This is a genomic window from Zobellia nedashkovskayae, assembly GCF_015330125.1.
Lineage (GTDB): Bacteria > Bacteroidota > Bacteroidia > Flavobacteriales > Flavobacteriaceae > Zobellia > Zobellia nedashkovskayae.
Genome location: NZ_JADDXR010000002.1, coordinates 519045 through 634387, shown reverse-complemented (window position 1 = coordinate 634387; position 115343 = coordinate 519045). Strand labels below are relative to the sequence as shown.

The following is a 115343-nucleotide window of genomic DNA, read 5'->3' as shown; positions in this document are numbered from 1 at the left end:
CTTAGTAATAAGGTCATGACAGAGCCAGAACCCACATATAGAGGTCCTGCTCTAAAACCAGCTCCCCATTGTGCTCCTGAGCCTTGGGTAATGCTCACAGGCATGTAAAAGCTAAGCCATTTGCTTTCAAAGCGAGGAGTAAAAGAAACCATTGTTGGTATTCTATTTGTATTTACTTTGGAATTAGAACGCAATGAAAAATCAGTATTTAAATTCAGGTAAAATCTATTGTTTAAACTATAGTCTACGTTAAAATGAAGAGCTGTTGGTAAAGCAAATTTTTCTGAGGTATCAACTGAAGTCTGCGTATATAAGTTGTTTAAGAGGTCTTCTAAATTGTCTTCGTTCTCAAAATCGTCTTCATTTACCGTACCTGTTATATCATAGGTGTTCTGAGTACCATTTTTATAGTTTATGGAACCGATATCACTTATAGAAAGGGCAAATTTCAATTTGTACTTGTTCAGATGTTTAAAAGAGTTTGCACCATCGGTAGAAACATAGGAAGCGTAATCAGGTCTCCACTCGTAAACAGCTCCTAAATCTACACCAAAGCCAGTTGCACCATCTACAATTTCAACTTCAAAATTTTCAAAATTATCATCAATATTATCACTGTGGCCATAGTTTACTTCGCCTACGGATTCGATACTTCCGGTAGTTTGCCCACCTGGTAAAGGAGTGCCATCAGCATCATAATCTATAGTTATGTCTTTTCCACTGGCGTAAGCATTTCCCATACCTTGTAGGTATTTTAAGGAAATACCTCCTTTAAGGAAGTGTTGGTCCTTGTTCATCAGAACTTGTGCGTAAGTAATGCCAATTTCTGCCCATGCATTAGCCGTAAGATAAACATCTTCTTCATCTATCATTAGGTCATCGTTCTCATCAAAATCATTAGAAAGGCTTTCAAAAGTGTCTCCATTAATTTTGTTTACATTGTAACCTACTCTTCCCCTTGTAAATACGGCTAGTGAGCTTGTGGGTGTAAGGTTAAACATAAATGATGGGCCCAAAACATCTGCATTACCAAAGAAATTATTGCTGTCTTTGGGGTACTTTTTACCATCAGTATCAAAATCAAAATCTGAGGTGATTACGTCACCCAGTTTTAATCCATAATAATCGTTACTAAAGAATGTGCTTGCACCTACAATATTAATATCTGTTTTGAATCTAGAATCCGTAATATTTGCAGGGTTGGCAATTAAGCTGTTGACGCCACTGTAATTATCCGTCAGAAATCCGACATAGGATTGGGCTTTGACACTAACTGCCCCCAATACCAGTAAGGATGTAAGTATGGTTTTTTTCATGCTTGGTATTTTTTAAGCTATTTTTGATTTTGTTTTAAGAGTCTTGTTTTAACGAACAACCATCGGTGAAATTGTACTGTTCATCGATCACTTTAATAAGAAAATACTTATGAATTTAAAAGATAGCCGTTTGGCATATCAGATATATCTTTATTTGGGAGCGCTGTTTATTACCTCTTTGGTGGTCTCTAATCTTATTTTTCAGAAGTTCTTCTATTGGAATCCTTTTGGTGATTTTACCATTTTTGGAGTGTCACTTTTTGAAATATCAGTAGGAATTTTGCCTTACCCAATCACCTTTTTAATTACAGATTTAATTTCTGAGATTTATGGTAGAAAGAAGGCTAATCAGATTGTTACGGCAGGTATTTTTGCCAGCTTATTCTCTATGGCTATAATCCTTTTGGCAGAAGTGGCTCCAGCCATACCTTCTTCTCCAATAGACGATGCAACATTTACCCAAGTATTTGCGCTGTCCCCAATAGCGGTTTTGGCTTCTATGATAGCCTATCTCTTTGCGCAGTATATTGATATTGCCATTTATCATTTCTGGAAAAAATTGACCAAAGGCAAGTATTTGTGGGTACGTAATAACTTCTCTACCTTTCTTTCTCAGTTTGTAGATACCTTCACTGTAGTAGGGCTTCTCTGTGTATTTGGTATTCTTCCGTGGGACCTTTTTTTTGGGTTGGTCGTGAGTGGATTTGTTTTTAAAATTTTAATAGCACTCTTAGACACTCCTTTCTTGTATTTGTTCGTATATATAATGAGAAAGCGGTTTAATTTGGCCGTGGGAGAAGAAATAGTGCTAGAGGTATAATATTCAGTGCTTTTTGGAGTTGTACCGTTAGGGTTAAGAATCTTAATATAAGAGTTAAAGAGACCGAGCTTCTTTCGTTAGGTTGTACCCAGTTTTAAAATGGATATCAATGCTAGAGTAAACGCTCATCTTTTTTATTCCGTTAAGTTGTATAAATCAGTATTTGAAATAGAAATATGAAAAAGAAAATATTTTGGGGTTTAGGAGTGTTTGTACTGCTTATTGTTGCTGTACTAGTAGCTGCGCCCTTTTTCCTTGAGTCCAAAATTGAGGATATTATAAAGAATAACGTGAACAAAAATGTTAACGCTAATTTTGATTTTTCAAAAGCTAATCTGAGTCTCTTTAGCAGTTTTCCGAATGCTGAGGTTAGTATGGAAGATGTGGTTTTGTTAAATAAAGCCCCATTTGAAGGGGATACACTTTTTGCGTCTAAGAAAGTAGCTCTTTCCATGGGTATTGGTGAGTTGTTTAAAGGACAAGATGAGCCAATAGGGATTAAAAGTCTCACGGTAGATGGTGCACTGGTAAACGTTACTATAGATAAAGAGGAGAATGCCAGTTTTGATATTGCGGTACCATCAGATGAGCCAAGTGCTCCTGCCGATACTTCTAGTGATGGTTTTAATCTGGATTTACAATCATACGCCATTACTAATACTAATATTGTTTATGACGATCAGTCTACTGGCATGCGTTTGGTAATTTCAGATATGCAACACAATGGAAAAGGTGACCTTTCTTCGGAAAAATCTGAACTAGATACGTTTACTGAGGCCTTGGTTTCTTTTGAAATGGACAGCACTAATTATTTGAACAAGAATAAAATTGAGTTAGATGCTCTTATCGGTGTTGATTTAAAAGAAAATAAATACACTTTTTTAAAGAACGAAGCATTGATCAATCAGCTGGCTTTGGTTTTTGATGGTTTTATTAAACTTAATGAGAACAGTCAAGAAATAGATATTACTTTTAAAACACCTTCTTCTGATTTTAAAAACTTCTTGGCAGTTATACCTGAGGAGTATTCTAAGAATATTGAAGATGTAAAGACCACGGGGAATTTTATGCTTGAAGGTAAATTCAATGGTGTTGTAGACGAGGAGCATATTCCTAAATTTAATATCAAAATTTATTCTGATAATGCCTCTTTTAAATATCCAGACTTGCCAAAGGGGGTTCGTAACGTTTTTATTGACACTAAAATCAATAACACCACGGGTATTGCAGAAGATACGTATGTAGATATAGATAAACTGTCCTTTATGATTGATGAGGATAAGTTTGATATGACTGCACACATCAAAGAACTAATGGGTAACACCAAAGTGAATGCCCATATAGATGGTAAAATGAACCTAGCTAATCTAAAAAAGGCATATCCAGTGCCTGCAGATCTGGATTTAAAAGGGCTTTTAGTTGTTGATGTGAAGACCGCTTTTGATATGGCTTCCATAGAAAAGGAGCAATATGAGAAAACAACTACCGATGGTAAGGTTAGTTTAAGTGATTTTGAATACAATTCAGAAGAAATACCAAATCCAGTAAAACTTAAGAGTACTAAATTAACTTTTAATCCTTCTACAGTAACGTTAAACGAGCTAAGTGGTACTACTGGTAAAACGGATTTTAATGCCAAAGGAACCATTAAGAATCTATTGGGCTTTATGTTCAACGATGAAAAAGTAGAGGGTGATTTTGACCTTTCTTCCAATACTTTTGCCTTAAGTGATTTTATGGTGGAAGAAACGCAAACCGAACCAAGTGAAGGTAAAACAGAAGAAAAGAAAACAGAAGGTGTCACAGAAGAAAAAATTAAGATACCATCATTTTTGGATGCCAACATAAATGCATCGGCCAATACCGTGCTTTATGACAACCTTACTTTGAAAGATGTAAAGGGTAATCTAAAAATTAAAGATGAGAAGGCAACACTTACTAATATGACGTCTTCTATTTTTAATGGTAAAATGGCATTTAATGGAGAGGTTTCTACAAAAGAAGAAACGCCAACTTTTGCCATGAATTTAGATATGAAGGAATTGGGTATAAGTGAAACCTTTAAATCGCTTGATCTTCTAAAGGCAGTTGCTCCAATTGCCCAGATCTTAAAGGGGACTATGGATACTGATATTAAGCTTTCAGGTAGTCTTACCGATGATTTAGTGCCCGATTTATTGACGTTAACAGGAGATATTTTTGCTGATATCATGACGAAAGAAGTTGACGCGGAAAGTGCTCCAATGCTAACATCTCTTAATAGTAAGCTGAATTTCATAGACATGAAACAATTAAATCTTGATGATTTAAAAACCAAGCTTACTTTTGAAAATGGGGTAGTGAACGTAAAACCATTTACGGTAAAATATAAAGATATAGCTATTGACGTTGGCGGTACTCATACTTTTAATAAAGAAATGAAGTATACGGCTACTATGGAGGTGCCCGCTAAGTACCTAGGCAGTGATGTGAGTAAGTTAATTGCTCAAATAGGTGAGAGTGACCTAGAAGATTTGAAAATTCCTGTTGTAGCTAATATAGGGGGTAATTATGATAACCCTAAAGTTAGCACAGATTTGGGTTCGGGTGTTAAGACCTTAACAAACCAATTGGTGGAAATACAAAAGCAAAAGCTAATTAACAAAGGTAAGGATAAGGCTAAAGATTTAATAGGAGATGTTTTAGGTGGAAGTAAATCCGATACAGAAGGTGAGAGCAAATCTACAAAAGATGACGTAAAAGAAGTTTTAGGTGGTTTGTTAGGTGGAAGTAAGAAAGATACAACTACAGTGAAAACAGATACTGCTGCACCTGAGGAAAAAGAAGACGTGGTAAAAGAGAAAGCTAAGAATATTTTAGGTGGACTCTTAGGGAAAAAAAGTAATTAATAGGATTACCCTATTTGTTTATGCTTTTTGTCATACCAAACATATAACAAGAAAATAACTAGGCTTATTAAAGAGCCCCAAAGTAGACCTGTTTTCATGCTATTGGTACTTTTGCCAAGTATAGCAATGAAAAGTATAAGTGGGGTAATGCCAATTAGGGTTGCCCCAATAAATTTCCAATACCCCATGCGTAGTATGCCACCCACAAAGCTAATGGCATCATTGGATAAAAATGGATTAAGGCGGGTAATTATAACTGCCCAAAAACCGTAATCTTTTAGGAAAGTGCTTACCTTTTTCTCCGTCTTTTTTCCAATAATACGCTGTACACGGTCTCTGCCTAAAAGTTTGCCAATAGCATAACCTACCGAGGAAGCGATAAAGACAGCAAATAAAACAATGAGACTTCCCCATACCGCACCATAGGCCAAGATTGAAGTAACCATAAGCATTACAGATGGAACGATAATCATGAACATTTGTGCAATCATGGCAATTATCAAAACAACAGGGCCCCATGCTCCAAACTGTGCCACCCAACTTTCTACTTCTTTTCGATTACCACTTGTCAATACTTGCCAAGCTTCATTAAAAAACGACTGGATAGACGGAATGGTGAAATAGCCTACAACTAGTAATACTACTATCATAAGAGATAGGTATACTGGCCATTTGCTTTTACTTTTTTTCTTAGTTGATTCTTCTTTGGACATGCACTCTACTTTTTTTGTTTGGCAAAAGGTAGCTGTGATTGCTTAAGAAGAGTAGTCCAAACCGTTCTATTTTTGGTTCAAAAATAAAATGATGCGCTTATGGAGATTTAATTTTGTCGCCTAAAAGTTTTCTAACTGATTTGAAGGGATACAAAGTATCCTTCATTACTACGAACATTGAAAACGGTTTGATCCTCAAAAATTAAATACTGTCCCTTAATACCCTTTAAAATTCCTTTATAGTTAGGCGATTTAATTAGATTAAGGCTTTTAACTTTCTCTGGATATTGCAGCACGGGAAAATCAAGGATAGTTTCTGAATTATCAGTAATATAGTACTGCTGGGCTTCGTCGGGAATGTATTGTTTCAATTTGTTGCGCCATTCCTCTAGGTTTTCATCGTCTACATTATTGGTGAGCATTTTTCGCCAATTGGTCTTGTCACCAATATGGTCTTTTAGAGCTACTTCTGTAATACCGGCCAAATATCGGTTTGGAGTTTCAACTATTTCAATAGCTTCATGTGCACCTTGATCTATCCACCGTGTTGGAATTTGAGATTTTCGGGTTACACCAACTTTTATATTGCTTGAGTTCGCTAAATAAACAATATGGGGCTGAAGTTGTGCTTTTTTCTCATATTCTAGGTCACGATCTTCTTTTCCTAAATGCGCAGTACTTAATTCAGGTCGCATAATCCAATCGCCTGCAGAAGGAATTTCGTAGAAACAGGTCTTGCAAAAACCTTGGCGAAAAATAGGACGGTCTCTGCCACAATTTAAGCACTGGAATTTTATAAAATTGATTTCTAACTCTTTATCCAGAATTTGATTTACGTTCAAAAAATCATTTTCAAAGACCATATAGTATTGAATGGGGTTTCCTATTTCGGTCTGCATTTTTCTTAGAACGCCTTCGTACTGCATAAAAAAGTATGATTTAAAATGAATTTGAAAATGATAAGTATTAAACTTAAATTTAGCGAATTCAAAGATACCCAAAAATGCCGATTACCTTATTCAATTCTATTGCCTCGTGGTTGCTAAAAAAGCGATATCACCAAATCGAACTTTTTTTAAAATATCCAGCAGAAGTTCAAGAAGAAGTACTTCATCAACTTATAGAAATAGCCGAAGACACAGAAATCGGCAGGAAGTATGGTTTTGAGTCCATTAACAATTATGAAACCTTTAGAGAGCGTGTTCCTATTTCTTCCTATGAAGAAATTGAACCTATTATAGAGCGTACACGTCGCGGAGAACAAAATATATTTTGGCCAACCTCTGTAAAGTTATTCGCTAAAAGTAGTGGTACAACCAATGCCAAAAGTAAATTTATTCCGGTAAGTGAAGAGGCCTTGGAAGATTGTCATTACAAATCTGGTAAAGATTTGCTTTGCCTGTACTTGAACAATAATGAGAATTCCCAGTTGTTCACAGGTAAAAGTCTGCGCCTTGGTGGGAGTAAAGAACTGTATGAGGACAATGGCTCGTATTTTGGAGATCTGTCTGCCATTCTTATAGATAACATGCCTTTGTGGGCAGAGTATAGTAGTACGCCAAGCAGTAAGGTGTCATTAATGAGCGAGTGGGAGAGTAAGCTCAAGGCTATAATAAAAGAAAGTACACAAGAAAATGTAACGAGTTTAGCGGGCGTGCCTTCTTGGATGTTAGTGCTTCTTAATAATGTAATACAGGAAACTGGTAAGGATAATCTTTTTCAAATTTGGGACAACCTTGAGGTGTATTTTCATGGAGGGGTAAGTTTTAACCCTTATGAAGAGCAGTATAAAAACTTGTTGCCGCGCAAAAGCTTTAAGTATTATGAGATTTATAATGCTTCGGAAGGATTTTTTGCGATTCAAGATCGTAATAATGCGGATGATTTGTTATTAATGTTGGATTACGGCATATTCTATGAGTTCGTTCCTATGAGTGAATACGGCACGGAAGGTCAAATGGCCATTCCTCTTTGGGAAGTCAAAAAGAACACGAATTATGCAATTATAATTACTACCAATTCAGGTCTTTGGCGTTATAAGATTGGAGACACTATTAAATTTACATCTACCAGTCCGTACCGTATTAAAGTTACAGGGCGTACAAAGCATCATATAAACGTTTTTGGAGAGGAGCTGATTATAGAAAATGCAGAAGAAGCCCTAAAGACCATATGTGCTAAAACCGGTGCCGAAATCAAAGATTATACGGCCGGACCTGTTTTTATGGAGGGTAAGGAAAAAGGAGCGCATGAGTGGCTTATTGAGTTTAGAAACCAGCCCGAAGATATAGACGTGTTTACCGAGTATTTAGATAATGCTTTAAAGTCATTGAATTCTGATTATGAAGCCAAACGTTATAACAACATTACTTTAAATATGCCCATAGTTCATATTGCCAGAGAGAATCTTTTTTATGATTGGCTGAAGTCAAAAGATAAGTTAGGTGGACAACATAAGATACCTAGATTATCCAACAAAAGGGACTATGTCGAAGAATTGCTTCACATGAACAAATAAAAGGGAGATTTGCCCGTTTAATATTGAAATTGAATTCCAAACCTAACCTAAAGGCAAATTAAATTTAATATTATGGCAGAAAGACTAGTAATCTTATCCGATATGTGGGGAGCTAAAAAAGGGCTCTGGATAACCTCGTACCTCGGGTACCTTCAACAGCATTTTAATATTACTTTTTATGATTGCCAACAATTGGGGAATATAGATGTAAAAGTAAATTCAGAAGAAAACGTTCATCAGGCATTTGTTGATGGAGGAATTGATACTGCTGTAGCACATCTCCTTAAGAAAGAAGAAGAACCGGCACATTATCTATGCTTTAGTGTAGGTGGAGCCATAGCATGGAAAGCAGCTCTTTTAGGTTTGCCTATGAAGTCATTATACGCAGTTTCTTCTACAAGAGTTCGCTCGGAAGTGAAAAAACCAGAAGGTCAAATCAGGCTTTTGTTCGGTGATGGCGATGTTTACAGACCGAAAGCATCTTGGTACAAAGAAATAGGAATAGAAGGTGAGCTAGTTAGTGGTTTTAGCCATAACATGTATTCCGATGATAAAATAATTAAAAAAGTTTGTCTTGATTTGTTGAATACGGTTACCCAAAAATCAGTAAAAACTAACAAGCAAAAAGCAATTTGATAATCCAGAGGTTTTAAACTAACACTCAAGGAAATAAAAAAGCGGAATCACTATAAGTGATTCCGCTTTTTTATTTTAGTGATTTATGTCTGAGAGTTTAAGAAACTGCTTTCAGTTTTTTAATGGTCTCATAAGACAATTTACCTTCGGCGTAAGCTTTGGTAACCTTAAATTCCGTTTCGTCATTACTCGGCATTTCAAACATGGCATCGGTAAAAATCGCTTCGCATAAAGACCGTAGGCCTCTAGCTCCTAATTTGTACTCAATAGCCTTCTTAACGATATAATCCAAAGCCTGATCGGTAATGGTGAAAACAATATCATCCATCGCGAACAGCTTTTCATACTGCTTTATAATAGCATTTTTAGGTTCAGTAAGAATAGCTCTTAGCGTTTTCTCATCTAATGGGTTCATGTGTGTTAGTACCGGAAGTCTTCCTATAATTTCAGGAATTAGACCAAATTCTTTTAAATCCTTAGGGATTATATATTGAAGAATGTTGTCTAAGTCTAAAACATCATCAGTTTTTGCAGCGCTATATCCAATAGCCTGCATATTTAGTCTTTTGGTAATGGCACGTTCAATTCCGTCAAAAGCACCTCCTGCAATAAATAGGATGTTTTCCGTATTTACCTCAATGAACTTTTGGTCTGGGTGTTTTCTCCCTCCTTTTGGTGGAACATTAACAACCGTACCTTCAAGTAACTTAAGAAGTCCCTGCTGAACACCTTCACCAGATACATCTCTGGTAATAGAAGGATTATCGCTTTTGCGTGCTATCTTATCAATCTCATCTATAAAAACAATACCACGTTCTGCTTTTTCAAGATTGTAATCTGCCGCCTGTAGTAAACGGGTAAGAATACTTTCTACATCTTCACCTACATAACCAGCTTCGGTCAAAACCGTAGCATCAACAATAGCCAAAGGTACATTAAGCATTTTGGCAATGGTTTTGGCAATAAGGGTCTTACCTGTACCCGTCTGGCCTACCATTATGATATTACTTTTTTGAATCTCTATATCGTCTTCTTTGGACTTAGGCTGTAAAAGCCTTTTATAGTGGTTATAAACTGCAACAGACATTACTTTCTTGGTACGTTCTTGTCCAATAACGTAAGTGTCTAAAAACGTTTTAATATCAACAGGCTTCTTCAGGGTAAGTTCTGAAGAAAGGTCATTTGTCTTGGTTTGTTTAGATTCTTCTGTTACAATACCGTGGGCTTGCTCTATACATCGATCGCATATGTGTGCATCAAGACCTGCAATCAAAAGATTGGTCTCAGGCTTTTTTCTGCCACAAAACGAACATTCTAAATTTTCTTTAGCCATATTAAAGTATACTTTCTTTGAAAAAATAAACGCAAATAAATGCGTTTTGGTTCATCGTGTTAATCGAAAAACCAATTAATAGTACGCATTTGGTCGAAATTATTCTTTACCCCTTACCAAAATTTCATCAATCATGCCGTAAGTCTGTGCTTCTTCGGCTTTCATCCAATAGTCACGATCACTATCATCAGTAACCTTCTCTATTGTTTGACCAGAGTGCTTGGCAATGATTTCATACAACTCTGATTTTAATTTTAAGATTTCACGAGCGGTAATTTCAATATCGCTAGCTTGTCCTTGTGCGCCACCCATGGGTTGGTGAATCATTACTCTAGAGTGCGTTAATCCGCTACGTTTTCCCTTTTCACCTGCACAAAGAAGCACAGCGCCCATAGAGGCTGCCATTCCAGTACAAATAGTAGCAACGTCCGGAGAAATGAACTGCATAGTGTCATAGATGCCCAAACCGGCATAAACACTTCCTCCTGGAGAATTAATGTATATCTGAATGTCTTTTTTAGCATCTGTACTGGCCAAAAACAATAATTGTGCCTGTACGATATTCGCTACCTGATCATTAATACCTGTTCCTAAGAAGATAATACGGTCCATCATTAATCTAGAAAATACGTCCATGGCAACAGCGTTCATCTGACGTTCTTCAATAATGTTGGGTGTAAGACCAACTGGGTACATGCTTGTTAAGATCGAATCATAATAGGTACTGCTAATACCTTGGTGATTTATAGCGTAGTTCTTGAATTCTTTTCCGTAATCCATATTTTTTTGTTCGATGTTTAAATTACTGGGGTATGAAATAAAAAAAGGTGCCGAAAATAATATTTTCGGCACCGTAAAGATACTTATAATTTTTTGGAAATGTTACCCGTAAACCTCCTTGACAAAGTTTTCGTAAGTAACCTCTTTGGTCTTAAGGTTTACTTTCTCTTTGTAAAGGGTAAGTAGTTTTTGGCTCATTAACTGTTCGGACAAACGCTTTACTTCGTCTTGGTTGCCCAATACACGTGCTGCAATATTGTCTAACTCTTCTTCTTGAGGGTTTAATTGACCAAACTGTGCCATTTGCTGCTTAATAAAACCTTTTGCAAATTCTTTAAGTTCGTCAAACTGAAGTTGAATGTCATTTTCCTTAATGACCTTACCTTCTATAAGTTGGTAGCGAAGTCCTTTTTCGGATTTTTCGTACTCTTCATTGGCTTCTTCTTCAGTTAATGGGTTTTCGCCAGTAGTTTGAATCCACTTGGTTAAAAACTCTGAAGGAAGTTCAAATTTTGTGTTTTCAATAAAATATTCGGTAATGTCATTCAATAATTTTTGATCTGACTGCTGCTCGAATTGTTTTTCTGAATCATCCTTGATACGTTGCTTCAAGTCTTTTTCAGATTTAACTTCGTCTTTACCAAAAAGCTTGTCAAAAAGCTCTTGGTCTAGTTTAGCAGGCTCTCTTTCGTTTATTTCCTCTATGGTAAAAGTAGCTTCAATATCTAGGTCCGCTGCTTTTTCTTGAGAAACACCAAAAACGCTTGAAAGTAAATAGTCTTCTTTAAAAAGACCTTTAGACTTCAATGTAACAACATCACCTACTTTTTTACCTTTTAGGGCGTCCAAAGCTTTTTTACTCTTGATCTTGTCAAGTTCTAAAGTGGCTTTATTGTCTATTTCTTGTTCTTCGTTTTTAAAAGTACCGCTTACTTCGTTGTCCTTTTCTACAGCATCCTTGCTGATAAGTTTCCCGTGTTGTTTAAGAATACGGTCAACTTGCTCGTTAACCATTTTGTCATCGGCAACGATTTTATAATGTGTAATTGGTTTTTTTGTTTTTAACGGAACTTCAAAATCAGGAGCAAGACCCAATTCAAATTCAAAAGCAAGTTCTTCGTTGTCCCAATCAAAATTATCTTGTTGTTTAGGAAGTGGATTCCCAAGAACATCTAATTTCTCTTCAGTAAGGTATTTGTTAAGATTGTCTTGAAGAAGTTTATTTACTTCGTCTACTAAAACAGCCTTTCCGTATTGCTTTTTTATTAAGCCCATTGGTACATGACCTTTTCTAAAGCCAGGTACATTGGCAGACTTTCTATAGTCACTTAGGATAGTGTCTACCTTATCTTGATAATCTTCTTTAGTGATAGCCACTTTAACGATGGCATTTAGATCGTCGATCTGCTCTTTTGTAATATTCATCTAAATCTTCTTTTTTGTTTCCATAAAATGGGATGCAAAAGTAGTGTAATTAATGTACGCTAGCAAGTTTTTAAATCGTTGTGGTTCAAACAATCGTTACGATTTTTCATCATCTTTCAAAAGGGAAAACAATATAGATTGGAGAAAGGATAATAAGAGACTAAAAAGTATGGCCCATAAAACACCGTCTACCCTAAATCCATCAATAAGATTGTCTGCTAATAAAATTATAATAGCATTGATTATCAGGAGGAAAAGGCCTAATGTTAAAATGGTGACAGGTAAAGTGAGTATAACAAGAATTGGCTTCACTATAAAATTCAAGAGGCTAAGTACTATAGCTACTATAATGGCGGTCATATAACTGTCTACAAAAACATGTGGTAATATTTTTGAAAGTATAACTACGGCCAGGGCGCTTAATAGAACACGTAAAATAAGTTTCATAAGTTAAAGATGTTTGTTGTGAGGTGAACAATTTCGCCACCCTTAAAGATAAAGATTTGTTATGATTTTAGGAATACCATCGATTTTTCAAAAAACTGCTTTGGGTTTTCGGCATGTAGCCAATGTCCAGCGTTGTCTATAGTTTCCATTTCTGCTGCCGGGAAGTGTTTCCTGAATTCAGAAATTTCGTTGGGCATTATGTATTCTGATCGGTCACCACGAAGAAAAAGCACAGGTCCGTTATAAAAGTCCGTAGCTCCAATGTTTTCCCCTATTTCGTTCATTTTTTTACTTAAAACCTTAAGATTAAAACGAAAACCTAATTGACCTTTTTCTACCCAATAAAGATTCTTGAGCAAAAACTGTCTTGTTCCAAAATCGGTAATATATTTGCCTAGTTCAGAATCTGCTTCGTTCCTAGATTTGATTTCGTTTAAGTTTAGCGCGTTCAAACCATCAATAATAGTTTGGTGATGTGGTGGATAGAATTTAGGGCCAATGTCCGCAATAATCATCTTTTTTACCAAAGTTGGGTAACTGCAAGCAAACTGCATTGCGGTCTTTCCTCCCATAGAATGCCCAATAATTATGGCATTTTCCAATTGATGGGCTTCCAAGTAGTTTTTGAGATCTTCGCTCAGTAAATCATAATCAAAATCATCAGACCAAAAACTTTTACCATGGTTGCGTTGGTCTATGAGGTGTACTTCAAAACCTTCTTCTGCATACTGGTTGCCTAAAGTTTTCCAATTATCGGACATTCCTAGAAAACCATGTAATATTAAAAGGGGAGTGCCGGTTCCAAGTATTTTGGAGTGTAAAATTTCTGTCATTTTAATTTATTCAGGTACATATTTACAACGTTATCCAGGCCCAAGTAAAGCGATTCGCAAATTAGGGCATGACCAATGGAAACTTCTAATAAATGGGGAACGTTCTCTTTGAAGTATTTAATGTTGTCTAAATTTAAATCATGTCCTGCATTAATACCTAAACCACATTTATATGCTATTTTGGCAGCTTCTGAAAAAGGTTTGACAGCTTCGCTGTGGTTGCCTTGGGTGTATTGTTCTGCGTAACTCTCTGTGTAGAGTTCAATACGGTCGGTTCCTGTCTTCGCAGCACCCTCTATCATTTTGGTTTCCGCGTCAACAAAAATAGAAGTGCGTATACCCGCATTTTTGAAAGTTTGGATAACTTCTGTTAAGAAGTCTTTATGTTTTATGGTGTCCCAGCCCGCATTTGATGTAATGGCGTCCACGGCATCTGGTACCAAAGTAACCTGTGTGGGCTTTACTTCAAGAACAAGTTTTATGAATTTTTCAACCGGGTTTCCTTCTATATTATACTCCGTAGTGACTAGATTTTTTAAGTCTCTCGCATCTTGATAGCGAACATGTCTTTCGTCAGGTCTAGGGTGTATAGTAATACCCTGTGCGCCAAAAGACTCAATATCGGCTGCTGTTTTCAATAAATCGGGCATATTGCCACCTCTGGCGTTTCTTAAGGTTGCAATTTTGTTGATGTTTACACTTAATTTTGTCATTTACCGATAGAATTAACCATTTGGTACAAAAATACAAATTAGGCATACCTTTTGATATTTTTAATTAGTATTTTGCGTTTAGTAGAAAGAGTTATGCATATTCAAGACCAAATAGTAACAGACATTCCGTCCTTTAAAATAGGTAGTTCATTAGCTAAGGTAATAACCTTTTTTAAGGATACCACGTACTCGCACGTTGCTGTAACAGAGAACGGGGCATACTTAGGTTTGCTTAGTGAAAATGATCTGGAGAATTTTGATATCAAGGAAAAGATAGAACAATATCGTTATGATTTGGAAACCTTTTTCGTGAGAAAAGAGACCAGTTGGTTAGATGTTCTTGAAGTTTTTGCCAGAAATGAGGCCAATCTCGTGCCCATTCTTGACGAAAAAGGAAGAATAGATGGTTATTATGATCTTACTGATATTGTAAGCGTCTTTATAGATACCCCGTTCTTTACAGAACCAGGTGGTATTATAGTTGTTGCAAAAGGCATCAAAGATTATTCGTTTAGTGAAATTGCTCAAATTGTTGAAAGTAACAATACTAAGCTAATTGGTGGCTTTATCACCGATTCTAAAAATGATGTCGTTCAAATAACTATTAAAGTAGCTTCTTCTAATATAAATGATATTCTTCAGACGTTCCGTCGGTACAATTACAATGTGTTGTTCGGTAATACGGATGATCAGTTCTTGGAAGATTTAAAGGAGCGGTCAGATTATCTAGACAAATATCTTAACGTTTAGAATTTCTTGCTTTATTCTTCAAAAAGGGGAATTAGTCAAGGGTACAATCCTTATTTTTGTCGCGTAAGGCCAAATGGTTTTAATAATCACGATAAAGATTAAGGAATGAAAGTTGCCGTTTACAGTCAGATGTATCAAGAAGACACATTGCAGTATGTAATGGAGTTGCTTGATGAGCTTGAAAAAGAGCATGCCGTAATAGCTATTGAAAAAGAATTCCACGATTTTCTTTCTGAAAAACACAATTCCGCAAATTATGCCACATTCACGGACACGGAAGGACTAGATAGTTCTTTTGATATGTTCGTTAGTTTTGGTGGCGACGGTACTATTTTAAGAGCAACCACCTTTGTTAGGAATTCCGGTATACCCATTGTTGGTGTAAATACTGGTCGTCTTGGGTTTCTTTCTACATTTAGTAAAGAAGAGGTTCGTAAAGTTGTACAAGAATTTAAAACGGGTTCATATACTATTGTAGAACGAAGTTTGGTAGAGGTTGATAAGGGAGCAGATATTCCAGAATTAAACGGATTACATTTTGCATTGAACGAGATTACGGTAAGTAGAAAAGATACGACCTCTATGATTACGGTAGAAACGTATTTAAACAACGAATACCTTACATCTTATTGGGCAGATGGTCTTATCATTTCTACGCCTACAGGTTCTACAGGATATTCTTTAAGTTGTGGTGGACCGGTAATAGAGCCAACGGCAAAATCATTGGTGTTAACGCCAATAGCACCTCATAATCTAAATGCAAGACCTTTGGTTATTTCGGATGATACAGAGATACGTTTAAAGGTATCGGGTAGGGAGGACAATCATCTTATTTCATTAGATTCTAGAATAGCATCTGTAGAGAACGGAAAGGAAATTCGCATTAAAAAGGCGGACTTCGTAATTAAAATGATAGAATATACATCTGAGAGCTTTTTAAAAACCCTTCGGAATAAACTGTTATGGGGAGAAGATAGCCGTAATTGAATCTTTAGCAGACAATAAAAATCCGCAAATCCTGTTTATCATTTGAGAACATTAATATAATAGTTGGGTGCAATTGTTATATTCGCAAACTAATACGATTTATGAAGCATTTCATTGTCATAGTTTTACTATGCACTTTTGGCAGTATAGGAGCACAAACCTATGAGGCCGGTATATTTGCCGGAGGAGCCAATCTTATTGGAGATGTAGGGCGTACTACTTATATTTCACCATCTGATGTTGCTATTGGGGGTATTTTTAAATGGAATATAGCCAAACGTTATGCATGGCGTGCTAGTGTTATTTATGCAAAGTTTAATGCAGACGATGTAAAATCCAATGATCCTTCTCGCCAGCAGAGAGGGTATCAAATGGATAATTCTCTTTTGGAGGCTTCTGCCGGACTTGAATTTAACTTCGTAGAGTATAATCTACATAAAATGGGACCTGCATTCACACCTTATTTATATACGGGTATTACGTATGTTAGATATGATTACAATTATTTTGATGCGGGACAATTCTTAAGTGTTTCTCAAAGAGATGGGACTTTAGCTATACCAATGACTGTTGGTGCAAAGATTAGATTGAATCAGTTTTTAATATTAGGAGCGGAAATAGGTGCACGATATACATTTACGGATAACCTAGATGGTAGTAATCCTGAAAAGCTTAATGTAAATCGCCAATTAGACGATCTTAGATTTGGTAATGTGTTCAATAATGATTGGTATGTATTCTCCGGATTAACGCTAACCTATACTTTTGGTAGAAAGCCTTGTAATGAATGTTTTGAGTAAGTAACATTCCTAGTAAACCCTTATTTTCTTTTCTTGATCTGGCCTTAACTATGCATAATTCAAATTTATAGGCTATTTTTGCCGTGCGCTCAAAACGCATGGGCATATAGGTTAGTGGTATAAAATATACCTAACCAAAAGAATGTTTATTAGAGCAGTATGATCAGTTCCTTATGGTTGACCTAGAAGAATTAGATAAAAATAAAATGCCACGTCACCTTGCCATAATTATGGATGGAAACGGTCGTTGGGCAAAGCAAAAAGGCAAACTTCGCGTTTTTGGACATGAGAATGGAGTTAAAACTGTACGAGAAACAGTTGAAAACTGCGTTAAAATAAAGCTGGAGTATCTTACCCTATATACTTTTTCCACAGAAAATTGGAAAAGACCAAAAATTGAAATCGATACTTTAATGCGGCTTTTAGTGTCCTCATTAAAGAAAGAATTGAAGACTTTTTCAGAAAACAATATTAGGTTGAATGCTATTGGAGATTTGGAGTCATTACCCAAAAAAGCTAATAAGGAGCTTAAGGAGGTAATGGAGAAAACAAGGGGAAACACAGGAATGACCCTTACTTTGGCTTTAAGTTATGGTGCGAGAGAAGAGCTCAAAAACGCAGTAAAACAAATAAGTGCCAAAGTTAAAAATAATATAATTTCAATTGAAAACATTGACGAAACCATTATTAATAGCCATCTTTACACGCACGATTTGCCTGATGTAGATTTGCTTATCCGCACTAGTGGAGAGCATCGTATCAGCAATTTTTTACTATGGCAGATTGCCTATGCGGAATTGTATTTCGTTGAAGTATTTTGGCCCGATTTTAGTAGTCAACATTTGGCAGAAGCCATAAAAAGTTATCAGAACAGAGAACGAAGATTTGGAAAAACCAGCGAACAACTCAATTAGCGATATGAAAAGGTTCATATCCTTCGAACCTTTTATTACACTCCTATTAATTTTTGCAACTACATTTTGCTCCGCACAAGAACTTTCTTTTGAGGATGGCAAAAAGTACATTTTAGGTGGGCTAGAAGTCACCGGACTGCAAAGTTATAACGAGCAGACCGTAAAAACGTATACAGGATTACGTGTGGGGCAACCTATTACGCTTCCCGGAGACGAGATTAGTGGGATTATCAACAAACTTTGGGGTCTTGAACTTTTTAAGAACATTGATTTCTATGTGACCAATATAGAAGGCGATAAAGTTTTTCTTGAATTGAATATTATAGAAAGACCAACGCTGTCCAGTGTTACTGTTACTGGGGTTAAACCTAGGAAAGTAGATGATATATTAAAGGATACGGACCTTAAGAAAGGAAAGAAAATCACCGAGAGTTTAATAGCTAACACTAAGAACTACCTTGATAATAAGTATAAAAAACAAGGCTTTCTAAATGCCAAAACATCCATTATTGTAGCTAAAGATACTTCTGAGACCAATGCTCAGAAAATGGCGGTTAACATAAATAAAGGTGATAAGGTAAAAATAAAGGAAATGATTTTTGAGGGTAACGAACAGTTATCGGATAAAAAATTAAAAGGAGCTTTTAAGAAAACTAAAGAAAAACGTTTCTGGCGTTTTTGGAAGAAATCTAAATTTATTGAAGAAGATTACGAAAATGATTTAGAGCTATTGTCCGATAAGTATGCCGAGAACGGTTATCGTGATGCGCGTATCATTTCCGATTCTTTAATTAAGGTAGATGAAAACAACATTATCTTAAAATACCAAATAGAAGAAGGTAATAAATACTACTTTGGTGATGTAGACTTTGTTGGTAACAGTGTCTATACAGATCGTCAATTGGCCTCGGTATTGGGTATAAAGAAAGGGGATACCTATAATGGTGTTTTGTTAAGAGAGCGTATTGCAGACGATTCTAAACCTGAGCCTAATGATGTTACCAGCTTATACCAAAACAACGGGTATTTGTTTTCAAGTATTAACCCAGTAGAGGTTTCCGCAGAAAATGATACCATTAATTTTGAAATCCGTGTAATAGAAGGTAAAGAGACTTTTCTTAATCATATTGACATAGTTGGTAATGATCGTACAAATGATCACGTAATTTATCGTGAACTAAGAACGCGTCCAGGTCAAAAATATAATAAGAGTGATATCATCAGAACAATTCGTGAGCTTCAACAGTTAGGTTACTTTGATGCAGAACAGATTAAGCCGGACATTCTTAACCCTAACCCTAACGAAGGTACTGTAGATATTAAGTACAACTTGGTAGAATCTGGCTCAAGTCAGATAGAATTACAAGGTGGTTACGGAGGAGGCGGTTTTATTGGAACGTTAGGACTTTCGTTCAATAACTTCTCAATTAAGAATATTTTAAATGGTGAAGAGTATAAACCGGTACCTATGGGTGATGGACAGACTTTTGCCATGAGAATACAGGCTAGTAGAACGTTTAGGGTGTACAGTCTTAATTTTGCAGAGCCTTGGTTGGGTGGTAGAAAACCAGTACAGTTTAGTTTAAATCTTTCTAGAACGCAACAGTTTGGAGTGGATTATAACAACTCTACTAGTAGTAGTATAGAAGTAGATAAAGACCGAGGATTTTCTATAACAGGAATAACCGCAGGTTTGGCAAAACGTGTACAATGGCCAGATGATTTCTTTACAATATCCCATTCGTTAAGTTATCAGTTGTATGAGTTCAATAATTATGATATTGGGTTGTTCAATTTTGGTAACGGAAAATCTAACTCTTTTGCCTATACCTTAGGGATTTCTAGAAACGCTACTTCTGGTGGCCGTATTTTCCCAAGAGGAGGCTCTAATTTTGAAGTAACTGCAAAACTAACACCGCCGTACTCACTCTTTAGTAATAAAGATTTTGAAACATTGCGAGATCGTAGTACGGAATTGAGTATTAAGGACGCTACAATAGGTTTGACAACTGCAGAATCAGCGGAGTTAGAAGATGTCGATCAACAACGTTTTAGATGGTTAGAGTATTATAAGGTAAAGTTTAAAGGAGATTGGTTTACTACTTTAGTAGGCGATTTAGTTATGCGTACTAACGCAGAGTTCGGTTTCTTGGGTAACTATAATAATGATGTAGGTGATGTACCTTTTGAACGTTTCTTCGTAGGTGGGGACGGTTTAGGGAACTTTACATTAGATGGCCGTGATGTGGTTCAATTAAGAGGATATGAAAACCAATCATTGACTCCTCTTGACCCTATTACAGGGCAACAAGAAGGTGGTTTAGTGTATAATAAATTCTCATTGGAACTGCGCTATCCTTTAACTTTAAAACCTTCGGCTTCCATTTATATGCTTGCATTTATGGAGGGTGGTAATGCCTTCAACAATTTTCAGGAATTTAATCCGTTTGAAATAAAACGATCGGCCGGAGTGGGGCTGCGCATTTTTATGCCGGCATTCGGATTATTAGGTATTGATTTTGGTTATGGGTTTGATGAGGATAATACAGGTGCAACTGGACCCAGCGGACTTCAAACACACTTCATTATTGGCCAACAGTTTTAATTTAAGGAATCGTCCTTTGTGCTAAAACACTCATTTTAAAAGTTTTAGTAATTTTGGCACGATATTTTCTATTGGATAAAACGATAATGAAATGAAAACAAAATCAAACGTTCTTTTTGTACTGGTGTTAACCTTGTGTTCTGCCTATACCTTTGCTCAACGTGGTGTTCGTATTGCTTACGTAGATATGGAATATATCTTAGAGAATGTAGACGAATATAGAGATGCTAACAAGCAACTTGCTGATAAGGTCCAGAAATGGAAGATAGATATAGAGCAAAAGCAAAGTCAGTTAGAGCAAGTAAAGAAAGACTTAATGGCGGAGCGTGTGCTTTTGACCGATGAGTTGATTGCAGAGCGGGAAGAAGATATTCAGATTCTTGAGAAAGAAATGGTAGAATATCAGCAAGACCGTTTTGGCCCGCAGGGCGATTTAGTTTTGCAAAAGCGACGTCTGATTCAACCTATACAGGATCAAGTATTTAATGAGGTACAGAAAATAGGAGCAAACAAGAAGTACGATTTTATTTTTGATAAATCTGCCGATGTTGTTATGTTGTACTCAGAAAATAGACATGACATAAGTGATTTAGTGCTCAGGGGAATTTCTAGGACTCGTAAAATAAGCAAGCCAAAGAAAGACAGTAGAGACAAGTTTGATGATGAAGAGGCAGAAGATGAGATGAGCGATGCTCTAAAGGAAAGAAAAGAGAATGCGGAAAAGGCACAAGAGGCAAGAGAGAAGACAGTAGAAGAGAAGCGTGCTGAGCAGTTGAAGTTAAGGGAAGAGCGCAAAAAAGCGTATGAAGCCCGAAGAAAAAAGCTGTTAGAAGAGCGTGAAGCAAAGAGAAAAGAGAAGCTAGAAGAACGTCAAGATGACGGGCAGGATGACGAAGAAATTGAGGAGTAAGACGGTTTACTGAACAAAGTCTCGCAATCATCTGCTAAATAGACATAATTTTAATACATTGCGGCGATTTGCTTAGCAAATGTGAAACGAGAAAGATACATTAACCAGAAATTAACACTCAATTATTTTAACTAGAATTATCATGAAACACTTAAAGAAAATAGCAGTAGCCTTAGTATTGTTTGTAGCCGCTACAGGTTTTGTTAACGCACAGAGTAAAGTAGCACACATAGATGTTACTCAATTGTTAAGTGCAATGCCAGAGATGAAAACTGCAGAAGCAGAACTTAAAAAATTATCTGAAACTTACAATGCCGATATTGAAAGTTCAATGACCGAATTTCAGAACAAAGCTACTTTGTATCAAAATGAGGCACCTTCAAAATCAAAAGAAGAGAACGAAAAAAGAGCAATAGAGCTTCAAGGTGTTCAAAAGAACATTGGAGAAGCACAACAAGCTGCACAAAGAGAGCTTCAGAAGAAACAAGGAGAGCTTTTTGCTCCTATATCTGACAAGGCTAAAGCTGCCATTGAAAAAGTAGCTGCCGCACAAGGTTATGATTACGTAATAGATGCTCAAGCCGGTGGTGGACTTATTGTAGCCCAGGGTAAAGATCTATTAGTAGATGTAAAAAAAGAGTTGGGTATATAATACACCTGATTACTAAATATTAAAAACGCCCGCTGTTAAAGCGGGCGTTTTTTTTTGTAGGATCTTGTTTTGATTATAAAAGTTTCCTTTTAATATTTCTCCAACGTAGTTTCCTTATAAAGTCTCCCTCGGCTTTGGTTACCAAGAAATCCTTTTTTTCCTTTTTAGCTTCTAGATAACCATACATGTTATCAGTAAAAGCTTGTGGCTTTTGCTGCTTTGTAGCCATTTTCAAAGAAGCGATTATGGTAATCAAGAATCCATATCGCATCGTGTACATTGCTTTTCCTTGAAGAAGCTTAGCTTTTTTGTTATAGGCGTTTCCCGTAGGTCTGAGGTGTTTTATTTTCAAAACATCATCAGTATAAATTTCATGGCCGTGATATTGGGCAAGCAATTCGTCTACAGTATCCCATCCCATGGCATTCCGTAATCCGCCAATAGCTTTGAAACATTTTTTGGTGTATGCTTTAAAAGCGCCGCGAACATGGTTTTTATCCATAGGGTGGTTTAATTTCCATTGCCCATCTTCAACCTGTTCATAAATGAAACCTCCGGCAATACCTACTTTGGGTTGTCCTCTAAAAATATAAACGATTTTTTCGAAGTAATTATCGGGTAGAATTACATCGGCATCTAGTTTTACAACAAAGTCGTAATTTTCATCAAGTAGCTGTAATCCTTTGTTAAATGCATTAATCACTTTACTACCTGGCATGTGCTCGGTAGAAGATTTGGTATTTAACTTTTCAAAAATTGGGCTGAGTGCTACAAACTGATCTATGATGTCTTCTGTGTCGTCAGTAGAATTATCGTTCACTACAATGACTCTTTTGGGTTGTAGGGACTGTCTTAAGATAGAGTTTAAGGTGTCAGCCAAAAAGCCTTCTTCGTTATGAGCGGGAACGATTACATAATAGTGCATGGCTATAAAACGTTAATAGGGCAAAAGCTATGAAATTGAAATAGTATTGTGTGTTTATTGTTCTTGTTTCCTTACGGCATAGATAATATAGTACCGTGGGGTAAAACTACGTAGCAAGGGGCGTATGCCCAACTTTTTAACGGGGTTGGTCCATTTTGCTCTATCCTTAATTTCCCAACCTGCTTTTTCCAGAAGCCAGTCAAACTGCCAATCTTCAAATTCGTGATAGTGACGGTCCCATGGGTCGGTTTTGCTGCGGTATGCAGGCGAAAACCATAATTTTAGTGGTATGCTTGCAACTATCTTGTCTGCTTTTATTTCCCTAAGGGGGTTAAAAGGAGCTAACAAGTGTTCAAAAATTTCAAAAGCAGTAACTACTTTTGCGCTAGAGTTCGTTAGGGAAGAGTAGTCAATATCCAAATCTTCGCCCTTCGTATTTTCTACGGAATACCCCTGTTCTTTCATGATTTTAGAAAACGGATTCTCTACACCAAGGTCTAAAATAGTTTCCTCAAGAGGGATATGTTTCTTTAGAAAATCTAAGGTGTGCTGAAAACGTTTACTCGGATAGGTCTTCTCGTACATTTGAACAGGTTGCAAGTTTGATTGTCTGCGCTGTTACTGGTTCAATTAGACCCTGTATACCATGGCATTAATGTTCATGCCTGCGCCAACACTCGCAAAGATAACAACATCTCCCTTTTGAACCTCTTGATTTTCTATTTTTCCGTTAAGCACTAAATCAAACAGAGTAGGTACCGTAGCTACCGAGCTGTTACCTAATTTACCTATGCTCATAGGCATGATGTTCTCTGGGATTTCATGATTGTAAAGGCCGTAGAAACGTTTTACAATAGCTTCGTCCATCTTCTCGTTCGCTTGGTGAATGAAGATTTTTTTAAGGTCCTTTATCGCAACTCCACTTTCGTCTAGACAATCTTTCATTGCTTGAGGTACATGAGTAACGGCAAATTCGTAAATTTTACGACCGTACATTTTAATATACTTGGTGTCGTCTTTTTCTTTATTATAAGATTTACCAAAGAATAAGAAATAAGCTTCTTCGTAGGCATGTGTAGCACTGGCATGTGAAAGTATTTCACCAGCACCGTCAGTTTCTTCTATTATAGCCGCACCTGCACCGTCAGAGTAAATCATAGAATCCCTATCATGAGGGTCTACAATACGGGATAAAGTTTCTGCCCCGATAACAAGACATCTTTTTGCTATCCCACTTTTAATGAAAGCATTTGCCTGTATAGTTCCTTGAATCCATCCCGGACACCCGAAAATTAAATCATAGGCGACACAAGCGGGATTTTTTATGCGTAAATGTTGCTTTACCCTTGTAGCCAAGCTAGGTAAGCTATCACTTTGAATATTACCGGGAGAAACATCTCCAAAATTATGGGCAAAGATGATGTAATCTATAGTTTCTTTGTCAATTCCTGCATCGGTAATTGCTTTTTCAGCGGCAAGAAAACCAATGTCAGATGTATTCAGATTTTTTTCAACATAACGTCGTTCCTCAATTCCTGTAATTCCTTTGAATTTCTGGATGATAACGGCATTTTCATGAGCAAATGGTGAACCGTCTGCATTTAAAAAATTATGACCTTCAAATTCGTCGTTAGGAACGACTAGTGATGGTATGTAACTTCCTGTTCCTGTAATTGCAATTGACATATCGTAATTTATTTTATCACTTTGCAAGGTAATGCATAACAAATTGAATGTTATGCATGCATAACAACTTTTACGATGTTCAAGGCCTTTAGCGGAATTGTGCGAAAAGAATACGGCCCCTTTCGTTTAAGTGAAAAGGCCCGTATTTATTAGTGTTAACGGTAATTATTCTGCCTCTGCGTAGGCTTCAATTGGTGCACATGTACATATTAAATTACGGTCTCCATAGGCATCATCAACTCGTCTAACTGATGGCCAAAATTTGTTTTCTTGAATGTACGAAAGCGGAAATGCTGCTATTTGTCTGCTGTATGGAAAATTCCACTCATCTGCAGTTAACATTTCTAGGGTATGCGGTGAATTTTTAAGCACATTGTTATCGTCCTCTGTAGATGCTTCGTTAATTTCTGCTCTAATAGATAACATGGCATCACAAAAACGGTCTAATTCGGTTAAACTTTCACTTTCCGTAGGTTCGATCATTAAAGTTCCTGCTACTGGAAAAGAAACCGTTGGCGCGTGAAAACCATAGTCCATTAATCTTTTTGCTATATCGGTAACTTCAATACCGCTCTTTTTAAAAGGCCTACAGTCAATAATCATCTCGTGTGCTGCACGTCCTTTTTCACCTGTGTAAAGAACATCGTAGGCTCCACTTAATTTGTGTTTAATGTAATTGGCATTCAGTATAGCTATTTCAGTGGAGTGTCTTAACCCTTGTTCCCCTAGCATTTTTATATAGCCATAAGAAATCAAGCAAACCAAAGAACTTCCCCATGGTGCCGCAGAAATTGCAGTAATGGCTGCATTACCACCAGTTTCAATGACAGGGTTACCTGGAAGAAATGGAACTAACTGCTCTGCAACACAAATAGGACCTACACCCGGGCCACCACCACCATGTGGTATAGCAAAGGTTTTATGAAGATTTAAGTGGCAAACATCGGCACCAATAATAGCAGGATTAGTAAGGCCTACTTGCGCATTCATGTTAGCACCGTCCATATATACTTGGCCGCCGTTATCATGAATTAGTTTTGTAATGTATTTAATAGAAGATTCAAAAACACCGTGCGTAGAAGGATAAGTAACCATTAAAGCAGCAAGGTTTTCAGAATACTTTAAAACTTTTTCTTCTAAATCGGATACGTCTATATTTCCTTTTTCATCGGTCTTAGTAACGACTACCTTCATACCTGCCATTACAGCGGAAGCAGGATTCGTACCATGAGCCGAAGCTGGAATGATACATACATTTCGGTGTCCCTCATTTCGGGATTCGTGGTAAGCTCTAATAACCATGAGGCCTGCGTACTCACCTTGTGCACCTGAATTGGGTTGCAATGATGTTGCGGCAAAACCTGTTATTGTTGATAAATCTTTGGCCAATTCTTTCAATACAAACTGATATCCTTTGGCTTGTTCAACAGGCACAAACGGATGAATGTTAGCCCAACGTGCCATGCTCAATGGCAACATTTCTGAAGCGGCATTCAATTTCATTGTACATGAACCTAATGAAATCATAGAATGATTCAATGAAAGATCTTTACGCTCTAATTTCTTAATGTAACGCATCAGTTCTGTTTCTGAATGATACCTGTTGAACACTTCATTTTGTAAAAAAGAAGACTGGCGCTGTATGCTTGGAGTTATTGCAGATTTAGATAAGAGGCTTACTGTTTCTATAGTTTCTTTTCCAAGGGCTTCTGTAAAGACAGAGACAATTTGGTTAAGGTCTTGTAAAGATGTGGCTTCATTTACTGCAATAGAAATAGTTTCATTGTCAACATAAAGAAAGTTAACACCGTTTTCCTCTGCTACTTTCCGAACGCTACTGGCATCAGCTTTTACGGTAATCGTATCAAAATAAGAGGAATTGGTTTGATATAAACCTAATTTCTCCAACGCGCCAGCTAAGGTTACTGCGGTACGATGTACTTTATTCGCTATATATTTTAAGCCTTCTGGGCCATGGTATACGGCATACATGCCCGCCATGACAGCCAATAGTACTTGTGCTGTACAGATATTTGAGGTAGCCTTATCTCTTTTAATATGTTGTTCTCTAGTCTGGAGTGCCATTCTAAGGGCAGTTTTGCCATCAGTATCTTTAGTGATGCCAATAATCCGACCGGGAATATTTCTTTTATATGCCTCTTTTGTCGCGAAGAATGCAGCATGAGGACCTCCATAACCTAGAGGAATACCAAACCTTTGCGTGGTGCCCACAACAACATCTACACCAAATTCTCCCGGAGGAGTAAGAAGTACTAAACTTAGTATGTCTGCTGCAACAGCTACTTTAATATCGTTTTCTTTCGCTTTGGATACAAAGTCGGCATAGTCGTTTAATTGACCATGTTTTCCTGGGTATTGCAATAAAGTTCCGTAAAAATCTTGAGAGAAAGAGAATTCTTCATGATTTCCTATAATCAACTCAATACCTAGTGGCGTGGAACGGGTTTTTAAGAGAGACAATGTTTGTGGTAGTACTTCTTCGGATACGAAGAATTTTAAAATACCGTTTTTCTTTTGTTCGCGGCTACGAGCATCAAACAACATGGTCATGGCTTCTGCAGCAGCGGTACTTTCATCTAAAAGCGAAGCATTTGCCAATTCCATTCCCGTAAGGTCAGCTACAACAGTTTGAAAATTTAAAAGGGCTTCTAGTCTTCCTTGGGCAATTTCTGCTTGGTAAGGAGTATAGGCTGTATACCAACCCGGATTTTCTAGAATATTTCTTTTGATTACTGAAGGTGTTAAACTTTCGTGATACCCCAAACCAATATAGGTACGAAAAACGTCATTTTGTTCTGAAAGCTCTTGAATATGAGCTAGAAACTTATGTTCGCTCATAGCTGCATTTAGCTGCAATGGTTGTTTTAGGCGAATATCATTTGGAATCGTTTCGTAAATGAGCTGATCTAAGGTGTCTGTACCTACAGTTTTGAGCATGTGCTCTTGATCTTCTTCCCTGATGCCTATATGGCGCAAAGCAAATACGTCTGTCTTCATAGCTTATAAATAAGAGCGGTAAAATTAGACATTTTATCCCTTAAAATAATCACATAATTGTTCTGTGGGATGAAAGTTTTTAACTAAAAACGATGTTTATGAACAGTTTCGTTAGTTTTGTACGATGAAGGCTGTTAACCGTGTTTTTGATTTTTACCTTGATGCCTCCATACATGTAGCTTTTGCTATTTACGCACTTGTGCATGTAACGGATATTACATTGGGATACGGTGTAGACCAACACTTGGCTTGGTTTCTTTTTTTTGGTTCTATTGCCTGTTATAATTTTGTAAAATATGGGGTAGAGGCAAAGAAATATATTTTAGTAGCCAATAGATACCACAAGAACATACAATTGGTAAGTTTTATAGCCTTGGCCATTGCTTTATACCATGGTTATTTTCTTAAGCTAGAAGTATGGATGGGCGTTGGCGGACTCGTAGGTCTTACTGGCTTGTATGCCGTGCCTATGTTGCCCAATGCGAAGAACCTTAGGAGTTGGGGAGGATTGAAAATTTTCATTGTCGCTTTGGTATGGGCAGGGGCGACTGTTATTCTTCCCGTATTGTCGGAAGGTGGACTTATGGAGAAAGATGTTTGGATAGAATGCATACAGCGCTTTTTATTTGTGCTGATTTTGCTGATTCCCTTTGAGATTCGTGATATGGCTTATGATAGCCCGGAATTAAAAACCTTGCCGCAACGTTATGGAGTTGCCAATACTAAAATATTCGGATCCTTTGCTACGCTCCCGTTTTTCTTTCTAATTTTTATGAAAGACACTATTTCTATGTATGAGGCTATTGCCGGAGGTATTATGTTTTTGACTTTGAGAGCCTTGATGTTCGTTACAAAACGTCAACAAAACAAGTATTTTTCTTCTTTTTGGGTAGAAGGAATCTCTGTTTTCTGGTGGACATTATTATTTGTCTTTGGAAGGCTTTTTTAATTCATTTTATCTAAAATTTGCTTCATTTTCAACTTTTCCTGTTCGGTTAAGCTGTGAAGGTCTGCCTTTTGGCATAGGGACGTTAATTGAGTGTTCTCTTTTGTTGCTTTAGAACATGTTTTACACATAAATAGGTGAAAACGTAATTTGATTTTTTCCATAAAAGTTGCTTCCCTGTATTGGGCTTTATTGCAAATTATGGCGGCTTTGTCGCAAGAAATCATAGTTTAAAACCAATTTTGATTAAGGCAACCCATTAAAGCTGTTCTAGCTCTATGTATCATTACCCACAGGTTAGACGGATTAATATCGAGCTCATTACAAATATCTTCGGTACTAACTCCTTGAATAGTTTTCATGGTAAACACCAAAGCTTGTTTTTTGGGTAGTTGAGCAATACAAGATTGAATAGCAAGTCCCAATTCTTCGTTTTCTATATCGCTGTTTTCGAAGGAACTAAATGGGTCGGCAACTTGTTCTTCTAACCAATCACCTTCGGCATCAGTTTGCGAACTATAGTTCATTCGCACTTCTGCTTTTCCTTTTTTGGAGTTGGTTTTTCTGTAATGGTCAATTACTTTTCGCTTTAAAATAGCAATTAGCCAAGTGCGTTCTGCAGCATCTCCCTTGTAGTTTTTGGCAGATTTTAAACCGGCCATAAATGTTTCTTGAACAAGGTCTTTTGCCACTTCGGCATCGCTAATACGGCCTATTGCGTAGTTGAAAAGGTAATCTGCATATAAGTCAACCCATTTATCGGGCATTAGTTGGTGTTCTGCCATACGTTTTTTGTCGTCCTCAAAAGTAATGGAATTAGATTTAATGATCTTTAATTTTTTTTCATTCCCCGAAATATAATTTAACGCCGCCATAATTAGTATTTTTGATTAAACTTAAAACCTATGAAATTTCACTATTTACTTGTAACCTTGCTTGTTATAAACTTAGGTTGTGTTCAAAGTAATGGAAAACATATCACAGAATTTTCACAGAATGATATAGAATCGGGGATTTTAATGGATGTGCGTACTCCAGAAGAGTTCAGTGAAGGGCATTTGGATAATGCAGTAAACATTGACTGGTTTGAAGCCGATTTTATAAAAAACGTTGATACGATAGACAGGGCACGACCTGTGTATGTTTATTGTAAAATGGGCGGGCGTAGTGCCAAAGCGGCGTATGTGCTAGATTCTCTTGGGTTTGATAAGGTTGTGAATTTAGAAGGTGGTTACGATGCTTTTATTGCGAATAAAAGCAACTAGAGTAATTTTTCTGCAATCTCTAGCCAATTATTTACCCTTTCAAAACCAGAAGTGTTTACATTGTGAGGAGATGTGAATAATAAGGGCCTACCCTCAAAAGTTTTAAGATTGTAGCTGCGGTCGTCAATAAGAACATCGCCACGTAAAATATGCTTGTTCCCACAAAGTATTCTGTTTTGCCATGGAATAAAAGGAAGGTGCTCATCTAACCATTCTGATTTCTCTTCCAATGAATTGGGAAACTGCATAGCTGCCGATGCAATGTACACGTCGTGTTTTTCATGAAGTTTTTGTAGTACCTCTTGCGCATTGGGTAAGAGCTTAAGATTACGAAAGAACCCTCTTGTTCTTGCATGGTCTCTTACACTTTGTTGTCTGTCCTCAGGAACTTTATGCCAAACTTCACTTCCATGGAAGATATCTAAAGGAAGGTTTTCTTTAAATTCTTTATTATAAATTTCTATATGTGCTCCATAGGTGTCTGCAATCACCTCGTCCATATCTACAAATATAACCATGATTTGTTTTTTTGCGAAGTTCTGAAAACCAACTGAGATGGATTAGTGGAAACGGAAGAAATAGTAATAATTTAACCTATTGTTAGTCTTTTGGTTTTAGGGAATAAAAAAAGAGGGCGTCCCCACACCCTCTTTTAAACCGTTAAAAAAATTACTTTTGATATAACCTTTTCAACCTACTTATGTTACGTAAATATATAAGAAAAAACTTACAAAACATAATCTTGGTATATTTTTTTAATTTTTTTTCTGTGGATTACATATTGATGGTTTTAATTCAATAGGCCAGCACGTTCCAATAAGGCTTCTACCTTGGGTTCAGCACCTCTAAAACGCTTGTACAGAACCATTGGGTTTTCCGTACCACCTTTTGAAAGCACATTATCTTTGAACTTAGTAGCGACTTCTTTATTAAAGATACCTTTTTCTTTAAAATATGCAAAAGCATCGGCATCTAAAACTTCAGCCCATTTATAGCTATAGTATCCAGAAGAATACCCGCCTTGGAAAATATGGGCAAAAGCGGTACTCATACAAGTCTCTGGTGTTTCAGGGTATAGATTGGTGCCTTTAAAAGCCTCGGTTTCGTGCTGTTTTACGTTCGTAATGCCTGTAGGGTCTATTCCGTGCCAAGACATATCTAAAAGGCCAAAGCTAAGTTGGCGAAGCGTTTGCATACCTTCTTGAAAAGTAGCCGATTCTTTAATTTTTTGAACCAATTCCATCGGAATTACTTCTCCTGTTTCGTAATGAGTAGCAAAAAGTTCTAGTGCTTCTTTCTCATAACACCAGTTTTCCATCACCTGGCTAGGTAACTCTACAAAATCCCAAAAAACAGAAGTACCTGAAAGGCTAGGGTAGGTCGTATTTGCCAGCATACCATGCAATCCATGTCCAAATTCATGAAAAAGGGTAGTTACTTCATTAAAAGTCAAAAGAGAAGGCTTACTAGGTGTAGAACGGGTAAAATTACAAACATTTGATATATGCGGACGTACATTTTCTCCGTTACGTTGGTATTGAGATTTGTAGGAAGTCATCCAAGCGCCACCACGTTTTCCTTTTCTAGGGTGGAAGTCTGCATAGAAAACAGAAATGAAGTTGTTAGAAGTATCGTAAACCTTATAAGTCTTTACTTCTTCATTATACTTGTCTATATCCGTGACTTCTTCAAAACGAAGGTCGAATAATTTCTCAGCTATTTTAAAAACACCTGAAATTACATTCTCTAGTTTAAAATAAGGTTTTAGTTTTTCATCATCTAAGTTGAATAATTTTTGCTTCAGCTTTTCAGAGTAGTAACTACCGTCCCATTTTTCTAATCGGTCTATATGGTCTAGTTCTTTTGCAAAATCTTCAAGTTGGGCAAACTCTTTTCCTGCAGCAGGTTTTGCTTTTACCAGTAGCTCATTTAGAAACTCGTGTACTTTTTCTGGAGTTTCTGCCATGCGTTCTTCTAGTACAAAATGCGCATGGGTCTTGTAGCCCAATAAATTAGCACGTTCAAAGCGCAAATTGGCAATTTTAAGTACATTTTCTTGGTTGTCAAGCTCATCATTATGGAAAGCCTTACTGCCAAAAGCCAATGACAATTCTTTGCGTAATTCACGGTTTTTGGCATATTTCATAAAGGGTATATAACTTGGGTAATCTAAAGTTATCACCCAACCCTCTTTATTTTTAGATTTCGCCATTTGAGCAGCTGCCTCTTTTTCACCTTCAGGTAGACCATCTAAATCACTTTCGTTGGTCAAGTGCTTTTCATACTTGTTGGTTTCAGCTAGTATGTTTTCACCAAAGTTCAGTTTTAATTTAGAAAGCTCTGAATCAATCTCACGCAGACGTTTCTTCTTATCATCGTTTAAATTGGCTCCATTTCTACTGAAACTCTTGTATTTTTTGTCAAGTAAAGTTTGTTGCTCTATGGTAAGGTCTAATGAATCTTTTTGATCGTAAACGGTTTTTATACGTTTGAACAAAGCTTCGTTTAGCGTAATATCATTACTAAATTCAGAAAGTAAAGGGGAGATTTCCTGAGCTATCTTTTGAATCTCTTCATTGGTTTCGGCAGAATTTAAATTGAAGAAAACACTGGAGATACGATCTAACTGCTGACCTGTAAATTCCAATGCTTCAATGGTGTTCTCAAAAGAAGGCTCTGCTTTGTTGGCCGTTATTTGGTCTATTTCTGCTCTTGCATCTTTCATAGCTTGTATAAAAGCAGGCTTAAAATGCGCATTTTCTATTTTTGAAAATGGGGCGGTATCAAAAGGTGTCAATAAAGGATTCATCTGACGTAAGTTTTTTTTGGTTTAAGATTCTATGGGGTTGTTCTTAGACTTTATCCAAGTGTTAATAAGGTCTAGCATAAGTGCAAGACCTGCTAAAAGAAAAGATAATGCAGCTCCGGTTACAAAAGCAAAGTTGCGATCGGCTCCGCTCATTACTTTATCTCTAACAAATCTGTATTGGTCTGTATATTCCTTAAGTCCAATGCTACCATCTGCATTAAGGTCAAAAGTACTTAGTTGCATTTCATAGTATTTCCAACGAAAGAAAACCAGAACAAGTATCAATACATACATAGAGAAGAAAAATAAAGCGCTTCTCCAGAGACTTTTTAAATAGGGGTTATTGATTCTTCGCTCAATAAAAGCTAGGGCAATAATAGCCAACACACCAATTATAAAACCTATAAGTGAAGGGTAATTCATGAATTGTAATTTTTAATAACCTAAATGTTACTTCTTACCACTGACGGATTTTGCACCGTCTATTACTTTTTGTTTTAGGCCTTCTTTATATAAAATAACCTTGTCAAGAACGCATTTGTCCGAGCTTCCTATAATCTGGGCCGCCAAAATACCGGCATTTTTTGCTCCGTTTAGAGCTACTGTTGCTACAGGAACACCACCGGGCATTTGAAGAATGGATAAGATAGAATCCCAACCATCTATAGAATTGCTACTTTTTACGGGAACACCTATAACGGGTAAAGGAGACATAGATGCTACCATTCCAGGAAGGTGAGCTGCACCACCGGCACCGGCAATAATTACGGTATAACCATTGGTATGTGCATTTTTACTAAAATCAAAAAGTTTTTCAGGAGTTCTGTGCGCAGAAACGATATCTACATCAACCTCAATGTCAAATCCCTTTAAAATGTCTATGGCGTCTTGCATTACGGGCATATCACTAGTGCTGCCCATTACTACGGCTACTTTACTCATATGATTATTTGCTTATCACTTTAATAGTTTCCTTTACTTGTTGCGCAATTTTGCGAGCTTCGGAAATAGATTCGTTTACTATGGTTACATGACCCATTTTTCTAAAAGGGCGGGTTTGTTTTTTGCCGTAAATATGAGGAGTTACTCCTTCCATTCCTAAAATTTTGGACATATTTTCATAAACGACCTCACCCGTATGGCCTTCGGCGCCTACTAGATTTACCATAATACCGGCAACCTTACTTTTTGTATCACCTAATGGAAGGTCTAAAATAGCGCGAAGATGTTGCTCAAACTGGTTGGTGTAACTAGCCTCAATACTGTAATGACCACTGTTGTGGGGTCTTGGAGCAACTTCGTTAACTATGATTTGGTCATCTTTAGTCTGGAAAAGTTCTACGGCCAAAAGACCAACATGTTGTATTTTCTCTGAAACCTTCAACGCTATTTCTTGAGCTTTTTGGGCAACGGTATCACTAATTCTAGCGGGACAGATAACATATTCTACTTGATTGGCTTCTGGGTGAAATTCCATTTCTACCACGGGATATGTTTTTACCTCACCACTAACACTACGGGTAACAATAACGGCAAGTTCATTTTTAAAGTCGATCATCTTTTCGGCAATACATTCGCCCATAGGAAGTTCGTCTAAATCTGCAATCTTACGTACAACTTTTACCCCTTGTCCGTCGTAACCAAATTGCGCAGCTTTCCAAATAAAAGGAAAATCTAAAGCACCATTTAAGATACTATCTTTTATTTCACTCTTGTAGGCAAATCTTTGAAAATCTGCTGTTGGTATATTGTTATCCACATAAAAAAGCTTTTGTTTTGCTTTGTTCTGGATAATTCTAAGTGCTTTGGTTTGCGGAAAAACCTTTAAACCTTCATCTTCCAGTTTTTCTAAGGCATCTACATTAACATTTTCAATTTCAATGGTAAGCACATCCACCTGCTTCCCTAAATTGTAAACGGCATCAAAATCCATTAGGTCGCCCAGTACAAATTCATTGCACGCAATTTTTGAAGGAGCTTCTGCGGAAGAGTCCATAACCACGGTATGAATATCAAATTTACGGGTTTCGTAAAGGAGCATTTTACCGAGCTGGCCACCGCCTAAAATCCCCAATTTAAACTGTGAAGAAAAGTACTCCGATGAATTATCTGTTGACATGCAATTGATTTTGAACTGATGCAAAAATACATCGAATTCTTAAAACGCAAGGTGTGTGTTCAAAAAAGCAAAATCAAAGTGGTATATTAGCCGTTCTTTAAAAATGCGATGTGATAAAGCTACACGATAAACATTTTAAACCGTTCTTGAGCGAAGCGCAGATAAAAGCAGCCGTAAAAAAAGTTGCCGAACAAGTTGCCGCTGATTATAAGGATGAAACACCAATTTTTGTAGGGGTACTTAATGGGTCGTTTATGTTCGTATCAGACTTTCTGAAGGAATATCAACATCCTTGCGAAGTGTCGTTTGTGAAATTAAGCTCCTATCAGGGTTTGACATCTACTGGTATAGTAGAGACCCTCTTAGATGTTTCTGAAGATATAGAAGGCCGTAGTGTTATTATTCTTGAAGATATAATAGATACGGGCCGTACGCTCAAAAAATTAATACATCTTTTCTCAAAGGCCAACGTTAAGGAATTTAAGGTTGCAAGTCTTTTTTATAAGTCTGAAATATACAATGGTGAGTATACCATTGATTATATAGGTATTGATATACCTGATAAATTTATTGTGGGATATGGTCTGGATTATAACGAGTTAGGCCGAAATCTAAAAGAAGTTTACCAATTAAACCAAAAACATATGATCAATCTCGTGCTTTTCGGGAAACCGGGTGCCGGAAAAGGAACCCAAGCTGATTTTTTAAAGGATAAGTACAACCTGAAACACATTTCTACAGGAGATCTTTTTCGTTACAATATGAAAAATGATACTGAACTAGGGCAATTGGCGAAATCTTACATTAATCGTGGCGATTTGGTTCCTGATGAAGTAACTATAAAAATGTTGCAAGATGCGGTTGAGAAAAATCCAGATGCAAGCGGATTTATTTTTGACGGTTTTCCTCGTACAACTGCTCAAGCAGAAGCTTTAGATGCTTTCTTGGCCACAAAAGAAATGAAAATAGATGCAACTATCGCTTTAGAAGCAAATGATGAAGTTCTTATTAAGCGTTTGCTGGAAAGAGGTAAGGTTAGCGGTCGTAGTGATGATCAAGACGAATCTAAGATACGCAATCGTTTTGATGAGTATAATGAGAAAACAGCGCCTTTAAAAGATTTTTATGAGGCTCAGAATAAATTTCACAGTGTAAACGGTATTGGTGCCATAGATGAAATAACCCATCGCTTGGCAAAGGTTATCGAGGAGCTTTAGTACGCTCTCGATTTCTAATAGTATCTTAAGGAGAGTTGAACAGGTCTAAACTGCAGATTAGGCTTGTTTCAACTCTCTTTTTGGCTTTATAAGGCTAACTTCTAAATGCATAGCTTGTTTAAGCTTCATGCGAAATGCGTATTTTTGCGGAAATGTTGGCTGTCGTCAATATATAATTGAGAATATTTTATGACTGAGGGTAATTTTGTAGACTACGTTAGGATTAATGCGGAATCTGGTAAAGGAGGAAAGGGCTCTGTGCATTTGCATAGGGAAAAGTTCATTACCAAGGGCGGTCCGGATGGAGGAGATGGCGGTCGTGGAGGTCATATTATCTTACGAGGAAATAATAATTTATGGACGCTTGTAACCTTTAAGTTTAAAAAGCATTTTAAGTCTGGTCACGGCGGTAACGGTAGTAAATCCCGTAGTTCTGGTGCAGATGGCGAAGATGTATACTTAGATGTTCCATTAGGTACGGTGGTAAAGGATTCAGAAACAGCAGAAGTGTTGTTCGAAATCACGGAGCATGGCGAAGAACGTATTTTGGCAGAAGGCGGAATGGGTGGTAGAGGTAACTGGCATTTTAAGACCAGTACCAATCAAACTCCAAGATATGCCCAACCCGGTGTTCCTGGACAGGAAGTAGAGGTTATTCTTGAGTTGAAGTTACTGGCAGATGTTGGTCTTGTAGGTTTTCCTAATGCTGGTAAATCTACTTTATTATCAGTAATTACATCAGCAAAACCAAAAATTGCAGCTTACGAATTTACAACCCTGAAACCCAATTTGGGTATTGTGGAACATCGTAATTTTCAGAGTTTCGTGATGGCGGATATTCCTGGAATTATAGAAGGTGCTGCAGAAGGAAAAGGATTAGGTCATTATTTTTTACGACATATAGAGCGTAATTCTACCCTGTTGTTTTTAATACCTGCGGATAGTAAAGACATTGGTAAAGAGTATGAAATTTTACTTGGCGAACTAAGAAGATATAACCCTGAATTGCTTGATAAAGAACGCTTAATAGCTATTTCTAAAAGCGATATGTTGGATCAGGAGCTTATGGATGAAATGCGCATAGAACTAGATAAAGATTTAGATAGTACACCGTATATATTTATTTCTTCAGTGGCGCAACAGGGCATTATGGAATTAAAAGATAAGCTTTGGGCTATGTTGAATAGTTAGGAGGGCCTGATTGGTTGTTAAATTCAGCCTGATTATAATTCCTTAAATTTACTTTAAAACGAAACTATGAAGAATGTATTTACTTTGGTGTTGGTTTTGTGTTTGGCTTCTTGCAATACGATTAGGGTGAACTATGATTATGACAAGGGAACCGATTTCACCAATTACAGTACTTATAATTATTATCCTGATATGAATACAGGCCTTAGCGAGCTTGATACCAAACGATTGTTGCATGCCGTTAACGCAGAAATGCAAGCAAAAGGTATTCGTTTTTCTGAAGATCCAGATTTTTTTATAAATATAGATAGTGAGTCCTTTGAAGTAGCTAGTAATAACACTGTTGGTTTAGGAGTTGGTGGTACGGGCAGAAGTGTTGGTGGTGGATTATCTGTAGGTATACCTGTAGGGCAACCAAAACTTGAACGGGAAATCCGGTTTGATTTTGTTGATGCCAAAAAGGATGAACTCTTTTGGCAGGGGCAAGGTCAGGGCAATTTCAAAGAAAATGTATCCCCTGAAACACGTGAGGAAAAATTACATGCCCTAGCTGCAAAGGTTTTCTCTAAATATCCTCCCAAAAAATAGAACAGTAGACTGTTTATCTTTTCGTTTTGGAATGTATGGTGTAGTAGTATTTGAAAATTTTCTGTGTAGATATTATATTATTCCATATTTTCGAACATTCTTTAATAATAATTATGCCTTTCTGTTCTTAAAATTGACGGTGAGAGCCTAGATTATAAAGGAGATTTTTCTACCCCCTATCTGAACTTTAACGCAAATGTCCCCAATGCTAAAGCTAGCGCTTTATTATATTGATAACCATAAAATTGAAGTGGTTCACACATTCTTTGGAAAAGAAAAAATTCTATTGGATGGTAGAACCGTTTCTAAAAAAATAACTGAAGTAGGTACAGAACATACCTTTACTATTGGTGAAAATAGATATTGGATTGCGCAACGAGATATTTCTAAAGGCGAGAAGCTAAACAGGTTTGAAGTCCGTAAAAACGGGTCGCCTATATCTCTGGTTAATATTTTATCTCAAAAATCTTCTAATCAGATGATTCTCATCGTTATTCTTTGTGGTCTAGGCACCGGTTTTATTTTAGGTGTTATTCTCTACAAATTATTATGGCCTACGGTGAGTTTGTAAACTCCCTTTTTCATAAGACACACTTAATCACCAACCTCCACCCGTACTCCCTCAGAATGACTAGAAAACTCTGGGGCGTACATGCTTTGTATGGTTGTGATGCCATTACTAAAGTCCCCAGCGTTATTTACGCGTACATCGTATTCAAAGACATATACTCCTTTTGGTAGGTAATCAAAAAAGAAGTTGGTACTCGCATCCTTAGTACTTTCATAATAGCCCAAACCATCTTGCCACTTAAAACTAGAAATTACATTTACGGGCTCAAAACCGGCCGCTCGCATGTCTTTCATATGAACAAATTCCATATCCCGGTCAGAACGCAGTTCTATGCGTACACGGACTAAGTCGCCTACTTTTAATTGAGTAGCCTCAGTGACTTCAGAAATTTTCTCACCAGTAGCCGTATTCTTTTTCAGGAACAATTTTTTCTTAAGTTGCAAAGGTGTTTTTGCCGTGGTTATTTTATCTAAATCCTCAAAATATTGCCAGTACAGGGCTCCCCAGGCAATACCGTTACTTTTTTTGCTCAGTTGAACTTCTGCCATATTCGGCTTTATTTCATTGGTGTTCCAAGAGGTTTTAAAATAACCTGTTCCTGCTTCAGTTTTTACATTTTCTAGCTTCTCAGGGTTTATTTCGGAACCTCCTAAAGTAACGTTTACCGCATCGGTCACTGAAAGCCAATCGCTACCTTGTAGCAATAACGCGTAAACTGCTTCAGATGTAGATTTTGTGGTAGACCATTGGTTAGTCTGTTTATTCTTTAAGAGCCAAATTTTAAGATTGTCAACTGTTTTTGTGTCGTTTTCAATCTCTCCAAAAGCTTCTATTAAAAGCGCTTGTGTTTCAACAGGAGCCTGATACCAATACCAAGAAGCTGTATTTTCTTTCCAATACATGCCCAATTCTTCCGAAACGATGCTATTTTCTTTTAATCCTTTTAAAATTTTCTTGGAAGTAGTAGTGTCTCCTGCTCTGTTTAAGATAAGAGCTAACATGCCCTTTGAATATAGTCCTTTCTTGGTCCAGTATTTTTTAGCTTGAGCTAGATAGTATGCCTTAATTTTATCGACTTGCTTTGAGGTTTTTATATCCTTAAAGAAGCTTCGCATATACAAATAATGAATTTGCATAGGGCTCAAATGGTCATTATCGATGTTGGAAGCGTATTTTTGCATTTGCTCATATTCTGAAACAAATTCAGCGTCTAAATAAGCAATTGCTTTTTCGGTTATTATTTTGATAGAGGATTGATTTTCTAGAAAGGCGGACGATACTTTTAGTTGCTTTAAATGGCCCATACCTGTTATGATATGCTGTGTAATGTATCTGTTATCAGGTCCGCCGTTGAACCAAGCCCATGCACCGGAGTTTTTCTGATTATTCTTTAGTTTATTAAGTGCACGAGTTTCCTCGTTCTTCATTTTATTAAGGTTAAACAGTAGGGCAATTCGTTTTTTCTGTTCTGTTTCGGATTGTGCATCTCTGAGCCAAGGAGTTTCCTGAATTAATAGCGACTTTAGTTCATCGTTCTTTTCAAGATTGCCAAGCAAAGCATCGGAGTTTGCCCATTGGTCAAATACAGCTTTGATTCTTTCATTTGAATTTGCAATATGACTTGCCAAGCTGTTTGCGTAGTATCGAGAAAACGTTTGCTCATTACAATCATAAGGATACTCCATAAGATAGGGGAGTACCTGTACAGCATACCATGCCGGATTTGAAGTGATTTCTAAAGTTAGCTTATGATTTTTTAGCGTAGTTGAGGTGTTATCTTTTAATTTATCCAGAACAAATGTTTTGGTCTGGTTACTCCGTACCCACATGGGGAGGGTTTCAGTCACCAACATGCGGTTAGTCAAAACAGGAAGAACATTTTGTTCGCCATCACTAAAATCTCCTGCTTTCGCTATAACCGTATATTGAACGGCTTGTAGATTTTCAGGTATCTTCAATTGCCACGAAACTTGGGTGTTTCCTAAAGAATCTACTGTAAACGAATTTTGTTTTTTAGAATCGATTAGTTGTTCTGAAATATCCTTTCCCGAAATAACATCAACAAGAATAAGTTTCGCTTGTCCGGATAATTGCTTATCCGTTAAGTTGGCAATTTTAGTGCTTATGGTTATTTCATCACCTTCACGAAGAAAACGGGGTGCGTTGGGCATTACCATTAATTCTTTTTGAGTGACGGTGCCAAGCGTTCTTACGGAACTTTGCAAAGATTTTGTATGAGCTAGTAATTGCAATTTCCATTTTGTAAGCGCTTCTGGTGTTGTGAAGTTAAAAGAAACGTTACCCTCTTTATCTGTTCTTAATTCAGGAAAGAAAAATGCCGTTTCCTGAAGGTTTTTACGGATTTGAACAGGTTCAGGGTCATTCTTGCTGTTAGATTTGTCTTCAGTAGAATTTTGAGGTGCCATATCCATCTCACTTTTTTCAGAAACCTCAGAAGATGTAATTACGACTTCATCCAGACTAGCGCCATCATTTTCCATCATGCTCATAGGAGCTGCTGCACTCTTCGCTAATTGTTTTGTTCGGTTACTACCAAAGTAATTACCATAACCAAAATGTAACCCAAACCAGTTAAAAGAATCATACCCCTGAGGCGTATAATTATAGTTCTCTCTGATAAGATGCGTTCGGAATGAATTTGTTCCAAAACTAGTGTGTGCGTTGGCATAAATGGAGGAGTAATAGGAACTTCGGTCAAGTGGATGAAAATTCCAATAATGTGGTTTAAAAGAGTCTAGAGAGGCATCATACATGCTGGTCAATAACTCCGCCGAAGCTTTTTCGCCTTCTGGTCCTTTAATTTTAAACGACCAAGTTTCATCGGTTCCTGGTTGCAGTTTGTCTCTAAAAGTGGTGGTTTCAATTTCGAGCTGGGTTTCAGGATATGGAACGGAAACAGAAATTGTTCCTGAATCAAATGAATTATAGGCAGAATAGGTGTAATTAATGGCAAAACCACCCAAATCGTTTTCGGTTACCGGAACCGTAAAAGATTTTGAATTTTGATTTAGATGTATTTTATGAGTGTCTATAATTTTTTGTTCCTTTTCAACAAATACCGTCACGGTAAGGTCTTCTGAGTTGGAATAAAATGTAACCTCTACTTTGTCTCCAATGCTATACTCGGTTTTATTTGTTTTGACTTCAAACAAGCGGTTGTCCGGCAATTTCTTATCGTTGTCACTAATAAGCGTGGTTATGGCTTTTTCTGTTACTGTTTGCCCAAATTTATCTTTGGTCTCGAGTTCTATTATATATTTTCCAGACACCCAATTTTTAAGGTTCTTTGGATTAAACTCTTTAGACTTTTCTGTGTCAAAACTCTTCTGCCAGACTAATTTACCTTTCTCCCAGTTAACGGCATCATCTTCTTTGTTATATGCTTCATGAGGAAACAGATTACTGTATTCTTCTTGGTTCCAATTTTTGTAATCGGGTGCAGGCCATGCTCTTCGTCTTAAAACTTGTTTTGGCGCCTGTAATTTGAACATTTTTAATGTCCCTTTAGAAGGCACAGATTGTCCATTAAGATTAGTTGTGGAAATTTGTATTTTATCCTCATTCTTATCTTTGTTCCATTGCTCGGAGACGTATATATTGGCAATGACGGAATGATAACCTACGGATACAAAAGTGGTGGTGCTGTGAGTTTCTCCGTTGATATCGGTTACATCTGCCGTAATTTCATAGTTGAAAGTCGGTAGGTTTTCTTTAGATAGACTAGTGTCTGGTAAAGCCTTAAATGATATGTTATAACTGCCCGAAGCATCCGTAGTGGTTTCTCCGTGGGCTATTTCTTGAGGAGCCTGATTATAATAGGGCATGCGCCAATAGTACCAACGGGGAAAGTATACGGCTCGTTTAACTCGGTAGCTGACGTTAGCATTGGTAATTTTACTTCCGGCGTAAGCCGAAGCAATGCCTGTTACGGTAATGCTATCATTTACTTTATACGTTTCGGTTACAGGTTCAAAAGAGGTTATGAATTTAGGGCGTTTGTATTCCTCTACGGAGATATACTGCGTTTTATTGGCAGTCCCTGAAAAGGCATCTACTTCAATAAAAAATTCTCCAGTAAGTCCAGAACTTGGTAATATAAATTCACCGTTAAAAGAACCAAATTCATTTGTGGTAAATTCAAGTTCAGTTATTTCTTGACCATTCACGTCATAAAGAACAGCGGATACAGATTCATCGGCCACTACCTTCGATTTTTCTTCAGAAGTTTCCATCAGGATTCCTTTAAAGTAGACCGGTTGGCCAGGTCTATAAATACTTCTATCAGTAAATAGGAAAAGTTGGTTTGAAATGGTATTGAGCGTGTTTGTTTCTCGCTTTCCGTTTACATAATACTCTCCAAAGAAAGCTTTCTCGTCATTATGATTTACCTCAATTTTTACATCGTTCCAATTTTCAGTTGTTAGCGGTATGGTTACAAACCCCATTTTGTCTGTACGCTCTTTTTTGGTCAGATAGGGTTTGTTATAATTTTTAAGATAAATAAAGGTCAAATCGGCCCCAGAAACAGGTTTTCCTGTAGTTCTGTTAATGATTTGGTATCGTTGTTCAGAGTTGCCATTGGTTTCTACCAAGGCCATGTCAGTTACTTGAATCTTACTAAACGCAAAACTTTCGTTATTTTCCTTTTCAGGGGAAGCCAAGATGATGTATTGTCCGTTTTCTAAAGCAGGAAGCAGCACTTCCATACCATGTTGCTGATAGTCTTTTTCATTTTTAAGTGTAGCTGACCAACTTTCAACCTGTTTCAATTTTTCTATAAATGATAACTGTTTTTTTGGAGGGTAGAGACGTTCTAGTTCTTTATAGTCATTGTTGTTTACAGCGTAAGCAGTCAGTTGTAGAGAGGATAGATTTTTATAGTTGACTAACAGTTTTGAAGGCTGATTTACAGCAACATGTTGTTCCGTAATTATGGAAAGACTGGGAGTAAGGATTTGCAGCCGGAGTGATTTGCATTTTTCTGCCCCCATACTGTCAGGAAATCTAGCAATAACCTCATCACATAACGCAAGGGCTTCTTTACTTTTCCAACGTGTCTCTTCTTTCGTGTCAGGTTGGTACGTTTGCCCTTGTGTATAGTACAGTTGGGCCAATTCATAACTATATAAAGCTGAAATCTGGTTGTGCTTTAGATGTTCGGCAGAATTTTTTAAGGTTTCTTCGTAATGCGTTTCTTTGCTTTCAAAAGTGCCATTTTGGTAAACGAAGTTTAATCGTTCAATATCGGCCATAACCAAAGGTTCTAACTTTGGTTCATCAAAATGAAATTGAATCAGTTCCTGATATACCTTCAGCGCTTTGGCTTGTAGGGAAGTATCATCATTGGTATTTATATCATGATGTGCAAATTGATATGCTTCGCAGATGGTTTCAGAATCGTTTATCTCATATTTATCGGCTGGGCGAGTAATAGCGGTTTCATTGGTTTTATAAAACTGAAGTGCTGTGTGAGCAAGGATGTCATAAAGCGTAGGACGGAAGGTCTCTGAACCTTTTTGTTGATTTAATAATTCTTTTAACCCTTTTAAATTGGTTTCTTGAAGCTCTTTTTTATTCTCTAATGATGCCTGAAAATGGGTGTCTATTTCGTGGAATAACGTACTAAGGTCCCAAGTTCTAAAATCAACGCTGTCTACTTTAGATTCTGTGTTAGAGCGGTCATAAAACTGATAACGGTTTTGTTGAAAATATTGCCAATGGAGATTGGCTAAATAACTTTCTAAAATGTTTTTCGTTGGAAATTCAGCCCTTTCTATTTCTGCTTTAAAACGATTAATGATATTCAATTGCGCATCTTCTTCCAAGGTCATCGCATATTTTGAAACAAATAGTAATGCTTTTACAACCTGCTCCGAATTGTTCTCTTTTTCCGCTTTAGATGAAATGGTTTCCACCAGTTTTAAAGCCGATTTAGCCAAGTCTTCACGCTCCAATTTCTGCACTTCTTTCCAAAGTGATGTATAAGAATCTCCGTTGTCTTGTGCTTGTAGCATTTGTGAAAAAAGAATTACGGTGAATATGAGGGATAATCTTTTCATAGTATAAAATTACAGAACAAAACTGAGCAAAATGGATGCCAATAAAAACTATAAATGAGTGAGCGGTCCTATTCGGTGAGGGAATAGGATTTCTAAATTATCGTAAAAAAACAATTATAAACTTTTTAAAAGTCCGCCGTCAATTGGTATTTGAGTACCTGTAATATAGGCCGCATTTTCTGAAGCTAAAAAGGCAACCAGATAACCATATTCTTTAGGGTCTCCTATACGCTTAACAGGAACTTTAGATTCCATATCTGCAAGGACCTCATCTTCTGAAATCCCTAATTGCTCTGCTTTTTTAGAGTTTAGTTGTGCGATGCGCTCAGTGTCAAAATAACCAGTCAGAACACTGTTCACTGTTATTTTATATTGCCCTACATCGTTGGCCAATGATTTACCCCAAGTAACTACAGCTGCCCTTATGGTATTTGAAAGTGCTAAATAAGAAAGGGGTTCTTTAACGGATACAGAAGCTACATTTATAATTCTTCCCCATTTATTTGCTTTCATATGTTTTAGGGCGAGTTCAGTAGTGTATGCTACAGTTTTAAATAGCAAATTAAATGCTTCTTGGTAATCTACAGTCTGTTTTTCTAAGGCACTTCCGGCAGCAGGGCCTTGGGTGTTATTAACAAGGATGTCAACTGTATTAGTAACGAAATAGTTATAAATTTTCTCGCGGTAGTCATGGAAATCGGCAAAATCAACTACTAGGTAATCGTGGTTCTGACCTTGGTTAGTAGGTAGTTCTGCTACTATCTTCTTAAGTTTCTCTTCACTACGGGACATGAGTGTTACGCTGGCTCCGCTTTCAGCTAATTGTTGTGCTATGGCTTTTCCTATTCCTCCTGAGCTACCGCCAACTAGTGCTTTTTTACCTTCTAATGATATATTCATAATATAAGATTTATGGGGAATGTTTAATTCTGTTTTCTATTTGTACTCTTCACGAACCGGACTAAAAGCATCCATAAGTTTACAGGGAGTAAGTGCTTTGCCACTATGGGGGCTATGAGGTGGGATAATAACAATGTCATTTAATTCATAAACCTTTGTATTGCCATTAAGTGTAAATTCAAAACGCCCTTCCAGCACGTGCATTATTTGCTCGTTCATATGGGCATGTTCGGGTACAATGGCACCTTCTTCTACGGTCCAAAAAGCAAGCGACATGTTTTCTGAATGTACCAGTTTACCGTGATAACCTGGTATAATCTCTTTGGAAGGAATATTCGATAGGTTCATAGTGAAGAGTTTGTCTAACGAAGATAGAAAGAATAGCGACAGAAATGAAAAAGCCCCAAACCATATTTATGATTTGGGGCCAAGCTTGGTTTGGGTTATTAACGTTTATTAGAATCTAAATGCCTTTGTTTTTAAGAAAACTTATTGCCACTTTACAACTACCATTTCGCATCTTCTGTTCCATTCATGGTCTTCCTCTGAACAGCTTTCTTCGGTTTCACATTTTACGATGGGTTGAGATTCTCCGTATCCTTTAGCAATAATGCGGTCTGCTGTAATACCATTTTTGACCATGAATTCTTTTGCGGAATTTGCACGCTTTTGTGAGAGGTCACGATTGTACTCCTCATTACCTCGGATATCTGTATGCGTACCAATTTCAATGACCATACCCGGGTTCTGCTTCATTATAGCAACCACCTTTCCTAAACGTTCTCTAGCTTCGCGTCTTACGTACCAAAGGCTATAGTCAAAATGAATTTCTTCGGTTTTGATAATTATGCGCTCGTTTTCTTTAACAATGGCCTCTTCAGTGGCAATGACTTCCTCAATTTTCTTAAGACGTTCACGCTCTTCTTTCTCTAGGTCAGCTTTTTGCTTTATAGCAACCTGTTTCTCTTTTTGTATGCGTTCTAACTCATTTGCTTTCTCTAATTCTTTTAGCTTTTCGGCCTTGGCTAAGGCCAATTTTTCTGTTTCTTCTTTCTTAGCTAGAGCTTTTTTGACTTTTAAAGCTTCTCTTTCTTTTACTGAATACAGTGTTAGGGAACCGTCTATTGTCGCATTCCTTTCCGTATCTGAAATAATGATTTTAGAATTATCCTCGTAACCTTCTTTGTGGGCTGTTATGGTATATTGGTTGGAACAAGCGATTTGAAATTTATAAGAAGCATCGGCAGAAGTGATGATTTTTTCAATCATTTTTCCACTGGCATCCAGAAGTTCTATTGTAGCATTGGCTAAAGGAAGTTTGGTAGTTTTATCCGTTAGAATTCCCGCAATTAACTGCTTGCAGTCTTCAATAAGAAGTGGTTTGGTTTCCAATAGCGAATAAATGTCATCACTACCCTTTCCGCCAGGACGATTGGATGAAAAATAACCTCTATTGGTATTAGGGTCTAGTGACAAAGAAAAATCGTCATAACCACTATTTACAGGTAATCCAAGATTGTCCGGGGATTTAAATTTTCCATTTTCTGTTTTTGAAAGAAATAAATCTAATAACCCAAAACCAGGGTGACCGTTGGATGCAAAATATAAGTTGCCGTCTTCGTCAAGAAATGGGAATTGTTCTTTCTTATCCGTATTTATTTCCTTTCCTAAATTGACGGGATTTCCGAAAAAACCATCTTTTTGAATAAGTACAACATAGAGGTCAAAAGAACCAAAGCCACCTTCGCGATCTGATGCAAAATAAAGTTTTGTTTCGTCAGGACTTAAAGCTGGGTGTTCCGTAGAAAAATTATCACTATTAAAGGGTAGGGGAATTATGTTTTTCCAAGCACCATCTACATATTGGGCACGATATATTTTTAGATTACTGATTTTATCTTTCTCGGTTTTCTTTTTACTATTTCTCGTGAAATAGATTGTTTTTCGGTCTTTAGTAATGGTAAAAGTACCCTCGTGCATTTTTGAATTAATAGCGCTGCTTAACGGCATGCTAAGGCTATCGCCCTGTGTTATTTTTTCTATAGGGTGAGAATATATGTCAAGGTAATTCTCATTGTTCCATCTATAAAGCTTGGGTAAAGTTTTGGTTTTTTTTCGGGAAGCACTATACACCAAGTTAGAGTCTATTCTGGCCGCGCCAAATTCGGACGTAGTGGAATTGATATTTAGGTTTTCAATTTTAAAACGTTCGCCAATAGCACGCACGTTTTTAATATACTTGAAATTTCTTTCAGTCTGAATCACCTTATCGTTCTGATCTTTTTCAACATAAAAATCAATAAGTGTTTTTTGTGCTTTTTCATATTCACCAATAGCTTTCAAAGATTGGTTTAGTTTAAAATAATAGCTTTCATCTGTGTTTTCGCCATAATTAGAAATTAGATAGCCATACCAACGTGCGGCTGCCTTCATATCAAAAGTGTGGTAATAAGAGTCGGCAAGGTTTTTTATGAGCTTTGAACTCTTGTTACTTGGCAACATTTGCTCGTATAGCGGAATAGCGTCACTATAATACGCACGCTCAAAATAGGTGTCTGCTCGTTTCAGTTCTTGTTGGGCAAAGGTTGATACCGTAATACCCAGAATAAACCATATGAAGAGGAATTTTTTCATGTTTAGTAGAATCTAGGTGATTTGTCGTATCCTTTGCCGAGGCCCAGTAAATCGAGATTAAAAAGAACAAATATTTCGTGGGAACCAGAACTGTAGGTGCTTAGGTTTGATAAGGTGTAATCGTAAGCGTAGCCTATTCGTAAAGCTGGTGTGGCCGCAATATTAAACATAGCACTTACCGAGTCTTCCAAACGATAGGATAATCCGCCTTCAAATCGATTTAAAAAAAGCGCATTCAGTGATACATCCATTGTAAAAGGAGATCCTTGAACCATTTTAGCAAGAACGGAAGGTTTTAGTTTTAAATCTGGATTAAGTTCGTAAACATAACCAGAGGTTAGAAAAAGATGTATATTCTCAGAACCAACTCTATTAATTCCATCTTTATTTTCAAGATGTTTTGTTGTCAGTAAGTTCGGTGCGGAAACTCCTGCATAAAAATTCTGACGATGATAGAAAGCACCAACACCCACATTAGGGAATGTACTGTTCAGGTTTTCGTTAAAAGCAGGGTCATCTTGGAATTCTGGAAGCATAAAGCCGTTAAAGTTGGTTTCAAAAGTGGTAAAGCCACCTTTAAGACCTAATGAGAGATTGCTCTTGTCATCTAACTTCAGGATATAGGCAAAGTCGGCATAGATATTATTTTCTTTTAACGCGCCATCACCAATATTATCAGTAATAAAAGAAAGCCCCACTTCAATTTTATCGCTCATGGGGGCATGGGCAAAAAAAGTCAGGGTTTTAGGGCTGCCTACTGCATTTTTCCATTGTGAGCGATACAGTGCACCAAAATTGAGCATACCTTGCTCATTAGTAGTGTACGCAGGGTTTACCACGCTCATGTTGTACATGTACTGGGTGTATTGAGGGTCTTGTTGCCCATGGGCCGCAGCACACACCAACATCAGAAAAATAAAATATCGTTTTATATCTTTCATGGTTTAGCGGTTGAGGTACAATCTGCCCTGTACTGGGTTATGACCTTCCTTATTATATTCTATAATGTAGAAGTAGACGCCATTTGGGGCAGTGCTATTTCCATTATTTCCGTTCCAAGCGGGGTTATTTTGGTCGCCTTTGAATAGGCTTGTTCCGTATCTATTTAAAATTTCTAATGTAAATTCAGGAAAGATGATTTCTATGTTCGGTATAAAAAATGTGTCATTTCTACCATCCCCGTTAGGTGAAAATCCATCAGGAATAAAGAAGCCATATTCTTCTGGTTCACAATTGGTAAGGTCAATTGTAATAGCCATTCGTTCTGGATTCATACAACCGGTGTCTGGATTGAAACTTTCTGCATAGTAGGTAGTTCCGGCAATTAATAAAACATCTTCTTCTAGAGGAATACCGTTTGCGGGAGTGTCGTACCAAAGCACATCGTAAGAGGAATTGTTTTCTACATCCCTTAGGTTTTGTATCGAAGGATTATCCAATCCGCAAAGTGCCAGTGTGGAAAATTCTAAAGTAGCTGGCTCTAGTTCATATATCATGGGGATAATTTCAATACGCATAGAACTTTGACATTTTCCATCAACCTCTGTTCCGGCATAGTAACTCTTTCCGTCAATTAATGCTGTAGTATTGTCCAATACAGTTCCACCGGTTGCTGTTTCAAACCAAAGAATGGTGTTACTACTAGCTACACTAGAACTTAGATTATCTATTGACGGATCTTCTGAACCGCAAAATGTAGGGTTTCCGTTGAATAACATTGGCATTTCCGGATCCGAAAGGATTACCGTAACCTGAATTCTATCTGAACCTTCACAATTGTTTAATGGGTCTATGTTGGATATAAAATAATCCTCACCGTCAATAAGTGCTGTATCTATTGGGAGAATGTCCATATCTGTTGCCGTGTCATAAAACATCATCTCGCCAGTGGCGCTTACCTTAATATCTTGCAAGGTTGGTGCTAATGTTGGGAAGGCGGCAAGGCAAATAGTTTGGACAGCTTCGGCTTCCGGTAAAGCAGGAACGCCTTCAACGGCAAAATTTTCATTCACTTCAAAGTTGAATAATAGTCGGCATGGTGTAGTATCATCCTGCGTACTTTTTACGGTAATCGTATAATTACCCTGTTCAAGCGTAGCCACATCAATTTGATAGTCTGCGGTACCACCAATAAAGATTATTGTATTATCAATTAATACGGTATTGGTTTCTTGTGAAACTACTTCATAAGTCACAATATATTCTCCATCGGACAGTGCAGGGGCGTTTACATTTACATCAATTTCAGTAGCGTTACATGAATTGTTTACCAATATGTCAAGTTGAATAGCTTCTGGTATAGCGGTAATTATTGCAGTATCTGAAATATCGCATTCCATTGGGAATCCATTATCTACTTCAAAATCAAAGGTGTATTCGCCAGTTTCGGTAATTTGTTCGGTTGGTATGGTAAAAGTTGCACTACCAGCGGTAAAATTAATAGCACTGGCGGTGTGTGTTGTTTCTGAATTACTTGGCGCGGTAATGGTATAATTAACATCATAAATTCCGTTTGCACGGGTGAAAGAAGGGTCAAAAATATCGCTTAAGCTTACCGAAACTTCTTCGCCTTCACAGGTGTCCGTTACTATGGCTATAGGGTCTGTTGCAATAAACTCTATTGGAGATACCTGAATATCGGGACAAACTTTGTCTCCTAATGAAGTTATGGATAAGGTTGTGGTTACGTTCTTTTGAACTAAGTTGGCATCAACTTCAAATGAACCAGTACGGTCTGGGTTAAGCAGTAGTGAGGTAGTTTCTCCTGTATTTCCGTTTGAAGAGGTCAATAGGTATGTTACGGAATAGGTGTCGGGCGGGATCAACGTGTCGTCGTAATCGCTTATCTCTACTAAGTATTTATCAGGGTCTACACAATAGTTAGGAGCTGTAATTGTTCCCCTAAATGTGGGAAGAATAGTTATTTCTACTTCTGTTCTATTAATGTCACAAACCGCATGAGATGGGTATACGGTATAAGTAAAGGTGAAGGTGCCATAAGTATGACGGTCTCTAATAGCTTCAATATCTATAAGATGGTCCGTAAGGTCAGATAGTTGGTCAGTATCAAGGCCTTCTGACCAGGTGCCATTTATATCTTCATCTTCTAGGAGGCTATTTAAATCGTAGTTGGTATAGCCAGATAGGTCATCTGTTGTGCATAAAGTTAAATTAGAGCCTATTCCAGAATTCGCTGGTCTTTGGACTTCTAGTAATAATGTTACCAGTCTACTTGGGCAAGAGCCAACTGCAGGTACTGTGTGTGTAAATTCATACGTTCCCGTTCCAGCAGATTCGGCATCAAAATAGTTTAGTAAAAGAAATGGTGCCGCCTCTAGGGTAATAGCTTCCCAAACGCCATTAAAATCTTGGAACTTCCCATCCGTTTCATCTCCTATATAACCATGGAGGTTTACGTTATTGTCATCGCCGCAGGCATCTGCAGAACCGTCTATGTTATCTTCTCCCGGATATCCTCCAAGTGTTACGGTAACAACCGCAGACTCCGTCAAGCCACCGCAGGTATTTGTATAAGTAAACTCGTGCAAACCAGAGTTTTTAACATCCCAAAGGTTAACGATACCGGTATCACGATCAAGTGCGTAAAAATTTGCCGGGTCGTTGGTAGACCAAGATCCACCAAGAGTAGGGTTATCACCTAGTTGCGTAAAAAGGTTATAGGTCTTATTGCCCTCATCGGCATCTTTTGAGCATACAATTACAGAAGCATCTGTGCCTGCGCATTGCGCCACGGCATTTGCGGAAAAGAGAAGCAAGCAAAAAGGTAGAGCCCATTTAAGAATGGTTCTCATGTAATTTTGGTTGGTCATTTTGTAATGTTAGGAGACAGGATGCATCTTGCCTCAGAGCAAATGTAACTTGGGTAATAGGTGTAAGTGAATAAATGTTGTAAAAGTGAATGTTTGAAGGGTGAATCCTATTAAAAACGTAGCAGGAGTGGATAGAAATAGTGCATTTTGTCGATGTTTTTAAACTTTTGGCGGCAATTTGTGTAGTTCGTCGGAAGCTGTTTTGATATTTTTTTTCGTGAAATCAATGCCTATATTTGCCATAAATTCAGCGTTTATGCAGATTCATTTTATTGCAATTGGTGGTAGTGCCATGCACAACTTAGCTTTAGCCTTAGCACATAAAGGTGATGTCGTAACAGGAAGTGACGACGTTATTTTTGAGCCTTCTAAATCTAGATTGGAGAAAAGGGGTCTTCTACCCGAAAGTTTTGGCTGGTATCCAGAAAAGATAAATGAAAGTTTAGATGCTGTAATTCTTGGTATGCACGCAAAAGCAGATAATACTGAATTGCTAAAGGCCCAAGAGCTAGGTATAAAAATATATTCCTACCCAGAGTTTCTATATGAGCACGCAAAAGATAAGACCCGTGTTGTTATAGGTGGTAGCCATGGAAAAACTACGATTACCTCTATGATTCTTCATGTGTTGAATTACCATGATAAGGAAGTAGATTTTATGGTGGGTGCCCAGTTAGAAGGTTTTGAACGCATGGTACATCTGACCGAGGATAATGATTTTATGATTTTAGAAGGAGATGAGTACCTCTCGTCTCCAATAGACCGTAGACCAAAATTCCATCTGTATAAGCCGAACATTGCTCTTTTAAGCGGAATAGCTTGGGATCATATTAATGTATTTCCAACATTTGAGTTTTATGTTGAGCAGTTCCAGATTTTTGTAGACAGCATAGTTAAAGGTGGAAGCATTACGTATAACGTAGAAGATTCGGAAGTTAAAAAGGTAGTTGAAGCTTCGGAAAATACCATTCGTAAACTACCATATAAGACACCAGAATATACAATTGAAGATGGAACTACACTTTTAGAAACTCCAGAAGGCCCCATGCCTATTGAAGTTTTTGGGAAACATAACTTGAGCAATTTAGCAGGAGCTAAATGGATTTGCCAGAATATGGGTGTAGATGAAGATGATTTTTATGAGGCTATTGCCACATTTTCAGGAGCCTCAAAGCGACTAGAGAAAATTGCAGAAGGAAAAACTTCCGTAGCGTATAAAGATTTTGCACACTCACCAAGTAAAGTGGCGGCAACTACAAAAGCAGTGAAGGAACAATATGCGAACAGGAAACTAATTGCCTGTTTGGAATTGCATACATACAGTAGTTTTAATCCTGAGTTTTTAAAGGAATACAAAGGAGCATTGGATGCTGCTGACGAAGCGGTGATTTTCTATTTGCCAGAGTCTGTTGCCATTAAAAAATTAAAGGAAGTTACGCCCGAACAAATTTCGGAAGCTTTTGAACGTAAAGACCTTAAGATTTACACTAATGCGCAGAGTTTTAAAGATTTTGTCTTTAGTCAAGATTATGACAACTCCGTATTACTTTTAATGAGTTCCGGTAATTATGGGGGATTAGATTTAATTAAATTGAAAGAGAAGTTTTCTTCATAATATCATTTTAATTTGAGGTTAGGTTTTTAGACAAATGGCTCTTGGCGAGTGGTTTGTCTATTTCATCGGTGGTAGGGGGCACAAGGAATTAGAGTTTGCTATATTTATCAAATGCATGAAAAATCAAATTCATTCTCAATAAAAAATTGGTCGGATGATGACAAGCCCAGAGAGAAATTAGTCCATAAAGGACGGTCCGTATTATCGGATGCCGAGTTGATTGCAATTCTAATCGGATCAGGTAGCAGAGATGAAAGCGCTGTTGAATTAGGCAAGCGTATTTTAGCTTCTGCCAATAACAGCCTTAATGAATTAGGTAAGCTTTCCATTAAACAGCTAATGACCTTTAAGGGAATTGGGGAAGCAAAAGCGGTAACCATTGCAGCTGCTTTGGAAATGGGCAGAAGGAGACGAGGAGAAGAGGCGCAAAAAATAAGTAAAATCAGTAGTAGTAAAGATGCCTTTGATATATTGCAACCACGTATTGGAGAGTTGCAACATGAAGAATTCTGGATTTTGTATCTCAGTAATGCAAATAAAGTTCTGTACAGTGCACAGTTAAGTAAAGGCGGCCTTACCGGTACTTTGGTAGATGTCCGGATTGTTATGCGCCAAGCCCTGGAACAAGGTGCTGTCGGTCTAATCTTATCGCATAATCACCCATCTGGAACATTAAGGCCAAGTGAGGAAGATCGTAAGGTTACACAGAAATTAAAAAGGGCCGCTGCGGCACTTGATATAAAAGTTTTAGATCATTTGATAATTACCCAAAATGATTATTATAGTTTTGCTGATGAAGGTATTCTTTAACTTTGTTGTCTGGACTATTCCGGATATCACAAGAGGTAGGTTACCGATTACTAGTTGAAACTTGAATTTTTAGCAGATTATGTTACTCATTTATACCCATAAGATTACACCGCGTTTCAGGTATACCATGAAGCAGGTCTTTACGCGTATATTGGGTATTGAAATTTCGTTTACTACTAAGGTTGAGGATTTTATAAAGCATTCGGGTGCAAAGATTACCTATACCAAACAGCCTTTACAGAACGAATTTTTTATTCGTAGCAATGACCTTCTTTTTGAGCAAGGTATAAACGACTTGCAGATAACCGTTCGTGATTGGGAAGGCGTTCCATGTTTTTTTAATGCTGGCGAACGCAGTAACCTACCTTTTGATATATTTTCTGCAAGTTTTTATTTGTTGAGTCGGTATGAAGAATACTTGCCCCATGTAAAAGATATTCATGAAAGGTTCCCTGTTAAGGACAGTATAGCCTATAAAAATAAGTTTTTAAGATCTCCCGTAGTGGATATATGGGCATACAGACTTTTAGATGAACTAAAGCTTAAGTTTCCAGAACTGGAGTATAAGCCAAAGAAATACCGTTATGTTTCTGCCATAGATGTTACTACGTCTCATTGCTTTGCACATAGGGGAATTATTAGGAGTGTTGCTGGTTTCTTTTATGACTTAGGTTCTTTAAAATTTAAAAGGGTAGCACAACGTGTTAAAGTATGGTTCAACCAACAAGAAGATCCTTACGACAATTTTACAATGTTGGTTGATCTTCATAAAAAATATGGGGTAAAAGGTATATTCTTTTTTCAGTTTGCAGATTATTCAACTTTTGATAAGAATGTATCGCCGGATAATAATAAATTCCGTTTTCTTATAAAATCCATTGCGGATTATGGTAAGGTGGCCCTAGCCGCATCTTACAGTTCTTTCAATGATATCGACCTCTTAAAAAAAGAAAAGAAAAAGTTGACAGGTGTTATCAATAAACCCATAAACTGTTCTCGTTTACGGTATAATAGGGTAGACTTGCCACATACGTATAGAAATTTGGTAGAAGCGGAGTTTGTAGATGATTATACAATGGGTTACACCCATGAAATTGGTTTTAGGGCCAGTACTTGTACTCCTTTTTATTTTTATGATATCAATCTTGAAGTGCAACAACCCATTAGAATACATTCGTTTGCCTTTCATGATTATGGGTTCGTGAACAGCGATAACGATGTGGCCATAATGAGTGAGGTGCGTAATATTTGTGATGAGGTAAAAGCTGTAAACGGGGAGTTTGTGTCAGTTTTTTCTAATGAACTTTTGGGCGGAGAAGAAAAGATAGATTGGAAGAAGTTTTACGAAACCGTATTAAAACAATGCCATGTTTAAGGATATAGTTACCGATGTTTTTTTTGATTTGGACCATACCCTTTGGGATTTTGAAAAGAACTCTGCACTTACTTTTGATAAAATTTTTCAGGATAATAATATAGGAATCGCGCTTCCGGATTTTTTAGAAGTCTATATTCCTGCAAATTTTGCCTTTTGGAAGCTGTTTAGGGAGGGAAAAATAACCAAGGAAGCGCTAAGATACGAACGCTTGAAATCGGTTTTTGATGATTTAAAGTATTCGGTTTCGGACGAAACCATTACTAAATTATCGGAGGATTATATTTCCCATTTATCCTCTTTCAATCATTTATTTCCAAATGCTATTTCTATTTTAAATTATCTCAAACCAAAGTATAAACTTCATATTATAACCAACGGATTTCAAGAAGTTCAAGGTAAAAAGCTAAAAAATTCTAACATTCATAGCTACTTTGACCAGATTATTGATTCCGAAATGGCGGGGGTTAAAAAACCGGACCCAATTATTTTTAATTTGGCGTTAGATAGAGCAAAAACAAGGCCTGAAACATCTCTTATGATTGGAGATAATCTAGAGGCGGATATTTTGGGAGCACAGGCCGCAGGTTATCATGCCCTGCACTTTAATGCACATCAGGGACCAAAACACGATTTTTGTCAAATCATTGATGATTTACACGAAATAAAAATCTATTTATAGAGTTATATAGGTAATACCACAATTGCGCCAATGAAGGCCAGTATTTGGTTTTACCATGATAAGATTTATTAGATACACTATTCTTTGCATGTTATCCTGCCTCACACTTTATTCGTGTATTGAGGATCAGGATTTTAATCAATTTGATGAGATTGGAGTAACACCAACAGTTGAAGCGAGCATTCTTTATGTAGAAGCCCCGGAATCTTTGGTAAATGCATCAGCACAGGCTAATGTAATTAACCAGGAGTTTAATTTTGATGCTTTTAGTTCAGATGTATTCTCAAAACGGGTTCTAGATGGAACAATTACCTATATCGTAGAAAATACTACCGAATCAGAATTAAATGTTTCCATAGAATTGTTGGACGTAGATGGTAATGTTCTTGATACGGTAATCATTCCTGTAGCGCCTGCTCCTATGGAAATGCAGCAAATAGATATTGCTTACGGTAATTCAGGCCGTAGTATAGATATTATTAAAAATACTTCAAGCATACGGGTAGAGGCTACTAATATAAGTGGAACTCAAAGTGCTTCAACTTCAGCTGAGCCTAAGGTTATCTTAAAGTCCAGCGGAAAATTTAGATTGGAAATTATACAATGAGAATCCCCAAAATACTTACTGTCGTCCTTTTCTGGACATGCTTTGCTATGTTCGGACAGAACAAGCAGCTGTTGTATGATTTTGTTGAGATTCCTCAATCTGCCATGGTTAACCCCGGTGTTGATACAGATTTTCAGTGGTACGCAGGTGTGCCTCCTTTGTCTGGCATTTCTCTTCAAGCTGGTTTGAGTGGGATTTCTGTAAATGATATTTTTTCAAACGATGGATTAGATATCAATGATAAGATTAGAGATCGTGCAATTTATGGAATGAATGCGCGCGATGAGCTGAGCGGTACATTTCAAATTGAAATTCTAAATTTTGGTTTCCGAGGAAAAAATCCTGATAACTTCTATACCGGAGGAATGTATATTGAAGGAGATGCCATTGGTTATTGGTTTCAAGACTACGCCATTTTGGCTTTTGAAGGTAATGCGGACAAGCTTAATCAAGCTTTTGATTTAGGGCACCTCAAAACAAGAGGCGAGATGATGAACGTGTTTCATATTGGTCTAAACAAAAAAATAGATAATGAACTCACCATAGGAGTAAGAGGTAAAATTTACTCTAGTATTTTCGATTTCAACTCAACAAAGAACCAAGGAACTTTTATCACCAAAGAAGGAGTAAATAATATCTATTCCAGTACTATAGAGGCAGACATGCAATTGCGGACTTCTGGGCTCGACGGTTTAAAAGATGCCTCAGATGATGGTACGCTAGGGAGTACGATTACTAAAAGAGCATTTTTTGGAGGAAATCTAGGTGTGGGGGTTGATCTTGGATTTACGTACCAATTGAGTGATCAACTTGTTTTTACGGGTAGTCTTTTAGATTTAGGTTTTATTTACCATACAAAGGATATAAAAAACTACACTTTAAATGGGAAGGCTACAATAGAGGGAATAGAAATTATTTTGCCAGATGCGGCAGCTGATCCTAATGAAGATTTTTGGCAGGAGCTTGTTGATGATGTAGAAGGTTTTGTGCCATTTAATGATAACACAAATAGCTATGTAGCCTTTAGGCCTACCAAATTATATAGCTCTTTACGTTATAATTTTGGAGAACATGTAGATAACAGGGCAAATTGTGCCTGTGGTGTAAATGCTTCAAGCAACCGAGCACGAGCCAAATATGTAAACAGTGCCGGGGGGCAGTTATATGTTATAAATAGACCAAGAGGTCCGCAAGTTGCTTTAACCGGTTTCTATCAAAGGCGCTTTGGTAATTTCATGAGTGTTAAGACTACGTATACCATAGATAAGTTTTCATATTCAAATGTAGGTTTAGGAGTTTCCATACAAGCTGGACCCGTAAACATGTATGCTATGGCCGATAATTTGTTATCGTACGGCAATTTAGCAGATAGTAATTATGCTTCTTTTCAATTAGGATTAAATATCATATCTTGGGGCAAGAAATGATATTGTAATGCCAATTAACGAACAACTTCAAGGTTTGGCACGCTTTTTTCATCTTCCTAATTACAAATATTAAATACAAAGATTGTGAAGCATATATTCCTAACCTGTTTTTTCATGGTAAGCCTAATTGGTATGGCCCAAGAGCAACTTAATGATTACAAATATATTGTTATTCCTAAGAAGTTTGACGGCTTCAAAAAGGTTAATCAATACCAGACTAGTACTTTGGTTAAATATCTATTTACCGAAGAAGGATTCCAAACGGTTTATGAGGATGAATTACCTAGCGAATTAAACAACAATAGATGTTTAGGGTTAACAGCAAGTCTTATAGATGATTCGTCAATGTTTTCTACTAAAACAAGTGTTGTCCTAGAGAATTGTAAAGGAGAAGAAGTTTATGCAACAGCTGTAGGTAAGAGTAAGGAGAAGGATTATAAGTCAGCATACGGAGAAGCTTTAAGAAATGCCTTTAAGTCATTAAATACTGTTAGTTATAGTTATAATGGTAAGGCCGATAAAACTGAGCCCGTAACCGTAAGCATGCAAAACGATATAAAGCAGATAGAAGAAAAGCCAGAGTCGTATGAGCCAAAAAACAAACAGCCTATGGTTCAACAAGAAGCTACTAGAGAAAACCAAAGTTATAAAGATAACAGACCCAAGCCTTCTAACTTAAAGAGTTCTGTTCAGGCGCCACCTGCGGTTCCAACTGCAGCTAGTGTTGTGATTAAAGCAGAAAAATCTGCTAAGGGTGCACTTTACGCACAAGAAATCCCAAATGGATTTCAGTTGGTAGATAGTACGCCTAAAATCCAATTAAAAATATTCAAGACCTCTTTGCCAAATTACTATATAGCCGAAGGCGATAGTGAAAACGGAGTAGTTTATGAGCAAGGCGGAAAATGGTTTTTTGAGCAATATGTTGACGGAAAACTGAAAACAGAAGAATTGACCGTTAAATTTTAATGGTCATACTTACCTTTCCATCTATTCTTTAAAAATTCTTTGATTGCATTTTCGCGGGAGTTATTTCCGGGCTGATAAAATGGCGTTCCCGATATTTCCTCCGGAAGAAACTCTGCATTTACAAAGTTGTTTTCGTAATCATGGGCGTATTGATATTCGGCGCCATACCCTAAATCCTTCATTAATTTGGTAGGTGCATTTCGCAAGGGTAGAGGTACGGAGAGGTCTCCGGTTTCTCTAACTTTTTGCTGCGCCTTTTTAATTGCCATATAACTGGCATTACTTTTTGGCGTTGTAGCTAAGTACACAGCACACTGGCTGAGAATTATACTAGCCTCGGGATATCCTATTGTAGTAACCGCTTGAAAAGCATTGTTGGCAATAACCAAAGCAGTAGGGTTGGCAAGGCCAATATCTTCAGAAGCTGAGATAAGAAGCCTTCTGGCAATGAATTTTATATCCTCGCCACCTTCGATCATTCTAGCTAACCAATAAACGGCACCGTTAGGGTCGCTTCCACGAATAGATTTTATAAACGCTGAAACAATATCGTAGTGTTGTTCCCCCGTTTTATCATAGAGCACCGTATTCTTTTGAACCTTGCTCATAACGAGCTTGTCAGTAATTACTATAGTATCTCCGGGTTCAGAATTTACCACGAGCTCAAAGATGTTCAGCAATTTTCGACCATCACCACCAGATAGTCGCATAAGAGCTTCGGTCTCTTTTAAATCTATTTTTTTTGATTTCAGGTATTTGTCCTCTTTAATTGCTCTTTTAAGAAGATTTTCTAAGTCATTTTTTCCAAAGGCATTCAAAATATAAACTTGACAGCGTGAAAGGAGTGCGGGTATGACCTCAAAACTGGGATTTTCCGTAGTAGCACCAATCAATGTAACCCAACCTTTCTCCACAGCAGCTAAAAGCGAATCTTGTTGCGATTTGCTAAAACGGTGTATCTCATCAATGAACAAAATTGGATTTTTTGCTGTGAATAGCCCTCCACTTTTCTTTGCCTTTTCTATTACTTCACGAATATCTTTAACTCCGCTGTTAATAGCGCTTAGTACATAAAAAGGGCGCTGACTTTCTGTTGCGATGATATTGGCCAAAGTGGTTTTGCCCGTTCCAGGAGGTCCCCATAGTATAAGGGAAGGGATAATGCCTCTTTTAATTTGGTTGGTTAAAGAGCCATCTTTACCCACCAAATGATTCTGGCTAATATAGTCTTCTAAGGTTTTAGGGCGAATGCGTTCCGCTAAAGGTTCGTTCATGGTGCAAAAGTATAATAAAGTTGTTAGAAGATGGTTTCTATAAAGAGGCAAACTAACTTTTTCGAAAGTTGAATGAATGTCATTAATAAATGACTATTTAGCAGTTGAGATACAGTTGGCCAACTTATTGCTAATTTTACAACGTATGTCTGAAAACACCTATTTTAAATTTACCAATAGTGTCATTATTGCCCCTATGTTGGCAGTGATTACAATATGGGCGGTGTTTTGGGTTGAATTGCGCTATAAAATCAACCTAAATGACTACGGCATATACCCACAGCGAGTTTCGGGTTTAAAAGGCATTATTTTTAGCCCGTTTATTCATGGTTCGCTAGAACATCTCTATAATAACACTATTCCGTTAGCCATTTTGACCGCGTCGTTGTTTTATTTCTATAGAAGTATTGCGCTAAGGGTACTTTTAATAGGTATTTTAATTTCCGGTTTATTTACTTGGGCAATGGGTAGACCTTCATATCATATAGGTGTCAGTGGTGTTATCTACCTTTTAGCAAGTTTTATATTTTTTAAGGGAATTTTCACTAAGCACTATAGGTTAGTAGCCTTGTCCTTAATTGTAGTTTTTATTTATGGAAGTATGCTTTGGTATATTTTTCCCGTTGAAGATGGAATTTCTTGGGAAGGGCATTTAGGAGGGTTTCTTGGAGGACTTCTGTTAGCATTTACGTTGAAAACCGAAGTGCCGCCCGTAAAAAAATACGATTGGGAGAAAGAGGATTATGATGAAGAAGCAGATGCGTTTTTAAGGCAGTTTGATGAAAATGGAAATTTTATAGAATTACCACCCGAAGAAGTTGTTCCTGACAAAGGAATTCAAATTACATATCACTTTAAAGAAAATAAAGATAATGACGTGGTAGAGTAGAAATTTGTTAACGCATATTGTATTACTCAAGGTTGAATCTGTTTAGAATTTTTATTCTGTACTAACTATAAATAAAGAAAAGCCACCTTGATAATTTATCAAGGTGGCTTTTAAATTGTTTTAAGAATTAGTGCTAATTACTTGGGAAAGCCCATAAGTCATCGTCTAATAAATGACCGCCTTGAGCTGAAATAGCAGCTTCGTAATTAATTAAATTAGTAGTCCGTTCAGTGATAGGGTATAAGAACCTTCTTGGAATTACTCCAGAAGGATTCACACCAGGAACGGCATCTGGATTTGGAATCAAATCCGGAAAACCTGTTCTACGATAGTCTACCCACACTTCTAATGGGGCATTTCCGTATAAAGATTTATATTTCTCTACGATGATAGTCTCTATTTTATCGGCTTCACTACCTGAAAGGCTTAATGCATTTACATAGGCGTCAGCGTCAGCCTGATCTATACCAATGTAAAGCATATTAGAAAGTACTGCGTCCTGTAGTGCGGCCAAGGCGTCTGCATCTGATCCTGCAGTTCTAATAATAGCTTCGGCCTCTATGAATTTCACCTCCCAATAGGAAATAAGTGGGGTTGGAGAATCTAGTTGCCCCCAGAAAAGACCTTCCTCTCCAGCGAAAGTTGACCCGTCTGTAGTATATAAAGGTAATCTTGGGTCTCCGGCCATTAGAGTATTGAGTGAACTAGAAAAGCCTATAGTTCCAGGTCTGTCATTATCGAAAAGTGCAAGCGGATTCGCATTTTGCGCCGGGGCACTAAATACAAAATCTGGTTGTTCGGCCGTACTGGCAAATGCTTGTTGTGCTTCAAGAAGAGCACTTTGCGCTGCGGTGGTGCCATTAACAGAAGTTAAGTGTAAATAATAACGTGCTTTCAGAGCATGTGCAGTAGCTTCCCAGTTGATACCATCTGTTGCCCCCGCTCCCATAAATGCCCCTACGCCAGAATTAACACCTTCTGCAATAGCTTCATCTAGTAGAGTTTGAATCGTACCATAAAGCTCAGATTGGTCATCGTATGTAGCGTTTAAGTTTCCGGCATCGCCTAGAAACGCATCTGTATAAGGTACATTTCCCCACATACTTGTAGTCGCCCCTAAATTAGCGGCCATATATAATTTGGCCAACGCACTAACCTCTCCGGTATTGTTTTGCATTATAACAAAGCAATCCCTCATAGAACCCGCTCCATAAAGACCGGAGCCCCATAAATTGTCTAAATCATTTTCTCCAATATTGTATTGGGCATATGCAATTTGTTGAGCATCTAGGCCATCAAAATGTTGCGTTATTATTCCAGCTATTCTTCCACCTAACGCCATTGAATTTCTATGGGTTTGAGTTATCATACCAGGGTATATAGCACCTGCATTGATAGATTCTGCTGAAGGACTATCAGGTTCGGTATTTAAGTCAGTGATTTCACATGAAGCAAATAGACCTAAAAATAGTGTACAAAGTATTAATTTTATTGTCTTCATTTTCTTAAAAGTTTAATTTTACATTAAGGCCGTAACTTTTTGTATTGGGCTGATTAAAGTAATCCAAGCCTATACCATTGGTGTCACCGGTTAAGTTTGTCTCAGGGTCAATACCTGGGTAATCCGTGCTTAACCACAGGTTTCTACCGTACCCTGAGAGAGATATGCCATCTATAAAAGTGCCTTCAAGCCATTTGTCTGGAAAATCATACGACAATGTTATCTCGCGTAAACGTATCCAAGATGCATCATGTATATTCGGTTCTGAAAGCCCTCCAAAACCGTATCTTCTCCAAAGATTATTGTTCTCACTAACTGAAGAATCTGAATAAGGAATTACTTGTGTATTAACAGCACCAGTTGATTGTACAACGCCTGGAATAACAGTGGTCTGGTCTCTAACCAAAGTTGCTTCGGAAGTACCAAAATAGTCTAGAATTCCACAAGTTCCACACCACACATCTCCGCCTTCTCTAATGTCAAACAAGACAGATAGACCAAGACCTTTGTATCTAAAAGAGTTGCTGATACCTGCTATCCAATCAGGAATTGGGTCCCCTACAACACCGTCTTCAGGATCTTGCAAAGCATATCCATTGTCATCTATCAACACTTCACCGGCATCATTTCTTAGATATCGTGAACCAAATATAACACCATAAGATTCGCCAACGACTGCACGGGAACTGGTACTAGTAAAACCTGTTAACAGTATATTTTCTACACCTTCGGTCAGTTCTTCAACTACGTTCTCGTAAGTAGTCCAGTTTACATTAACATCCCAAGAAAAATCTTCTGTTCTTATTGGAGAACCACCTAGACTTACTTCATAACCTGTATTAGAAACAACTCCCGCATTGTCAAAGCGATCTAAAAAACCGGATGATGGAGCAGCGTCCACCGGAATTATTTGGTCTGTAGTTTCTTTATCATAATAAGAGAAGTCGAATTTTAAACGGCTCTTAAGCATGGATAACTCTATACCTATCTCAAATTCAGTTGTTTCTTCTGGTTTTAAATCAGGATTTCCAGCTCTTGAGGATCTTTCAAAAGAGGTTGCATCATACGCCGGAAATGTAGTACTCTGAATAAATCCGTCTCCGCCAACTAGGGTTCCATTAAAATTTGTTGTGGTTGCATATACAGGTGCATCATTACCTGATTTACCCCAAGAACTCCTTAGCTTACCATAGTTTATAAAGGAATCTTGATTAAGTAGTTCACTAAAAACAAAACTACCACCTATAGAGTACGATTGAAATGTGTTACTATCTACAGGTAATGTAGATGACCAGTCATTACGGAAAGATGGGGTTATGAATAACATATTGTTATAGCTCAACGTAGCAGTGGCGAATGCCCCGATTAGCTTCTTAGCGCTAGAATTTTCAGAGGCTTGAGTGGTTTCAACATTACTTAAATTAAAGAAACCAGGAATTGTCATTCCATCACCAATGACAGTTTGCCTATTGAATTTAGTATAATATCCATCATATCCAATACTAGAGGTAATCCCAAGTTTTTCACTAAAATCATGGTTTAAACTCATCAAGAAGTTCCAGTTTATATCTTGGTTTGCGATAACATCGTTTAATATCCTACCGGATCCAAAGTTGGCATCTAGTACATCAAAACCAATTTTTCTGGTATCTGTATAACGGTCAATGGAAGCCGATGATTTAAAACTTATGGCATCACTTAAATCATAAGTAAGTCCCATTTTACCAATGGTTCTATTAACATCATCTTTATTGGAGTTTTTAGCAACCGTAAAATAAGGGTTGTTATAAATTCCGTCTCTATAACTTCTTTGACCTGGCAATTCTGATCCAGGAATGTCATAGTAATAAGTGGCTTCACTATCTGCTGCAGCTTGTCCCGTAAGACCATTTCCATTGTCAAAAGTTGGACTAGACCTTACTAATCCAAGCATTATACCAGAAATATTGGATCCTCTTTGAACTCTGGTACCACCAGAGTTGGTGTATTGCCCTGATGCATCCAATCTCAATTTTTCGCTCAATTTTGCTCCAAGGTCTAATCTGAACGTTTTTCGTAAAAATTCTTCATTTGGTGAAATTCCGTTTTGTTTTAATCTACCAACCGAGGCACGATAATTGACAATTTCATTTCCACCACTTGCGGACAAATTAATATCAGTAGCATCTCCAGTTTTGAAAAAGTCATATTGATCATAGGCTCTTGCTGCTACGCCGTTTCCAGTTCCCGCCGGAACTAAGCGCCCACCTCTATCAAATGGGTACGAAGAATCTCCATCAAATTCCAAATCTGAAATTTTGGGTCCCCAAGTATCACCTTCAAACGTTTCAGGGCCTCTGTATTCCAAGCCCGAACCATCTTCATTATGCCTACCTTGAGAATATACCTGTTGTAACGCAGGAACTTTGTTGTAGCTAGATAAGGTTGTAGAAGTACTTAATGTAAACCTTGTTTTACCGGCCTTACCTTTTTTTGTGGTTATCAAAACTACGCCATTGGCTGCTCGCAGTCCGTATAAGGTTTGAGCTGCAATTCCCTTAAGAATGTTTACTGATTCAATATCATTTGAGTTGATATCAATGGCACGATTCGAGAAATCACTACCACCTGTCGCAGAATTGTTAAAAGAATCCGTTGGATCCTCCGCAAAAGATGAGTTGTCAATTGGTACACCATCTACTATAAATAATGGTGAGTTAGAACGTGTAATAGAAGTATTACCTCTAATTCTAATGTTTGCAGAAGCTCCTACAGAACCTGAAGAAGTGGTAACTTGTACACCCGCAGCCTTTGAACTTAAAGCAGAAACTAAATTAGTTTCCCTAGCTTTTGTTATTTCGTCAGAATCTACGCTTTGAACAGCATAACTTAAAGATCTTGGATTGGATTTAATTCCTTGTGCGGTAACAACAACTTCTTGCAAAGCCTGTGCATCTTCTGTCATTTGAAGATTGATAGTGCTTGAAGTTGTAATGGAAACAGTCTCGTTTTTGTAACCTAGATAGGAAAAAATCAATGATTGACCTTCGCTGGCGGAAATAATATATTTTCCGTCAAAATCTGTTTGGGTACCGGTGGTTGTTCCTTGAACAACAATGTTGACCCCTGGTAACGGCAAACCACTTTCATCTGACACCGCACCGGTAATCGATTTGTTTTGTGCAAAAGTGATTTGCACTATTAAAGCCAGAAAAAGGGTTAATAGTCCTCTTAATTTTACTTTCATTTTATTAATGTTTGAATTAGTTGCCTATAAAAGTCTTAAATTAATGTTAAGAATCCTATTTTTTTTAACTTTAAATTATGCGTGCATAGTTTTTGTGCGTGATATAATTGTATTTTTCTGTCTATTTATTACAAAAAAAACACATTTTGTAGCTTCAGAATTAAATAAAATCGAATTTATTAACTTATACTGATTATGTGTGCTGAATTATATAGGATAGCAAAATTGAGATTTTTATATACTAAAAGATAAAAGCTCTTTTAATATATACTTGCAGGTAATTCAACAGTAATTTCTGTTGAAAAAAGAAGCTTAACATTAAGTAATTAGGTACATTATGGATGTAATATATTGTGACGAAGAAGTTTCATGAAAATTTTATAAAATTACCACCCGAAGAAGTTGTTCCTGACAAGGGAATTCAAATTACGTACCACTACAAAGAAAATAAAGAGAGTGATACTCTAGAATAGGCGTAGACTACACTCTGTGAACCTACTTTTAATTAAGATTTAACTGAAGTTCTTTGTCTTACAGCTTCATATAAGAATACAGCACAAGCAACAGAAACATTTAAAGACTCAATTTCACCTAATAATGGTAATTTGGCTAAATGGTCCGCAGCCTTTAGGGTAGAGGGGGAGATGCCTCGATCTTCAGAACCCATAATAATAGCCGATGGCCCAGTAAAATTAACGTCATAAACGGAGGTTTCCGTTTTCTCGGTAGCACCAACTACGCTTATACCACTTGCCTGTAAGTAATAAACGGCATCTTTAATATGGTCAACTTTTGCGATAGGCACTTTAAAAGCGGCACCGGCAGAAGTCTTAATAGTATCTGCAGTTACAGGTGCAGCACCTTTTTTCTGAATAATGATACCATCAACTCCGGTACATTCTGCAGTTCTTATTATAGCCCCAAAATTACGGACATCCGAAAGTTGATCTAATAATAAAAATAAAGGAGCTTTCTTGTCCGCTATCACAGATTCAACAAGTTCCTCAAGTTCATAAAAGGTAATAGGGGAAATATTGGCAACAACACCTTGGTGGTTGCTTTGTGTCAATCGATTCAGTTTTTCAATAGGCACATAAGAAGAGTTGATTCCGTTTTTACGAATCAATCCTTCTAACTCACGCGATAAGTCACCTTTAAGGCCTTTTTGGACAAACACCTTGTCTATGGGTTCATTAGCATTTATAGCTTCTATGACCGCGCGTATACCGTAAATTTGAGTTGTTTTGTCCATGGGCGCAAATATAGGTTATTACAGAATTATATTATTGGATTCTGTTATAAGAATAATTGGCTTGATTCAGAAAAATACCGTCAATACTTTGGCTATTTCCAGATGGAGGTAGTAAGCCAGTCGACAGCATCTTCAAAATAGGATGCGTATTCACAAAGTTCCGTGTGCGTTAAACCGCCTGCTACTACAAATTCAATTGTACTTCCTGCTTCAACTGATTGGTCTACCCACGCTTGGGTTTCGGATAAGGGGAAGAGTTCGTCGTTCTCCGCGTGAATTACATATAATGGGGTAGGGATTTCTCTAGCTTCCCCATTTGTGTTTGTAGTATTGTAAGAACTGGCCATTGGAATACCTGCGCTAAAAACTTCAGGTTGTGTTTCTGCAAAGAACCAGCTTCCAATGCCTCCGTTGCTATAACCTGTTACGACTACTTTCTCCGGGTCAATATTCCAGTATTTTAGGGCAAGTGTAGTTAGTCCCATAACTTGGGATTGGTTTATAGGTTCAAACCATAGATTTGTTCCGCCGTTCGGACTTATTACATACGCATTGATTGAAGCTGTAGCTGCTTCTAAATAACAAGATGTATTTTTATGTGCATCTGGACTCCCCCCGGCAGCGCCATGAAGATTAATAAAAAGAGATTTCTTTTCATTTGAAGGTTCGGGGGCAGTTACTCTAAAATTCCAAGAAAGTCCGTCAGGAACTTCCAAGGTATAATCGTTATTACCTTCGTTAACAACCAGTTCAGAAAAGCTTTTGTCTACGTCTTCAAATGTAATATCTACTTCTTTTACTTCCTCATCGACAGAGTCAGAACTGCATGAAAAAAGGAGAAGGGTAGATACTGAAATAATCAATATCTTAATTGTTTTCATAATGTATATTATCGTTTTAGCGTAAAATGGCCTCGTAGTAGCCTTCCATCGGCCAATGATACGCGGAACCAGTAATCTGAGGATTGCAGAGGCTGACCGTTAAAATTCCCGTCCCAACCTTGTGAAGTGGGGTCTATTTGCGCTAGAAGATTTCCGAATCTATCAAAAATAGAAATACGCGCATTAATTTGATTCTCAGAGCCAAATCCCTCTATTTGCCAATAGTCATTACTTTGGTCGCCATTGGGTGTAAAGAATTTTGGATAGGCTAAAACAGAAACTTCTTGCGAAATAACTCCACATCCATCTATATTTCGAACATAAATCATATGGGTGCCCGTAGCAACATTCTTGAAGATATTGCTTTGCTGATAGTTGCCATCATATTCTAAACTGTATTCAAACGATCTATTACTATTCATTATGACTTCAACAATATCATTTGAGACCTTGATGTTTTTAATACCGGGTAGCTCAGTTTTTTTGACTGAAATAGTGCTAGTAGCGGAACACCCGGTGTCATTGGTAACAGTTACAAAATAGATTCCTTCCTGAGTCGTGTTTATTGTGGATGTCATCTCACCGGTTGACCAGAGGTAGGTGTAGCTGGTATTAGATTCATTTTTAATACCAGATGTTAAGGTCGTACCTTCTTGATCAGTACCACAGAGCAATACGTCTTGGTTAGGTTCGATATCGAATTGTTCAATTTCGATATCGAATGTACCCGAACCATAACAGATGTTTTCATTTTCTACTCTAACATAAATTGTATTGGTGCTTGATATGAAGGTATCAGGTAAGTAATCTCCGGATCCTAAAAGCGCTTTGTTCTCTGATAGATAAAATTGAATGGTACTATTTTCAGTTAAATTCAAGTCATTACGAATAGCCTGTCTTTTTAAATCAAGGCGAAACTCACCGGTACCATCATCTAATGCGCATCCATTCAGATTAGCAATATCTAAAGTCAAGGTTTGCTTAACTTTTAATTTCACCTCGGCATAGCTATAGCATAAACTAATTGGGTTTAATACTTTGGCTACGAGTAATTCATCTGGCACGACGTTTTTATACTCCATTGGTAGTGCATTTACGTTGGTTGTATCCAATTCTGCACTAGGCAAATCATTATAATAAAATACGTTTATAATTTGATCAGCATCTAAACTGACTGAAGAATTTATATTAGCGAGATTGAATTTCTCTAGTCCATTACTATTGGGTGTATTAGTACATTGATAATATTCAACTATATCCGAAGGTGTCTTTGGAGTGTCAAAAATAATAACAGTTTTTGTAATAGGATCACTTACTGTGCTACCAATAGTTTTAGTAAGAGAAACTGTATATTCTCCAGGAGCAGAGTATGTATGTTTTGGAGATATTTCATTGGAAGTAGCGCCATCATCAAAATCCCATGTTACTGAATCAAAAGGGGCGTCACCCTGTATTTCAAATTCAGTTTCATCTCCTAGACAAACATTTTGAAATTCAAACTTTAGAAGAAATAAGGATTGAACGTAGGGTGGGAGGCCTAATTCTGAGAATCTTCCGCCCAAAGAAATAGTGTTTGCTACATAATTGCACCCAGTACCCAAAACTTCAGGGTTATTGATGACTGATATACTGGTACCGGAATTATTAATGGAATAACCTGCACGATAAATTTTTCCATCAATAGCTAACTGAAGTGCTCCAGCAACGTTTGTAGAAGAGTTTATATCCTGTATGGATTCCTTTATATCACTCGATGTCAAATCAAATTGATATAGTGAACTTCCTAAAGGGCTTCCATCATCTTTATAATTATTGACGGTAGCATATAATCTAGTTGATTTTGGAGAAAATTCAATTCCATACGGTATTTTGCTGTTTAGAAGTGCCTGTTCATTGAAAACACTTCCCGTATTGGCATCAAAATTATACAGCAAAACTTTACCTGACTGTCTGCTTTGCGTTTTTGGGCCTGATACATTGCTATTACTGACCTGGCTATGGGCAATGGCCAACTTTTTACCATCTGGTGAAACCTTAAGATACCCTATAGCATTTTGTTTATAACCACCTGTGGGTACATCCGTGTTGCTCGGGCTAATTACTGGTGTGGTATTTACCCCGCTTTCATCGACTTTAAAGGCGTAAAAAGAATCTGTAAAATGGGTGATCACCCAAGTAGATGTGCCATCTTCATGCTGTACAGCAGATACTTTTTCAGAACATTTTAGACGTAGTTCTTCTGAATTGCTTTGATTGTAAGTAACAAGATGTATGTTTTTTTCTGATGTAACGACATCTCCAAACCCATTGTTTAGTGTTAAGTCAATCAAAGTGTAATTCAAACCTTTGTTATCATCTTCATCAGGGTCAGGTTCATCAACGGTAAAGATATAGTACTGAGTTCTTTCTATGTTTTTAGGTATGATTATAGAGGACTGAGTACTAGATTCGTGTCCAAACAATCCGGTTCCATTTGGCATTAATCTATGCGATTTGTCCCATACATTTAATCCGTCTGAATAAAACAATAAATTTCCATTCTGATCTGATATGGTTGAACAACCTTCATGAGTTTCTAGTTTTCCGTTAAGTAATGGTGTAGGAATACCACTGTTGAAATCAAGACCTGCGTTGTTTCCAAAATACCACCTACTAGCTTCTCTTTGGGAATATGCGTGCTGCATACTAACAAAGAAAAATAGTAAAAAGTATTTTAAGAATTTCCTTGGAAACATTGTGATTGAATTAATTATTAAAAATAACTAAAAATTAGTTATTATCATACTTAATCCATCGGTACATTATGTAGTTTGTCTAAGACATTTACTCTTCGACCTTAATCTTGATTCCTAGGGTAGGAAAAGGTGCTAATTAGATTATTTAAGTAAAAAAAATGTGGGTTCTGTTATTCAAAGAAAACAAAATCATCATAAAAATCTTGCCAAGATTGCCACGCTGCGGTATAAGCTTTTGGGGAGTCTAATTGCATATTTTTTTCAGGACCATCAACTACTAAACCCATAGCATTGTAAACGTTTCCTAAATCATCTTTGAAAAAAAAAGAGTCTTCATCAGATACACTGTATATTCTTTTGCTGTCAATATAATAAGAGCTTACGAAGTTCCTCTCCTCATTTCCTAAGACCAGTACTTTTTTTCCAGTTATTATGGTGTTGAGTAATGTTAGACCCGGCTCTTGAAATAAGTCGTATTTAAAAATATGGATTTTAACATTGGCTATTCCTGAAATTATTCCATATCTAAAATAATCACGATTTGTGGTTCCCGGACTTGAGATATTCTCTACTACTTCATTATTCACTTGTTCATTATAAACTTTAGCAGTTGGAAATTTTTCTTTTACAGTTTTCCAATCTGTTTCAACAACGTTAAAAGTATTTGGGCTTACATAATCGTATTGGCCTCGTACCCCTCTAATTAACATTTGAGACCATATGGAGTTAGTTTCTATATCTATTGGCATAAGGTTATCATTGAATAAATAACCAGAAGCTTTTAGGGTTACTACATTGTTATCTATAGTTCTGTCCCAAGCTATAGTGCTGGATGTTTGAGGACAATGTGTTATGGCGTATTTTTTATTCTCGTACTCGTTATTGATTATTTCATAGAGTCCAATGAAAGAATTTGGATATGCTCTTAATTCAGTAGGTCCCAAACTTATTAAAGTTGTTGGGTGATTGTCCTGATAGGAAACCGTATTAATTGGAGTGAATGAAGCCGTAGTTACTAAAGGGAAAGGGTTATATGGTCCTAATATTTTGGATTCAGAGATAGACCAAGCAGGCTCTTGGGTGACCTGTTCATTAGAAATGGTCTCTACGTTTTGAATCGTTTCGGACGATTCACATGACCAAATAACAACGCATAATAAAATTATAAGGCTATTTTTTAGTGTTTGTAACATGCTTTATAGTTGAATATACTTAAATAGTCTATAAAAAATAGAAGTCCTTACAATAAAAAAGAGCCACTGGTTTCCCAGTGGCTCTTTAATCATTTTATAGTATTTGATAGAACTTAGTTAACGTCCCAAAAAACAGTGGATGTTTTTGTGTCACCCCCCATGGCTGCTGCACCTGCTGCGTAACTAGCACCGTTTCTACTTGGTTCGTTTATAGGATAGGTATACCTACGTGGAACATCTTCTCCTGAAGTAGGAGGTATATTCATCATTGGAAAACCATATTTTCTGTAAGTGGACCAAGCTTCAAAACCTCTGTTGAATAAGTGTAACCATTTTTGCACAGCAATTTTCTCTTGCCAAGTACTTGCAGCTGTGGCATAAGCTACGTCTGGGTTAGCTAAATAAGTTGCAACATCGTCAACAGCCCAGAATTCAAAAGATGCTGTAATGGCAGCCTCGTAATGAGCCGGAGCATCTGCAGGAGAACCTACTAAACCTAATTCTGCTGCTTCAGCAAGTAAAAACTCAACCTCAGCATAATCAAGAATATCACCAGGAGTATCAGGTTGATGAAAAAGATCGCCTAAGTGAGTGTAGTCTCCGTAAGGTGCGTTTACACCATAAGGGCCACCAACATATGTGTCAGATGATCCGTCTTCTTGTAAGTTATCCGCAAAGTATACAGTTCTTCTTGGATCCTCTAAGTCATTCATGATGTCAATAATAGTATTTGAGCCAATAAAATCCTGTCTTCCGCTCTCAACTAAATCAGTCCAAACCGGATTGGTATTTGGAGCACCATCTAAATATGCAAAAGTTGCATTATCGTCATTTGATGTAAATACACCACTAGCAACAGCTTCAGATGCCATAGTAGCAGCTTTACCTGCATCAACAGACTCAATTCTAACAGCCATTCTTAATTTAAGTGAATTAGCGAATTTTTTCCACTTAGCCATATCACCGGCATAAATTAAATCAGAGCCGCCAAATGATCCTTCCGATACAGTAATTGAAGCAATAGCTGCATCAAGTTGTGTAATTATTGCTGTATATATTGCTTCATCGTCATCATAAGCAGGTAACACATTGTCAATATCTAATGCTTCTGTGAATGGAACATCTCCAAAAGAATCAGCTAATACATGATACGTATAGACTTCCAAAATGCTAATAGTAGCAAGTTGGTTGGTAACCAATTCAGCAGAAACCGTTGAGTTGTCCGTATCGTTAATAATAACTTTAGCTTCATCAAGGTCTTTCAATACATCTCTGTAAAGAACTGCCCAATGTGCTCCGGGTTGATCTCTATTGATGAGGTTGTAATTGGTCTCATCCTGGTAAGTGGTTTGAGCCCAAGCTTGACTAAAGTGTCTGAAAATATTGGAATTAACACTACTTTCAGTCATTTGATCAACCAAATTCCTGGTTGCATTGGCAAAAACCGTTTCAGAAGGAACGGTAGTTGCAGATTTAGTATCGACATTAATATCTCCAAAATCTGAGCAGGAGAAAAATGCCATTGTTGCAAATATTATTAAATATTTTTTCATAGTAAATTTTGTTTAAAAGTCAAATCTAACGTTAAAACCATATTCTTTAGATGTAGGATACGGGCTAGACTGATATCCTTGTAAGTTACCTGCACTTAAACCAGCTTCAGGATCAGTATATGGAGCATTTTTGTCAATAATCCAAAGGTTTCTTCCTACAAGTGAGAAAGTGATGTTATTAAGTGGCATATTCTGCAACATCTTGCTAGGTATTTTGTAAGACAAAGTTACCTCTCTAAGCTTAACATAACTTGCATCGTATACATGTGCTGCCTGAGGAGCATAAACATAACCTAATGCATTTGCATAAGTTTCCATAGAAGTACGGGTAGTGTTGTTACTACCGTCAGCATTAACACCTTCTAGTAAGATACCTCCGCCATCAGCTATAGGATCACGTTTTGGGTTACCCAATTCGTTAGCCCCAGCAGTAACATCATAAACACCAGTAGCATAACCATACCAAGTATCAAGTGAAAAGAAATCTCCACCTTTTTGAATGTCTATTAAGAAACTCATAGAAAGATTTTTATATCTTAAAGAGTTAGTAATACCAGCTTTCCAATCAGGGTTTATGTCACCAATAGGCTGTGGGGTTGCGTCAACAACATAACGGCCAGTGTCAGCATCAATAACTTTTTCACCATTTAAATAAGTGAAATTACCACCCCATAAACTTCCGTAAGGTTGTCCAACGGTTGCATTTATTGTTACACCACCTTGAAAACTTCCCATTTCGAGATTACTAACACCATCAAATAAGCTAATTACTTCACTTTCATTTTTAGCCCATGTACCGTTTATAGTCCAATCAAAATCATCAGTTTTAACTGGTGTTACAAATAACGCAACTTCAACACCTTTGTTTTCAATGTCTCCTGAATTAACAACTTTTGAGCTGTATCCAGTCGCTCTACTAACTTCAACAGGGAAGATTTGATCTGTAGTATTCGTTTTGTAAAGAGATAAATCTAAACCAGCTCTTTTATTTGCAAAACTCATTTCTAGACCAACCTCATAAGACTTGGTTAATTCATTTACCAAATCGCTGTTGTTTCTTTGGCCATCAACACTGAATAAAGGCACTGAGAAATTCGTTGGGCTAAAGTAAGAATTGTAAACCCTCTGAGGTACTGTACTATTACCTACTTCAGCATAGTTTGCACGGAATTTACCGAAACTTAACCAGTCTGCATCAACTAATTTAGAGAATACAAAAGATGTAGATATCGCTGGGTAAAAGAAACCATTGTTATCATCAGGCAATGTAGATGAATAATCATATCGTCCAGATAAATCTAAATACACTAGGCGATCATAGTTAAATGAAGCATTGGCGAAAAAACCATATTGCTTTAACTTGCCCAAGTATTCAGTTGATGGCTCTAACAAGTTTGTTGAGTTACTTAAAGAATACAGCTTAGGAACAACAAGACCACCACTAGTTGATGCGTCAACCCATTCGGTTCTAGACTGTCTAGCAGTAGCTCCAACAACACCGTCAAGCGCAAGTTTTTCTGACAGATCAAAGTTGTAGTTAAGTAATAGGTCATAGTTTATCTCTGTAAACGATTGGTTGAATCTTGAGTATTCACTAGGAGAATTTACACTACTAACCGCAGTTCTTTCTTCTCTAAGCTCAGAATAGGTGTCAAGAGAAGTTCTACCAGTAATACTTAACCAATCGGCCGCATCATAGGTAAGGTTGAAATTACCAAAGATTCTATTTCTCGTATCACTTTGGTAGTTTTCATAAAGCGTCCAAAAAGGGTTGTCAAAAAATATTGGTTTAACCCCGTCTAGTGTTAATGGGTCGCCAGCGTAGTTCCAAGTAATGTTTCTTCCAGTTGCAAAATATGCCGCTTCCTGGTCTTTATAGTCAACATTAGTTTGGTGCCATTGTCTAAAACTTTGTATGATGTTGTTTGCATCATATCCAGTTCCATAACGCCCATTTCCGTCAGTCTTAGTGAAAGTAACCTTAACGCCAGCATTAAGTTTTTCAGAAAGTTCTTGCGTACCATTAAAATCAACTGTATTTCTTTTAATACTACTATTAGGAACAATACCACTTTGGTCAAGGTTTGTATAACCTAATCTAAAAGATCCAGTATCACTTCCTGCAGAAATAGAAATACTATTGTTAAGTGTAACCCCAGTGTTGAAAACTGATTCTGGACCATTGGCCGCAGCAACATAAGGAGTAGCTTGAAGATAGTTAGGAGATTCTGGATAGAAAGCATCCCATTGGTAAACTAAAGTATTAGGATTGAAAGCAGCACCAAAAGAAGCATCTTCAGTAAAAGGCGTGGTCAAATCATCAACACCATCTCCGTCTATATCTTGCTCAAAGAAATAACCTCCAGGACCACTATAGTAGGGTCCGTAACCTGCACCATACTCTTTTTGGAACTTAGGAAAAGTATCTTTATCATATTTCGCAAAAGACACACCTGAGTTTACTGTTATGCCAAGTCCTTGACCTTTTTTACCTTTCTTCGTTGTAATGATTATAACACCGTTCGCTGCTCTAGATCCGTATAGGTTAGATGCTGCTGCACCTTTTAAAACATTTACAGATTCAATGTCTTCTGGGTTAATGTCCATTGCGGCATTACCATAGTCATAACCACCTTGACCTGTCGTTTGGTCTTCTGCTGAATCAGACGAACCAGAACTAGAGTTACTATTATTGCCAATAGGTGTACCATCAACAACAAAAAGAGGTTGGTTATTACCAGTAATAGAACTGTAACCTCTTAAAATAACATTTGATGAACCACCCAAAGAACTACTCTTCTTAATGTCCAGACCGGCAACTTTACCAGATAGGGAGTTCATAAAGTTAGTTTCTTTAGCAGTGTTTACTTGGTCACCTTTGACCTCTGTGGTAGCATAACCAAGAGCTTGTTTCTCTCTTTTGATACCTAAAGCAGTTACTACAACCTCGTCTAAAGCCTGAGCATCCTCAGTCATTTGAAGGTTTACTATGTTTGATGCTCCAACAGGACGGGTCTCGTTTTTATACCCAATGTAAGAGAATACTAATGATTGACCTTCACTTGCTTGAATAGCATAGTTCCCGTCAAAATCTGTTTGTGTACCGTTTGTGGTACCTTGCACAACAATATTAACTCCCGGTAATGGCAGACCATCCTGGTCTGAAACCGCACCGGTAATCGATTTGTCTTGCGCAAATGAAATTTGCACGATCAACGCCAAAAACAGCGTTAACAATCCTTTTTGTTTTGCTCTCATTTTTATAATTATTTGAATTAGCTAGCGCCAAAAGTCACAAATCCACGTTAATAATCCAATTTTTTTTAACTCAAAATTATGCATGCATAAGTTTTAGGTGTGATAAAATGAGGTTTCAGGCAATAATTTTAAGAAAATCACACAGAAAATCTGCATAAAGTTATAGAAAAAGCGATTTTTCATTTGGCAGAATGAATATGGGTGTCGGTTTTTGTTAAAAAAATTGGAATTATTCAATAATTGCCATTTTTGATTGAATTCCTTGTTTTAATAGTATTTTAATCAATTATTAATAGGAATATTCTTGTTAAATTATAAAAATCTTATGCATTAATAAGTAATAATGATTGAAGATGGCAATTTCGTCGTTGAAAAAAGAGCGAAGGTGATTAATAGTTTTTAGGATGTTAGTTGTACTCAATATACGTTTATGTAATAGCATTAATTAGTTTATGTCATATTTCTTGTTGATAATGCATGATTTCTACCTTGTCTCTGCTTTTTCTCCTAATAGATTTTTCTGGTAAAAATCCACCAAGAATTAATTTCTTTGAAAATAAACTCGAAACCATTTGAATTTCTGCGAAATAGTCTTACATTTGCCGACCCTTAAACAAGGGGTTATTTATTCATATATAAGTTAGTATGCCAACAATTTCACAATTAGTACGAAAAGGAAGGTCCACGATTACTAAGAAGAGTAAATCGGCGGCTTTGGATTCGTGTCCTCAAAGAAGAGGTGTTTGTACTCGTGTTTATACGACTACACCGAAGAAACCAAACTCAGCTATGAGAAAAGTAGCAAGGGTAAGGTTGACAAACGGTAAGGAAGTAAACGCTTACATACCCGGAGAAGGACATAACCTCCAAGAGCACTCGATAGTATTAGTAAGGGGCGGAAGGGTAAAGGATTTGCCAGGAGTTAGGTACCACATCGTTAGAGGAGCTTTGGATACTGCAGGTGTTGCAGGAAGAACTCAACGTAGGTCTAAGTACGGTGCAAAACGCCCTAAGAAGTAAATGAACAAAGAATATTAAGTAAAGGTTGAGATGTTAAAGTTTCAATTGGAGTTTAAAATTCTAAACTATTAAGTAATGAGAAAAAAACAGGCAAAGAAAAGACCACTTTTACCAGATCCAAGATTTAACGATCAGTTGGTGACACGTTTCGTTAACATGATGATGTGGGACGGTAAGAAGTCTATCGCTTTTAGTGTTTTCTATGATGCAATGGATATCGTAGAAGAAAAAAAGACCGATGAAGAGAAGACTGCTTTAGAGCTTTGGAAGGATGCCCTTTCAAATGTTATGCCTCACGTTGAGGTTAGAAGTAGAAGAGTAGGTGGTGCTACATTTCAGATTCCTATGCAAATTAGACCAGATCGTAAGATTTCTACTGCGATGAAATGGTTGATTAGTTTCGCAAGAAAGCGTAATGAAAAAGGAATGGCACAAAAATTAGCAGCAGAGGTTCTTGCCGCTTCGAAAGAAGAAGGTGCAGCTGTTAAGAAAAGAGTAGATACGCATAAAATGGCAGAGGCTAACAAAGCTTTTTCACACTTTAGATTCTAATCGGAAATGGCAAGAGATTTAAAATATACAAGAAATATAGGTATTGCTGCTCATATTGATGCTGGTAAAACAACAACAACAGAGCGTATACTTTTTTATACTGGTGTTAGTCATAAGATAGGTGAGGTGCACGATGGTGCGGCTACTATGGACTGGATGGAGCAAGAGCAAGAACGTGGGATTACCATTACTTCTGCTGCTACAACTTGTACGTGGAAGTTTCCTTTGGAAAATGCGAAGCCCCTTGATAATACTAAAGATTATCACTTTAATATAATAGATACACCGGGACACGTAGATTTTACGGTTGAAGTAAACCGTTCGCTTCGTGTTTTAGATGGTTTAGTTTTTCTTTTTAGCGCAGTTGATGGTGTTGAGCCTCAATCTGAGACTAACTGGAGATTGGCTGATAACTATAAAGTCCCAAGAATTGGTTTTGTGAACAAAATGGACCGTCAAGGTTCTAACTTCTTAATGGTCTGCAAGCAGGTTGTTGAAATGTTAGGTTCTAAGGCAGTTCCAATTGTATTGCCAATTGGTGAAGAAGGAGATTTTAGGGGAATCGTTGATTTAGCTAAAAACAGAGCAATAGTTTGGCATGAAGAGGGCTTCGGTGCTACTTTTGATGTTGTTGATATTCCAGAAGATATGAAAGCGGAAGTTAAGGAGTATAGAGCTGCCTTAATTGAAGCTGTTGCGGAGTATGATGAAAACTTAATGGAGAAATTCTTCGAAGATGAAGACTCCATTACGGAAGAAGAAGTACATGCTGCTTTGAGAGCTGCGGTTATGGATAGAGCAATCATTCCTATGATTTGTGGTTCGTCTTTCAAAAACAAAGGTGTTCAGTTTTTATTGGATGCTGTTTGTAGATACCTTCCGTCTCCAATGGATAAGGAAGATATTGAAGGAACTAATCCTGATACTGGAGAAGTTGAAAAACGTAAGCCTAGTGTTAAGGAGCCATTTTCGGCTTTGGCTTTTAAAATTGCAACCGATCCTTTTGTTGGAAGGTTAGCTTTCTTTAGAACATATTCAGGTCGTTTGGATGCTGGTTCATATATATTGAACAACCGTTCGGGTAAAAAAGAACGTATTTCTCGTATTTATCAGATGCACTCTAATAAGCAAAATGCTATCGATTATATCGAAGCAGGAGATATTGGTGCGGCTGTAGGGTTTAAAGATATCAAGACTGGTGATACCATGTCTGATGAAAAGCACCCTATTGTTTTAGAGAGTATGGACTTTCCTGATCCGGTAATTGGTATCGCTGTTGAGCCAAAAACAAAAGTGGATGTAGATAAGTTAGGTATGGCTTTGGCTAAATTGGCTGAAGAAGATCCTACTTTCCAAGTTAAAACCGATGAAGCATCAGGTCAGACCATTATTTCAGGGATGGGCGAGCTTCACTTAGATATTATTGTAGATCGTTTAAGACGAGAGTTTAAAGTTGAGGTGAACCAAGGTGAGCCGCAAGTTGAATATAAAGAAGCACTTACTAAAACGGCTTCACACAGAGAAACTTACAAAAAGCAATCTGGTGGACGTGGTAAATTTGGTGATATATCTTTCGAAATGAGTCCTGCTGATGAGGATTTCGAAGGAGAAGGACTTCAATTCGTTGATCAAATTAAAGGTGGTCGTATTCCTAAGGAATTTATACCATCTGTAGAAAAAGGCTTTACAGCAGCAATGCAAAACGGACCTTTGGCAGGATTTGAGATGGATTCTATGAAAGTAGTATTGAAAGATGGATCTTTCCACCCTGTGGATTCTGATGCGCTTTCTTTCGAATTAGCTGCAAAAATGGGGTACAAAGCAGCGGGTAAAGCTGCAGGTGCCGTTGTTATGGAGCCAATTATGAAAATAGAAGTTATTACTCCTGAAGAAAACATGGGTGATATCGTAGGTGATTTGAACCGTAGAAGGGGGACAATTACGAATATGAGTGACCGTGCTGGTGCTAAGGTTGTAAAAGGTACTGTTCCATTGTCTGAAATGTTTGGATATGTAACATCACTTAGAACGCTTTCATCCGGTAGAGCAACATCAACAATGGAGTTTTCACATTATGCCCAAACACCTTCTAATATCTCTGAAGAGGTAATTAAGAAGTCTAAAGGTATAACAGCATAAATTTAAGACATGAGCCAAAAAATACGGATTAAATTAAAATCTTACGATTATAACTTGGTAGACAAGTCTGCTGAAAAAATCGTAAAAACGGTAAAGACTACCGGAGCTGTGGTAACGGGGCCAATTCCATTACCTACACACAAAAAAATATTTACGGTTTTGCGTTCACCGCACGTAAATAAGAAGTCTAGAGAGCAGTTTCAACTTAGTTCTTACAAGAGGTTGTTGGATATTTATAGCTCTTCATCTAAAACTATTGATGCGCTTATGAAGCTTGAGCTTCCAAGTGGTGTTGAGGTTGAGATAAAAGTATAGTTTACTACCTGTTCTTTATTGAATGGGTGACATGTCCCGAGCTGCGTGCGAGGGAAAAACGGATAAAAACAATCAGGGTTGAATTGTTTTGACCCTGTTTTTTTGTCCGATAGTTAGTGAATATTAAATAAGTATATATAAACGGAAGACGGGTTTTTTTAAATCTGAATTCTATAATCTAAAATCAGTATGTCTGGGTTAATTGGAAAAAAAGTAGGCATGACCAGCATCTTTGACGAGAACGGGAAGAATATTCCTTGTACAGTTATTGAAGCGGGGCCATGTGTGGTTACCCAAGTCAGAACCGAAGAAGTTGATGGGTATAAAGCTCTTCAACTTGGTTTCGATGACAAGGCAGATAAGCGTGCTAATAAGGCCGAAGCAGGTCATTTCAAAAAAGCAGGTTCATCTCCTAAGAAAAAAGTCGTTGAATTTAAAGGTTTTGATGAGGATTACAAATTAGGAGACACTATAGGTGTTGATGTGTTTGTAGAAGGAGAATTTGTAGATGTTGTTGGTACGTCTAAGGGTAAAGGATTTCAAGGTGTTGTAAAACGTCATGGATTTGCCGGTGTGGGTCAAGCGACTCACGGTCAGCATAACCGTTTGAGAGCTCCTGGTTCCATTGGTGCTGCATCTTATCCTGCAAGAGTTTTTAAAGGAATGAAAATGGCCGGTAGAATGGGTGGTGATAGAGTTACCGTTCAGAATCTTAAAGTTTTAAAGGTTGTTCCAGAAAAGAATCTTTTAGTTGTAAAAGGTGCTGTTCCAGGTCATAAGAACGCTTACGTAACTATCGAGAAGTAATGAAGGTAGCAGTTTTAGATATTAAAGGAAAAGAAACAGGTAGAAAGGCAGACCTTTCTGATGCTGTTTTCGGAATAGAGCCAAATGATCATGCTGTGTATTTGGATGTTAAACAATATTTAGCACATCAAAGACAAGGAACGCACAAAGCAAAAGAGCGTGCGGAAATTGCGGGAAGTACTCGTAAGATCAAGAAGCAAAAAGGAACTGGTACAGCACGTGCCGGTAGTATTAAATCTCCTATTTTTAGAGGTGGTGGTAGAGTTTTTGGTCCTAGACCTAAAGATTATACTCAGAAGTTGAATAAGAACGTGAAGCGTTTGGCTCGTAAATCTGCACTTAGTATCAAATCTAAAGAACAAGCAATTTTAGTTGTGGAAGACTTTAATTTTGATACGCCAAAGACAAAAGATTTTAAAGGAGTTTTGAAGTCATTAGGGCTTGAAAACAAAAAATCATTGTTTGTCTTGGGTGATTCAAATAATAGCGTATATTTGTCTTCGCGAAATTTGAAAGGTTCCGAAGTTGTAACTTCCTCAGAAATAAGCACTTATAAAATTCTTAATGCAAGTAGTATTGTGTTGTTAGAGAGTGCTTTAGAAGGATTGGAGTCAAACTTAACAAAATAGAAAACCATGAGTGTGTTGATAAAGCCAATAATAACGGAAAAAATGACCGCTGATAGCGAGTTGTATAATCGTTATGGTTTCGTAGTTGACCCAAGGGCCAACAAGATCCAAATTAAAGATGCGGTAGAAGCTACTTACGGTGTTTCAGTAAAGAAAGTTAGAACCATGAATTATGGTCCATCTAGAAAAACACGTTTCACCAAAACTGGAGTACAGCATGGTAAAACTAATGCAATTAAAAAGGCAATAGTTGATGTGGCAGAAGGTGATATCATTGATTTTTACAGTAATCTATAAAGGCAAGAAATGTCAGTTAGAAAATTAAAACCAATAACCCCCGGGCAGCGTTTTAGAGTAGTAAATGGTTTTGACGCCATTACTACTGATAAGCCGGAGAAGAGTTTACTCGCTCCGTTAAAAAAATCGGGAGGAAGAAACAGTCAAGGAAAAATGACCATTCGCCAAAGAGGTGGTGGGCATAAGAGAAGGTATCGTGTTATTGATTTCAAAAGAGATAAGCAAGGAATTGCTGCTGTTGTGGAGTCAATTCAGTACGATCCTAACAGAACAGGTTTTATTGCTTTATTGAAGTATGCAGATGGTGAGAAAAGATACATCATTGCGCAGAACGGATTAGAAGTAGGGCAAGAGGTTAGTTCTGGTAGTAATGTAGCTCCTGAAATAGGGAATGCATTACCAATAAGTGAAATACCATTAGGTACTATTATTTCTTGTATAGAATTACGTCCTGGTCAAGGAGCTGTTATGGCTAGAAGCGCAGGTACTTTTGCTCAGTTAATGGCAAAAGATGGTAAGTTCGTTACGGTTAAGATGCCTTCAGGTGAAACTAGATTAATATTATCTACATGTATGGCTACAATTGGAGCTATATCTAATTCTGATCACCAGTTATTAGTATCTGGTAAAGCAGGTAGAAGTAGATGGTTAGGTAGAAGACCTAGGACTAGACCAGTAGCAATGAACCCTGTCGATCACCCAATGGGTGGTGGTGAAGGTAGAGCTTCAGGTGGTCATCCAAGATCAAGAAACGGAATCCCGGCTAAAGGTTATAGAACGCGTACTAGGACCAAGAAGACGAATAAGTATATTCTAGAACGTAGAAAGAAATAATAAAGTAAGAAACAATGGCACGATCGTTAAAAAAAGGACCTTACGTTCACTATAGCTTGGAGAAAAAAATCCAGCAAAGCGCTTCTTCAGGAAAGAAGAGCGTTATAAAAACGTGGTCAAGAGCATCGATGATAACACCTGATTTTGTAGGTCAGACTATAGCTGTTCATAACGGAAGACAGTTTGTTCCTGTATTCGTTACGGAGAATATGGTAGGTCACAAATTAGGCGAATTTTCTCCAACAAGATCTTTTAGAGGTCACGCAGGAGCCAAGAACAAAGGTAAAAAGTAAGCTATGGGAGTTCGAAAAAAACAGATGGCCGAAAGAATCAAGGCCGAGAAAAAACAGATAGCGTTCGCTAAGTTGAACAACTGTCCTACATCGCCTAGAAAAATGCGTTTGGTAGCAGACCTTGTTAGAGGAGTTAAAGTAGAAAAAGCATTGGCTATTTTACGTTTTAACCCAAAAGAGGCTTCTCGAAAATTAGAGAAATTGTTACTTTCTGCCTTGGCTAACTGGCAGGCAAAGAATGAAGATGCTAGTGTTGAAGATGCGGACCTTTTTGTAAAGGAAATTCGTGTTGACGGTGGTAGTATGTTGAAAAGATTGCGTCCAGCTCCACAGGGTAGAGCGCATAGAATTAGAAAACGTTCCAACCATGTTACATTGGTGTTGGGGTCTAATAATAATATAGAAAGCTAGAATGGGACAGAAAACAAATCCGATAGGAAATCGTCTAGGAATTATCAGAGGATGGGAATCTAACTGGTATGGTGGTAACGATTATGGAGATAAACTAGCTGAAGACAATAAGATACGTAAGTATATTCATGCTCGTTTAGCGAAAGCTAGCGTGTCTAGAGTAATTATAGAACGTACCTTAAAGTTGATTACAATTACTGTGACTACTGCAAGACCTGGTATTATTATAGGTAAAGGTGGTCAAGAGGTGGATAAGCTTAAAGAAGAGCTTAAGAAAATCACCAATAAAGAGGTTCAGATCAATATTTATGAGATCAAAAGACCAGAACTTGATGCAAATTTGGTAGCAGCTAGTGTTGCTCGTCAAATTGAAAGCAGAATTTCTTTTAGAAGAGCTATTAAAATGGCTATTGCTGCGGCAATGAGGATGAATGCAGAAGGAATCAAGATTCAAATTTCAGGTCGTTTGAACGGTGCGGAGATGGCGCGTTCAGAATCTTATAAAGATGGTCGTATTCCATTGTCTACTTTTCGTGCAGATATCGATTATGCTTTACATGAAGCTCAAACGACATACGGTAAGTTGGGTATTAAGGTTTGGATCATGAAAGGTGAAGTGTACGGCAAGCGTGAATTGTCTCCGTTAGTAGGTATGACTAAAGGTCAGTCTTCAAAAGGTGGTGATAAACGTGATGGCGGAAGAAAGCAACGTCGTAGAAAGTAATTTTTTTAAAGAAGTAAACAATGTTACAACCTAAAAGAACCAAGTTTCGTAAGATGCAAAAAGGCCGCATGAAAGGCAATGCGGGTAGAGGGTTCCAGTTATCAAATGGAATGTTCGGCATCAAAACTTTGGATACAAAATTTATTACGTCGCGCCAAATCGAGGCAGCTCGTATTGCGGCTACTAGATATATGAAAAGGCAAGGCCAGTTATGGATTAAAATATTTCCGGACAAGCCTATTACCAAAAAACCTCTTGAGGTTCGTATGGGTAAAGGTAAAGGTGCTCCAGAATATTTTGTAGCGGTCGTTAAGCCTGGAAGAGTTTTATTTGAAGTTGCTGGTGTACCTATGGATGTTGCTAAGGAAGCATTAAGGTTGGCAGCGCAAAAGTTACCTGTAAAAACAAAGTTTGTTGTTGCTCGTGACTACGTTGATCAAGATTTAATCTAAGTTGTACCATGAAAAACAAAGAAATTAAAGAATTGTCTGTAGAAGAGCTTAAGCAGAAGCTAGCTGAATTTAAAACGCAGCAGGCTAACCTCAAAATAGCGCATTTTGTAACGCCACTTGAGAATCCGCTTCAGATTAGAAAGGCAAGAAGAACGGTAGCTAGATTAGCAACGGAATTAACTAATAGGGAAAACCAATAACTGGTTCTGCTTTATGGAAGAAAAAAGAAACTTAAGAAAAGAGAGAATAGGGGTTGTAACCAGTAACAAAATGGAGAAATCTATTGTTGTGGCAGAGGTTAGAAAAGTAAAGCACCCTATGTACGGTAAGTTCGTTTTAAAAACGAAAAAGTACGTTGCACACGACGAGAAAAACGATTGCAAGGAAGGTGATACCGTTAAGATAATGGAGACACGCCCGTTAAGCAAGACTAAAACTTGGCGTTTAGTAGAAATCTTAGAAAGAGCTAAATAATATGTTACAGCAAGAATCAAGATTAAAGGTAGCGGACAACACAGGGGCAAAAGAAGTTTTGACCATTCGTGTACTTGGAGGAACCAAGAGAAGATACGCATCTATTGGAGATAAGATAGTTGTTACTGTAAAAGAAGCTACGCCTAACGGAGGTATCAAAAAAGGTGCTGTATCTACAGCTGTAGTTGTAAGAACTAAGAAAGAAGTCAGGAGACCTGATGGTTCATATATTCGTTTCGATGACAATGCTTGTGTATTGTTGAATCCAACAGGAGAAATGAGAGGAACCCGTGTTTTCGGTCCGGTTGCCCGCGAATTACGCGATAAGCAATTCATGAAAATTGTTTCATTGGCCCCTGAGGTACTTTAATATAGAACAAGCATGAAAAAGTTGAAAATTAAAACGGGAGATACAGTTCGTATCATTGCAGGAGACCATAAAGGTACTGAAGGCAAGGTGATGACTGTTAACCGTGAAAAGAACAAAGCGATCGTAGAAGGTGCTAACATGGTTTCTAAACATCAGAAGCCAAGTGCGCAGAATCCTCAAGGCGGAATCGTTAAAAAAGAATCTCCTATCAATATTTCTAATTTGTCTCTAATAGATGCTAAATCTGGAAAGACAACAAGAGTAGGGTACGAGGTAAGAGACGGAAAGAAAGTCCGGTTTTCTAAGAAATCCAATGAAGTAATATAAGTTATGGCTTACGTTTCAAGGTTAAAGAAAGAATATGGTGAGCGTATAGTAGGTGCGCTTAAAGAAGAGTTTGGTTACAAGAATGTAATGCAAGTACCCAAGCTTCAAAAGATAGTTGTTAGTAGAGGTGTTGGTGCCGCTGTAGCAGATAAAAAACTTATCGATCATGCGGTAGATGAATTGACTAATATTACTGGTCAAAGAGCTGTTGCAACACTATCTAAGAAGGATGTTGCTGCGTTTAAGTTGCGAAAAGGTATGCCAATTGGCGCTAAAGTGACTTTACGTGGAGAACGTATGTACGAATTTTTAGACCGTTTGGTTACAAGTGCGTTGCCGCGAGTTCGTGATTTTCAAGGGATTAAGGCTACTGGCTTTGATGGTCGTGGTAATTATAGCCTTGGTGTAACAGAGCAAATAATTTTTCCTGAAATCAATATTGATAAAATCAATAGAATTGACGGAATGGATATTACCTTTGTAACTTCTGCTGAAACGGATAAAGAAGCAAAATCATTATTAACAGAATTAGGTTTACCTTTTAAAAAGAACTAGTATGGCTAAAGAATCAATGAAAGCCCGTGAGCGCAAAAGGGAAAGAACTGTTGCTAAATATGCTGAGAAAAGAAAAGCTTTGAAAGAAGCTGGAGATTACGAAGCATTACAAAAATTGCCAAGAAACGCGTCACCTGTACGTATGCACAACCGTTGCAAGTTAACAGGTAGACCAAAAGGTTATATGAGAACTTTTGGTATCTCTAGGGTTACGTTCAGAGAGATGGCTAATCAAGGTCTTATACCAGGTGTTAAAAAAGCAAGCTGGTAAAAATTAGTGAATAACTGGTTTCAGGTTCGTTAATACAGACGAAAACCGTTACCGAATTATATATATATGGTTACAGATACTATAGCAGATTATCTAACGAGAGTTAGAAATGCCAGCAGCGCTGGTCACAGAGTGGTAGAGATACCTTCTTCTAAAGTGAAGAAAGAAATGACTAAAATATTGTTCGATCAGGGCTATATTTTGAGTTATAAATTCGAAGAAGATAAAGTTCAAGGTTCTATTAAGATAGCCTTGAAATATGACAAGGCAACAAAAGAGCCTGTTATCAAAAAAATTCAGAGAATCAGTAAACCAGGTTTACGTAAGTATGCTGGTGCTGAGAGTCTGCCTAGAGTCTTGAATGGCTTAGGAATAGCGATAGTATCTACCTCTCATGGGGTAATGACGAGCAAGCAGGCAAAAAATGAGAATGTAGGTGGCGAAGTGCTTTGCTACGTATATTAATAGGATAAAAAGGAAGAAATGTCAAGAATTGGTAATAATCCGGTAGCTATTCCTGAAGGAGTTACTGTTGAGGTAAAAGGTAACGAGGTTGTCGTTAAAGGCAAGTTGGGTGAACTTACTCAAGAGTTTTCTGCCGTCGAAATAAAAATTGAAGATAGTCAAGTTTGGGTAACCAGACCGTCAGATTCAAAAGATAATAAAGCTAAGCATGGTTTGTATCGTGCTTTAGTAAAGAACATGATTGAAGGTGTTTCTAAAGGTTGGACAAAAGAATTAGAACTTGTAGGTGTTGGTTATCGTGCTAGCAACCAAGGTCAGAAGTTAGATGTCGCTTTAGGATTTTCACACAACATAGTATTAGAGTTAGCTCCAGAATGTAAAGTGGAGACTATATCTGAGAAAGGGAAAAATCCAATCATTAAATTGACATCGTTCGACAAACAATTAGTAGGTCAGATTGCCGCCAAAATACGAGGATGGCGTAAGCCTGAGCCTTATAAGGGTAAAGGTGTTAAGTTTGTTGGCGAGCAGTTAAGAAGAAAAGCAGGTAAATCAGCTTAATAGTATATCATGGGATTATCAACAAGCGAAAGAAAACAGAGAATACGGAGAAGAATCAGAAAGGTTTCCACTGGAACAGCGGAAAGACCTAGATTATCCGTTTTTAGAAGTAATAAAGAAATTTATGCTCAAGTTATAGACGATAAACAAGGGGCTACATTAGCTTCTGTATCTTCTAAAGATAAAGACTTGGCAAAAGAAAAGGGTACTAAGATAGAGATTGCAAACCTTGTAGGTAAAGCTATCGCTGCTAAGTGCAAAGAAGCAGGTATTGAAAAAGTTGCTTTTGATAGAGGTGGTAACCTTTACCACGGAAGAGTGAAATCTTTGGCTGATGGCGCAAGGGAAGCAGGACTTAATTTTTAAATAAGAGTATGTACCAGAAATATAAAAACGCAGAGACCGTAAAACCCGGTGGATTGGATCTTAAAGATAGATTGGTAGGCATACAACGTGTTACCAAAGTAACTAAAGGTGGTAGAGCATTCGGTTTTTCAGCTATAGTTGTTGTAGGTGATGAAAGTGGAGTTGTGGGTCACGGTTTAGGAAAATCTAAAGAGGTAGCAACTGCTATCGCTAAGTCTATTGAAGACGCTAAAAAGAACTTAATTCGTATTCCTTTGAATAAGGGAACATTACCTCACGAACAAAAAGGTAAATACGGTGGAGCTAGAGTTTATATCCAGCCTGCATCGCATGGTACCGGAGTTATCGCAGGTGGTGCTGTAAGAGCGGTATTAGAAGCAGTAGGGGTTCAGGATGTACTTTCTAAGTCTCAAGGTTCTTCTAACCCTCACAATGTTGTAAAGGCTACTTTTGATGCACTTTTGCAATTAAGAGATGCTAGAACAGTTGCGGGTCAAAGAGGAGTTTCTCTTGAAAAAGTTTTTAAAGGATAAGTAGAAATATTATGGCAAAGAAAATTCTGGTAAAACAGTTGAAGAGCGGCATTAAAAGACCACAGAACCAAAAGCGTACATTAGTTGCTTTGGGTCTTAAAAAAATTGGTCAAGTAGTAGAGCACGATGCCACGCCGAATATACTCGGTATGATAGCTAAAGTTGAACATTTGGTTTCCACTGAGGAAGCTTAAATAGCATATTATAATGAATTTAAGTAATCTAAAGCCTGCTGATGGTTCTACCAATAGAGCTGGCAAAAGAATAGGTAGAGGTCAAGGGTCTGGTAAAGGCGGTACTGCTGCAAGAGGTCACAATGGTGCTAAATCAAGATCTGGTTACTCCAAGAAATTGGGTTTTGAAGGTGGTCAGATGCCATTGCAGAGACGTGTACCTAAATTTGGTTTTACAAACATAAACCGAGTTGAATATCAAGGTATCAACGTTGAGAAGTTACAGGAGTTAGTCGATAACAAAAAAGTTAAAGACACTATTACTTTTGAAACTTTAGTTGAAAACGGTTTAGCCAAAAGTAAAGACCTTGTGAAAATATTAGGAGGTGGAGAATTGAAAGCCTCTCTAAAAATTTCAGCGCATAAATTTACGGCAAGTGCCAAAGCGGCCATAGAAGCTGCTGGTGGAGAAGCAATAAATTTATAAGCAAAAACTGACCATGAAGAAATTTTTCGAGACCATATCCAATATTTGGAAGATTGACGAACTAAGGAATAGAATTTTACTAACCCTTGGTTTGTTGTTGGTATACCGTTTTGGTTGTCAAATAGTTCTTCCGGGAATTGATTCTACACAATTATCGCAACTAGCATCAAGTACTGATTCTGGGATTTTTGGATTGTTGAACGCTTTTACGGGTGGTGCTTTTGCTAATGCATCAATTTTTGCTTTGGGTATTATGCCCTATATATCGGCATCTATTGTTGTTCAGCTTATGAGTATTGCCATTCCTTATTTACAGAAGTTAGATAAAGAAGGTGAGAGTGGTAGAAAAACGAAGAATCAGATTACGCGTTGGTTAACTATTGGTATCTGTGTGGTTCAGGCCCCAGCATACTTATATGGTTTGGAAGCTTTTGGAGTTCAAGATAGTGCCTTTGTTTTAGGTAAAGGATTGGATTTTATGGTTCCTGCAGTTATCATTCTTGTTACGGGTTGTGTATTTGCCATGTGGTTAGGTGAGAAGATTACTGATAAAGGAATTGGTAATGGTATTTCATTATTAATCATGATTGGTATTATTGCTACTTTGCCTCAGTCATTTGTTCAGGAATTTATTTCTAGAACGGTTGATAACAATGGTGGATTGATGTTTATCCTTGTTGAAATTATACTTTGGTTCTTGGTAATCTTGGCCAGTATACTTTTGGTTATGGCAACGCGTCAAATACCTGTGCAATATGCAAGAAGAACAGCATCTGGTGGGTATGAAAAGAACATAATGGGTTCTAGACAATATATTCCTTTAAAGCTTAATGCTTCAGGAGTTATGCCTATAATCTTTGCTCAGGCAATTATGTTTGCCCCTAGTTTAATAGGAAAAACATTCAATAGCAGCGCTGCTGGTCAGTGGATGGAAGTCCAGTTTCAAGATATATTTGGTCTGGCTTACAATGTGTTGTTTGGTTTATTGATAATTATTTTTACATATTTCTATACGGCTATTACCGTTCCTACGAACAAAATGGCAGATGATTTGAAGAGAAGTGGTGGTTTTATACCAGGTATTAGACCAGGGAAAGAAACTGGAGATTTCTTGGATAAAATTATGTCTTTGATTACATTGCCAGGATCCGTATTTTTGGCGCTTTTAGCAGTACTTCCTGCAATTGTGGTAAAATTAATGGATATTCAAGCTGGTTGGGCAATGTTCTACGGTGGTACATCATTACTTATTATGGTAGGTGTGGCTATAGATACTGTACAACAGGTAAATGCATATTTATTGAATAGACATTATGATGGGTTGATGAAATCTGGAAAAAATAGAAAAGTCGCATAATTATGGCTAAACAGGCAGCAATAGAACAAGACGGGTCTATAATAGAAGCATTGTCAAATGCAATGTTCAGGGTGGAGTTAGAAAATGGTCATGTAGTTACGGCTCACATTTCGGGAAAGATGCGTATGCATTACATTAAATTACTTCCTGGAGATAAAGTGAAATTGGAAATGAGTCCTTATGACTTGTCCAAAGCTAGAATTACATATAGATATTAGTAATACGATAGAAGAATAAGAACGATGAAAGTTAGAGCATCAGTTAAAAAGAGAAGTGCCGACTGCAAGATAGTACGCAGAAAAGGCAGGTTGTACGTAATCAACAAAAAGAATCCTAGATTTAAACAAAGACAAGGATAGTTATGGCAAGAATTGCAGGTATAGACATACCAAAACAGAAAAGGGGCATAATTGCATTGACCTATATTTTCGGTGTCGGTAGAAGTAGGGCTAAAGAGATTTTAGAGAAAGCCCAAGTGAGTGAAGATACAAAAGTATCTGATTGGAACGATGATGAGATAGGTCGTATCAGGGATGCTGTTTCTTCCTTTACTATAGAAGGTGAGTTACGTTCGGAAACACAACTTAACATCAAACGTTTGATGGATATTGGTTGTTACCGTGGTATTCGTCACAGATCAGGTCTTCCACTTCGAGGACAACGTACTAAGAATAACTCTAGGACGAGAAAAGGAAAAAGAAAAACGGTCGCCAACAAGAAGAAGGCAACTAAATAATAAGTAGGTTATTATGGCAAAGGCAACTACAAAAACAGGTGCAAAAGCGGCAAAGAAGCGTAAAGTAATCGTTGATTCGGTTGGAGAAGCGCACGTAACTGCATCTTTTAATAATATTATAATTTCCCTTACCAATAAAAAAGGAGATGTCATTTCTTGGTCATCTGCTGGAAAAATGGGTTTTAGGGGTTCTAAGAAAAATACTCCATACGCAGCGCAAGTTGCTGCTGAAGAGTGCTCTAAAACTGCGCATGAAGCTGGTTTGAGAAAAGTAAAGGTTTACGTAAAGGGACCTGGTAACGGAAGAGAATCTGCAATTCGTGCCGTACATAATTCTGGTATAGAAGTTACCGAAATTATTGATGTTACGCCGATGCCGCATAACGGTTGTCGTCCACCAAAACGAAGAAGAGTTTAATTAATTACTATTATTTCACAGAAGTGTTTTTAACGATTATCGAAGGATAAGCCTTAATTCATAATCACACTTCTAAACTTAAGAAAATGGCAAGATATACAGGACCAAAAAGTAAAATCGCTCGTAAATTTGGCGAAGCAATTTTCGGAGATGATAAATCATTCGAAAAAAAGAATTATCCTCCAGGACAACATGGTAACGCAAGACGTAGAGGTAAAAAGTCTGAATATGCGGTACAGTTGATGGAGAAGCAAAAAGCTAAATATACTTACGGTATTTTAGAAAAGCAATTTAGAAACACTTTTGCAACTGCTAAGAAAAAACAAGGTGTTACTGGTGAAGTATTACTTCAATTATGTGAATCACGTTTGGATAACGTTGTATTCCGTATGGGTATCTCCCCTTCAAGAAGAGGTGCAAGACAACTAGTATCTCACAGACACATTACAGTTAACGGCGAATTGGTTAACATACCATCTTATTCTTTAAAAGCTGGTGATGTTGTAGGTGTACGTGAAAAATCTAAATCTTTACAGTCTATCCAAGATTCACTTGCTAGTAACAGCAAAGTGTACGAATGGATAACTTGGAATACAGCTAAGAGTGAAGGTGCTTTTGTTACCGTTCCTGAAAGACTTCAAATTCCAGAGAATATCAAAGAACAATTAATAGTTGAGCTTTACTCTAAATAATAAAGAACACTAAGTCATATGGCATTATTTAATTTTCAGAAACCCGATAAAGTAATAATGATCGATTCTTCGGATTTCGAAGGGAAGTTCGAATTTCGTCCTTTAGAGCCCGGTTATGGATTGACTGTTGGGAACGCACTAAGAAGAGTGTTGCTTGCGTCTTTGGAAGGCCATGCGATTACATCTTTGAGAATGGATGGTGTAGAACATGAGTTTTCTGTTGTATCTGGCATCGTAGAAGATGTTACAGAAATTATATTGAATCTTAAGCAAGTACGTTTTAAGAAGCAAATAGAAGATTCTGAAGCAGAAGTAGTTTCAATTTCGGTAAGCGGAAAAGAACAATTGACTGCTGGTGATTTTCAGAAATTTATTTCTGGTTACCAAGTGTTGAATCCAGAGTTAGTAATCTGTAATATGGATTCTAAAGTGAGCATCAACATGGAGATAGTTATAGACAAAGGTCGTGGCTATGTTCCTGCAGATGAAAACAAAAAATCTAATGCGGCTTTAGGTACTATAGCTATCGATTCTATTTTTACACCTATTAAGAATGTAAAATATAGTATTGAAAACTTTCGTGTTGAACAAAAGACGGATTATGAAAAATTGGTTTTCGAAATCGTTACTGATGGTTCAATTCATCCTAAAGATGCTTTGACTGAAGGGGCAAAGGTTTTAATACACCACTTTATGTTGTTCTCTGATGAGCGTATCACTTTAGAAGCTGATGAAATAGCTCAGACTGAAACTTATGATGAAGAGTCACTTCACATGCGTCAGTTGTTGAAAACGAAATTGGTAGATATGGATCTTTCTGTACGTGCCTTGAATTGTTTGAAAGCTGCGGAAGTAGATACTTTGGGAGATTTAGTTTCTTTCAATAAGAATGACTTGATGAAATTTAGAAATTTCGGTAAAAAGTCGTTAACAGAATTAGAAGAATTGGTTATCAATAAGGGGCTTAGCTTTGGAATGGACCTTTCGAAATATAAATTAGATAAAGATTAATCGATATTTCTTACACGAAGGGAAATTCCCTGGGATTGGAGAAATACATTAGAACAAAAGAATGAGACACGGTAAAAAAGTCAATCATTTAGGACGTAAGACAGCGCACAGAAAAGCGATGTTGGCCAACATGGCATGTTCCTTGATCGAGCACAAAAGAATTAATACGACTGTAGCTAAGGCTAAAGCGTTAAAACAATTTGTTGAGCCTTTGATTACAAAATCAAAAGCAGAAAACAATGTTAGTGCTGAAAAAGGGACGCACAACAGACGTATTGTTTTCAAAAACCTTAGAGACAAGTTTGCAGTTACTGAATTGTTCAGTACTGTAGCAGAAAAGGTTGCTGATAGACCAGGTGGTTATACAAGAATTATTAAACTTGGTAATCGTTTGGGTGATAACGCTGATATGGCAATGATAGAGTTGGTTGATTTTAACGAACTTTATAACGCTGGTAAAGCCAAAACCAAAACTACTAGAAGAAGTAGAAGAGGTGGTAAAAGCGGTGAAGAAGCTGCTAAGGTAGAAGGTAAGGAAACTAAAACCCCACCAGTAGCTGAAGATTCTGCAAAAGAGTCTAAAAAAGATGTTGAAACGAAAGCAGACGATTCAGAAGAATAAGATGTTTAGATTTAATAATATTTGGGAAAGGATAAACTTAATAGTTTATCCTTTTTTTTATGTTTATTTGTGAAATTAAAAAAAGAACAAACGTATGAAGTATCAATCCCGAAAAAAAGCATTGTTATTGTTAGCCGATGGCACCATATTTTATGGTAAGTCCGTTGGTGATAAAGATGGAACTGCATTTGGAGAGGTTTGTTTTAATACAGGAATGACTGGATACCAAGAAATTTTTACAGACCCGTCTTATTTTGGTCAGATCATGGTTACTACAAACGCTCATATCGGTAATTACGGTACTGTGGCTGAAGAAGTAGAATCAGATTCAATTAAGATATCTGGTTTGGTTTGCAGAAATTTCAGCTACAACTATTCAAGGCCAAGAGCAGACAAAAGTCTTGAGGCTTTTCTGAATGAGAACGAACTTTTCGCAATATCTGATGTAGATACTCGCGCATTGGTTGGTTATATTCGTGATAACGGAGCCATGAATGCCGTAATAACTACAGATGTAGATAATATAGGGGAATTAAAAGCCAAGTTGGCCGAAGTTCCGAGTATGGAGGGACTGGAACTTGCATCTAGCGTTTCAACTTCCGAACCTTATTTTTATGGTGATGAAAATGCTCCATTAAAAATTGCAGCTCTAGATATAGGAATCAAAAAGAATATTTTAAGAAACCTTGCAAAACGTGGGGGGTACATAAAAGTATTTCCATATAACTCTTCATTTGAAGAAATGGAAGCATGGGGTGCAGATGGATATTTTATCTCTAATGGACCTGGTGACCCAGAACCTTTATCGGATGCTATTAAAACTGCAAAAGGGATGATTGCAAGTGGAAAACCGGTTTTTGGTATTTGTTTGGGACATCAAGTTATTGCTTTGGCCAACGGGGTTTCTACCTATAAGATGCACAATGGCCATAGAGGTCTTAATCATCCTATATTAAATCTGCTAACAGGTAAGGGAGAAATTACATCTCAAAACCATGGTTTTGCTGTAAATAGAGAAGAGACTGAGGCAAATGAGAATTTAGAGATTACGCATGTGCATCTAAATGATCAAACTGTAGCAGGTATTCGTATGAAAGGTAAAGATGTTTTTTCGGTACAATACCATCCAGAAGCAAGTGCAGGACCGCATGATGCGGAATATTTGTTTGATCAGTTTTATGAATTGATCGAGAAAAATTCAATAGCTATGGCTTAACGTTAAGTAATTGTTATAAATACAGTAATATAGTTGTGCTGTGTAATGCATTACTTTCACGGTTTTGTATATTTACAGCTGGTTAAATTTAAGAGAATTCCAAACTTAAAATAATATTTATGAGTATCATACTAAGTGTACACGCACGTCAGATTTTAGATTCAAGAGGAAACCCAACAGTAGAGGTAGACGTAATTACTGAAAACGGAGTTTTAGGCCGCGCAGCAGTTCCTTCTGGAGCATCAACAGGTGAGCATGAAGCAGTAGAACTTCGTGATGGAGGCAAATCCTTTATGGGTAAAGGAGTTCTTAAAGCAGTAGAAAACGTAAATACGATAATTGCCGAAGAAGTTTTGGGAATGTCCGTTTTTGAGCAAAATCTTCTTGATCAAGTAATGATTGACTTAGATGGTACGCCAAATAAATCAAAATTAGGTGCTAACGCTATTTTGGGCGTGTCTTTAGCAGCAGCTAAAGCAGCAGCCAATGAATTAGGCTTGTCTTTGTTCCGTTATGTTGGTGGTGTTAGTGCAAATACTTTGCCTGTACCTATGATGAATATAATTAACGGTGGTTCGCATTCAGATGCTCCTATCGCTTTTCAAGAATTTATGGTAATGCCGGTAAAGGCAAAAAGTTTTTCACACGCCATGCAAATGGGAACTGAAATCTTTCATCACTTGAAAAAGGTTTTACATGATAGAGGTTTAAGTACGGCAGTAGGTGATGAAGGTGGATTTGCTCCAAACTTGGCAGGTGGTACTGAAGACGCTCTTGAGACTATCGCAAAAGCTGTAGAGAATGCTGGTTATAAATTAGGTGATGAAATAATGATAGCCTTGGATTGTGCTTCTGCTGAATTTTATGTAGATGGCAAATATGACTATACTAAGTTTGAAGGTGATAAAGGAGTGATTAGAACTTCTGAAGAGCAGGCTCAGTATTTAGCGGAGTTAAGTGCTAAATATCCTATCATCTCAATTGAAGATGGTATGGATGAGAATGACTGGGACGGTTGGAAATCTTTAACTGAAAAAGTTGGTGATAAAGTACAATTAGTTGGTGATGACCTGTTTGTTACAAATGTAGAGCGTTTAGCAAAAGGTATAGAGAATGGTATTGCAAACTCTATTTTGATAAAAGTAAACCAGATAGGTACACTTACTGAAACTATAGCAGCTGTTAATATGGCTAAAAATGCAGGATATACTTCTGTAATGAGTCATAGATCAGGTGAAACAGAAGATAATACTATTGCAGATTTAGCTGTAGCGTTAAATACTGGTCAAATTAAAACAGGTTCTGCTTCTAGGTCGGACCGTATGGCCAAGTACAATCAATTACTTCGTATTGAAGAAGAATTGGGTGAAATGGCGTATTATCCTCAGGATAAAGCATTTAACATTAAATAATGATTTAGTGCTTAAATGAGCAATTTAAAAAAAAGCCTTTCTTTCGATATTTTTCGAATCAGAAGGGCTTTTTTTTTGCACTAATGACAAAGTTTGCCTACCTTTTTAACAAACTTCTAACCAAAGCCTCGTATGAATAATTTTCTTTTTGTCGCCGCAGAAAATGATGGGATATCCAACTGTAAAGCAGGGGGTATGGGCGATGTTGTTCGGGATGTGCCAAGACATATCTCTAATCGGGGTGATAAGGTCCACGTGGTGGTGCCGGCATATTCAAGACTTCATGTTAACGGAACCTTTAAGACTAATCTAGATTTTCATCTAAGGGGAACTAATTATAGGGCTGAACTCTATGAAGTGGTGGGGAAAAAAGAATTTCCGAATATAGTGCATTATGTTATTCACCATCCTGAAATTCAAGAGGGTGGAATAGCACATATTTATCACGATGATCCAACAGAGCCTTTTTTTACTGATTTTATAAAGTATATGATTTTTTGCACAGCTGTTGCAGAAGCTATAAAAATGGGTGCTTTTGGACAATTGGATGTTGTTCATATGCACGACTGGCATGCCAGTGCTTTATTGTTCTTAAAAACATATCATCCTAGCTACAAAGAGCTAAAGAAGATGCGTTACGTATATAGTATTCATAATTTGGCTATACAAGGTATACGCCCATTTTATGATAATTACGCGTCCGTACATAATTGGTTTCCAGAATTACAGTTGGATCATGATGTATTGAAAGATCCGCGCTACCAAGATTGCATTAACCTTATGGCTGTCGGTATTCGTTTAGCAGATTCTGTTCATACCGTATCACCATCTTATAAAGAAGACGTAATGTTGCCTAGTGCGCGGCCAGAATTTGTTGGAGGAGAAGGTTTGGAGAAAGATTTGCAACAAGCCAATAATGAAGGTAGGTTAGTTGGAATTCTAAACGCATCTAATTATAATAATATTAGAGAAGCTAAAAAAGGGTTGCTATACCGAAATACGGTCAAAGCACTTTTTGGATGGTTACAGGACGAGTCAAAGAAGTATAAATCAGATTTCTTGGCTCATACCGGTGAAAAAATAATGCAACATGTAGGTAATAAACCCAAGTTTGTTGCCTCTAGTGTAGCACGGTTAACGGAGCAAAAATTTTATTTCTTTAAAAGGTCACCCGAAGCTTTTGAGCAAATGTTGGAAAAACTTCGAGAAGTAGATGGTATTTTTATGCTTTTAGGAACTGGAGATCCAGATTATGAAGAGTTTTTCCGAAGCATGAGCTACAAGCACGCTAATTTTATCTTTACGAACGGACAATCAGAAGATTTAATAGACTCCATGTATTTGGAGACCGATTTGTATTGTATGCCAAGTCTTTTTGAACCTTGTGGTATTAGTCAAATGTTGGCAATGCGTAACGGAAACCCTTGTTTTGTGCATCATACCGGAGGTCTAAAGGATACTGTTGAGCACAATGTGACCGGTTTTGCTTTTGGTGGGGAAACCTATGATGAACAAATTAAAAATATGGTCAAGAACTTTAGTGAGGCCGTAGACGTTTGGAAGAATGATAAGCCTAAATGGAATGAAATAAAAAGCAATGCAGAGAAGGTTAGGTTCACTTGGGAGAAATCATTAGACGAATACTATGAAAAATTATATGTTTTATAATTTTTCTACAACAAGAAATCTAATCATTGTTAATTATTAATTAAACGAAAAAACATCTCTTGTTAAGATGTTTCATTTTGCGTAAATTTACGTCCACTTCAATTTTAAGTAAAATTCAAAAATGTCAGATAAAGCTACTTTAGAGTACAACGGTAAGAAATACGATTTCCCAGTTATAAAGGGTACGGAGGATGAGCTCGCGATAGATATCAAATCTTTGCGATCCGCCACAAACGGTATGATAACCATAGATCCCGGCTATAAAAATACGGGTTCCTGTGAAAGTGCCATAACTTTTTTAGATGGTGAAAAAGGAATTTTGAGATATCGTGGTTATTCTATAGAAGAATTAGCAGAGAAAGCAGATTTTTTAGAGGTTGCCTATCTTTTGATTTTTGGAGAATTGCCTAATAAGGTAGAGTTAGAAAAATTTCATGCGGATATAAAGGAAGAGTCTCAAGTTGATGAGGAGATGAAAAAGATTTTGGATGGTTTTCCAAAGTCAGCACATCCAATGGGTGTTTTGTCTTCGCTAACAAGCGCTTTGATTGCTTTTAATCCAACTACAGTTGATGTTTCTTCAGAAAAAGACATGTACCACGCTATAGTCCGTATCTTGGCTAAATTCCCGGTACTTGTTGCTTGGACGCTTAGAAAGAAAAAAGGATTGCCATTAGATTATGGTGATGATACTTTGGGGTACGTAGAGAACATTCATAAAATGATGTTCAAAAAACCGAACCAAATGTACTGTAAAGATGATTTGGTAATTGATGCATTGGATAAGTTATTGATTTTACACGCTGATCACGAGCAGAACTGTTCTACGTCTACCGTTAGAATAGTAGGTTCGTCACATGCTGGTCTTTTTGCTTCTCTTTCTGCAGGTATATCTGCCTTATGGGGTCCATTACATGGTGGTGCAAATCAAGCTGTATTAGAAATGCTTGAAGCTATTGAGAAAGATGGTGGTGACACTAAAAAATATATGGCGAAAGCTAAAGATAAGTCAGACCCTTTTAGGTTAATGGGCTTTGGTCACAGAGTTTATAAAAACTTTGATCCAAGAGCAAAAATTATCAAGAAAGCAGCAGATGATGTTTTAGCGAATTTAGGAATTGATGATCCTATATTAGCTATAGCCAAAGGTTTAGAAAAAGAAGCCTTAGAAGATCAATATTTTGTAGATAGAAAATTGTATCCTAATGTAGATTTCTACTCAGGTATAATCTATCGTGCATTGGGTATACCTACAGAGATGTTTACTGTTATGTTCGCACTAGGGCGTTTACCTGGTTGGATAGCGCAGTGGAGAGAAATGCGTTTAAGAGGTGAACCAATAGGAAGACCAAGGCAAGTTTATATTGGAGCTAACCTTCGTCCTTTTGTAGAGGTAAGTAAGAGGTAAGCATCAGTAATAATTTATATAAATGTCCTTTTTTGAGATTCTCAAAAAGGGACATTTTTTTATTCATCAAATTATTGTGGCACACTGGTTGGTTCTCTTATCTTTACCAACAAAAAGTATATGCTTAAGCTTCACGTTACAGATGAGATTTCTAAGTTAAAAGTTTTGGTTTTAGGTACCGCTAAAAGTAACGGCCCTACTCCCAAACCAGAAGAGGCATATGACCCTAAATCACTAGAGCACATATTAGCAGGTACATATCCTAAAGAAGAAGATATGGTTCTTGAGATGGATGCTTTTTCTAATGTATTGAAGAAGTATGATGTTCAGGTTTACAGACCAGAAGTCTTAACAGATTGTAATCAGATTTTTTCTAGGGATATTGCTTTCGTCATAGAAGACAAACTTATCATAGCAAATATTTTACCAGAAAGAGAGAAAGAAGTAGAGGCTATTCTTCACGTTTTAGACAGGATTGATGATGCTAATATTCTTCACCCACCTGCTGAAGCGCACGTAGAAGGAGGTGATGTTATGCCATGGGGAGATTATATTTTTATTGGAACGTATACCGCAGATGATTACCCAAGTTATATTACGGCCAGAACAAACCAAGCCGCAATAGATTATATAACGGAGCAATTTCCCTCTAAAAAAATAAAATCGTTTCAGTTACGAAAATCCAATACTGATGCAAAACAGAACGCCTTGCATCTAGATTGTTGTTTTCAGCCTTTGGGAAAAGGAAAGGCAATTTTGCATAAAAATGGATTCTTAGTAGAGGAAGAATATCAATGGTTAGTAGACTTTTTTGGAAAAGAAAATATATTTGAAATTTCTCCTGACGAAATGTATCAAATGTTCAGTAACGTATTTTCTATTTCACCAGAAGTAGTAGTTTCTGAAAAGAACTTTACACGTCTTAATAATTGGTTGCGCGAGCAAGGTTTTACTGTAGAAGAGATTCCCTATTCGGAAATAGCTAAGCAAGAAGGTCTTTTGCGTTGTAGTACGCTGCCTTTGGTCCGGGAATAATATTTGGTTTAGTTACTTGTGTCCGTATTTCTAAGTAGATAAAACTTCCCTTTTTCGTAACGTTTCTTTTAACCTAACTTTTCTTTTTATACTAGGTTATCCAGATTTAAAAGCATTAATTTTGCGAAAAATTAATTAAATCTTTATGCAGATTACGAATAACATACTAATGATTCGTCCGGTCAATTTTAGGATGAACGAGCAGACTGCGGTCAATAATTATTTTCAAGAAGATATAGATGTTCAGAATACGACAATCAATTCAAAAGCACAACAAGAATTTGATGCTTTTGTAGATGTTTTGCGTTCAAAAGGTGTGAACGTAATTGTAGTTGAAGACACGAAGGAACCAGATACTCCGGATTCTATATTTCCTAATAATTGGATTTCATTTCATGCTAATGGTACGGTAGGTCTGTATCCTATGTTTGCAGAAAATAGACGTAGTGAAAGGCGCGAAGATATTTTGGAAACTCTTGAAGAAAAAGGTTTACACATTGAAAATATAGTTGATTATACTTCTGCAGAAGCAGAAGGTGTTTTTCTTGAAGCCACGGGCAGTATAGCGCTGGATAGAGTAAACAAAAAAGCTTACTGTGCACTTTCTGGAAGGGCAGATGAAGAGTTGTTCATAGAGTTCTGCGAAGATTTTGAATATTCTCCAGTGATTTTTACCGCAAACCAATCTGTTGACGGTAAAAGAATGGCCATTTATCATACAAATGTTATGATGTGCTTGGCCGAAAACTTTTCTGTTATCTGTCTTGATACTATAGACGATAAAAAAGAACGCAAAAATGTAATTGATCATCTGAAGCAAGATGGTAAGGAAATCATTAAAATTACTGAACAGCAAATGCATCACTTTGCCGGTAACATGCTTCAAGTTTTGGGAGGTGATGACAAGAGGTATTTGGTGATGAGTTCATCTGCATACAACAGCTTAACTTCAAAGCAAATTGAAGCTATTGAAACGTACTGTGAAATTATTCATAGCTCTTTAGATACTATTGAAACTTGTGGTGGCGGTAGCGCTCGCTGTATGATGGCCGAGGTTTTTCTACCGCGTTCAAAATAATATAATTTTTAGGCCTAGTTAATTTTTCGTTTCTGAAACCAAAGATCTTCTAGGCTTAAATTCAAGGTTAGTAGATGAAAGTTCTCTTTTATCAGTATGTTTTGAATTTGACCTTTTGAGCCATAACTATAGGAAAGGTTCATCATAGATTTTTGTCCTTGACCTACGGGTATACCTATACCGGCTGTAATATTATATCCGTCTACTTTTTTTCCGTTTATAGAAAGATATCCGTTGTCATAGTTAAAACCGGTTCTGTAACGAATACGGTCTGTATATTTATAACTTGTAGGGTCTTTTACATATTCAACGCCAATTCCAAAAATGTCTTGATCGGCATAGCTGCCAAGGCTTTCTGTCTGCCCTGTAGCATCCCAATAATTCTTTTTATAATCAGCACTTAGAGTGAACGACTCAAGAATATTCGCACTCATTCCTATACCCACTTCAAGTGGCATATTAAAGTCTGCAGAAGTGTCACTTTCTCCATCTTCTACGGTAATTTCCGTGCCATCTAAACTCTTGGTTATGGAACGTTTTATGTTGCCTTTTAAGCTCGTTGGAAGCTGAACGGTACTACCAATAGTAAAATTATCGGAAAGATCAAAGTGCATACCAAGCCCCAAACGAATACCGGAATAATTTGTAGTCTCTTCTGAGCTAAAAGCACTCTGATTAATTATAAAAGCTTCGTTTTCTTCAATGTTTCCGAATAAAATAGATGCGTTAGCGCCAAGTCTTAAATTAGGTAAAACACTATAACCCAAGTTAAATTTAAGTTCGCTTAAACCCCCAATTCCGTTTACATTACTTTCAAATGTTTCATCTGTTCCCTCAATGTTCGTATTTATTCCAATTAAAGAATAACCCACTTCGCTGTAAGGAACAAGAGATATACCCGCTCCAAAACCTTCTGCTATCCTAAAGGCAATTGCTATATTAGAGAAATTTATGGTGGTTTTTGTTTCACTATCAGCTTTGTTGCTATACTGGTTGTATTCCCCTTTTAGTCCAATATCATAAAAAAATGAACCTTCTGGAATTAATGCGTAGTTAGCAGGGTTTAAATTGTTAATTTGATTTGAGGTTTTAAGACCTATTCCTGTATAGCCCATTCCGTTAGTCCGCCCAATGCTAGATTGGTTTATGGTGCCTAGACCATATAATGAATATGGGGAACTCGTTAAACCCTCTGATTGTGCCCGTAGAGAACAGAAGTTTAAGAATACTGTTAAAGTGGAAAAGAGTGCGACTTTATTCATCTTCATCATAAATGGCATAAGTAAGTTCAAGAGTGGTGCCTTGAGTATTTATATCTGTATTGAGTACAAAACGGTCCACTGTCGAATTGTAATTGCTGGGTAAAAGAATCAGGGCATCCGAAGATTCTTGGTCTACGGATAGTAGACCTTCCAGGTATCCACTTAAGGGTAATTCGTAATAAATATCATTGAACTCTTGATTATCTCTGTTTAAAATTGCCTGTGCAGCAGAACCATCTGTAGAAATCAATTGACTAGTTAGTTCATTGTTTTGATCAACGATAAAGACGGATAAGGTGTCTCGTAAGGCCAGTGCATCATTATATGAGCTTATGGCAGGTGCAATTTTAAGGGAGGCATCTAATAGCGTTCCCTGTCCTTGAATATCAAACACCGTTTTTATATTAGGAAACTCAAGTCTAGTTGCAATACCAATTCCAGACTGGATAAAACTTAGGTTGCCCGTTTCAGAGCTATGAAGATTAAATTCCTGATCAGTCAACATCTTTAAATATTCATTGGGTTCGTCTGCAGAAATTTGGTTAAAAAACGGTACAGGAGAGCTAGACGTATTTATGAGAAAATCAGTTGAGTATTGGGTTCTCTCGTTTTCTTCCGCTATGGTGTAATAGAGTCGCATATTGGAAGTCAAAGAAAAACCTATTACAGCACCGTCATCTTCTTGATCTGGTTGCATGGTAATACCGTAAAAGTAATTTTTCAACTCATCGTAAGTCGTTATTTTCTTCAGTTGTAAATTATCAAAAAGTCCTTGCCCTAAAGAATCCGTCAGTTTTATTTCAAGAGAATCTGTGCCTATGGGTCTGGGGTAGTACGTTAGACTGCCTAAATCTTCTTCATCAAAATCTATGGTACTTGTATTATAGAAATTAACGCCATCTGCAGGCTTAAGGTTTTCGGTTACTTGTTTTATATGTATCGTGTTGGATTGTAGCGTGTCATTGTAATAGTAATTGTCCGGTCTAAGTAAGAAAGTTATACTGTCATATTCAGCATCTGTATCAATATAATAGGAAGAGGGAATCAATTCCATAAAACTTGCGGTTTTGACTGTGCCAAAAACAGGGTCATTATATTTTCCAACAAGCATGCGTGAGGATTGTGATGTATCTATACTATCAAACTTCATAGTAGAAAAATCTACCGTCATGGTGTCTAACTGAACAACGCGTATATCACTATCCGTAAAGGTATCGCCCGCCTCAAAATCGGAACTGTTTATGGCGTCGGTACTGCATGAAATTAGGGTTGACAAGCAGATAAAAGTGACTAGGGATTTTTTCATATACATATTATTTGAACGTAAATGTATTGTACGCCGTAGTGCTTAAAAACAGGAATAGACCAATACTCATAGTTATAAGACCAAACCCTGAGTTTTGGCTATTAAACAAGAAATCGTTTTGGTAGATTAAATAGGCCTGTTCATGTGTTAAATACAGGGCTTCATCTATTTAGGTTTCAAGGGTGAAAACTGTGTCCTAGTTTTGGGGAAAATTAACTGGCTAACAAAATAGAAAAGCACATGAAAGGATTCAAGTACTATATAGGAACGATAACAATTTTCAGCACAGTGATCTGTTCACTGGTAAGTTGTTCAAATGATGATGATGACGATGATTACCTGGGGAACTGGGTAGATAGGTCCGTTTTTGATGGTAGTCCCCGTAGTGGAACTGCAAGCTTTACTATTGGTAATATAGGGTATACTGGAGTAGGTTATGACGGCGATGATTATCTTACTTCTTTTTGGTCTTATGACATGGACGGCGATTTTTGGTCACAAAAAGCAGACTTTATAGGAAGCGCTAGAAATGCCGCTGTAGGTTTTGAAATAGACGGAACGGGTTACATAGGTTCAGGATATGATGGATTAGATGAACTGAACGATTTTTTCACTTATAATGCTGGCTCTAATTCATGGGAGGAAATAGCTTCTTTGCCAACAACCGGTAGACGTAGTGCTATTGCTTTTGGTATGAATGGATTTGGTTATTTTGGAACAGGGTATGATGGGGAGAATGATCGTAAAGATTTTTGGAAGTATAACCCTGGTACGGATTCATGGTCTGAATTAGTTGGTTTTGGTGGAGATAAAAGAAGAGCAGCTACAACATTCACTATTGGTGATCAGGTTTACTTAGGAACAGGGGTCTCAAACGGGATTTATATTGATGACTTCTGGGCATTTGATGCAGCTACCGAGACTTGGACCAAAAAACTGGACCTTGATGAAGAAGATGATTATTCCATTACAAGAAGTAATGCAGTTGGTTTTACTCTAAATGGGTATGGTTATATCGCTACCGGAGTATCTAGCGGAACATTAGGTACTGTTTGGCAGTATGACCCAAGCACAGATGAATGGGAATTAAAAACAAGTTTTGAAGGCACTACAAGACAAGATGGGGTTGCCTTTTCTAACGGAACTAAAGCTGTTGTTGGCTTAGGGAAAACGGGAAGTCTTTATTTAGATGACCTATATGAGTTTTTTCCTTTTGATGAGTATGATGATGAAGATTAGTTGAGTTTTTTGAGTTAGTAGTGGGGCGGTACTTTGAGGGCTGCCCCATTTTTTTAATTAGGTATATATGAAAACAAAAAAAACATATTTTTTCTTAACGGCTTTGGCCGTTATTCTTGTTTATATTGCATTTAACTATAGTGGAGCGAAATTATATACCAAAGGACTTCATACAGAAGTTTTGCAGGTTGATGAAGGATATGGGTATAAAATTTTGTATGATGATAAGATATTGGTAAAACAAGATTTTATACCGGCAATACAAGGAAAGAAATCTTTTGAATCAGAAAAAGAAGCTATGCTGGTAGGAAATGTGGTTTTGAGAAAAATAGAAAAAGGAGAAGACCCCTATATTTCGGTTTTGGAACTTAAGGATTTGAAAATAAACATTTTGGATTAATAAAATGAACGCCTCTAAAAGAAAATACTTGCCACAGTGGTTTGTACATGCCTTCTTATGGTGTGCCCTTTTTGGCGTTTTAATTTATCCATTTTTACTTGAGTCAAGGTCCATACCACCTCATATTATTATTAAATTGGTAATGGCGGCGGTATTATTTTACTTCAATTATTACTATCTGGTTCCCAACTTCCTGCTAAAGGATAAAATAAAAATCTATATTGGTATTTCTATAGTATTAATATCGATTGTCGGTTACGGATCGCATAGTTTATTTCCTCCTGAAGGGCCAAAAGACTTTGGTCCCATTACGGATTATATGAAAGAACGAAGGGAATCTAGGATGCCTATCCGGTTTTCTCTAATGCCATTTGTAGTTTTTGGAATACCTTATATTTTTGCCATAATGCTCCGTGTTTATACGGAATTACAAAAGAATGAGAACCTTCGTAGGTCGGTTGAGAAGGAGAAGGTACAATCGGAATTGCAGTTTCTAAAAACGCAGTTAAACCCTCATTTTCTTTTTAACTCGCTTAATACCATTTACTCGTTATCGGTCAAGAAATCGCCAGATACATCAGAAGCTATTATAAATTTATCGGAATTAATGCGTTATATGATATATGAGGCAGATAAAGACCTAGTACCACTGAATAAAGAAATAGAATATATAAAAAGTTACGTAGCCTTGCAAAGGTTACGATTGGCAGATAGTGAGAATGTATTTCTTAAAATATCTGGTGATGATACAGGAAAGATAATACCGGCACTACTATTTATTTCATTCATAGAAAACGCGTTTAAATACGGTACGGACTATGACGGAAAGACCAGTGTAAAAATAAACCTTTTGATCAAAGAGAAGTCTATACATCTATACGTTGTAAACAAAATAGGGAGTTTCAGAGCAAAGTCAGAGAGTAGTGGTGTGGGGCTGCAGAACGTAAAGAACAGATTGAATTATTTATACCCTAATTCTCATGAATTGGTTATAAAGGATGATGGGTCTATTTATGAAGTTAATTTAATTTTAAACCTATAAAATATGAACTGCATAATTATAGATGATGAACCGTTGGCCATAGAAATATTGGTGGACTATTGTAGAAAAATAGGTTTTATAGAAGTGGTTGGTGCTTTTACTAATCCCTTAGAGGCTATAGCAACAATAAACGAACAAAAGGTAGATGTTATTTTTTGCGATATTGAGATGCCTCAAATTAACGGCCTGGATTTTATTAGTGCCTTGGATACCCCTCCACTTTTTATATTTACCACAGCGTATTCTCAATATGCAGTAGAAGGTTTTGAACTTAATGCGGTTGACTATTTGGTAAAACCAATTCCGTACCAACGATTTTTTAAAGCTATTTTAAGGACAAAAGAGATTTTGACACGTAAAGATATGCCGGCTACAGCTGCCAATGTGTTTCCTTCTAATGGTGATGCCAATGAGAGTCAGAAATTTATTTTCGTAAAATCTGAGCATGAAAGTGTAAAAATCAATTTAGACGATATACAGTACGTACAAGGGCTAAAGGATTATTTAAAGATTCATGTGGTAGGGAGTAATAAAGCAATTTTAACACTGCTAAGTTTTAAAGATATTTTGGAAAAACTACCCCAAAATCAGTTTGTTAGAGTACATAAATCTTTTGTGGTTAATGTAAACTTCATCAAAACTATACAACGGAACAGAATTGTAATTGATGACATTCGCATACCAATTGGTGAAAGTCATAAAACACAATTTTTCTCTATGTTAGGACTATAGTGAATAGTCCTTTTAAACTATTAAGTGGTAATGTAACCGCTGGGAAAACTAAGTGATTGTAGCAGTGATTTTTATCTTTTTTTTTCGAACACGTGAGGTAAGTCTTGGTTGACTACCAATCTTCAATAGAGAGGCTTTATCTAAAGCGTGTATCCCAATTCTTTTCTTAGGCTCATAGACATGACTTGGGTTCTGTTTCTTAATTTTTTTGCACTTGTAAGTAGATTTTGTGTCTGTAGAAAACGGTCTATCAGGCTGTTTTGATAGTCTTTACTTTGCAATAGATCACTGTAGTTAGATGGTTCTCCAAATTCTTGTATCCTTGTATACTTAGGGTTGTCTTTAGAAAGTATGTCTTTTAATGCCAAGTGTTTTTCTAATACGGGTTGTAGCCTATCTATTACAATCTCTTTGATTTTTGAGTCTATAGATTTTAATTTCTGTATTTCCGAAGGGTAATTTGTAATCAGACTTTTTAGGGAGTCACTCTCTATAAGCTCAAATTTGGTCGTGCTAATAACAGAATTTAGAGCGCCATCTAATAGATTTATTTCTGAGTAGTTAATATGAACAATAGTGTCTTTTGCTCCTTCGCTAATTTCTTCAGAAGGCAGACCAATATAATTCATGGTATTTTCTAAACTTTTGGAAGTATCTGAATACCGTTCAATATTGGTATTTAAGATGTTTAAGTTCATATTGAGTTCATCATATAGACTTTCATATATTTTAAGCTCAACTATTCTGTTCTTGCGAATCTCGTTCAGGTCATTGATTTTCCAAGCAATTAATATACCTATGGCAATAAGTAAAATCTCTCCAAAGGCATAAGCCAAATAGCTTTTAAGTTTTCCTGAATCTAGGAGTTTTCTCCTAATTTTTCTAAATACCGTCATAGGTCGTTATTCCTTTTTCAAGGCTTTTATATCGGTAATTAATTGGGCTACAGAAGAACGGTTTAAGCCGTTATAGATGCCCCTAATGTGTTTGTTTTTGTCAATGAGCAAGAAGTTCTCGGTGTGCAAGAAATCGTTTATATCCTTGGGAACCCCTAAATCGTTTTCAACAAAATATTGGTTTCTTCCTAGGTTGTAAATTTCTTGTTTATCACCAGTTACCAAATGCCATTTGTTATCTATAATTCCATTTTTATCTGCATAGGTCTTTAGAACAGGAATAGAGTCTATAGTAGGTGTCACGGAATGTGATAGTATCAATACGCTTGGGTCTTTTAAGAAAGCTTCTTGAACTTTTTGCATATTACCCATCATTTTAAGGCAAATGCCTGGACAGCTTGTAAAGAAGAAATCCGTTACATATATCTTACTATCAAAAGTTTTAGGAGTGATAGTGTCTCCCAATTGATTTAAAAGTTTGTAGTCCGGAATCTTATGGAATTCTTTTTCTTCTTGAGTACCTGGTTCCAACCAATGCGGCGTAAAAGATTCGTCATTAAAGTAAGGTAAAAACTCCACCCTGCTGGAGATCTCCTTTTTTTGATTCTCTTTTTTTACCGTTTGATTGCATGCTGTAAAAGCCAGAAGCAATAGTAAAAAGCTATATTTTTTTATCTCTGATAACAACTTCATCTTGTAGTTTATAACATGAATTAACCCTTTTCATTCCGAAAATCCGGCCATTTTTGGCTTCGTAGTTTACATATAGCTTACCATTTTGAAGCCAGGCTTTTTGCATTCCTTCCTCTTTGCCTTCTACTAGATTTCTCACTTTTGAAATTTCACCTGTAGCATACCAGTATTTTTGCTCTCCATGGAGAACACCATTTACATAATGAGACTCTTCGGATAGTGTACCGTTCTCCCACCAGGTTTTATATATGCCATCTAACCGATTGTGTTTATAATAGGATTGAACGCGCTGTACATTGTTATTGGACCATTGTTTGAAAATCCCTTCCCTTTTCCCGTCTACATAACCTAAGCGTTCACCCAATGCTCCATTAGCATGAAATTTTACCGAGTAACCATTGAACGGCTCATTTTTGTAGTACCATCTCCCTTCAATTTGATTTAGTATCAAATCCTTTTTTAGTACTTCAAAGTTATTGATGACAATGGTTTCTTCAACCTTTGGTTCTACTTCCTTGCTCTCTTTGCAACTTGCAAGAGAGAGCATTAGAAATAACATAAAGTAGAATAATTTCATAATATTTTCAATAACCTTGGTAAGGACCGGCAAAGGCAAGGTATGATCCTGTCGTAGAATATACTTCGTTTATGATATGGTAGTGGTATTCTTCTTCTCCATCAGTATATTGAGTAGTAGAAACATGACCTCCAGATTCGTCCAAATCTGTTGGGTAGGTACCTGTAGTAGTACATTTTCTTCCGTAGAGAAAAACACCGTCCAGTAAAATACCGACCAATTTATCATCATCATTAGTAAAAGCTATGGGCTCTAAATGATAATGGTATACACCAGGGCCAATGTGTGCGCCTGTCCAATCTAAGCTTGCAGCGGCTTGGTCCAATGCGCCGGCACCTTCCTGATCATTAAATAAGGAGGACCCACTAACAGCAATACCAATTGTGTTGAATTGTGTTTCTACAGTGTTGCCCGTTAGGTCTGGTGTGGCATCTACCCGTATTGTAGTAGCATTATTGTTGCTGGTCATTATACTAGGTGTCAATGCCACATCTGGCTCATCTTTATAAAGGCTGCTGTCTTCTCCCCAGTATACGGTTTCATGATTTGGCAAACCGGTGGTTTCAATTACAACTTCAGAGCCATCTAAATAAATGGTAGTTGCATCTGTATTAAAGGCTGCATATGCTGCATGCAGTTCCGTCATTGTTTCTTCTTCTGCGTCTTCATCAATAACTGTATCATCAGTGGCATCGGTACTGCAAGCAATAAGCCCAAAACAGATTACGCTAAAGGTGACGCCTAATGGAATAACTTTATTTAAAATGTTTTTTCTCATTGTTTTTGTTTTTAAATAACTGAATAATAAAAATGTTGTTCTTTCAATTTACTAAATGAATGGACGTTAAAATATAATAATCAGTACGTGCCAATTACTTTTCAGCGAATGTGTGGAATTAGTCGGTATAGGAAAATAATTATACCGCTCTAAGTACGACTTCCTCTTGTTTAAATATCCTTGAAATGACAAATACAGAAAAAAGCACAAGCAATGTCAGGGCGATAAAAGGCACTAGTAAACTGGACTCTTCACCACTTGCTTGAAACTTACCATTTGCTTTTTCAATAGACACCGTAAACTGATTATCTTTTTTTATTTCGAAGTTTTTAGAGGAATCCGTTGCATCTATTATATTGAAGATAGTATTATGATCAGAAGTCTCGTCAAAACCTTTTATTTGAACTCGTAAAGTGCTTATTTCATTGGGCAAGCCAATAACATTAAAATCTAGGTCCGTTTGATGACCTAATTTTATGGCACCTTCTCTCAGCTCTCCTATGAAATTGGTATTGGCATTTAAGAAAATATTGTCCTTTATATAACCTGTAACCAGTTTTTGAAATTCATCGGTAGATAACTCATCAATTTTAATATCAGGAAAATTCTGAATTAATTGATTTCTAAAACCGTCAAAAGATGAACTTATATGTAATGTCCAATTATTTTGTTGGTCCTGAGCCAAAGTCATTGTTTCTATTTTTGAACTATGAGCGCTAGCGCATAAGGAGTAGAAGCCTATTAAAATACCGATGATTGTATTCTTCATGATTTCTTGTTTAATTTTGATGATATCATGTATAAGTTTATTTCTAAAGCCCACTGTGATCCAGTAAAACTGCTTGAGGTAAGTGTAGGAAAGTCAAAATTTACAACGTTAAATGCCAAGTCTATTATAGAGCCTGCATGGTTGTTATCTTCTAGTGGAGCCCGGCTGGAGGGTCATCTGTTCGGGGGAACCTCGCCTCCAGGGACACCATATGTTTCAATTTGAACTTTTTCTAGTTGAATTTTTTATTGCTTTTTACCTCTCTTAGGCTTTGGTGCATTTTTTAATTCTTCAAGAGAAAGAAAGCCGTCTTCGTCAGTGTCTATTGTTGCAAAGTCATTTTTAATAGGGCCTTTTAATTCGTCTTTAGATAATTTTCCATCTTCATTAGCATCCATCTCTTTTATTAATTCAGTTGCTGATGGTGGTTCTTGTTTGCCTTTCTCCTGAGCAAAGCCTGTTTGAATGGTAATAAGGGTAAGAGTTGCTGTTGCGATTGCAGTATAAAATGAACTTTTTTTCATGATTTTTAATTTTAAATTGTTTGTATTTGTGATTACAAAGGTGGGCAAAGGTTATATGCGGTATGACACCAATTGGTAAGTGACGAGAGCTTTTAAGTGAATGCTGTATTCTGCTCAGTAAACCCCATTCTTTAACGGGTTTTGAATGGTCGTTTTTGGGTTTCACTGAGAAATAATTACCTTAATTTGTAGTATGAAACAAACCTATCGCTTTCTTTTTCATGTTTTCTTGTGGCTAGCAGTATGGCTTATGGCTTGGCTGTTGCTCAATGAAGACAATAATTTTTTAGAGAAAAACACACTTTCTTTTATAATGCAGATTGTTGTTATTGCCGTATTGATTTATATAACGGCACCAGCGCTCTTATTCAAGAAAAAGTATTTACTGTTTGGGATTACCTCCTTGTTACTTATTGTTTTTTGCTCCTTTTTAATTTCAGAAAACCCTGCTTTACGAGTAGGTGGTATTCCTCCACCAATGAGAGGTGCACCTAGAGGAGGAGGCCCGCCCTTAGGCCCTCCTCAAATATTTATACAGTTTTTAATTCTTTCCATTGCTTATGTGCTTGCTACTTTTGTAGAAACTTTTTTGTTTGCACAAAAGAAAGAAGAGGAGACCATAAGGAATAAGAATGAAAACCTTCAGATGGAATTGAAGTTTTTAAAATCTCAGATAAACCCCCATTTTTTATTCAATTCGCTTAATAATATTTATGCGTTATCTGTAATTGATTCTAATAAAACACAGGAAAGTATAGGAACATTGTCAGAAATGTTGAGGTATGTGTTGTATGAATGCGAACAGCCAACAGTACCTATTAAAAAGGAGATTGCTTACATTCGTAATTACTTAGATTTGTTTCGGTTAAAGAGTAGTAAACCATTCCCGATAAAGACAGATTTTCAAGTGTCCAATTCTGGTGCAATGATAGCGCCCATGATATTTATTCCTTTTGTAGAGAATGCTCTCAAACATGGTAATATTGATCACGTGGCAGATGGATATTTGGATATAAAAGTACATTCTGATGAGCATAAAATAGATTTTCATGTTGCCAATAGCGTCTCTAAAATGCCTGCTCAAAAGGATAAAGTAGGCGGTATTGGATTAGAAAATGTAAAGAAACGCTTAGAAATTCTGTACCCTAACAAGCATGAGTTAATTATTGAACAGACCCCAGAAAATTATACCGTAAACCTTAGCATAAGTTTAAATGGAACCCATTAAATGTATTGTTGTAGATGATGAAGAATTGGCGCGTGGCCTATTAAAAAGCTATATAGAGCGATTAGATTTTTTAACGCTCGTAGCGGAAGTGGCCAACCCTTTGGAAGCACTACAGATTATGAAAGATGAAAAAGTAGATTTGCTTTTTCTAGATATCCAGATGCCAGAAATAAAAGGTACTGATTTTGCCAAGTTGGTTCCTGGTCATATCCAAGTTATTTTTACCACTGCTTATTCTGAGTATGCTCTTGAAGGCTTTGAACTTAATGCGCTTGACTACCTTTTAAAACCCATCACTTTTGAGCGATTTTTGGCTGCGGTGAACAAAGCAAAACCCAACCAAGATGAAGCTGACATTGGAAAGGCATCATCAGGTAATGACAGTATTACCGTAAAGTCTGGCTATGACCTTCATAAACTAAAGTATAACGATATTCTCTACATTGAAAGCGATAGTGAATATGTCAATTTTTATATAGGAGATAAAAAGCTAATGAGCTTGCAGTCACTAAAAAAGTTATTGGATATTTTACCAGAAGACCAGTTTATGCGTGTTCATCGTTCCTATATTGTAAATCGAAATAAAGTAACTGCTTTAAAAGGGCGAGATATTTATATAGGCGATAAGGAAATACCTGTTAGTGCTCAATATTTTGATGCAGTAAAACAAGAATTGTTCTAAATATTTGTATCCGAAGGGGACTAGAATAGAAACAAGAATAAAAAAAGGACCTAGATATATCTAGGTCCTTTTCGCATTTTAAGTAGGAATGTTCGAGGTGAAAACATTTAGGCTTTTGGGAAACCTAAATAGTCTTCATAATATTTTTTAGTTCAATCCGTGTTGGGTTGAAACTTGTTCTATAGTAACGTCTGCCACCGCATGCTCTGTTTGTTGACTTTTGTTCTCATTATTATAAATAATTACTGCTGTAACAAAACTGGCTAAATAAAGTAGGCTTTTTAATTTCTTGTTCATGACGGTGGGGGTTTTTATTTCTGAAGCTAATTTACGGCGACTATTAACTCAAAAAACGCGTTTGTTGCCAAATGACATTTTTCCGATGTCAAAGTTTAATTTTTTGTTGAATAGCATTTTGGCTTATCGGAGATTTAAAACACT

112 protein-coding genes (1 of these 112 only partly in view) are annotated in these 115343 nt (G+C 37.0%); 69 read left to right on the top strand and 43 right to left on the bottom strand.

Annotated elements, in window-relative coordinates; genetic code table 11:
- On the bottom strand, positions 1 to 1316 hold the 5' portion of the coding sequence (locus IWB64_RS02730) for a DUF5723 family protein (protein ID WP_194532561.1). Its footprint begins 784 nt before the window's first position; only the first 1316 of its 2100 coding nucleotides appear in the window; its start codon is at positions 1314 to 1316; the stop codon falls past the left edge of the window.
- 109 nt (positions 1317 to 1425) lie between these two features.
- On the opposite strand from IWB64_RS02730, the gene IWB64_RS02725 reads away from it, so the two are divergent.
- Together IWB64_RS02725 and IWB64_RS02720 are read left to right on the top strand one after the other, a co-directional pair.
- On the top strand, positions 1426 to 2136 hold the full coding sequence (locus IWB64_RS02725; RefSeq protein ID WP_194532560.1) for a queuosine precursor transporter: 711 nt from the start codon (positions 1426 to 1428) through the stop codon (positions 2134 to 2136).
- Between the two features lie 176 nt (positions 2137 to 2312).
- Positions 2313 to 5024, top strand: a complete 2712-nt coding sequence (locus IWB64_RS02720) for an AsmA family protein (RefSeq protein WP_194532559.1) — start codon at positions 2313 to 2315, stop codon at positions 5022 to 5024.
- 5 nt (positions 5025 to 5029) lie between these two features.
- Here IWB64_RS02720 and IWB64_RS02715 read toward each other — a convergent pair whose 3' ends face one another.
- Positions 5030 to 5737: a TVP38/TMEM64 family protein gene (locus IWB64_RS02715; RefSeq protein ID WP_194532558.1), complete on the bottom strand. Its 708-nt coding sequence runs from the start codon at positions 5735 to 5737 to the stop codon at positions 5030 to 5032.
- Between the two features lie 131 nt (positions 5738 to 5868).
- Complete coding sequence (locus IWB64_RS02710) at positions 5869 to 6663, bottom strand: DUF2797 domain-containing protein (protein ID WP_194532557.1); 795 nt, start codon at positions 6661 to 6663, stop codon at positions 5869 to 5871.
- 77 nt (positions 6664 to 6740) lie between these two features.
- Here IWB64_RS02710 and IWB64_RS02705 point away from each other — a divergent pair, with 77 nt between their 5' ends.
- Both IWB64_RS02705 and IWB64_RS02700 read left to right on the top strand, forming a co-directional pair.
- Positions 6741 to 8255 carry a GH3 auxin-responsive promoter family protein gene (locus IWB64_RS02705; RefSeq protein ID WP_194532556.1) on the top strand — a complete coding sequence of 505 codons (1515 nt, stop codon included), beginning with the start codon at positions 6741 to 6743 and terminating at the stop codon, positions 8253 to 8255.
- A gap of 72 nt (positions 8256 to 8327) precedes the next feature.
- On the top strand, positions 8328 to 8891 hold the full coding sequence (locus IWB64_RS02700; protein WP_194532555.1) for a hypothetical protein: 564 nt from the start codon (positions 8328 to 8330) through the stop codon (positions 8889 to 8891).
- Between the two features lie 97 nt (positions 8892 to 8988).
- Here IWB64_RS02700 and clpX read toward each other — a convergent pair whose 3' ends face one another.
- The 6 genes from clpX to IWB64_RS02670 all read right to left on the bottom strand — a co-directional run bounded on the left by clpX (position 8989) and on the right by IWB64_RS02670 (position 14422).
- Complete coding sequence (gene clpX / locus IWB64_RS02695; RefSeq protein WP_194532554.1) at positions 8989 to 10224, bottom strand: ATP-dependent Clp protease ATP-binding subunit ClpX; 1236 nt, start codon at positions 10222 to 10224, stop codon at positions 8989 to 8991.
- A 99-nt stretch (positions 10225 to 10323) separates the two neighbouring features.
- Complete coding sequence (clpP, locus tag IWB64_RS02690) at positions 10324 to 11004, bottom strand: ATP-dependent Clp endopeptidase proteolytic subunit ClpP (protein ID WP_194532553.1); 681 nt, start codon at positions 11002 to 11004, stop codon at positions 10324 to 10326.
- A gap of 102 nt (positions 11005 to 11106) precedes the next feature.
- Positions 11107 to 12429, bottom strand: a complete 1323-nt coding sequence (gene tig / locus IWB64_RS02685; RefSeq protein ID WP_194532552.1) for a trigger factor — start codon at positions 12427 to 12429, stop codon at positions 11107 to 11109.
- A 96-nt stretch (positions 12430 to 12525) separates the two neighbouring features.
- Positions 12526 to 12876: a phage holin family protein gene (locus IWB64_RS02680; protein WP_194532551.1), complete on the bottom strand. Its 351-nt coding sequence runs from the start codon at positions 12874 to 12876 to the stop codon at positions 12526 to 12528.
- 59 nt (positions 12877 to 12935) lie between these two features.
- A complete protein-coding gene (locus tag IWB64_RS02675) occupies positions 12936 to 13709 on the bottom strand; it encodes an alpha/beta fold hydrolase (protein ID WP_194532550.1) in 774 nt (257 codons plus the stop codon).
- Positions 13706 to 14422, bottom strand: a complete 717-nt coding sequence (locus IWB64_RS02670) for a pyridoxine 5'-phosphate synthase (RefSeq protein WP_194532549.1) — start codon at positions 14420 to 14422, stop codon at positions 13706 to 13708. Before IWB64_RS02670 ends, IWB64_RS02675 begins: the two co-directional genes overlap by 4 nt.
- A 93-nt stretch (positions 14423 to 14515) precedes the next feature.
- Here IWB64_RS02670 and IWB64_RS02665 point away from each other — a divergent pair, with 93 nt between their 5' ends.
- The 7 genes from IWB64_RS02665 (at position 14516) to IWB64_RS02635 (ending at position 22040) form a co-directional block, all read left to right on the top strand.
- Positions 14516 to 15172 carry a CBS domain-containing protein gene (locus IWB64_RS02665; RefSeq protein ID WP_194535785.1) on the top strand — a complete coding sequence of 219 codons (657 nt, stop codon included), beginning with the start codon at positions 14516 to 14518 and terminating at the stop codon, positions 15170 to 15172.
- Positions 15173 to 15277: 105 nt separating this feature from the next.
- A complete protein-coding gene (locus IWB64_RS02660; protein WP_194532548.1) occupies positions 15278 to 16159 on the top strand; it encodes an NAD kinase in 882 nt (293 codons plus the stop codon).
- Between the two features lie 101 nt (positions 16160 to 16260).
- Complete coding sequence (gene porG, locus IWB64_RS02655; RefSeq protein ID WP_194532547.1) at positions 16261 to 16959, top strand: type IX secretion system protein PorG; 699 nt, start codon at positions 16261 to 16263, stop codon at positions 16957 to 16959.
- 173 nt (positions 16960 to 17132) lie between these two features.
- The gene (locus tag IWB64_RS02650; RefSeq protein WP_194532546.1) at positions 17133 to 17873 is read left to right on the top strand and encodes an isoprenyl transferase; all 741 of its coding nucleotides are present in this window, start codon (positions 17133 to 17135) and stop codon (positions 17871 to 17873) included.
- A gap of 4 nt (positions 17874 to 17877) precedes the next feature.
- Entirely contained in the window at positions 17878 to 20478 is a 2601-nt protein-coding gene (locus IWB64_RS02645; protein ID WP_194532545.1) for a BamA/OMP85 family outer membrane protein, read from the top strand.
- A gap of 91 nt (positions 20479 to 20569) precedes the next feature.
- Positions 20570 to 21388 carry an OmpH family outer membrane protein gene (locus tag IWB64_RS02640; protein ID WP_194532544.1) on the top strand — a complete coding sequence of 273 codons (819 nt, stop codon included), beginning with the start codon at positions 20570 to 20572 and terminating at the stop codon, positions 21386 to 21388.
- Between the two features lie 142 nt (positions 21389 to 21530).
- Positions 21531 to 22040 carry an OmpH family outer membrane protein gene (locus IWB64_RS02635; protein ID WP_194532543.1) on the top strand — a complete coding sequence of 170 codons (510 nt, stop codon included), beginning with the start codon at positions 21531 to 21533 and terminating at the stop codon, positions 22038 to 22040.
- A 73-nt stretch (positions 22041 to 22113) separates the two neighbouring features.
- Here the strand turns inward: IWB64_RS02635 and IWB64_RS02630 are convergent, their stop codons facing one another.
- From IWB64_RS02630 to gcvP, 4 genes are all read right to left on the bottom strand, one after another.
- Positions 22114 to 22965 (bottom strand): glycosyltransferase, encoded by an 852-nt coding sequence (locus IWB64_RS02630; RefSeq protein WP_194532542.1) that lies wholly within the window; start codon positions 22963 to 22965, stop codon positions 22114 to 22116.
- A 54-nt stretch (positions 22966 to 23019) separates the two neighbouring features.
- The gene (locus IWB64_RS02625; protein ID WP_194532541.1) at positions 23020 to 23550 is read right to left on the bottom strand and encodes a methyltransferase; all 531 of its coding nucleotides are present in this window, start codon (positions 23548 to 23550) and stop codon (positions 23020 to 23022) included.
- Positions 23551 to 23595: 45 nt separating this feature from the next.
- On the bottom strand, positions 23596 to 24651 hold the full coding sequence (locus IWB64_RS02620; protein ID WP_194532540.1) for a 3-oxoacyl-ACP synthase III family protein: 1056 nt from the start codon (positions 24649 to 24651) through the stop codon (positions 23596 to 23598).
- Positions 24652 to 24816: 165 nt separating this feature from the next.
- Positions 24817 to 27669 carry an aminomethyl-transferring glycine dehydrogenase gene (gcvP, locus tag IWB64_RS02615; RefSeq protein WP_194532539.1) on the bottom strand — a complete coding sequence of 951 codons (2853 nt, stop codon included), beginning with the start codon at positions 27667 to 27669 and terminating at the stop codon, positions 24817 to 24819.
- A gap of 124 nt (positions 27670 to 27793) precedes the next feature.
- Here gcvP and IWB64_RS02610 point away from each other — a divergent pair, with 124 nt between their 5' ends.
- A complete protein-coding gene (locus IWB64_RS02610; RefSeq protein ID WP_194532538.1) occupies positions 27794 to 28618 on the top strand; it encodes a UbiA prenyltransferase family protein in 825 nt (274 codons plus the stop codon).
- A gap of 227 nt (positions 28619 to 28845) precedes the next feature.
- On the opposite strand, the gene IWB64_RS02605 is transcribed toward IWB64_RS02610, so the two are convergent.
- A complete protein-coding gene (locus IWB64_RS02605) occupies positions 28846 to 29400 on the bottom strand; it encodes a sigma-70 family RNA polymerase sigma factor (protein WP_194535784.1) in 555 nt (184 codons plus the stop codon).
- Positions 29401 to 29520: 120 nt separating this feature from the next.
- On the opposite strand from IWB64_RS02605, the gene IWB64_RS02600 reads away from it, so the two are divergent.
- Positions 29521 to 29880 carry a rhodanese-like domain-containing protein gene (locus tag IWB64_RS02600; RefSeq protein WP_194532537.1) on the top strand — a complete coding sequence of 120 codons (360 nt, stop codon included), beginning with the start codon at positions 29521 to 29523 and terminating at the stop codon, positions 29878 to 29880.
- Here the strand turns inward: IWB64_RS02600 and IWB64_RS02595 are convergent.
- The 5 genes from IWB64_RS02595 to IWB64_RS02575 form a co-directional block, all read right to left on the bottom strand.
- Positions 29877 to 30398, bottom strand: a complete 522-nt coding sequence (locus tag IWB64_RS02595) for a 5' nucleotidase, NT5C type (protein WP_194532536.1) — start codon at positions 30396 to 30398, stop codon at positions 29877 to 29879. The genes IWB64_RS02600 and IWB64_RS02595 overlap by 4 nt on opposite strands.
- 272 nt (positions 30399 to 30670) lie before the next feature.
- A complete protein-coding gene (locus tag IWB64_RS02590) occupies positions 30671 to 32689 on the bottom strand; it encodes a M3 family metallopeptidase (protein ID WP_194532535.1) in 2019 nt (672 codons plus the stop codon).
- Between the two features lie 21 nt (positions 32690 to 32710).
- Positions 32711 to 33112: a hypothetical protein gene (locus tag IWB64_RS02585; protein ID WP_194532534.1), complete on the bottom strand. Its 402-nt coding sequence runs from the start codon at positions 33110 to 33112 to the stop codon at positions 32711 to 32713.
- Positions 33113 to 33139: 27 nt separating this feature from the next.
- Complete coding sequence (gene purE / locus IWB64_RS02580) at positions 33140 to 33631, bottom strand: 5-(carboxyamino)imidazole ribonucleotide mutase (protein ID WP_194532533.1); 492 nt, start codon at positions 33629 to 33631, stop codon at positions 33140 to 33142.
- Between the two features lie 4 nt (positions 33632 to 33635).
- On the bottom strand, positions 33636 to 34808 hold the full coding sequence (locus tag IWB64_RS02575) for a 5-(carboxyamino)imidazole ribonucleotide synthase (RefSeq protein WP_194532532.1): 1173 nt from the start codon (positions 34806 to 34808) through the stop codon (positions 33636 to 33638).
- Positions 34809 to 34918: 110 nt separating this feature from the next.
- Between IWB64_RS02575 and IWB64_RS02570 the strand changes: the two genes are divergently transcribed.
- From IWB64_RS02570 to IWB64_RS02555, 4 genes are all read left to right on the top strand, one after another.
- A complete protein-coding gene (locus IWB64_RS02570; RefSeq protein WP_194532531.1) occupies positions 34919 to 36025 on the top strand; it encodes an adenylate kinase in 1107 nt (368 codons plus the stop codon).
- Positions 36026 to 36214: 189 nt separating this feature from the next.
- Positions 36215 to 37216 carry a GTPase ObgE gene (obgE, locus tag IWB64_RS02565; protein ID WP_194532530.1) on the top strand — a complete coding sequence of 334 codons (1002 nt, stop codon included), beginning with the start codon at positions 36215 to 36217 and terminating at the stop codon, positions 37214 to 37216.
- 66 nt (positions 37217 to 37282) lie between these two features.
- Positions 37283 to 37804 (top strand): DUF4136 domain-containing protein, encoded by a 522-nt coding sequence (locus IWB64_RS02560; RefSeq protein WP_194532529.1) that lies wholly within the window; start codon positions 37283 to 37285, stop codon positions 37802 to 37804.
- Positions 37805 to 38009: 205 nt separating this feature from the next.
- The gene (locus IWB64_RS02555; protein WP_194552266.1) at positions 38010 to 38375 is read left to right on the top strand and encodes a hypothetical protein; all 366 of its coding nucleotides are present in this window, start codon (positions 38010 to 38012) and stop codon (positions 38373 to 38375) included.
- A gap of 23 nt (positions 38376 to 38398) precedes the next feature.
- Here IWB64_RS02555 and IWB64_RS02550 read toward each other — a convergent pair whose 3' ends face one another.
- The 6 genes from IWB64_RS02550 to IWB64_RS02525 form a co-directional block, all read right to left on the bottom strand.
- Entirely contained in the window at positions 38399 to 44455 is a 6057-nt protein-coding gene (locus tag IWB64_RS02550) for an alpha-2-macroglobulin family protein (RefSeq protein ID WP_194532527.1), read from the bottom strand.
- Between the two features lie 114 nt (positions 44456 to 44569).
- The gene (locus tag IWB64_RS02545) at positions 44570 to 45355 is read right to left on the bottom strand and encodes an SDR family oxidoreductase (RefSeq protein ID WP_194532526.1); all 786 of its coding nucleotides are present in this window, start codon (positions 45353 to 45355) and stop codon (positions 44570 to 44572) included.
- Positions 45356 to 45391: 36 nt separating this feature from the next.
- The gene (locus IWB64_RS02540; RefSeq protein WP_194532525.1) at positions 45392 to 45703 is read right to left on the bottom strand and encodes a cupin domain-containing protein; all 312 of its coding nucleotides are present in this window, start codon (positions 45701 to 45703) and stop codon (positions 45392 to 45394) included.
- Between the two features lie 141 nt (positions 45704 to 45844).
- Complete coding sequence (locus IWB64_RS02535; protein ID WP_194532524.1) at positions 45845 to 47989, bottom strand: OmpA family protein; 2145 nt, start codon at positions 47987 to 47989, stop codon at positions 45845 to 45847.
- A gap of 2 nt (positions 47990 to 47991) precedes the next feature.
- A complete protein-coding gene (locus IWB64_RS02530) occupies positions 47992 to 48930 on the bottom strand; it encodes a PorP/SprF family type IX secretion system membrane protein (protein WP_194532523.1) in 939 nt (312 codons plus the stop codon).
- A gap of 3 nt (positions 48931 to 48933) precedes the next feature.
- A complete protein-coding gene (locus IWB64_RS02525; protein WP_194532522.1) occupies positions 48934 to 51801 on the bottom strand; it encodes a gliding motility-associated C-terminal domain-containing protein in 2868 nt (955 codons plus the stop codon).
- Positions 51802 to 52075: 274 nt separating this feature from the next.
- Between IWB64_RS02525 and IWB64_RS02520 the strand changes: the two genes are divergently transcribed.
- The 7 genes from IWB64_RS02520 (at position 52076) to IWB64_RS02490 (ending at position 59304) form a co-directional block, all read left to right on the top strand.
- Entirely contained in the window at positions 52076 to 53434 is a 1359-nt protein-coding gene (locus tag IWB64_RS02520; RefSeq protein WP_194532521.1) for a UDP-N-acetylmuramate--L-alanine ligase, read from the top strand.
- A 111-nt stretch (positions 53435 to 53545) separates the two neighbouring features.
- On the top strand, positions 53546 to 54244 hold the full coding sequence (gene radC / locus IWB64_RS02515) for a RadC family protein (protein WP_194532520.1): 699 nt from the start codon (positions 53546 to 53548) through the stop codon (positions 54242 to 54244).
- Between the two features lie 79 nt (positions 54245 to 54323).
- Positions 54324 to 55619, top strand: coding sequence for a polysaccharide deacetylase family protein (locus tag IWB64_RS02510; protein WP_194532519.1), 1296 nt, complete (start codon positions 54324 to 54326; stop codon positions 55617 to 55619).
- A complete protein-coding gene (locus IWB64_RS02505; RefSeq protein WP_194532518.1) occupies positions 55612 to 56301 on the top strand; it encodes a YjjG family noncanonical pyrimidine nucleotidase in 690 nt (229 codons plus the stop codon). Before IWB64_RS02510 ends, IWB64_RS02505 begins: the two co-directional genes overlap by 8 nt.
- Before the next feature lie 88 nt (positions 56302 to 56389).
- A complete protein-coding gene (locus IWB64_RS02500; RefSeq protein WP_194532517.1) occupies positions 56390 to 56908 on the top strand; it encodes a hypothetical protein in 519 nt (172 codons plus the stop codon).
- Entirely contained in the window at positions 56905 to 58335 is a 1431-nt protein-coding gene (locus IWB64_RS02495) for a DUF5723 family protein (RefSeq protein ID WP_194532516.1), read from the top strand. The genes IWB64_RS02500 and IWB64_RS02495 overlap by 4 nt, the downstream gene beginning before the upstream one ends.
- Before the next feature lie 114 nt (positions 58336 to 58449).
- On the top strand, positions 58450 to 59304 hold the full coding sequence (locus IWB64_RS02490) for a hypothetical protein (protein WP_194532515.1): 855 nt from the start codon (positions 58450 to 58452) through the stop codon (positions 59302 to 59304).
- Here IWB64_RS02490 and IWB64_RS02485 read toward each other — a convergent pair.
- Positions 59301 to 60578, bottom strand: coding sequence for a replication-associated recombination protein A (locus IWB64_RS02485; RefSeq protein WP_194532514.1), 1278 nt, complete (start codon positions 60576 to 60578; stop codon positions 59301 to 59303). The genes IWB64_RS02490 and IWB64_RS02485 overlap by 4 nt on opposite strands.
- A 145-nt stretch (positions 60579 to 60723) precedes the next feature.
- On the opposite strand from IWB64_RS02485, the gene IWB64_RS02480 reads away from it, so the two are divergent.
- Positions 60724 to 61467 carry a rhomboid family intramembrane serine protease gene (locus IWB64_RS02480; protein ID WP_194535783.1) on the top strand — a complete coding sequence of 248 codons (744 nt, stop codon included), beginning with the start codon at positions 60724 to 60726 and terminating at the stop codon, positions 61465 to 61467.
- 133 nt (positions 61468 to 61600) lie between these two features.
- Here IWB64_RS02480 and IWB64_RS02475 read toward each other — a convergent pair whose 3' ends face one another.
- The 8 genes from IWB64_RS02475 to IWB64_RS02440 all read right to left on the bottom strand — a co-directional run bounded on the left by IWB64_RS02475 (position 61601) and on the right by IWB64_RS02440 (position 77066).
- The gene (locus tag IWB64_RS02475; protein WP_194532513.1) at positions 61601 to 62968 is read right to left on the bottom strand and encodes a SusD/RagB family nutrient-binding outer membrane lipoprotein; all 1368 of its coding nucleotides are present in this window, start codon (positions 62966 to 62968) and stop codon (positions 61601 to 61603) included.
- 4 nt (positions 62969 to 62972) lie between these two features.
- A complete protein-coding gene (locus IWB64_RS02470) occupies positions 62973 to 66194 on the bottom strand; it encodes a SusC/RagA family TonB-linked outer membrane protein (protein WP_194532512.1) in 3222 nt (1073 codons plus the stop codon).
- A 505-nt stretch (positions 66195 to 66699) separates the two neighbouring features.
- Positions 66700 to 67446 carry a 23S rRNA (guanosine(2251)-2'-O)-methyltransferase RlmB gene (gene rlmB / locus IWB64_RS02465; RefSeq protein ID WP_194532511.1) on the bottom strand — a complete coding sequence of 249 codons (747 nt, stop codon included), beginning with the start codon at positions 67444 to 67446 and terminating at the stop codon, positions 66700 to 66702.
- A gap of 92 nt (positions 67447 to 67538) precedes the next feature.
- On the bottom strand, positions 67539 to 68327 hold the full coding sequence (locus tag IWB64_RS02460; protein ID WP_194532510.1) for a prolyl oligopeptidase family serine peptidase: 789 nt from the start codon (positions 68325 to 68327) through the stop codon (positions 67539 to 67541).
- Positions 68328 to 68335: 8 nt separating this feature from the next.
- On the bottom strand, positions 68336 to 71011 hold the full coding sequence (locus tag IWB64_RS02455; protein WP_194532509.1) for a T9SS type B sorting domain-containing protein: 2676 nt from the start codon (positions 71009 to 71011) through the stop codon (positions 68336 to 68338).
- Between the two features lie 221 nt (positions 71012 to 71232).
- The gene (locus IWB64_RS02450; RefSeq protein WP_194532508.1) at positions 71233 to 72255 is read right to left on the bottom strand and encodes a DUF3179 domain-containing (seleno)protein; all 1023 of its coding nucleotides are present in this window, start codon (positions 72253 to 72255) and stop codon (positions 71233 to 71235) included.
- A 113-nt stretch (positions 72256 to 72368) separates the two neighbouring features.
- Positions 72369 to 73808, bottom strand: a complete 1440-nt coding sequence (locus IWB64_RS02445; protein ID WP_194532507.1) for a SusD/RagB family nutrient-binding outer membrane lipoprotein — start codon at positions 73806 to 73808, stop codon at positions 72369 to 72371.
- Between the two features lie 12 nt (positions 73809 to 73820).
- Positions 73821 to 77066 (bottom strand): SusC/RagA family TonB-linked outer membrane protein, encoded by a 3246-nt coding sequence (locus IWB64_RS02440; RefSeq protein ID WP_194532506.1) that lies wholly within the window; start codon positions 77064 to 77066, stop codon positions 73821 to 73823.
- A gap of 645 nt (positions 77067 to 77711) precedes the next feature.
- Between IWB64_RS02440 and rpsL the strand changes: the two genes are divergently transcribed.
- From rpsL to ctlX, 38 genes are all read left to right on the top strand, one after another.
- A complete protein-coding gene (gene rpsL / locus IWB64_RS02435; protein WP_010519393.1) occupies positions 77712 to 78086 on the top strand; it encodes a 30S ribosomal protein S12 in 375 nt (124 codons plus the stop codon).
- A 75-nt stretch (positions 78087 to 78161) separates the two neighbouring features.
- Positions 78162 to 78638, top strand: coding sequence for a 30S ribosomal protein S7 (rpsG, locus tag IWB64_RS02430; RefSeq protein WP_194532505.1), 477 nt, complete (start codon positions 78162 to 78164; stop codon positions 78636 to 78638).
- A 6-nt stretch (positions 78639 to 78644) separates the two neighbouring features.
- Positions 78645 to 80777, top strand: coding sequence for an elongation factor G (gene fusA, locus IWB64_RS02425; RefSeq protein ID WP_194532504.1), 2133 nt, complete (start codon positions 78645 to 78647; stop codon positions 80775 to 80777).
- Positions 80778 to 80786: 9 nt separating this feature from the next.
- A complete protein-coding gene (rpsJ, locus tag IWB64_RS02420; protein WP_008613600.1) occupies positions 80787 to 81092 on the top strand; it encodes a 30S ribosomal protein S10 in 306 nt (101 codons plus the stop codon).
- A gap of 189 nt (positions 81093 to 81281) precedes the next feature.
- Positions 81282 to 81899 (top strand): 50S ribosomal protein L3, encoded by a 618-nt coding sequence (gene rplC, locus IWB64_RS02415; RefSeq protein ID WP_194532503.1) that lies wholly within the window; start codon positions 81282 to 81284, stop codon positions 81897 to 81899.
- Complete coding sequence (rplD, locus tag IWB64_RS02410; protein WP_194532502.1) at positions 81899 to 82528, top strand: 50S ribosomal protein L4; 630 nt, start codon at positions 81899 to 81901, stop codon at positions 82526 to 82528. The genes rplC and rplD overlap by 1 nt, the downstream gene beginning before the upstream one ends.
- A 6-nt stretch (positions 82529 to 82534) precedes the next feature.
- Positions 82535 to 82825, top strand: a complete 291-nt coding sequence (gene rplW / locus IWB64_RS02405) for a 50S ribosomal protein L23 (protein ID WP_194532501.1) — start codon at positions 82535 to 82537, stop codon at positions 82823 to 82825.
- Positions 82826 to 82834: 9 nt separating this feature from the next.
- The gene (gene rplB / locus IWB64_RS02400) at positions 82835 to 83659 is read left to right on the top strand and encodes a 50S ribosomal protein L2 (RefSeq protein WP_194532500.1); all 825 of its coding nucleotides are present in this window, start codon (positions 82835 to 82837) and stop codon (positions 83657 to 83659) included.
- Between the two features lie 14 nt (positions 83660 to 83673).
- Positions 83674 to 83952, top strand: coding sequence for a 30S ribosomal protein S19 (gene rpsS / locus IWB64_RS02395; RefSeq protein ID WP_013993861.1), 279 nt, complete (start codon positions 83674 to 83676; stop codon positions 83950 to 83952).
- A gap of 3 nt (positions 83953 to 83955) precedes the next feature.
- Positions 83956 to 84363 carry a 50S ribosomal protein L22 gene (rplV, locus tag IWB64_RS02390; protein ID WP_155594689.1) on the top strand — a complete coding sequence of 136 codons (408 nt, stop codon included), beginning with the start codon at positions 83956 to 83958 and terminating at the stop codon, positions 84361 to 84363.
- A gap of 1 nt (position 84364) precedes the next feature.
- A complete protein-coding gene (rpsC, locus tag IWB64_RS02385) occupies positions 84365 to 85087 on the top strand; it encodes a 30S ribosomal protein S3 (RefSeq protein WP_155594688.1) in 723 nt (240 codons plus the stop codon).
- Between the two features lie 20 nt (positions 85088 to 85107).
- Complete coding sequence (gene rplP / locus IWB64_RS02380) at positions 85108 to 85539, top strand: 50S ribosomal protein L16 (RefSeq protein ID WP_155594687.1); 432 nt, start codon at positions 85108 to 85110, stop codon at positions 85537 to 85539.
- Between the two features lie 8 nt (positions 85540 to 85547).
- Entirely contained in the window at positions 85548 to 85739 is a 192-nt protein-coding gene (gene rpmC / locus IWB64_RS02375; protein ID WP_155594686.1) for a 50S ribosomal protein L29, read from the top strand.
- Positions 85740 to 85752: 13 nt separating this feature from the next.
- Complete coding sequence (gene rpsQ / locus IWB64_RS02370) at positions 85753 to 86013, top strand: 30S ribosomal protein S17 (protein WP_155594685.1); 261 nt, start codon at positions 85753 to 85755, stop codon at positions 86011 to 86013.
- Position 86014: 1 nt separating this feature from the next.
- On the top strand, positions 86015 to 86383 hold the full coding sequence (gene rplN / locus IWB64_RS02365; RefSeq protein ID WP_013993867.1) for a 50S ribosomal protein L14: 369 nt from the start codon (positions 86015 to 86017) through the stop codon (positions 86381 to 86383).
- 12 nt (positions 86384 to 86395) lie between these two features.
- Positions 86396 to 86710, top strand: coding sequence for a 50S ribosomal protein L24 (gene rplX, locus IWB64_RS02360; RefSeq protein WP_155594684.1), 315 nt, complete (start codon positions 86396 to 86398; stop codon positions 86708 to 86710).
- 3 nt (positions 86711 to 86713) lie between these two features.
- Entirely contained in the window at positions 86714 to 87265 is a 552-nt protein-coding gene (rplE, locus tag IWB64_RS02355; protein ID WP_155594683.1) for a 50S ribosomal protein L5, read from the top strand.
- 1 nt (position 87266) lies between these two features.
- Positions 87267 to 87536 carry a 30S ribosomal protein S14 gene (gene rpsN, locus IWB64_RS02350; RefSeq protein ID WP_194532499.1) on the top strand — a complete coding sequence of 90 codons (270 nt, stop codon included), beginning with the start codon at positions 87267 to 87269 and terminating at the stop codon, positions 87534 to 87536.
- Between the two features lie 66 nt (positions 87537 to 87602).
- Complete coding sequence (gene rpsH / locus IWB64_RS02345; protein ID WP_194532498.1) at positions 87603 to 88001, top strand: 30S ribosomal protein S8; 399 nt, start codon at positions 87603 to 87605, stop codon at positions 87999 to 88001.
- 18 nt (positions 88002 to 88019) lie between these two features.
- Positions 88020 to 88562 (top strand): 50S ribosomal protein L6, encoded by a 543-nt coding sequence (gene rplF, locus IWB64_RS02340; RefSeq protein WP_194532497.1) that lies wholly within the window; start codon positions 88020 to 88022, stop codon positions 88560 to 88562.
- Between the two features lie 9 nt (positions 88563 to 88571).
- Complete coding sequence (gene rplR / locus IWB64_RS02335) at positions 88572 to 88928, top strand: 50S ribosomal protein L18 (protein WP_194532496.1); 357 nt, start codon at positions 88572 to 88574, stop codon at positions 88926 to 88928.
- An 8-nt stretch (positions 88929 to 88936) separates the two neighbouring features.
- A complete protein-coding gene (gene rpsE / locus IWB64_RS02330) occupies positions 88937 to 89461 on the top strand; it encodes a 30S ribosomal protein S5 (RefSeq protein WP_155594678.1) in 525 nt (174 codons plus the stop codon).
- Between the two features lie 11 nt (positions 89462 to 89472).
- Positions 89473 to 89655: a 50S ribosomal protein L30 gene (rpmD, locus tag IWB64_RS02325; protein WP_155594677.1), complete on the top strand. Its 183-nt coding sequence runs from the start codon at positions 89473 to 89475 to the stop codon at positions 89653 to 89655.
- A 13-nt stretch (positions 89656 to 89668) separates the two neighbouring features.
- Positions 89669 to 90121, top strand: a complete 453-nt coding sequence (gene rplO, locus IWB64_RS02320) for a 50S ribosomal protein L15 (RefSeq protein WP_194532495.1) — start codon at positions 89669 to 89671, stop codon at positions 90119 to 90121.
- Positions 90122 to 90134: 13 nt separating this feature from the next.
- Complete coding sequence (gene secY, locus IWB64_RS02315) at positions 90135 to 91478, top strand: preprotein translocase subunit SecY (RefSeq protein ID WP_194532494.1); 1344 nt, start codon at positions 90135 to 90137, stop codon at positions 91476 to 91478.
- 2 nt (positions 91479 to 91480) lie between these two features.
- Positions 91481 to 91696, top strand: a complete 216-nt coding sequence (gene infA / locus IWB64_RS02310; protein WP_013751343.1) for a translation initiation factor IF-1 — start codon at positions 91481 to 91483, stop codon at positions 91694 to 91696.
- Between the two features lie 24 nt (positions 91697 to 91720).
- Positions 91721 to 91837 carry a type B 50S ribosomal protein L36 gene (gene ykgO / locus IWB64_RS02305; RefSeq protein ID WP_013305171.1) on the top strand — a complete coding sequence of 39 codons (117 nt, stop codon included), beginning with the start codon at positions 91721 to 91723 and terminating at the stop codon, positions 91835 to 91837.
- Between the two features lie 2 nt (positions 91838 to 91839).
- A complete protein-coding gene (gene rpsM, locus IWB64_RS02300; protein ID WP_155594674.1) occupies positions 91840 to 92214 on the top strand; it encodes a 30S ribosomal protein S13 in 375 nt (124 codons plus the stop codon).
- Between the two features lie 13 nt (positions 92215 to 92227).
- Entirely contained in the window at positions 92228 to 92632 is a 405-nt protein-coding gene (rpsK, locus tag IWB64_RS02295) for a 30S ribosomal protein S11 (RefSeq protein ID WP_155594673.1), read from the top strand.
- 86 nt (positions 92633 to 92718) lie between these two features.
- Positions 92719 to 93324, top strand: a complete 606-nt coding sequence (rpsD, locus tag IWB64_RS02290) for a 30S ribosomal protein S4 (RefSeq protein ID WP_194532493.1) — start codon at positions 92719 to 92721, stop codon at positions 93322 to 93324.
- Between the two features lie 18 nt (positions 93325 to 93342).
- On the top strand, positions 93343 to 94335 hold the full coding sequence (locus tag IWB64_RS02285; RefSeq protein ID WP_155594671.1) for a DNA-directed RNA polymerase subunit alpha: 993 nt from the start codon (positions 93343 to 93345) through the stop codon (positions 94333 to 94335).
- A gap of 61 nt (positions 94336 to 94396) precedes the next feature.
- Positions 94397 to 94957: a 50S ribosomal protein L17 gene (rplQ, locus tag IWB64_RS02280; RefSeq protein ID WP_226975788.1), complete on the top strand. Its 561-nt coding sequence runs from the start codon at positions 94397 to 94399 to the stop codon at positions 94955 to 94957.
- A gap of 94 nt (positions 94958 to 95051) precedes the next feature.
- Entirely contained in the window at positions 95052 to 96173 is a 1122-nt protein-coding gene (gene carA / locus IWB64_RS02275) for a glutamine-hydrolyzing carbamoyl-phosphate synthase small subunit (RefSeq protein WP_194532492.1), read from the top strand.
- Between the two features lie 119 nt (positions 96174 to 96292).
- Positions 96293 to 97585 (top strand): phosphopyruvate hydratase, encoded by a 1293-nt coding sequence (gene eno / locus IWB64_RS02270; protein WP_194532491.1) that lies wholly within the window; start codon positions 96293 to 96295, stop codon positions 97583 to 97585.
- A gap of 132 nt (positions 97586 to 97717) precedes the next feature.
- Positions 97718 to 99253, top strand: coding sequence for a glycogen synthase (locus IWB64_RS02265; RefSeq protein ID WP_194532490.1), 1536 nt, complete (start codon positions 97718 to 97720; stop codon positions 99251 to 99253).
- 121 nt (positions 99254 to 99374) lie between these two features.
- Positions 99375 to 100661 carry a citrate synthase gene (locus IWB64_RS02260; RefSeq protein ID WP_194532489.1) on the top strand — a complete coding sequence of 429 codons (1287 nt, stop codon included), beginning with the start codon at positions 99375 to 99377 and terminating at the stop codon, positions 100659 to 100661.
- A 120-nt stretch (positions 100662 to 100781) separates the two neighbouring features.
- Positions 100782 to 101696 carry a dimethylarginine dimethylaminohydrolase family protein gene (locus IWB64_RS02255; RefSeq protein ID WP_194532488.1) on the top strand — a complete coding sequence of 305 codons (915 nt, stop codon included), beginning with the start codon at positions 100782 to 100784 and terminating at the stop codon, positions 101694 to 101696.
- A gap of 145 nt (positions 101697 to 101841) precedes the next feature.
- Positions 101842 to 102774, top strand: a complete 933-nt coding sequence (gene ctlX / locus IWB64_RS02250; RefSeq protein ID WP_194532487.1) for a citrulline utilization hydrolase CtlX — start codon at positions 101842 to 101844, stop codon at positions 102772 to 102774.
- A 14-nt stretch (positions 102775 to 102788) separates the two neighbouring features.
- Here the strand turns inward: ctlX and IWB64_RS02245 are convergent, their stop codons facing one another.
- Positions 102789 to 104036 (bottom strand): OmpP1/FadL family transporter, encoded by a 1248-nt coding sequence (locus IWB64_RS02245; RefSeq protein ID WP_226975787.1) that lies wholly within the window; start codon positions 104034 to 104036, stop codon positions 102789 to 102791.
- Positions 104029 to 105342 (bottom strand): DUF4270 family protein, encoded by a 1314-nt coding sequence (locus IWB64_RS02240; protein WP_194532485.1) that lies wholly within the window; start codon positions 105340 to 105342, stop codon positions 104029 to 104031. Before IWB64_RS02240 ends, IWB64_RS02245 begins: the two co-directional genes overlap by 8 nt.
- Before the next feature lie 240 nt (positions 105343 to 105582).
- Between IWB64_RS02240 and IWB64_RS02235 the strand changes: the two genes are divergently transcribed.
- From IWB64_RS02235 to IWB64_RS02220, 4 genes are all read left to right on the top strand, one after another.
- The gene (locus tag IWB64_RS02235) at positions 105583 to 106581 is read left to right on the top strand and encodes a Kelch repeat-containing protein (protein ID WP_194532484.1); all 999 of its coding nucleotides are present in this window, start codon (positions 105583 to 105585) and stop codon (positions 106579 to 106581) included.
- A 67-nt stretch (positions 106582 to 106648) separates the two neighbouring features.
- Positions 106649 to 106981 carry a DUF4907 domain-containing protein gene (locus tag IWB64_RS02230; protein WP_194532483.1) on the top strand — a complete coding sequence of 111 codons (333 nt, stop codon included), beginning with the start codon at positions 106649 to 106651 and terminating at the stop codon, positions 106979 to 106981.
- Positions 106982 to 106985: 4 nt separating this feature from the next.
- On the top strand, positions 106986 to 108023 hold the full coding sequence (locus tag IWB64_RS02225) for a sensor histidine kinase (RefSeq protein ID WP_194532482.1): 1038 nt from the start codon (positions 106986 to 106988) through the stop codon (positions 108021 to 108023).
- Positions 108024 to 108026: 3 nt separating this feature from the next.
- On the top strand, positions 108027 to 108755 hold the full coding sequence (locus IWB64_RS02220) for a LytR/AlgR family response regulator transcription factor (RefSeq protein WP_194532481.1): 729 nt from the start codon (positions 108027 to 108029) through the stop codon (positions 108753 to 108755).
- A gap of 140 nt (positions 108756 to 108895) precedes the next feature.
- On the opposite strand, the gene IWB64_RS02215 is transcribed toward IWB64_RS02220, so the two are convergent.
- The 6 genes from IWB64_RS02215 to IWB64_RS02190 form a co-directional block, all read right to left on the bottom strand.
- Positions 108896 to 109651 carry a hypothetical protein gene (locus IWB64_RS02215; protein ID WP_194532480.1) on the bottom strand — a complete coding sequence of 252 codons (756 nt, stop codon included), beginning with the start codon at positions 109649 to 109651 and terminating at the stop codon, positions 108896 to 108898.
- Positions 109652 to 109657: 6 nt separating this feature from the next.
- Complete coding sequence (locus tag IWB64_RS02210) at positions 109658 to 110344, bottom strand: SCO family protein (RefSeq protein WP_194532479.1); 687 nt, start codon at positions 110342 to 110344, stop codon at positions 109658 to 109660.
- Complete coding sequence (locus IWB64_RS02205) at positions 110313 to 110921, bottom strand: toxin-antitoxin system YwqK family antitoxin (RefSeq protein ID WP_194532478.1); 609 nt, start codon at positions 110919 to 110921, stop codon at positions 110313 to 110315. Before IWB64_RS02205 ends, IWB64_RS02210 begins: the two co-directional genes overlap by 32 nt.
- A gap of 7 nt (positions 110922 to 110928) precedes the next feature.
- A complete protein-coding gene (locus IWB64_RS02200; RefSeq protein WP_194532477.1) occupies positions 110929 to 111699 on the bottom strand; it encodes a YHYH protein in 771 nt (256 codons plus the stop codon).
- A gap of 139 nt (positions 111700 to 111838) precedes the next feature.
- The gene (locus IWB64_RS02195; protein WP_194532476.1) at positions 111839 to 112468 is read right to left on the bottom strand and encodes a hypothetical protein; all 630 of its coding nucleotides are present in this window, start codon (positions 112466 to 112468) and stop codon (positions 111839 to 111841) included.
- Between the two features lie 245 nt (positions 112469 to 112713).
- The gene (locus tag IWB64_RS02190; RefSeq protein ID WP_194532475.1) at positions 112714 to 112992 is read right to left on the bottom strand and encodes a CREC-EF hand family protein; all 279 of its coding nucleotides are present in this window, start codon (positions 112990 to 112992) and stop codon (positions 112714 to 112716) included.
- A 193-nt stretch (positions 112993 to 113185) separates the two neighbouring features.
- On the opposite strand from IWB64_RS02190, the gene IWB64_RS02185 reads away from it, so the two are divergent.
- A complete protein-coding gene (locus IWB64_RS02185) occupies positions 113186 to 114220 on the top strand; it encodes a sensor histidine kinase (protein WP_194532474.1) in 1035 nt (344 codons plus the stop codon).
- Positions 114207 to 114902 (top strand): LytR/AlgR family response regulator transcription factor, encoded by a 696-nt coding sequence (locus tag IWB64_RS02180; RefSeq protein ID WP_194532473.1) that lies wholly within the window; start codon positions 114207 to 114209, stop codon positions 114900 to 114902. The genes IWB64_RS02185 and IWB64_RS02180 overlap by 14 nt, the downstream gene beginning before the upstream one ends.
- Before the next feature lie 147 nt (positions 114903 to 115049).
- Here the strand turns inward: IWB64_RS02180 and IWB64_RS02175 are convergent, their stop codons facing one another.
- Positions 115050 to 115199 carry a hypothetical protein gene (locus IWB64_RS02175; RefSeq protein WP_155594650.1) on the bottom strand — a complete coding sequence of 50 codons (150 nt, stop codon included), beginning with the start codon at positions 115197 to 115199 and terminating at the stop codon, positions 115050 to 115052.
- Positions 115200 to 115343 lie beyond the last annotated feature (144 nt).

Bases quoted from the DNA above. Each gene is read 5' to 3' on its own strand.
- IWB64_RS02725 (WP_194532560.1), top strand. From the start codon at position 1,426: ATGAATTTAAAAGATAGCCGTTTGGCATATCAGATATATCTTTATTTG.
- IWB64_RS02720 (WP_194532559.1), top strand. From the start codon at position 2,313: ATGAAAAAGAAAATATTTTGGGGTTTAGGAGTGTTTGTACTGCTTATT.
- IWB64_RS02715 (WP_194532558.1), bottom strand. From the start codon at position 5,737: ATGTCCAAAGAAGAATCAACTAAGAAAAAAAGTAAAAGCAAATGGCCA.
- IWB64_RS02710 (WP_194532557.1), bottom strand. From the start codon at position 6,663: ATGCAGTACGAAGGCGTTCTAAGAAAAATGCAGACCGAAATAGGAAAC.
- IWB64_RS02705 (WP_194532556.1), top strand. From the start codon at position 6,741: ATGCCGATTACCTTATTCAATTCTATTGCCTCGTGGTTGCTAAAAAAG.
- IWB64_RS02700 (WP_194532555.1), top strand. From the start codon at position 8,328: ATGGCAGAAAGACTAGTAATCTTATCCGATATGTGGGGAGCTAAAAAA.
- clpX (WP_194532554.1), bottom strand. From the start codon at position 10,224: ATGGCTAAAGAAAATTTAGAATGTTCGTTTTGTGGCAGAAAAAAGCCT.
- clpP (WP_194532553.1), bottom strand. From the start codon at position 11,004: ATGGATTACGGAAAAGAATTCAAGAACTACGCTATAAATCACCAAGGT.
- tig (WP_194532552.1), bottom strand. From the start codon at position 12,429: ATGAATATTACAAAAGAGCAGATCGACGATCTAAATGCCATCGTTAAA.
- IWB64_RS02680 (WP_194532551.1), bottom strand. From the start codon at position 12,876: ATGAAACTTATTTTACGTGTTCTATTAAGCGCCCTGGCCGTAGTTATA.
- IWB64_RS02675 (WP_194532550.1), bottom strand. From the start codon at position 13,709: ATGACAGAAATTTTACACTCCAAAATACTTGGAACCGGCACTCCCCTT.
- IWB64_RS02670 (WP_194532549.1), bottom strand. From the start codon at position 14,422: ATGACAAAATTAAGTGTAAACATCAACAAAATTGCAACCTTAAGAAAC.
- IWB64_RS02665 (WP_194535785.1), top strand. From the start codon at position 14,516: ATGCATATTCAAGACCAAATAGTAACAGACATTCCGTCCTTTAAAATA.
- IWB64_RS02660 (WP_194532548.1), top strand. From the start codon at position 15,278: ATGAAAGTTGCCGTTTACAGTCAGATGTATCAAGAAGACACATTGCAG.
- porG (WP_194532547.1), top strand. From the start codon at position 16,261: ATGAAGCATTTCATTGTCATAGTTTTACTATGCACTTTTGGCAGTATA.
- IWB64_RS02650 (WP_194532546.1), top strand. From the start codon at position 17,133: ATGGTTGACCTAGAAGAATTAGATAAAAATAAAATGCCACGTCACCTT.
- IWB64_RS02645 (WP_194532545.1), top strand. From the start codon at position 17,878: ATGAAAAGGTTCATATCCTTCGAACCTTTTATTACACTCCTATTAATT.
- IWB64_RS02640 (WP_194532544.1), top strand. From the start codon at position 20,570: ATGAAAACAAAATCAAACGTTCTTTTTGTACTGGTGTTAACCTTGTGT.
- IWB64_RS02635 (WP_194532543.1), top strand. From the start codon at position 21,531: ATGAAACACTTAAAGAAAATAGCAGTAGCCTTAGTATTGTTTGTAGCC.
- IWB64_RS02630 (WP_194532542.1), bottom strand. From the start codon at position 22,965: ATGCACTATTATGTAATCGTTCCCGCTCATAACGAAGAAGGCTTTTTG.
- IWB64_RS02625 (WP_194532541.1), bottom strand. From the start codon at position 23,550: ATGTACGAGAAGACCTATCCGAGTAAACGTTTTCAGCACACCTTAGAT.
- IWB64_RS02620 (WP_194532540.1), bottom strand. From the start codon at position 24,651: ATGTCAATTGCAATTACAGGAACAGGAAGTTACATACCATCACTAGTC.
- gcvP (WP_194532539.1), bottom strand. From the start codon at position 27,669: ATGAAGACAGACGTATTTGCTTTGCGCCATATAGGCATCAGGGAAGAA.
- IWB64_RS02610 (WP_194532538.1), top strand. From the start codon at position 27,794: ATGAAGGCTGTTAACCGTGTTTTTGATTTTTACCTTGATGCCTCCATA.
- IWB64_RS02605 (WP_194535784.1), bottom strand. From the start codon at position 29,400: ATGGCAGAACACCAACTAATGCCCGATAAATGGGTTGACTTATATGCA.
- IWB64_RS02600 (WP_194532537.1), top strand. From the start codon at position 29,521: ATGAAATTTCACTATTTACTTGTAACCTTGCTTGTTATAAACTTAGGT.
- IWB64_RS02595 (WP_194532536.1), bottom strand. From the start codon at position 30,398: ATGGTTATATTTGTAGATATGGACGAGGTGATTGCAGACACCTATGGA.
- IWB64_RS02590 (WP_194532535.1), bottom strand. From the start codon at position 32,689: ATGAATCCTTTATTGACACCTTTTGATACCGCCCCATTTTCAAAAATA.
- IWB64_RS02585 (WP_194532534.1), bottom strand. From the start codon at position 33,112: ATGAATTACCCTTCACTTATAGGTTTTATAATTGGTGTGTTGGCTATT.
- purE (WP_194532533.1), bottom strand. From the start codon at position 33,631: ATGAGTAAAGTAGCCGTAGTAATGGGCAGCACTAGTGATATGCCCGTA.
- IWB64_RS02575 (WP_194532532.1), bottom strand. From the start codon at position 34,808: ATGTCAACAGATAATTCATCGGAGTACTTTTCTTCACAGTTTAAATTG.
- obgE (WP_194532530.1), top strand. From the start codon at position 36,215: ATGACTGAGGGTAATTTTGTAGACTACGTTAGGATTAATGCGGAATCT.
- IWB64_RS02560 (WP_194532529.1), top strand. From the start codon at position 37,283: ATGAAGAATGTATTTACTTTGGTGTTGGTTTTGTGTTTGGCTTCTTGC.
- IWB64_RS02555 (WP_194552266.1), top strand. From the start codon at position 38,010: ATGCTAAAGCTAGCGCTTTATTATATTGATAACCATAAAATTGAAGTG.
- IWB64_RS02550 (WP_194532527.1), bottom strand. From the start codon at position 44,455: ATGAAAAGATTATCCCTCATATTCACCGTAATTCTTTTTTCACAAATG.
- IWB64_RS02545 (WP_194532526.1), bottom strand. From the start codon at position 45,355: ATGAATATATCATTAGAAGGTAAAAAAGCACTAGTTGGCGGTAGCTCA.
- IWB64_RS02540 (WP_194532525.1), bottom strand. From the start codon at position 45,703: ATGAACCTATCGAATATTCCTTCCAAAGAGATTATACCAGGTTATCAC.
- IWB64_RS02535 (WP_194532524.1), bottom strand. From the start codon at position 47,989: ATGAAAAAATTCCTCTTCATATGGTTTATTCTGGGTATTACGGTATCA.
- IWB64_RS02530 (WP_194532523.1), bottom strand. From the start codon at position 48,930: ATGAAAGATATAAAACGATATTTTATTTTTCTGATGTTGGTGTGTGCT.
- IWB64_RS02525 (WP_194532522.1), bottom strand. From the start codon at position 51,801: ATGAGAACCATTCTTAAATGGGCTCTACCTTTTTGCTTGCTTCTCTTT.
- IWB64_RS02520 (WP_194532521.1), top strand. From the start codon at position 52,076: ATGCAGATTCATTTTATTGCAATTGGTGGTAGTGCCATGCACAACTTA.
- radC (WP_194532520.1), top strand. From the start codon at position 53,546: ATGCATGAAAAATCAAATTCATTCTCAATAAAAAATTGGTCGGATGAT.
- IWB64_RS02510 (WP_194532519.1), top strand. From the start codon at position 54,324: ATGTTACTCATTTATACCCATAAGATTACACCGCGTTTCAGGTATACC.
- IWB64_RS02505 (WP_194532518.1), top strand. From the start codon at position 55,612: ATGTTTAAGGATATAGTTACCGATGTTTTTTTTGATTTGGACCATACC.
- IWB64_RS02500 (WP_194532517.1), top strand. From the start codon at position 56,390: ATGTTATCCTGCCTCACACTTTATTCGTGTATTGAGGATCAGGATTTT.
- IWB64_RS02495 (WP_194532516.1), top strand. From the start codon at position 56,905: ATGAGAATCCCCAAAATACTTACTGTCGTCCTTTTCTGGACATGCTTT.
- IWB64_RS02490 (WP_194532515.1), top strand. From the start codon at position 58,450: ATGGTAAGCCTAATTGGTATGGCCCAAGAGCAACTTAATGATTACAAA.
- IWB64_RS02485 (WP_194532514.1), bottom strand. From the start codon at position 60,578: ATGAACGAACCTTTAGCGGAACGCATTCGCCCTAAAACCTTAGAAGAC.
- IWB64_RS02480 (WP_194535783.1), top strand. From the start codon at position 60,724: ATGTCTGAAAACACCTATTTTAAATTTACCAATAGTGTCATTATTGCC.
- IWB64_RS02475 (WP_194532513.1), bottom strand. From the start codon at position 62,968: ATGAAGACAATAAAATTAATACTTTGTACACTATTTTTAGGTCTATTT.
- IWB64_RS02470 (WP_194532512.1), bottom strand. From the start codon at position 66,194: ATGAAAGTAAAATTAAGAGGACTATTAACCCTTTTTCTGGCTTTAATA.
- rlmB (WP_194532511.1), bottom strand. From the start codon at position 67,446: ATGGACAAAACAACTCAAATTTACGGTATACGCGCGGTCATAGAAGCT.
- IWB64_RS02460 (WP_194532510.1), bottom strand. From the start codon at position 68,327: ATGAAAACAATTAAGATATTGATTATTTCAGTATCTACCCTTCTCCTT.
- IWB64_RS02455 (WP_194532509.1), bottom strand. From the start codon at position 71,011: ATGCAGCACGCATATTCCCAAAGAGAAGCTAGTAGGTGGTATTTTGGA.
- IWB64_RS02450 (WP_194532508.1), bottom strand. From the start codon at position 72,255: ATGTTACAAACACTAAAAAATAGCCTTATAATTTTATTATGCGTTGTT.
- IWB64_RS02445 (WP_194532507.1), bottom strand. From the start codon at position 73,808: ATGAAAAAATATTTAATAATATTTGCAACAATGGCATTTTTCTCCTGC.
- IWB64_RS02440 (WP_194532506.1), bottom strand. From the start codon at position 77,066: ATGAGAGCAAAACAAAAAGGATTGTTAACGCTGTTTTTGGCGTTGATC.
- rpsL (WP_010519393.1), top strand. From the start codon at position 77,712: ATGCCAACAATTTCACAATTAGTACGAAAAGGAAGGTCCACGATTACT.
- rpsG (WP_194532505.1), top strand. From the start codon at position 78,162: ATGAGAAAAAAACAGGCAAAGAAAAGACCACTTTTACCAGATCCAAGA.
- fusA (WP_194532504.1), top strand. From the start codon at position 78,645: ATGGCAAGAGATTTAAAATATACAAGAAATATAGGTATTGCTGCTCAT.
- rpsJ (WP_008613600.1), top strand. From the start codon at position 80,787: ATGAGCCAAAAAATACGGATTAAATTAAAATCTTACGATTATAACTTG.
- rplC (WP_194532503.1), top strand. From the start codon at position 81,282: ATGTCTGGGTTAATTGGAAAAAAAGTAGGCATGACCAGCATCTTTGAC.
- rplD (WP_194532502.1), top strand. From the start codon at position 81,899: ATGAAGGTAGCAGTTTTAGATATTAAAGGAAAAGAAACAGGTAGAAAG.
- rplW (WP_194532501.1), top strand. From the start codon at position 82,535: ATGAGTGTGTTGATAAAGCCAATAATAACGGAAAAAATGACCGCTGAT.
- rplB (WP_194532500.1), top strand. From the start codon at position 82,835: ATGTCAGTTAGAAAATTAAAACCAATAACCCCCGGGCAGCGTTTTAGA.
- rpsS (WP_013993861.1), top strand. From the start codon at position 83,674: ATGGCACGATCGTTAAAAAAAGGACCTTACGTTCACTATAGCTTGGAG.
- rplV (WP_155594689.1), top strand. From the start codon at position 83,956: ATGGGAGTTCGAAAAAAACAGATGGCCGAAAGAATCAAGGCCGAGAAA.
- rpsC (WP_155594688.1), top strand. From the start codon at position 84,365: ATGGGACAGAAAACAAATCCGATAGGAAATCGTCTAGGAATTATCAGA.
- rplP (WP_155594687.1), top strand. From the start codon at position 85,108: ATGTTACAACCTAAAAGAACCAAGTTTCGTAAGATGCAAAAAGGCCGC.
- rpmC (WP_155594686.1), top strand. From the start codon at position 85,548: ATGAAAAACAAAGAAATTAAAGAATTGTCTGTAGAAGAGCTTAAGCAG.
- rpsQ (WP_155594685.1), top strand. From the start codon at position 85,753: ATGGAAGAAAAAAGAAACTTAAGAAAAGAGAGAATAGGGGTTGTAACC.
- rplN (WP_013993867.1), top strand. From the start codon at position 86,015: ATGTTACAGCAAGAATCAAGATTAAAGGTAGCGGACAACACAGGGGCA.
- rplX (WP_155594684.1), top strand. From the start codon at position 86,396: ATGAAAAAGTTGAAAATTAAAACGGGAGATACAGTTCGTATCATTGCA.
- rplE (WP_155594683.1), top strand. From the start codon at position 86,714: ATGGCTTACGTTTCAAGGTTAAAGAAAGAATATGGTGAGCGTATAGTA.
- rpsN (WP_194532499.1), top strand. From the start codon at position 87,267: ATGGCTAAAGAATCAATGAAAGCCCGTGAGCGCAAAAGGGAAAGAACT.
- rpsH (WP_194532498.1), top strand. From the start codon at position 87,603: ATGGTTACAGATACTATAGCAGATTATCTAACGAGAGTTAGAAATGCC.
- rplF (WP_194532497.1), top strand. From the start codon at position 88,020: ATGTCAAGAATTGGTAATAATCCGGTAGCTATTCCTGAAGGAGTTACT.
- rplR (WP_194532496.1), top strand. From the start codon at position 88,572: ATGGGATTATCAACAAGCGAAAGAAAACAGAGAATACGGAGAAGAATC.
- rpsE (WP_155594678.1), top strand. From the start codon at position 88,937: ATGTACCAGAAATATAAAAACGCAGAGACCGTAAAACCCGGTGGATTG.
- rpmD (WP_155594677.1), top strand. From the start codon at position 89,473: ATGGCAAAGAAAATTCTGGTAAAACAGTTGAAGAGCGGCATTAAAAGA.
- rplO (WP_194532495.1), top strand. From the start codon at position 89,669: ATGAATTTAAGTAATCTAAAGCCTGCTGATGGTTCTACCAATAGAGCT.
- secY (WP_194532494.1), top strand. From the start codon at position 90,135: ATGAAGAAATTTTTCGAGACCATATCCAATATTTGGAAGATTGACGAA.
- infA (WP_013751343.1), top strand. From the start codon at position 91,481: ATGGCTAAACAGGCAGCAATAGAACAAGACGGGTCTATAATAGAAGCA.
- ykgO (WP_013305171.1), top strand. From the start codon at position 91,721: ATGAAAGTTAGAGCATCAGTTAAAAAGAGAAGTGCCGACTGCAAGATA.
- rpsM (WP_155594674.1), top strand. From the start codon at position 91,840: ATGGCAAGAATTGCAGGTATAGACATACCAAAACAGAAAAGGGGCATA.
- rpsK (WP_155594673.1), top strand. From the start codon at position 92,228: ATGGCAAAGGCAACTACAAAAACAGGTGCAAAAGCGGCAAAGAAGCGT.
- rpsD (WP_194532493.1), top strand. From the start codon at position 92,719: ATGGCAAGATATACAGGACCAAAAAGTAAAATCGCTCGTAAATTTGGC.
- IWB64_RS02285 (WP_155594671.1), top strand. From the start codon at position 93,343: ATGGCATTATTTAATTTTCAGAAACCCGATAAAGTAATAATGATCGAT.
- rplQ (WP_226975788.1), top strand. From the start codon at position 94,397: ATGAGACACGGTAAAAAAGTCAATCATTTAGGACGTAAGACAGCGCAC.
- carA (WP_194532492.1), top strand. From the start codon at position 95,052: ATGAAGTATCAATCCCGAAAAAAAGCATTGTTATTGTTAGCCGATGGC.
- eno (WP_194532491.1), top strand. From the start codon at position 96,293: ATGAGTATCATACTAAGTGTACACGCACGTCAGATTTTAGATTCAAGA.
- IWB64_RS02265 (WP_194532490.1), top strand. From the start codon at position 97,718: ATGAATAATTTTCTTTTTGTCGCCGCAGAAAATGATGGGATATCCAAC.
- IWB64_RS02260 (WP_194532489.1), top strand. From the start codon at position 99,375: ATGTCAGATAAAGCTACTTTAGAGTACAACGGTAAGAAATACGATTTC.
- IWB64_RS02255 (WP_194532488.1), top strand. From the start codon at position 100,782: ATGCTTAAGCTTCACGTTACAGATGAGATTTCTAAGTTAAAAGTTTTG.
- ctlX (WP_194532487.1), top strand. From the start codon at position 101,842: ATGCAGATTACGAATAACATACTAATGATTCGTCCGGTCAATTTTAGG.
- IWB64_RS02245 (WP_226975787.1), bottom strand. From the start codon at position 104,036: ATGAATAAAGTCGCACTCTTTTCCACTTTAACAGTATTCTTAAACTTC.
- IWB64_RS02240 (WP_194532485.1), bottom strand. From the start codon at position 105,342: ATGAAAAAATCCCTAGTCACTTTTATCTGCTTGTCAACCCTAATTTCA.
- IWB64_RS02235 (WP_194532484.1), top strand. From the start codon at position 105,583: ATGAAAGGATTCAAGTACTATATAGGAACGATAACAATTTTCAGCACA.
- IWB64_RS02230 (WP_194532483.1), top strand. From the start codon at position 106,649: ATGAAAACAAAAAAAACATATTTTTTCTTAACGGCTTTGGCCGTTATT.
- IWB64_RS02225 (WP_194532482.1), top strand. From the start codon at position 106,986: ATGAACGCCTCTAAAAGAAAATACTTGCCACAGTGGTTTGTACATGCC.
- IWB64_RS02220 (WP_194532481.1), top strand. From the start codon at position 108,027: ATGAACTGCATAATTATAGATGATGAACCGTTGGCCATAGAAATATTG.
- IWB64_RS02215 (WP_194532480.1), bottom strand. From the start codon at position 109,651: ATGACGGTATTTAGAAAAATTAGGAGAAAACTCCTAGATTCAGGAAAA.
- IWB64_RS02210 (WP_194532479.1), bottom strand. From the start codon at position 110,344: ATGAAGTTGTTATCAGAGATAAAAAAATATAGCTTTTTACTATTGCTT.
- IWB64_RS02205 (WP_194532478.1), bottom strand. From the start codon at position 110,921: ATGAAATTATTCTACTTTATGTTATTTCTAATGCTCTCTCTTGCAAGT.
- IWB64_RS02200 (WP_194532477.1), bottom strand. From the start codon at position 111,699: ATGAGAAAAAACATTTTAAATAAAGTTATTCCATTAGGCGTCACCTTT.
- IWB64_RS02195 (WP_194532476.1), bottom strand. From the start codon at position 112,468: ATGAAGAATACAATCATCGGTATTTTAATAGGCTTCTACTCCTTATGC.
- IWB64_RS02190 (WP_194532475.1), bottom strand. From the start codon at position 112,992: ATGAAAAAAAGTTCATTTTATACTGCAATCGCAACAGCAACTCTTACC.
- IWB64_RS02185 (WP_194532474.1), top strand. From the start codon at position 113,186: ATGAAACAAACCTATCGCTTTCTTTTTCATGTTTTCTTGTGGCTAGCA.
- IWB64_RS02180 (WP_194532473.1), top strand. From the start codon at position 114,207: ATGGAACCCATTAAATGTATTGTTGTAGATGATGAAGAATTGGCGCGT.
- IWB64_RS02175 (WP_155594650.1), bottom strand. From the start codon at position 115,199: ATGAACAAGAAATTAAAAAGCCTACTTTATTTAGCCAGTTTTGTTACA.